Origin of the sequence: Arthrobacter sp. OV608, from assembly GCA_900110595.1 — a bacterium.
Taxonomy (GTDB): domain Bacteria; phylum Actinomycetota; class Actinomycetes; order Actinomycetales; family Micrococcaceae; genus Arthrobacter.
This window is the reverse complement of sequence record FOEZ01000016.1, coordinates 1-93,785: the sequence shown is the minus strand read 5'-3', so window position 1 is coordinate 93,785 and position 93,785 is coordinate 1. Positions and strand designations below refer to the sequence as shown.

General features: G+C 65.5%; 79 protein-coding genes, 5 tRNA genes and 1 riboswitch. Of the genes, 39 read left to right on the top strand and 45 right to left on the bottom strand.

Annotation, left to right across the window (positions count from 1 at the left end):
* Positions 1–497: 497 nt before the first annotated feature.
* Genes BMX78_RS17950 through BMX78_RS17940 form a run of 3 tightly spaced genes read right to left on the bottom strand, consistent with a single transcriptional unit; the run spans position 498 to position 8,072 of the window.
* Positions 498–4,196, bottom strand: coding sequence for a 1,4-alpha-glucan branching enzyme (locus BMX78_RS17950; protein ID WP_091422278.1), 3,699 nt, complete (start codon positions 4,194–4,196; stop codon positions 498–500).
* Between the two features lies 1 nt (position 4,197).
* Positions 4,198–5,994: a maltose alpha-D-glucosyltransferase gene (gene treS / locus BMX78_RS17945; protein WP_091422274.1), complete on the bottom strand. Its 1,797-nt coding sequence runs from the start codon at positions 5,992–5,994 to the stop codon at positions 4,198–4,200.
* On the bottom strand, positions 5,991–8,072 hold the full coding sequence (locus tag BMX78_RS17940) for an alpha-1,4-glucan--maltose-1-phosphate maltosyltransferase (protein ID WP_091422271.1): 2,082 nt from the start codon (positions 8,070–8,072) through the stop codon (positions 5,991–5,993). The genes treS and BMX78_RS17940 overlap by 4 nt, the downstream gene beginning before the upstream one ends.
* 154 nt (positions 8,073–8,226) lie before the next feature.
* On the opposite strand from BMX78_RS17940, the gene glgP reads away from it, so the two are divergent.
* Positions 8,227–10,848 carry an alpha-glucan family phosphorylase gene (gene glgP, locus BMX78_RS17935; protein WP_211482590.1) on the top strand — a complete coding sequence of 874 codons (2,622 nt, stop codon included), beginning with the start codon at positions 8,227–8,229 and terminating at the stop codon, positions 10,846–10,848.
* A 47-nt stretch (positions 10,849–10,895) separates the two neighbouring features.
* The gene (locus BMX78_RS17930) at positions 10,896–12,692 is read left to right on the top strand and encodes a thiamine pyrophosphate-requiring protein (RefSeq protein ID WP_091422270.1); all 1,797 of its coding nucleotides are present in this window, start codon (positions 10,896–10,898) and stop codon (positions 12,690–12,692) included.
* 60 nt (positions 12,693–12,752) lie between these two features.
* Here the strand turns inward: BMX78_RS17930 and BMX78_RS17925 are convergent, their stop codons facing one another.
* From BMX78_RS17925 to BMX78_RS17890, 8 genes are all read right to left on the bottom strand, one after another.
* Positions 12,753–13,109: a barstar family protein gene (locus BMX78_RS17925; protein ID WP_091422269.1), complete on the bottom strand. Its 357-nt coding sequence runs from the start codon at positions 13,107–13,109 to the stop codon at positions 12,753–12,755.
* An 8-nt stretch (positions 13,110–13,117) separates the two neighbouring features.
* Positions 13,118–13,618, bottom strand: a complete 501-nt coding sequence (locus BMX78_RS17920; protein ID WP_091422267.1) for a guanyl-specific ribonuclease — start codon at positions 13,616–13,618, stop codon at positions 13,118–13,120.
* Between the two features lie 14 nt (positions 13,619–13,632).
* Positions 13,633–15,762: a glycogen debranching protein GlgX gene (gene glgX / locus BMX78_RS17915; protein ID WP_091422266.1), complete on the bottom strand. Its 2,130-nt coding sequence runs from the start codon at positions 15,760–15,762 to the stop codon at positions 13,633–13,635.
* 28 nt (positions 15,763–15,790) lie between these two features.
* Positions 15,791–16,780, bottom strand: coding sequence for a 23S rRNA (guanosine(2251)-2'-O)-methyltransferase RlmB (gene rlmB / locus BMX78_RS17910; protein WP_091422263.1), 990 nt, complete (start codon positions 16,778–16,780; stop codon positions 15,791–15,793).
* Positions 16,781–16,885: 105 nt separating this feature from the next.
* On the bottom strand, positions 16,886–18,352 hold the full coding sequence (cysS, locus tag BMX78_RS17905; RefSeq protein ID WP_091422261.1) for a cysteine--tRNA ligase: 1,467 nt from the start codon (positions 18,350–18,352) through the stop codon (positions 16,886–16,888).
* A gap of 9 nt (positions 18,353–18,361) precedes the next feature.
* Positions 18,362–18,874, bottom strand: a complete 513-nt coding sequence (ispF, locus tag BMX78_RS17900; protein WP_091422257.1) for a 2-C-methyl-D-erythritol 2,4-cyclodiphosphate synthase — start codon at positions 18,872–18,874, stop codon at positions 18,362–18,364.
* A gap of 3 nt (positions 18,875–18,877) precedes the next feature.
* Complete coding sequence (gene ispD, locus BMX78_RS17895; protein ID WP_091422254.1) at positions 18,878–19,660, bottom strand: 2-C-methyl-D-erythritol 4-phosphate cytidylyltransferase; 783 nt, start codon at positions 19,658–19,660, stop codon at positions 18,878–18,880.
* A 97-nt stretch (positions 19,661–19,757) separates the two neighbouring features.
* Positions 19,758–20,240: a CarD family transcriptional regulator gene (locus BMX78_RS17890; protein ID WP_011690592.1), complete on the bottom strand. Its 483-nt coding sequence runs from the start codon at positions 20,238–20,240 to the stop codon at positions 19,758–19,760.
* 273 nt (positions 20,241–20,513) lie between these two features.
* Here BMX78_RS17890 and BMX78_RS17885 point away from each other — a divergent pair, with 273 nt between their 5' ends.
* A complete protein-coding gene (locus BMX78_RS17885; RefSeq protein ID WP_091422253.1) occupies positions 20,514–21,080 on the top strand; it encodes a hypothetical protein in 567 nt (188 codons plus the stop codon).
* Between the two features lie 99 nt (positions 21,081–21,179).
* Here BMX78_RS17885 and BMX78_RS17880 read toward each other — a convergent pair whose 3' ends face one another.
* Positions 21,180–21,860, bottom strand: a complete 681-nt coding sequence (locus tag BMX78_RS17880; RefSeq protein WP_050056313.1) for a response regulator — start codon at positions 21,858–21,860, stop codon at positions 21,180–21,182.
* Positions 21,857–23,098: a sensor histidine kinase gene (locus tag BMX78_RS17875; protein ID WP_091422250.1), complete on the bottom strand. Its 1,242-nt coding sequence runs from the start codon at positions 23,096–23,098 to the stop codon at positions 21,857–21,859. Before BMX78_RS17875 ends, BMX78_RS17880 begins: the two co-directional genes overlap by 4 nt.
* A gap of 207 nt (positions 23,099–23,305) precedes the next feature.
* Here BMX78_RS17875 and phoU point away from each other — a divergent pair, with 207 nt between their 5' ends.
* Positions 23,306–23,968 (top strand): phosphate signaling complex protein PhoU, encoded by a 663-nt coding sequence (gene phoU, locus BMX78_RS17870; RefSeq protein WP_091422305.1) that lies wholly within the window; start codon positions 23,306–23,308, stop codon positions 23,966–23,968.
* A 72-nt stretch (positions 23,969–24,040) separates the two neighbouring features.
* Here the strand turns inward: phoU and BMX78_RS17865 are convergent, their stop codons facing one another.
* On the bottom strand, positions 24,041–24,787 hold the full coding sequence (locus BMX78_RS17865) for a phosphoglyceromutase (protein WP_091422249.1): 747 nt from the start codon (positions 24,785–24,787) through the stop codon (positions 24,041–24,043).
* Positions 24,788–24,903: 116 nt separating this feature from the next.
* Here BMX78_RS17865 and BMX78_RS17860 point away from each other — a divergent pair, with 116 nt between their 5' ends.
* On the top strand, positions 24,904–25,749 hold the full coding sequence (locus BMX78_RS17860; RefSeq protein ID WP_170850865.1) for a class I SAM-dependent methyltransferase: 846 nt from the start codon (positions 24,904–24,906) through the stop codon (positions 25,747–25,749).
* 62 nt (positions 25,750–25,811) lie between these two features.
* Here BMX78_RS17860 and BMX78_RS17855 read toward each other — a convergent pair whose 3' ends face one another.
* Both BMX78_RS17855 and BMX78_RS17850 read right to left on the bottom strand, forming a co-directional pair.
* Positions 25,812–26,180, bottom strand: a complete 369-nt coding sequence (locus BMX78_RS17855; protein ID WP_091422246.1) for a DUF2516 family protein — start codon at positions 26,178–26,180, stop codon at positions 25,812–25,814.
* A gap of 9 nt (positions 26,181–26,189) precedes the next feature.
* On the bottom strand, positions 26,190–27,380 hold the full coding sequence (locus BMX78_RS17850) for a trans-sulfuration enzyme family protein (protein WP_091422245.1): 1,191 nt from the start codon (positions 27,378–27,380) through the stop codon (positions 26,190–26,192).
* Between the two features lie 111 nt (positions 27,381–27,491).
* Here BMX78_RS17850 and tmk point away from each other — a divergent pair, with 111 nt between their 5' ends.
* The 4 genes from tmk (at position 27,492) to BMX78_RS17830 (ending at position 31,047) form a co-directional block, all read left to right on the top strand.
* Positions 27,492–28,148, top strand: a complete 657-nt coding sequence (gene tmk, locus BMX78_RS17845) for a dTMP kinase (protein ID WP_091422242.1) — start codon at positions 27,492–27,494, stop codon at positions 28,146–28,148.
* A complete protein-coding gene (locus BMX78_RS17840; RefSeq protein WP_091422241.1) occupies positions 28,145–29,287 on the top strand; it encodes a DNA polymerase III subunit delta' in 1,143 nt (380 codons plus the stop codon). The genes tmk and BMX78_RS17840 overlap by 4 nt, the downstream gene beginning before the upstream one ends.
* Before the next feature lie 18 nt (positions 29,288–29,305).
* Positions 29,306–30,871, top strand: coding sequence for an alpha/beta hydrolase (locus BMX78_RS17835; protein ID WP_091422238.1), 1,566 nt, complete (start codon positions 29,306–29,308; stop codon positions 30,869–30,871).
* A 103-nt stretch (positions 30,872–30,974) separates the two neighbouring features.
* Positions 30,975–31,047 (top strand) — tRNA-Thr (locus tag BMX78_RS17830).
* A 175-nt stretch (positions 31,048–31,222) separates the two neighbouring features.
* Here the strand turns inward: BMX78_RS17830 and BMX78_RS17825 are convergent.
* On the bottom strand, positions 31,223–31,486 hold the full coding sequence (locus BMX78_RS17825; protein ID WP_091422237.1) for a hypothetical protein: 264 nt from the start codon (positions 31,484–31,486) through the stop codon (positions 31,223–31,225).
* Between the two features lie 391 nt (positions 31,487–31,877).
* Here BMX78_RS17825 and BMX78_RS17820 point away from each other — a divergent pair, with 391 nt between their 5' ends.
* On the top strand, positions 31,878–32,336 hold the full coding sequence (locus BMX78_RS17820; RefSeq protein ID WP_139205024.1) for a DUF7793 family protein: 459 nt from the start codon (positions 31,878–31,880) through the stop codon (positions 32,334–32,336).
* An 87-nt stretch (positions 32,337–32,423) separates the two neighbouring features.
* Here the strand turns inward: BMX78_RS17820 and BMX78_RS17815 are convergent, their stop codons facing one another.
* Complete coding sequence (locus tag BMX78_RS17815) at positions 32,424–33,248, bottom strand: DUF1206 domain-containing protein (RefSeq protein WP_091422233.1); 825 nt, start codon at positions 33,246–33,248, stop codon at positions 32,424–32,426.
* 231 nt (positions 33,249–33,479) lie between these two features.
* Between BMX78_RS17815 and BMX78_RS17810 the strand changes: the two genes are divergently transcribed.
* The 4 genes from BMX78_RS17810 (at position 33,480) to BMX78_RS17795 (ending at position 36,956) form a co-directional block, all read left to right on the top strand.
* Complete coding sequence (locus BMX78_RS17810; protein WP_091422296.1) at positions 33,480–34,688, top strand: DDE-type integrase/transposase/recombinase; 1,209 nt, start codon at positions 33,480–33,482, stop codon at positions 34,686–34,688.
* 339 nt (positions 34,689–35,027) lie between these two features.
* Positions 35,028–35,672, top strand: coding sequence for a DNA alkylation repair protein (locus tag BMX78_RS17805; RefSeq protein ID WP_286139118.1), 645 nt, complete (start codon positions 35,028–35,030; stop codon positions 35,670–35,672).
* Positions 35,673–35,751: 79 nt separating this feature from the next.
* Positions 35,752–36,732: a hypothetical protein gene (locus BMX78_RS17800; RefSeq protein WP_091422229.1), complete on the top strand. Its 981-nt coding sequence runs from the start codon at positions 35,752–35,754 to the stop codon at positions 36,730–36,732.
* 38 nt (positions 36,733–36,770) lie between these two features.
* Positions 36,771–36,956 (top strand): hypothetical protein, encoded by a 186-nt coding sequence (locus tag BMX78_RS17795; protein ID WP_091422226.1) that lies wholly within the window; start codon positions 36,771–36,773, stop codon positions 36,954–36,956.
* A gap of 110 nt (positions 36,957–37,066) precedes the next feature.
* On the opposite strand, the gene BMX78_RS17790 is transcribed toward BMX78_RS17795, so the two are convergent.
* The 9 genes from BMX78_RS17790 to BMX78_RS17750 form a co-directional block, all read right to left on the bottom strand.
* The gene (locus tag BMX78_RS17790) at positions 37,067–37,912 is read right to left on the bottom strand and encodes an aldo/keto reductase (RefSeq protein WP_091422223.1); all 846 of its coding nucleotides are present in this window, start codon (positions 37,910–37,912) and stop codon (positions 37,067–37,069) included.
* Between the two features lie 62 nt (positions 37,913–37,974).
* Positions 37,975–38,463 carry a hypothetical protein gene (locus tag BMX78_RS17785; RefSeq protein ID WP_091422221.1) on the bottom strand — a complete coding sequence of 163 codons (489 nt, stop codon included), beginning with the start codon at positions 38,461–38,463 and terminating at the stop codon, positions 37,975–37,977.
* A 5-nt stretch (positions 38,464–38,468) separates the two neighbouring features.
* Entirely contained in the window at positions 38,469–39,098 is a 630-nt protein-coding gene (locus BMX78_RS17780; RefSeq protein WP_091422218.1) for a bacterial proteasome activator family protein, read from the bottom strand.
* Between the two features lie 98 nt (positions 39,099–39,196).
* Positions 39,197–39,400 carry a YbdD/YjiX family protein gene (locus tag BMX78_RS17775; RefSeq protein WP_091422215.1) on the bottom strand — a complete coding sequence of 68 codons (204 nt, stop codon included), beginning with the start codon at positions 39,398–39,400 and terminating at the stop codon, positions 39,197–39,199.
* A complete protein-coding gene (locus tag BMX78_RS17770; RefSeq protein WP_091422212.1) occupies positions 39,400–41,700 on the bottom strand; it encodes a carbon starvation CstA family protein in 2,301 nt (766 codons plus the stop codon). Before BMX78_RS17770 ends, BMX78_RS17775 begins: the two co-directional genes overlap by 1 nt.
* Positions 41,701–41,971: 271 nt before the next feature.
* The gene (locus tag BMX78_RS17765) at positions 41,972–44,785 is read right to left on the bottom strand and encodes an FtsX-like permease family protein (RefSeq protein ID WP_286139113.1); all 2,814 of its coding nucleotides are present in this window, start codon (positions 44,783–44,785) and stop codon (positions 41,972–41,974) included.
* Between the two features lie 47 nt (positions 44,786–44,832).
* Entirely contained in the window at positions 44,833–45,570 is a 738-nt protein-coding gene (locus BMX78_RS17760; RefSeq protein WP_091422206.1) for an ABC transporter ATP-binding protein, read from the bottom strand.
* Positions 45,567–46,175 (bottom strand): PadR family transcriptional regulator, encoded by a 609-nt coding sequence (locus tag BMX78_RS17755; RefSeq protein ID WP_091422203.1) that lies wholly within the window; start codon positions 46,173–46,175, stop codon positions 45,567–45,569. Before BMX78_RS17755 ends, BMX78_RS17760 begins: the two co-directional genes overlap by 4 nt.
* Before the next feature lie 136 nt (positions 46,176–46,311).
* Positions 46,312–47,295, bottom strand: a complete 984-nt coding sequence (locus tag BMX78_RS17750) for an NAD(P)H-quinone oxidoreductase (RefSeq protein WP_091422201.1) — start codon at positions 47,293–47,295, stop codon at positions 46,312–46,314.
* 108 nt (positions 47,296–47,403) lie between these two features.
* Here BMX78_RS17750 and BMX78_RS17745 point away from each other — a divergent pair.
* Both BMX78_RS17745 and BMX78_RS17740 read left to right on the top strand, forming a co-directional pair.
* Positions 47,404–47,491: transfer RNA gene (locus tag BMX78_RS17745), tRNA-Ser, on the top strand.
* A 186-nt stretch (positions 47,492–47,677) separates the two neighbouring features.
* On the top strand, positions 47,678–48,457 hold the full coding sequence (locus BMX78_RS17740) for a VOC family protein (RefSeq protein ID WP_091422198.1): 780 nt from the start codon (positions 47,678–47,680) through the stop codon (positions 48,455–48,457).
* 145 nt (positions 48,458–48,602) lie between these two features.
* Here the strand turns inward: BMX78_RS17740 and BMX78_RS17735 are convergent, their stop codons facing one another.
* From BMX78_RS17735 to BMX78_RS17715, 5 genes are all read right to left on the bottom strand, one after another.
* A complete protein-coding gene (locus BMX78_RS17735; protein ID WP_091422196.1) occupies positions 48,603–49,526 on the bottom strand; it encodes a TauD/TfdA dioxygenase family protein in 924 nt (307 codons plus the stop codon).
* Between the two features lie 50 nt (positions 49,527–49,576).
* Positions 49,577–50,476, bottom strand: a complete 900-nt coding sequence (locus tag BMX78_RS17730) for an ABC transporter permease (RefSeq protein ID WP_091422193.1) — start codon at positions 50,474–50,476, stop codon at positions 49,577–49,579.
* Positions 50,476–51,378: an ABC transporter ATP-binding protein gene (locus BMX78_RS17725; RefSeq protein WP_091422190.1), complete on the bottom strand. Its 903-nt coding sequence runs from the start codon at positions 51,376–51,378 to the stop codon at positions 50,476–50,478. Before BMX78_RS17725 ends, BMX78_RS17730 begins: the two co-directional genes overlap by 1 nt.
* A 2-nt stretch (positions 51,379–51,380) precedes the next feature.
* Positions 51,381–52,460 carry an ABC transporter substrate-binding protein gene (locus BMX78_RS17720; protein WP_091422187.1) on the bottom strand — a complete coding sequence of 360 codons (1,080 nt, stop codon included), beginning with the start codon at positions 52,458–52,460 and terminating at the stop codon, positions 51,381–51,383.
* A 534-nt stretch (positions 52,461–52,994) separates the two neighbouring features.
* Positions 52,995–54,929 carry an FAD/NAD(P)-binding protein gene (locus BMX78_RS17715; protein ID WP_091422291.1) on the bottom strand — a complete coding sequence of 645 codons (1,935 nt, stop codon included), beginning with the start codon at positions 54,927–54,929 and terminating at the stop codon, positions 52,995–52,997.
* Positions 54,930–55,014: 85 nt separating this feature from the next.
* Between BMX78_RS17715 and BMX78_RS17710 the strand changes: the two genes are divergently transcribed.
* From BMX78_RS17710 to BMX78_RS17695, 4 genes are all read left to right on the top strand, one after another.
* Positions 55,015–57,258, top strand: a complete 2,244-nt coding sequence (locus tag BMX78_RS17710; RefSeq protein ID WP_091422185.1) for a prolyl oligopeptidase family serine peptidase — start codon at positions 55,015–55,017, stop codon at positions 57,256–57,258.
* A gap of 2 nt (positions 57,259–57,260) precedes the next feature.
* Positions 57,261–57,788: a GNAT family N-acetyltransferase gene (locus BMX78_RS17705; protein WP_091422182.1), complete on the top strand. Its 528-nt coding sequence runs from the start codon at positions 57,261–57,263 to the stop codon at positions 57,786–57,788.
* Positions 57,789–57,883: 95 nt separating this feature from the next.
* Positions 57,884–57,971: transfer RNA gene (locus tag BMX78_RS17700), tRNA-Ser, on the top strand.
* A 130-nt stretch (positions 57,972–58,101) separates the two neighbouring features.
* A complete protein-coding gene (locus tag BMX78_RS17695; protein ID WP_091422180.1) occupies positions 58,102–59,535 on the top strand; it encodes an MFS transporter in 1,434 nt (477 codons plus the stop codon).
* A gap of 69 nt (positions 59,536–59,604) precedes the next feature.
* Here BMX78_RS17695 and BMX78_RS17690 read toward each other — a convergent pair whose 3' ends face one another.
* Positions 59,605–61,830, bottom strand: a complete 2,226-nt coding sequence (locus BMX78_RS17690) for a RecQ family ATP-dependent DNA helicase (protein ID WP_286139111.1) — start codon at positions 61,828–61,830, stop codon at positions 59,605–59,607.
* A gap of 153 nt (positions 61,831–61,983) precedes the next feature.
* Here BMX78_RS17690 and BMX78_RS17685 point away from each other — a divergent pair, with 153 nt between their 5' ends.
* The 4 genes from BMX78_RS17685 (at position 61,984) to BMX78_RS17670 (ending at position 65,710) form a co-directional block, all read left to right on the top strand.
* On the top strand, positions 61,984–63,402 hold the full coding sequence (locus BMX78_RS17685; RefSeq protein WP_091422178.1) for a phosphomannomutase/phosphoglucomutase: 1,419 nt from the start codon (positions 61,984–61,986) through the stop codon (positions 63,400–63,402).
* 7 nt (positions 63,403–63,409) lie between these two features.
* A complete protein-coding gene (locus BMX78_RS17680; RefSeq protein ID WP_091422176.1) occupies positions 63,410–63,910 on the top strand; it encodes a hypothetical protein in 501 nt (166 codons plus the stop codon).
* Between the two features lie 15 nt (positions 63,911–63,925).
* Positions 63,926–64,375, top strand: a complete 450-nt coding sequence (locus BMX78_RS17675) for an RrF2 family transcriptional regulator (RefSeq protein ID WP_091422173.1) — start codon at positions 63,926–63,928, stop codon at positions 64,373–64,375.
* A 174-nt stretch (positions 64,376–64,549) separates the two neighbouring features.
* Positions 64,550–65,710, top strand: coding sequence for a globin domain-containing protein (locus BMX78_RS17670; RefSeq protein ID WP_091422172.1), 1,161 nt, complete (start codon positions 64,550–64,552; stop codon positions 65,708–65,710).
* Between the two features lie 155 nt (positions 65,711–65,865).
* Here BMX78_RS17670 and BMX78_RS17665 read toward each other — a convergent pair whose 3' ends face one another.
* Positions 65,866–67,692: a phosphoenolpyruvate carboxykinase (GTP) gene (locus tag BMX78_RS17665; RefSeq protein WP_091422169.1), complete on the bottom strand. Its 1,827-nt coding sequence runs from the start codon at positions 67,690–67,692 to the stop codon at positions 65,866–65,868.
* Between the two features lie 277 nt (positions 67,693–67,969).
* Between BMX78_RS17665 and BMX78_RS17660 the strand changes: the two genes are divergently transcribed.
* The 6 genes from BMX78_RS17660 (at position 67,970) to BMX78_RS17635 (ending at position 73,881) form a co-directional block, all read left to right on the top strand.
* Positions 67,970–68,043 (top strand) — tRNA-Arg (locus BMX78_RS17660).
* Between the two features lie 133 nt (positions 68,044–68,176).
* Positions 68,177–69,631 (top strand): dihydrolipoyl dehydrogenase family protein, encoded by a 1,455-nt coding sequence (locus BMX78_RS17655; protein ID WP_091422166.1) that lies wholly within the window; start codon positions 68,177–68,179, stop codon positions 69,629–69,631.
* Positions 69,632–69,696: 65 nt separating this feature from the next.
* Entirely contained in the window at positions 69,697–70,443 is a 747-nt protein-coding gene (locus BMX78_RS17650) for a sugar ABC transporter ATP-binding protein (protein WP_286139109.1), read from the top strand.
* Positions 70,440–72,476 carry a YhgE/Pip domain-containing protein gene (locus BMX78_RS17645; protein WP_091422163.1) on the top strand — a complete coding sequence of 679 codons (2,037 nt, stop codon included), beginning with the start codon at positions 70,440–70,442 and terminating at the stop codon, positions 72,474–72,476. The genes BMX78_RS17650 and BMX78_RS17645 overlap by 4 nt, the downstream gene beginning before the upstream one ends.
* A complete protein-coding gene (locus BMX78_RS17640) occupies positions 72,473–73,153 on the top strand; it encodes a TetR/AcrR family transcriptional regulator (protein ID WP_091422158.1) in 681 nt (226 codons plus the stop codon). Before BMX78_RS17645 ends, BMX78_RS17640 begins: the two co-directional genes overlap by 4 nt.
* A 17-nt stretch (positions 73,154–73,170) precedes the next feature.
* Entirely contained in the window at positions 73,171–73,881 is a 711-nt protein-coding gene (locus BMX78_RS17635) for a hypothetical protein (RefSeq protein WP_091422154.1), read from the top strand.
* 6 nt (positions 73,882–73,887) lie between these two features.
* Here BMX78_RS17635 and BMX78_RS17630 read toward each other — a convergent pair whose 3' ends face one another.
* Together BMX78_RS17630 and BMX78_RS17625 are read right to left on the bottom strand one after the other, a co-directional pair.
* Positions 73,888–74,415: a SixA phosphatase family protein gene (locus BMX78_RS17630; RefSeq protein WP_091422151.1), complete on the bottom strand. Its 528-nt coding sequence runs from the start codon at positions 74,413–74,415 to the stop codon at positions 73,888–73,890.
* Positions 74,416–74,798: 383 nt separating this feature from the next.
* Complete coding sequence (locus BMX78_RS17625; protein WP_091422146.1) at positions 74,799–75,665, bottom strand: winged helix-turn-helix domain-containing protein; 867 nt, start codon at positions 75,663–75,665, stop codon at positions 74,799–74,801.
* A 689-nt stretch (positions 75,666–76,354) separates the two neighbouring features.
* Here BMX78_RS17625 and BMX78_RS17620 point away from each other — a divergent pair.
* The 4 genes from BMX78_RS17620 to BMX78_RS17600 all read left to right on the top strand — a co-directional run bounded on the left by BMX78_RS17620 (position 76,355) and on the right by BMX78_RS17600 (position 80,173).
* Positions 76,355–77,095 carry a response regulator transcription factor gene (locus BMX78_RS17620; protein ID WP_091422144.1) on the top strand — a complete coding sequence of 247 codons (741 nt, stop codon included), beginning with the start codon at positions 76,355–76,357 and terminating at the stop codon, positions 77,093–77,095.
* Between the two features lie 5 nt (positions 77,096–77,100).
* Positions 77,101–78,603: a HAMP domain-containing sensor histidine kinase gene (locus BMX78_RS17615; protein WP_091422140.1), complete on the top strand. Its 1,503-nt coding sequence runs from the start codon at positions 77,101–77,103 to the stop codon at positions 78,601–78,603.
* Positions 78,604–78,721: 118 nt separating this feature from the next.
* Positions 78,722–78,882: riboswitch (cyclic di-AMP (ydaO/yuaA leader) on the top strand.
* 5 nt (positions 78,883–78,887) lie between these two features.
* A complete protein-coding gene (locus BMX78_RS23185) occupies positions 78,888–79,637 on the top strand; it encodes an aggregation-promoting factor C-terminal-like domain-containing protein (RefSeq protein WP_170850864.1) in 750 nt (249 codons plus the stop codon).
* A 92-nt stretch (positions 79,638–79,729) separates the two neighbouring features.
* Entirely contained in the window at positions 79,730–80,173 is a 444-nt protein-coding gene (locus BMX78_RS17600) for a YdeI/OmpD-associated family protein (RefSeq protein WP_091422128.1), read from the top strand.
* Here BMX78_RS17600 and BMX78_RS17595 read toward each other — a convergent pair.
* The 4 genes from BMX78_RS17595 to BMX78_RS17580 are packed head-to-tail and all read right to left on the bottom strand — an operon-like array spanning position 80,154 to position 82,822.
* On the bottom strand, positions 80,154–80,852 hold the full coding sequence (locus tag BMX78_RS17595; RefSeq protein WP_091422125.1) for an HAD-IA family hydrolase: 699 nt from the start codon (positions 80,850–80,852) through the stop codon (positions 80,154–80,156). The genes BMX78_RS17600 and BMX78_RS17595 overlap by 20 nt on opposite strands.
* A gap of 23 nt (positions 80,853–80,875) precedes the next feature.
* Entirely contained in the window at positions 80,876–81,250 is a 375-nt protein-coding gene (locus BMX78_RS17590; protein WP_091422124.1) for a glyoxalase superfamily protein, read from the bottom strand.
* A gap of 45 nt (positions 81,251–81,295) precedes the next feature.
* Complete coding sequence (gene upp, locus BMX78_RS17585; protein WP_013599856.1) at positions 81,296–81,931, bottom strand: uracil phosphoribosyltransferase; 636 nt, start codon at positions 81,929–81,931, stop codon at positions 81,296–81,298.
* A 60-nt stretch (positions 81,932–81,991) separates the two neighbouring features.
* Positions 81,992–82,822: a phosphatase PAP2 family protein gene (locus BMX78_RS17580; RefSeq protein ID WP_286139108.1), complete on the bottom strand. Its 831-nt coding sequence runs from the start codon at positions 82,820–82,822 to the stop codon at positions 81,992–81,994.
* 61 nt (positions 82,823–82,883) lie between these two features.
* Here BMX78_RS17580 and BMX78_RS17575 point away from each other — a divergent pair, with 61 nt between their 5' ends.
* Entirely contained in the window at positions 82,884–83,390 is a 507-nt protein-coding gene (locus BMX78_RS17575; RefSeq protein WP_091422121.1) for a nucleoside deaminase, read from the top strand.
* Positions 83,391–83,416: 26 nt separating this feature from the next.
* Here the strand turns inward: BMX78_RS17575 and BMX78_RS17570 are convergent, their stop codons facing one another.
* From BMX78_RS17570 to BMX78_RS17550, 5 genes are all read right to left on the bottom strand, one after another.
* A complete protein-coding gene (locus BMX78_RS17570; protein ID WP_091422118.1) occupies positions 83,417–83,767 on the bottom strand; it encodes a DUF3846 domain-containing protein in 351 nt (116 codons plus the stop codon).
* 64 nt (positions 83,768–83,831) lie between these two features.
* Complete coding sequence (locus BMX78_RS17565) at positions 83,832–84,929, bottom strand: glycosyltransferase family 4 protein (protein ID WP_091422116.1); 1,098 nt, start codon at positions 84,927–84,929, stop codon at positions 83,832–83,834.
* A 4-nt stretch (positions 84,930–84,933) separates the two neighbouring features.
* The gene (locus BMX78_RS17560) at positions 84,934–85,332 is read right to left on the bottom strand and encodes a 6-pyruvoyl trahydropterin synthase family protein (RefSeq protein WP_091422113.1); all 399 of its coding nucleotides are present in this window, start codon (positions 85,330–85,332) and stop codon (positions 84,934–84,936) included.
* 3 nt (positions 85,333–85,335) lie between these two features.
* Positions 85,336–86,394, bottom strand: coding sequence for a zinc-dependent alcohol dehydrogenase (locus BMX78_RS17555; RefSeq protein ID WP_091422112.1), 1,059 nt, complete (start codon positions 86,392–86,394; stop codon positions 85,336–85,338).
* Between the two features lie 334 nt (positions 86,395–86,728).
* Complete coding sequence (locus tag BMX78_RS17550; RefSeq protein ID WP_091422282.1) at positions 86,729–88,684, bottom strand: HNH endonuclease signature motif containing protein; 1,956 nt, start codon at positions 88,682–88,684, stop codon at positions 86,729–86,731.
* Between the two features lie 565 nt (positions 88,685–89,249).
* Here BMX78_RS17550 and BMX78_RS17545 point away from each other — a divergent pair.
* The 4 genes from BMX78_RS17545 to BMX78_RS17525 all read left to right on the top strand — a co-directional run bounded on the left by BMX78_RS17545 (position 89,250) and on the right by BMX78_RS17525 (position 93,580).
* Positions 89,250–89,339 (top strand) — tRNA-Ser (locus tag BMX78_RS17545).
* Positions 89,340–89,855: 516 nt separating this feature from the next.
* Positions 89,856–90,848 (top strand): patatin-like phospholipase family protein, encoded by a 993-nt coding sequence (locus tag BMX78_RS17535; RefSeq protein ID WP_091422107.1) that lies wholly within the window; start codon positions 89,856–89,858, stop codon positions 90,846–90,848.
* Between the two features lie 207 nt (positions 90,849–91,055).
* Positions 91,056–92,651 (top strand): PucR family transcriptional regulator, encoded by a 1,596-nt coding sequence (locus tag BMX78_RS17530; protein WP_091422102.1) that lies wholly within the window; start codon positions 91,056–91,058, stop codon positions 92,649–92,651.
* Positions 92,648–93,580, top strand: a complete 933-nt coding sequence (locus BMX78_RS17525) for a glutaminase (RefSeq protein WP_091422100.1) — start codon at positions 92,648–92,650, stop codon at positions 93,578–93,580. The genes BMX78_RS17530 and BMX78_RS17525 overlap by 4 nt, the downstream gene beginning before the upstream one ends.
* The last annotated feature ends 205 nt before the right edge of the window (positions 93,581–93,785 follow it).

The window sequence follows — 93,785 nt, the reverse complement described above, 5'->3', positions numbered from 1 at the left end:
CCGTTGAAGTAAAACAAAAACGAACACAACCAAGAAACCACGGGAAAACGCGGAAACCAGGCTGCAAAAATTTGAAACCAGCTGTAAAAACCAGACCACCCACAGGGGCGGGCAGCCCAGCAAATCCAACCAATTCATAAAACAATTGGTATCAACAAACTTGGCACACTATTGAGTTCTCAAACAACAGACACACCCGGCACCACCACAACAACAACCAGTCATGGATCGCTCCGGAGCAACTTTTCAAACTTACCGGCTGGCTTCCTACTTGTCAAACCGGCGCCCGCAACCCTGATCGCCGTGAGGCTTGAGTTTCGGTTTTTCCGGCTGACTCTGTGGACCAGCGCGGAAATAAACTCTACCACCACTCTGCCGGGATAGCCAACCGGGTAGCCAACCGGCCTCCCCCCGATACCAGGCAGCCCAGATCCGGCCACGAAAAAGCCCGGAATCACAAGGATCCCGGGCCATTCGTCAACACTTGGAACCAAGGGTCAGCCAGCGGCTGATGTACCCGGCTTGAAGTAGGCAGCACCAAGCGGCGGCAAGGTGACGCTCAGGGTGGCCGGCTGCCCGTCCTGCCCTTCCCCGGCGGCCTTCAGTTCTCCGTTGTTGAGCACCCCGGATCCGCCGTAAGTGGTGGAGTCGGTGTTGAGCACCTCGGTCCAGACACCTGCCTCCGGCACTCCCAGCGTGTAGCCGGCATGCGGCGCGCCAGAGAAGTTGATGGCGCACACCAGGGGGTTGCCCTCCTTGTCCCACCGGATGAATGAGAGAACGTTGCGGTCCGCGTCTCCCCCATTGATCCACTGGAAGCCGCCCGGTTCGTTGTCGCGGGTGTAGAGCGCGGGAGTGGAGGCGTAGAGCTCGTTGAGGTCCTTGGTCAGCAGCTGGATTCCCTTATGGGCCGGAATGTCCGCAAGCCACCAGTCGAGGCCGTGCTGTTCTGACCATTCGGCTTCCTGGCCGAATTCCGTGCCCATAAAGATGAGCTGCTTGCCCGGGTGGGCCCACTGGTACGCCAGGAAAGCACGCAGGTTGGCCAGCTGCTGCCAGCGGTCACCGGGCATCTTCCGGAGCATGGAGCCCTTGCCGTGCACTACCTCGTCGTGGCTGATGGGCAGCAGGAAGTTCTCGGTGAAGGCATACACCAGGGAGAACGTGACCGTGCCGTGGTGCCATTTGCGGTTGACCGGATCCTCGGAGGCGTACTTGAGGGAATCGTGCATCCAGCCCATGTTCCACTTCAGGCCGAAGCCCAGCCCGCCGTGGCTGGTGGGGGCAGTGACGCCCGGGAATGCAGTGGATTCCTCTGCAATCATGACGGCGCCGGGGTGCGTCTTGTACACCGTGGCGTTGACTTCCTGCAGGAAGGAAATGGCCTCCAGGTTCTCCCGGCCGCCGAAGCGGTTGGGCCGCCACTGGCCCTCCTCGCGGGAGTAATCCAGATAAAGCATGGACGCTACGGCATCCACCCGCAGGCCGTCGATGTGGAACTCTTCCAGCCAGTACAGGGCATTGGCCACAAGGAAGTTGCGCACCTCTGTCCGGCCGAAGTCGAAGATCAACGTGCCCCAGTCCGGGTGCTCACCCAAGGCCGGATCGGAGTGCTCATAGAGGGGCTCGCCGTCGAACTGGGCCAGGGCCCATGCGTCCTTGGGGAAGTGTGCCGGCACCCAGTCCAGCAGGACACCGATTCCGGCCTGGTGGAGCGCGTCCACCAGATACCGGAACTCGTCCGGGTGGCCGAACCGGGAGGTGGGGGCGAAGTACGACGTGACCTGGTAGCCCCAGGAACCTCCGAAGGGATGCTCCGCCACGGGCATGAATTCCACATGGGTGAAGCCAAGCCACTTAACGTAGTCCACCAGCTCTTTGGCCAGTTCCTTGTAGCCGAGCCCCAGCCGCCAGGAACCAAGGTGCACTTCGTAGACGCTCATGGCCGAGTTGTGCGGATCCCGCTGGGCCCGGGCTTCCATCCACGCGTCGTCCTTGAAGGCGTACGCGGGCTCCACAACACGGGAGGCGGTCAGCGGCGGGACCTCGGTTCCGAACGCGAGCGGGTCCGCCTTTTCCACCCAGTGGCCGGACCGGGTGCGGATCTCGAACTTGTAGCATGCACCGGCTGTGACGCCGGGAACGAAGATTTCCCAGACACCGGATGAGCCCAGGGAGCGGAGCGAATTCTCGCGGCCGTCCCAGCCGTTGAAGTCACCCTTGATCCGCACAGCCTGCGCGTTGGGTGCCCAAACGGCAAAGGAGACACCGTCCACGTCGCCCAGCGAGGACTTGTAGTGCTGGACATGGGCACCAAGCACCTGCCAGAGCTTCTCATGCCTGCCCTCGCCGATAAGGTGCAGGTCAACTTCACCCACGGTGGGCAGGTAGCGGTACGGCTCGTCCACGATGACGGGTTCGGCCCCCGCATACGTGACGGCAAGGCGGTAGTCCGGGACGTGGCCTTGCTGCAGGGGCTCCATCACGGCCACCCATACACCGTGGGCTTCATGCTCCATGGGAACCTCGCCCGCGGCCGTGATCACGGTGACGGACTCGGCCAGATGCTTCACGGTGCGGATGGTGACGTGGCCGTAGTCATCCAGGTGCGCCCCAAGGACGGAATGGGGGGCGTGGTGTTCGCCGTTCGCGATCTTGCCCAAGGTGCCTGCATCCACATGCAGCGGCACCCCGGGATGGTCGGTTCGTGCTGAGCCTGTCATTTCGTTACCTTCCGATGCTGCCCCGGCCTGTTGACCGGCGCCGTTACCGCTGAGGAGCCGCCTGGCGGCGTTCACGGGGATCGCCAGCCAGTCGGGCCTGTTACGCATTTCATAAACTACTTCGTACAGTGCCTTGTCCAGCCACAATGCCACAAAGAGGGGCGCGTCCTTGTCCACAGTGCCCGGCGTGACCTCCGCGTAGCCGGCAAGGAAGGCATCGGCGCAATCGTCAACCCAGGAGGCCGGCACCTGCGCGCCTTCCTGCTCGCGGCGGGCGGCCCCTGCCGCGTAGTCGAAGGACCGGAGCATTCCCACCACGTCGCGGAGGGGGACGTCGGGAACGTTGCGCTCGGCGATGGGACGCAGCGGTTCGCCTTCGAAGTCGAGGATGGCCCACCGCGGCGCCGCCCCCGCCTGCCCCGGAACCTGAAGGATCTGGCCGAGGTGGAGGTCCCCGTGGATCCGCTGCAGCGGACCGGCAGGGACGCCGTCGAGCCCCTTCAGCAAGGTGTCCAATGCCGTGCCAAAGGGCCCGACGGCGGAGGCCGCTTCAGCCCAGGCCTGCCGGACGCGCTGGGCTACTGCAGGCGCAATCACCTTGCCCGGTTCAGCCTCTTCGGATTGTCCGAGGGCTTCGGCGAGCCGGCGGTGGACGGTTGCGGTGGCGGCTCCGAGAGCGCGCGCCTCTGCCTTAAAGTCCGTTCCGGACCGCGCTGCGTCAACAGCGAGGCGCCAGGCATCGAGCCCGCCGGCCAGAAACTCGTGCGCCACGGCCAACTCCCCTTCCGCGTGCCGGGAACCCGCAGCAGTGCCGTCAGGGGAAGAAAGGCCGTGTGCCAACCACTCGCCGCGCACCCAGCCGAGAGTGGCTGGAACTTCAGCTGTACCCGCGGAAGTGAGGGCGGCGCCCACTTCGACTTCCGGGTTGGTCCCTGCCGAGAGGACACGGAAGAACTTCACGATGGCGGCTGATTCGCCGTCGTCCACGATCACCGAACTGTTGGACTGCTCTCCGGACAGCACTTTGACCACGCCGCGCGCCGTGGGCAGCCTGGGCCCTCCCGGGGTACGGAACCCGGCGGCGGTGCCGCTGGGCGCCTTCTCCCCGCCGCGCATGAGTTCGAGCCAGGCCCCCACAAAGTCGGGATCATGCACTGCGTCGTAGACCCATGGCCTCGAAGGGTCAGTGCCGGCGGCCTCGCCGATCAATGCCCGCTCCATGCCCGCCGCCGGTGCCGGCCGGAAACTCAAGGGGACCTGCACCACGTCGGTGCGCCGGCCGCCGTCGGCTCCCTTGGTGGTGACTTTCAGGAGGAACACCGCCAGCGCGGCGTGGCCGGAGGGATCCTCCAGTCCCAGGCTGCCTGCCTGGGCTACCTCGAAACCGGGGGTTTTGACGGGAAACCAGCGTTGCCTCGGAAGCCATTCCTGAAGCAGCGCGGTCAGGGCGGGGGTAAGGATGGGCTGGTTCATGTCAGTTCTCAATCGAGAGGATCGGCATTGCCTGCGTATAGGGGGACGAAGGATTGGACGCTGCCGAGCGGACCCGCAGCCAGAAAAAATCGTGGCTGCCCAGGGTCAGCGTCAGCGTCCCGTCCTCGTTGATGCCAGGAAATGGCTGGCCGCCGAACACATCCCGAAGGCCGCGGCCGGCGTAATCGGGAATGCGCAGCCTGGCGGCCACTGGATGCTGCGAGAGGTTGAAGGCACACAGGACGGTTTCACCGTCCACCCCGGCGGAGTTGCCGTCCGGCAGCTCCCGAAGGTACGCCAGTACGGCGTCGTGGTCTGCCTCAACGTGCTTGAAGGAACCGAGGCCGAAGGAGGGATGGTTCTTGCGGACGCTGAGGATCTGGCGGGTCCAGCGGAGCAGGGAACCCGAGTGCGCAGCCTCGGCCTCGACGTTGGCCATGTTGTAGTTATAGACCAGGGACTGGATGACCGGCAGGTAAAGCTTGCCGGGGTCCGCGTGGGAGAAGCCTGCGTTGCGGTCGGGGTTCCACTGCATGGGGGTGCGGACGGCGTCCCGGTCTTCGAGCCAGATGTTGTCCCCCATCCCGATCTCGTCCCCGTAATAGAGGAACGGGCTGCCGGGCAACGAGAGCAGCAGCGCGTTGATCAGCTCGATCTCTGCCCGGGAGTTGTCCAGCAGGGGCGCCAGCCGGCGGCGGATGCCGATGTTGGCCCGCATCCGGGGGTCCGGCGCATACCAGCCCAGCATGGCGGCCCGCTCGTCCGCGGTGACCATCTCAAGGGTCAGCTCGTCATGGTTCCGCAGGAAGGTTCCCCACTGCGCGCCCTCGGGGATATCGGGGGTGTCCTGCATCGTCTCGATGATGGGCGCGGCCTTTTGGTCCCGGAGCGCGTAGTACAGGCGCGGCATGATCGGGAAGTGGAAGGCCATGTGGCATTCGGGCTCCTCTTCCGTGCCGAAGTACTCCACCACCTCGTTCGGCGGCTGGTTGGCCTCGGCGATGATGACGCGCCCGGGGTAGCTCTCGTCCACCATGGCCCGGAGCCTGCGGAGGAATTCGTGGGTGGCGGGCAGGTTCTCGCAGTTGGTGCCCTCCTCCTCAAAGAGATACGGGATGGCGTCGGCACGGAACCCGTCGATGCCCTGGTCCAGCCAGAACCGCACCACGTCGAACAGGGCCTCGATCACCTTGGGGTTCTCGAAGTTCAGATCGGGCTGGTGGCTGAAGAACCGGTGCCAGAAAAACTGCCGCCGGATGGGGTCGAACGTCCAGTTCGATTCCTCGGTGTCCACAAAAATGATGCGGGCGTCCTGGTATTTCTCGTCCGTGTCACTCCACACATAGAAGTCGCCGTACGGGCCGTCGGGGTCCTTCCGCGATTCCTGGAACCACGGATGCTGGTCCGAGGTGTGGTTCAGGGGCAGGTCGATGATGACCCGCACGCCCCTGGCGTGCGCTTCCGCCACCAGCCGCTTGAAATCGGTGATGGTGCCGAACTCGTCCAGCACAGAGTTGTAGTCGGAGATGTCGTACCCGCCGTCACGCAGCGGCGACTGGAAGAACGGGGGCAGCCAGAGGCAGTCCACGCCCAGCCACTGCAGGTAGTCGAGCCTGTCGATGAGGCCCGAGAAATCTCCCGAGCCGTCACCGTTGGCATCCGCAAAAGCTCTGACGAGGACCTCGTAGAAAACGGCCTTCCGGTACCACAGAGGATCGTGCTGCAGGCCCGGCGCGTTCAGTTCGAAAGTGCTCTTCGGCGTGAAATGCCGGCCCGAACTTTGCGGATTAAAACTCACTGATGCGCTCTCCTGACACTCAGGATGTGTGCGGGCTCAACGTGCGGGTCGAGGCGGACGTAGTTGAACTCGCCCCATTCCCAGCTTTCCCCGGATATGAGGTCGTCCACATAGAAGCCGCCATTGGCAGTGCGGTCTTGCGGGTCCAGCTCCAGGGCCGCGAGGTCCAGGGAAACGCTGCCCTCCTTGGTGACGTGCGGATCGAGGTTCACCACCACGATGATGGTGTCCTTGGATCCGTCAGGGAGCGTCTTGTGCTTTGAGTACGCAACGGTGGAATCGTCCGTTGTGTAATGCACGGTCAGGTTCTGCAGGTCCTGCAGCGCAGGGTGCGCGTGACGGAGCTCGTTCAACCGGGTGATGTACGGTGCCAGGGTCCGCCCGGAGTGGGCCGCCGCATCCCAGTCACGTGCTTTGTATTCGAACTTTTCGTTGTCGATGTACTCTTCGGCTCCTGGCCGGGCAACGTGCTCATAAAGTTCGTAGCCGGCGTAGACGCCCCACAAGGGGCTTGCCGTGGATGCCAGCGCAGCCCGGATCTTGAAGGCTGCGGGGCCGCCGAACTGGAGGTATTCGGTGAGGATGTCCGGGGTGTTGACAAAGAAGTTGGGCCGGAAGAAGGCCGGGGACTCATGGCTGACCTCGGTGAAGTAGTCCTCGATCTCCTTCTTGGTGTTCCGCCAGGTGAAGTAGGTGTAGGACTGCTGGAACCCGGCCCGGCCCAGCGCGTGCATCATGGCGGGGCGGGTGAAGGCTTCCGCGAGGAAGACAACGCCCGGAACCTCTTTATTCACCTCCGCGATGAGCCATTCCCAGAACCACACCGGTTTGGTGTGCGGGTTATCGACGCGGAATATTTTTACGCCGTGGCTGACCCACAGCAGGACAATACGCAGAATTTCGTTTGAGAGCCCCTCCGGGTCATTATCGAAATTCAGCGGGTAAATGTCCTGGTACTTCTTGGGCGGGTTTTCCGCATAAGCAATGCTGCCGTCCACGCGTGTGGTGAACCATTCGGGGTTCGACTGGACCCAGGGGTGGTCCGGCGCCGCCTGCAGCGCCAGGTCCAGGGCAACTTCCAGGCCCAGTTCGTTGGCCCGGGCCACAAAAGCGTCGAAGTCCTCGAACGTGCCAAGGTCCGGATGGATGGCGTCGTGGCCGCCTTCCTTGGCGCCAATGGCCCACGGCGACCCGGGATCGTTGGGGCCGGCGATCAGCGTGTTGTTGGGACCCTTGCGGTGCTGGACGCCGATGGGGTGGATGGGCGGCATGTACAGGACGTCGAAGCCCATGGCGGCGACGGCGTCGAGGCGCTTTGCGGCGGTGCGGAAGTTGCCGGAGGTCCAGGTACCCGTTTCGTGGTTGCGGACGGCTCCCTCGGAACGTGGGAAGAACTCGTACCAGGCGCCGCGGCCGGCGAGGTCGCGCTCCACCAGCAGCGGGAACTGCTCGGAGACTGTCACCAGTTCGCGGATGGGCTCGCGGCGCACGATGTCCGCCACGCCGTCGCTGAACCCGGCGGCGAGGCGCTCTTCGGGGCTGAGCGACCTGTCTGCCAGCCGGTCGGCGACCCAGCGCAATGTTGCCCGGTCCGCCTCGCTGCGGGAGGCGTCGTCGGACGCTTCACCCAGCAGCGCCGCGCCCTCGGCGAGCATCAGCTCCACGTCGATTCCGGCAGCCACCTTCACCTCGGCGTTGTGGTGCCAGGTGCCGTAGCGGTCGTGCCAGGCTTCGATGACAAAGGACCAGTCGCCAACGTCCGACGGCGTGAGGACGCCTTCCCAGCGGTCCGTTCCCATGCCGCGTTCCCCGCGCGGCGGTGCGAGCCTCACCCGCTGGCGCTCGTTGCCTTGGGGATCCAGGAGCACGGCGCTGACGCCGAGCATGTCATGCCCCTCGCGGAAGGCGGTGGCTCCAACGACTATCCCCTCACCCGGCAGGGCCTTGGCAGGGAATCTTCCACCTTCAACCACCGGCTGCACGGCGGTGATGGGAAAACGTCCAAACCGCAGGCCGTCAGTGATGCGGCCCTTCGGCTTATTGTCTAATGCGGCACTGGTTCCTGAGTTAGTCGTCACACGCTCGACGTTAGCGAGAAATGGCCGGGAATGCTAAGCCTTGCGCACTAATTTTGTTGCGCCCCGTGTCATTTACTTCATGCCGCCGGTCATTTACCCAAAAGAAACCTGATGCTGGTTCCGGCTGCCCATGTTGTCCGTTAGTGTGACGCAGGTGAAGGCAATCCGCAGATTTACGGTCCGTACAGTGCTCCCCGAGCCCATCCGCCCGCTGGCCCGGCTGGCCAGCAATTTGCGCTGGTCCTGGCACCGCCCCACCCGCGAACTCTTCGCCGGGCTGAACCCCCGGCTGTGGACTGAGAGCGGCGAGGATCCGGTCGGTTTCCTGGGCCTGGTGAGCCGCGAAGAGCTGCAGCAGCTGGCTGCGGACCAGTCCGTGGTGGAACGCGTCCGGGCCGCCGAGGAGGACCTCGACCGCTACCTCGAGGAGCCGCGCTGGTACCAGAGCCTGGGGCCCGATGCGCCGGCCGCGATTGCTTACTTCTCCCCCGAATTCGGCATCACTGAGGTCCTTCCGCAGTACTCAGGCGGCCTGGGCATCCTGGCCGGGGACCACCTGAAGGCCGCCTCGGACCTGGGCGTGCCCCTGATCGGCGTTGGCCTGCTGTACCAGGCCGGGTACTTCAAGCAGTCCCTCTCCCGGGATGCCTGGCAGCAGGAAACCTACCCGGTCCTGGATCCTGACGGACTCCCGCTCACGCTGCTGCGCGAGCCTTCCCCGGACGGCAACGGCCGCCCCCTGCAGGTCTCGCTGCCCCTTCCCAACAACCGGCGCCTGCTGGCACACATCTGGCGGGCCGACGTCGGCCGTGTCCCGCTGCTGCTCCTGGATTCCAACGTCCCGGGCAACGACGAGGCGGCCCGCAGCATCACCGACCGCCTGTACGGCGGCGGCGGGGACCACCGGCTGCAGCAGGAACTGCTGCTGGGCATGGGCGGGGTCAAGGCACTGCGTGCCTTCCAGAAGCTCACCGGATCGGTGGCCCCGGAGGTTTTCCACACCAACGAGGGCCACGCCGGCTTCCTTGGCATCGAACGCATCCAGGAACTGATGGCCGGGGACGAGGCACTTACCTTCGACGAGGCATTGGCTGCCGGCCGTGCCTCCACCGTTTTCACCACCCACACGCCGGTGCCCGCGGGCATCGACCGGTTTGAAATCGCACAGATCCACCACTTCTTCCAGGCTGGCCTGGCACCATCTGTGCCCGTGGACCGGATCCTGGAGCTGGGCCGGGAAAACTACGCCGACGGCAACGCGTCAGTGTTCAACATGGCCGTGATGGGCCTGCGGCTGGCGCAGCGTGCCAACGGCGTGGCCAAGCTGCACGGCGAAGTGTCCCGCGGCATGTTCTCTGCCCTGTGGCCGGGATTCGACCACTCCGAAGTACCCATCACGTCTGTCACCAACGGCGTGCACGTGCCCACGTGGGTGGACAGCCGGATTTCCAAGCTCGCCCGGGACCAGTTCGGCAGCGAAGCGGAAGCCAACGGCCGGTGGGACCTGGCCTACAACGTCAGCGATGCCGACGTGTGGGCACTGCGCCGCGAGATGCGCGCAGCCCTGGTGGAGGATGTCCGCAAGCGGCTGCGCGCCGCCTGGAAGAAACGCGGCGCCGCCGACGCCGAGCTGGGCTGGACGGACAACGTCCTGGACCCGGACGTGCTCACCATAGGGTTCGCCCGCCGTGTTCCGACGTACAAGCGCCTCACGCTGATGCTGCGCGAGCCCGAAAGGCTCAAGGCACTGCTGCTGCACAAGGAACACCCCATCCAGCTGGTCATCGCCGGCAAATCCCATCCCGCTGACGACGCGGGCAAAAAGATGATCCAGGACCTGGTCCGCTTCACGGATGATCCCGAGGTCCGCCACCGCATCGCGTTCCTGCCGAACTACGACATCGCGATGGCGCGCACCCTCTTCCCGGGGTGCGACGTGTGGTTGAACAACCCGCTCCGTCCGCTTGAGGCCTGCGGAACCTCGGGCATGAAGGCCGCCCTGAACGGTTCGTTAAACCTCTCCGTCCTGGACGGCTGGTGGGATGAGATGTACGACGGCGAAAACGGCTGGGCGATCCCCACCGCCAATAACGGCGCATCTCCGGAGGAACGCGACGATATCGAGGCCGCAGCCCTGTACGAACTCCTGGAAACCCAGGTGGCCCCGCGCTTCTACGGCAGCACGGTGTCCGAAAGCGCAGGCGCCGCAGGGCCGTCCACAGCGTCGGGCGCCGAGAAGGTGCCCACGCACTGGGTGTCCATGATCAAGCACACGCTCTCGCACCTCGGACCGAAGGTCTCGGCCGAGCGAATGCTGCGCGACTACGTGAACATCCTCTACCGCCCGGCGGCTGAGGCGGGACGCAGCGCCGGAGCGAACTCGTACTCGCAGGCCCGCAACCTCGCAGCCTGGACGGCCAACGTCCGCTCCGCCTGGCCGCACGTGCATGTTGAGCATGTGGACTCGGTGGGGGTTTCCGAGGACCCGCAGATCGGCGACACTCTCCAGGTCAATGCCTACGTGGCCCTGAACAGCCTCACCCCCGAGGACGTCAGCGTGGAAGTGGCCTACGGCCGGGCCGAGGAAAGCGACACCTTGGCAGAGATCACCGTGATGGAACTCAAGGTCCAGGAAGACCTGGGCAGCGGCCGGCACCTGTTCAGCGGTTCCCTGGTGATCGACCGTTCCGGGTCCTTCGGTTACACCGTCAGAGTGCTGCCGCGGCATGACGCACTGGCGTCCAAGGCTGAGCTGGGACTGATCGTCAACGCGTAACGGCTGACGCCGGACGCGCGGCAGGAGAAACGCAGCAGGAGGAACCCATGAACGACCGTACCGTGGCAGACCTGATAGTTGACCGGCTCGAAACATGGGGCGTCAGCCGCGTGTTCGGCTACAGCGGGGACGGGATCAACGGATTTATGGGCGCCTTGCGCCGGGCCGAAGGCCGCGTTGAATTCGTGCAGGCACGGCACGAGGAAACCGCGGCCTTTATGGCCGTGGGCCACGCCAAGTACACCGGCGGGGTGGGCGTGGTGACCTCCACCCAGGGACCTGGCGCCGTTCACCTGCTGAACGGCCTGTACGACGCAAAGCTCGACGGCGTGCCCGTGGTGGCGATCGTGGGCCAGCAGAGCCGCACCGTGCTGGGCTCGGCGTACATGCAGGAAATTGAACTCACCGTTCTGTTCAAGGACGTTGCAGCCCAGTTCGTGCAACAGGTCAACGCTCCTGAGCAGCTGCCCATGGTCCTGGACCGTGCGTTCCGGACGGCAAAGGCCACCTCGTCGCCCTGCGTGGTGATCCTGCCGCATGACATCCAGTCCGCGCCCGCGCCCGAGCTGGAGCAGGAGCACGGCGTGGTGGTCACCGCACCGTCCTGGAGCACCTCGGCCAAGACCCCGCGTACGGAAGACCTTGATGCCGCCGCTGCGATCCTCAACGGCGCCACGAAGGTGGCGCTCCTTGTTGGCCAGGGCGCACGCCACGCCGGGGCGGACGTGGTGGCTGTCGCAGAACAGCTTGGCGCCGGGATCGCCACCAGCCTGCTGGGCAAGCCGTACGTGGACGAAACCCTGCCCTTTGCCGTGGGCACGATGGGACATTTGGGCAGCACGGCAAGTGCCCACCTGCTGGGAAACTGCGATGCCCTGCTCATTGTGGGTTCGAACGATCCCTGGACCGAGTTTTATCCCCCGCCCGGCGCCGCCCGTGCCGTCCAGATCGACATCGACGAGCGGAAGATCGGCAACCGCTACCCTGTCGAAGTCGGCCTGGCGGGCGACGCCGCGGCCGCACTGCAGGCGCTCAGTTCACGGCTGACAGCGCGTCCCCGCGGACAGTGGCGCGACGACGTCGAACAGGAAGTGGTCCGCTGGCGGGCGTTGGCGAAGGAACGTGCAGCTGTCCCGGCCAGCCCGGTGAACCCGGAGCGGGTGGTGCGGGAGCTGAACGGCCGGCTGCCGGCCAACGCGCAGTTAAGTATCGACGTCGGCAGTTGCGTTTACTGGTATGCCCGCCAGCTGGTCCTTCCGCCAGGCGTTCCCGCGCACCTTTCGGGCACGCTGGCCAGCATGGGCTGCTCCATCCCGTACGGCATTGCCGCGAAGCTTGCGCACCCGGACCGGCCGCTGGTGGCGCTGGCCGGGGACGGCGCCATGCAGATGGCCGGGATCGCCGAACTGGTAACCGTGGCGCACCGCTGGCGGCAGTGGCAGGACCCGCGCTTCATTGTGTGCGTCTTCAATAACCGGGAGCTCACCGAAGTCACCTGGGAGCAACGCGAGTCCGAGGGCGAACCCAGGTTCAAGGACAGCCAGGAGCTCCCGGACTTTCCGTTCGCGGGCTACGCCGAACTGCTGGGTTTCACGGGTATCCGGGTGGAGGACCCGGAGCTTCTTGGGGACGCCTGGGAGCGGGCGTTCGCAGCGGACCGGCCGGTGGTGATCGAGGTCCTGACCGACCCCGAGGTTCCCCTCCTCCCACCCTTCCCGGGTGGCAAGGAGAAGGCCGAAAGCATGCGCAAGGCCCTGGCCGAAGAGGACGGCGGCGGCCGGGCACTGCGCCTGCTGGACACCTACACCGGACAGGAAGAGCGCGGCCAGGGCGGGGCTGGCTAAAAACAGGGCTGGGTTTAGCAACCGGATCCGTTAACAGCGAGGCAAAAGAGCAGGCTGGGTTTACAGCAGGACGGCGGTGACGGCCAGGTCCTTTCCGGCGTAGCGCTCGGCGTCCTGGAGGACCTCGCACATGACCCCGAAGGACCGGTCCGCGCGGAACGGGGCAGCCACCTGCCAGAGGACCGTGACCGGCGGATTGCCGTTCTCCGTGATGCTGTCCGCGAAGTCGTGGAGTGAATCGTTGAGGGCATCCAGGTTCACGCCGTAGTGTTCCGGGAAGTTCAGGACCTCGCCGAAGGTTTCCAGGACTGCTCTTTTGCTGTCGGCTGCGGGGACCACCAGGCTGCGGCGTCCGGCGTCTGCCACCTGCTCCTTTAGTTCTTCCAAGGTCCAGGTGTCGCCGGAGTAGATCTTCATGGCTGTGTTCAGCTGCCTTCCGCTATGAATCGAAATGTCTCGTAGTGATCATCGGTGTAGTACTTCTCCCCGCCATTGCCGGCCACTATGCGCCGGGCTCCCCTGTCTGATTCTCCGGGCGTGGGCACCGTATATTCGCGGTAGTAGCCCCTGTCCCTCCGCGGGAGGATGCGTTCAAAATTTCCGAACGCCTGGTTGTCCTGGCTGTACCGGAAGGGGCCCCCGGACCGGATGAGGCCGAGCGTGCTCCGGGCTTCGGCGGGAAGGGCGGACTCGCGCACCTCCGGCAGTCCTGACGGGTTGTCCGGGACGGCTGCAGGGGGCGCAGCGGCGCCCCCTGAGCCGGGCGCAGCAGCAGAGGATGCAGGCGGCACCGGCGCCGCGCTCGAGGTGCCCTCCGCCGTCGTACCTTGCGTGAGCTGGCCCAGGACTCCGGTGCCGCCGAACGCCAGGAGCGCCAGCACAACAAGTGCGGCCAGCAGCAAGGACAGGATGTTGCGGTTGCGCATGGATTCTCCGGCGGCTACGTACGGTAGATGTTGATGGAGTTGGCCTCGACGAGGTCCTTCTCCCCGGGGGAAACCCTGATGCCCTGCCGGAGCTCGTGCAGCGGCGATGTGGTCAGCCGAAGCTCGAACTGGCCGTGGTCGGCGCCTTCTGCAGCGACACGGGGCAGGGTGATCTGCACGTCCGAGGTATTGCCGTTCACTACCACCAGGCCGGCCAGGGTGCCGTCATCGGAGCCGAGCAGGAGCTGCACCACGCGGTGCTGGGGATCGTTCCAGCGTTCCATGGACATGGGCTGGCCGGTGTGGTCGAACCAGTGGAGATAGGACTGTCCGTCCTGCACCGGGAAGTCATGCGGCTGGGCGGCCAGGAACTCTTTCCGCAGGCGGATGTACCGCTTGGTGCTGCGGAGCATCTCGTGGGATTCGGGCGTCGCAGTCCAGTCGAGCCAGGCGATGGCGTTGTCCTGGCAGTAGGCGTTGTTGTTTCCCTGCTGGGTCCGGGCCAGCTCGTCCCCGGCGGTGATCATGGGGACGCCGAGGGAAACCATCAACGAAGCCATCAGGTTCCGGCGCGACTGCGCACGCGCGGCGAGGATGGCGCCGTCCTCCGTAGGGCCTTCAAAACCGTGGTTGTAGCTGCGGTTGTCGCCGTGCCCGTCCCGGTTCTGCTCGCCGTTGGCCTCGTTGTGCTTCCTGTCATAGGAGACAAGATCGTTCATGGTGAAGCCATCGTGGGAGGTGATGTAGTTCAGCGAGGCCAGGCGGGAACGGCCGGATGCGGCAAAGAGGCCGGCAGAGCCTGAGAGGACATCCGCGAGCCTGGACACCGAACCGCCCTGGCCGCCGGACTCAAGGGAAGCCCGGTCCGCCAGCCAGAAGGAGCGCACGGCGTCGCGGAAGTGGTCGTTCCAGTCTGCCCAGCCCGCCGGGAACCGCCCGGTCTGCCAGCCGCCGTAGCCCACATCCCACGGTTCGGCGATGAGTTTCACATCTGACAGGACGGGATCCGCTGCAATGTCTTCCAGGAACTGGTGTTTGGGATCGAACTCGTTGGCGGCATTCCGGCAGAGCGTCACCGCCAGGTCAAACCGGAAGCCGTCGATGTGGAACTCATCCACCCAGTACCGCAACGAGTCCAGGACCAGCTGCACCACCTGGGGCCGGGAAAAGTCCAGGCTGTTGCCGCAGCCGGTGGTGTCCACGTACCTGCCGTTCCCGTCGGTGCGGTAGTAGGTCTCCTCCCCCAGGCCCCGGAAGTTCAGCGTCTGGCCACCGGCACCGCCCTCGGCGGTGTGGTTGTACACCACGTCCAGGATGACTTCCAGCCCGGCGGTGTGCAGCGCCTTGACCATGCCCTTGAACTCGTCCTGGACCGCCTGCGGGCCGGCTTCCTGCGCCGCCCTGGTGGCGTAGCCAGGGTGCGGGGCGAAAAAGGCCGCGGTGTTATAACCCCAGTAGTTGGTCAGGCCCAGGTCCTGCAAATGCGGTTCATCCAGATGGAAGTGCACGGGCAGCAGTTGGACCGACGTGATACCCAGGCTCTTGAAGTGCTCAATGATGGCCGGGTGGGCCAGGCCCGCGTAGGTGCCGCGGAGTTCCTCAGGCACGTCCGGGTGGAGCATGCTCTGCCCGCGGACATGGGCCTCATAGACAATGGTGTCCCGCCACGGCAGCTTCAGCCGCGCGTCCAATCCCCAGTCGAAGTCGGCGGCGGTCCGCACGCTCGCCAGGAAACCCTCTGACTGGTCCACGGCGCGGCCGTAAGGGTCCAGCAGCAGCGGCTGCCCGCCGTCGTCGTCCATGCCGCCTGCCGGCACAGCCAGCGGCAGGGACTCACCGGCGGCCGCCCTCCGGAAGCCATACCTGGAGCCGTATGGCAGGTTGTCCACCATCCCGTGATGGACGTCCTGGCTCACGTTGGGAAGCGCCTGGACACGCCAGTCGCCGCCGGGAGCCTTGTAGACAATCTCCAGGTTTCGGACGCCGGGGGCATAACAGGCAACGTTGGCCTGAGCAGAGGGCCCCTTGCCGTTGCCGGCTGAGCCCGCACGGGCTGTGGCTCCGCGCGGGACACTGACACCAAGTGGAAGAGCCGTTGAGGCATCCGTGGCGGAAGCGGCAGTATCAAAGAGCGGCATGACCATCACCTAAATTTTAGCCGCCACTGACCTGCTATTTTGCCGCGCGCTGGCGGGACACTTCATACAGGGAGATGCCAACGGCCATCGACGCGTTCAGGGATTCCATCGCGGAGTCGATCGGAATCGACACAATCTGGTCGCAGTTTTCGCGGACCAGGCGGCTGAGGCCCTTGCCTTCGGAGCCCACCACGATGCACACCGGTTCGGTGGCGAGGGTCAGGTCCGGCAGTGAGACGTCGCCGTCGCCGTCCAGGCCCAGGACAAAGATGCCCATGTTCTTGAACTGCTTCAGCGCGTTGTTCAGGTTGGACGCGCGGGCCACCGGGACACGCACGGCCGCGCCGGCGCTGGTTTTCCAGGCGGAAGCGGTGACGCCCACCGAGCGGCGTTCGGGGACGATGACGCCGTGGCCGCTGAAGGCGGAAACGGAGCGGATGATGGCGCCCAGGTTGCGGGGGTCGGTAATGCCGTCGAGGGCGACGAAGAGCGGCGCGTTGGCGACGTGGCCCTTCTTCCACTTCGTCACGGTGTCCTCGGCGAGCTCGTAGGCGTCCTGGTACTCGTACGGCGGGATCTGGAGCACCAGGCCCTGGTGGACGGCGTCGTCGGTCATCCGGTCCAGCTCGGGCTTGCCGGTTTCCATCAACGGGATGCCGCGCTCGGCGGCAATCTTCAGGGATTCCTTGACCCGGTCATCCATTTCGATGCGGATGGCAACGTGCAGCGCCTTGGCGGGGATGCCGGCCCGGAGCGCTTCCACCACGGAGTTCCGACCGGTGACCACTTCTTCGGTGGCGCGTCCCTTGGGGCCGGACTTGGCCGCACCGGCGCTGCGGGCACCGGTGCTGCGCTTGGCGGCAGACCGCTCGGAGAGCTGCTTGGCCTTGTGCGCCTTGTGGTACGGGCGGTCCTCTGCCTTGGGCGTGGGGCCCTTGCCTTCGAGGGCCTTGCGGCCATGGCCACCGGTTCCGATGGTTGGGCCCTTCTTCGCTTTAACCGATCGGCGACCATTGTTGGCCATTGTGTTCCACCCTTGATTGTGCTGACTGAGTCTGCCTACCAGTCTACTGACCGAAGAAAAATCGAACGATCCGTGGTGTGGGGGTGCCCGGCGCGGGGTTTGGCGTCAGTCCCGCTTCAGGCTCCACGTTGCGCCGTCCGGCCCGTCCTCCACCACAACGCCGGCCTGGTTGAGTGTGTCCCGGATGGCGTCGGATGCTGCCCAGTTCTTTTCGGCCCTGGCCGCTGCCCGGGCGTCCAGCTGTGCCTGCACGAGGACGTCGAGGGCCGCGGCTTCCTTGCTGTTGCCGGCGTCTGAACCGGCCACTGCGTTGAGGCCGAGGACGTCGGTCATCACTGCCACCGTGTGCATTGCGAGGCGGGCCACGTCATCGTTGCCTTCGGCAAGGGCCGTGTTGCCGGCGCGCACCGTTTCGTGAAGTGCTGCCAGCGCACGCGGAACGTTGAGGTCGTCGTCCATCGCGGCGGAGAACGCGCTGAGGGTGTCCAGGGAGGAGCCGTTCGTGCCGGCAATAGAACCGAAGTCCGCACCGAACTTGGCGGCGGCTTTGGCGATGAACCCGTCAATGCGTTCGACGGCGGCCGCGGCTTCCTGCAGCGAGGTGGGACGGTAGTCCAGGATGGAGCGGTAGTGCGCCTGGCCAAGGTAGTACCGGACCACCCGGGGCGGGGCCAGTTCCAGCATCTCCGCGGGGCTGACGGTGTTCCCGATGGATTTGGACATCTTCTCGCCCTCATACGTGACCATGCCGTTGTGCATCCAGAAGTTGGCGAACGCGTGGCCTGCCGCCTGGGACTGGGCCAGTTCGTTTTCATGGTGCGGGAACCGCAGGTCCAGGCCGCCGCCGTGGATATCGAACTCGGTGCCGAGGTATTTGGTGACCATGGCCGAGCATTCCAGGTGCCAGCCTGGCCGGCCTGCTCCCCAGGGGGAAGCCCAGCTTGCCGTAGCCGGCTCACCGGCTTTGGAACCCTTCCACAGCGCGAAGTCCCGGGGATCACGCTTGCCCCGCGGGTCGGCGTCGGGAGCTGCCTGCATGTCGTCAATGTTCTGCCGGGTGAGGGAACCGTATTTGCTCCAAGACCGGACATCAAAGTAGACATCCCCGGAATCGTCCAGCGCCGGGTAGGCGTGGCCGCGGTCGATCAGTTGCTGGATGAGCGCATGCATTTCCGGGATGTGGCCGGTGGCGCGGGGTTCGTAGGTGGGCCGGGAGACGCCCAAGGCGTCGTAGGCCTTCAGGAACTCCTGCTCGTAGCGGTAAGCGAGGGCCCACCACTCTTCGCCGGGCATTTCCCCGGGCTCAGGCGTGAAACCCGGCGCGAAGGACGCTTCGGACTTGGCAAGGATCTTGTCGTCGATGTCCGTGACGTTCCGGACCACCGTGACCCGGAGGCCGCGGTATTGCAGCCAGCGGGTGAGCTGGTCGAACGCAATGGCGGAGCGGATGTGGCCAACATGGGGCATGCCCTGCACCGTGGCCCCGCAGTAGTAGAGGCTGGCCTTGCCCTCGACGAGGGGGACGAAGTTCCGGACTTCGGCGGAGGCAGTGTCATAGAAGCGCAGGGTCACCGCTCCAGATTAGCCGATGGCGCCGGGCTGGCTTGGATACACCAGTGCAGTGGCCACAGCGCTGATGCCTTCGCCGCGGCCGGCGAACCCCAGCCCGTCGCTGGTGGTGGCGGTAACGCTGACGGGCGCGCCGGCCGCCTCGCTCAGAACGCGTTGTGATTCCTCCCGCCGGGGGCCGAACTTGGGCCGGTTGGCCACGAACTGGACCGCAACATTGCCGATCTCAAAACCGGCTGCGCGCACAATCCGGGCGGCTTCCGCGAGCAGCGTTACCCCGGACGCGCCGGCGAACTCAGGGCGGCTGGTTCCGAAGTGCGTTCCGAGGTCGCCGATGCCTGCTGCCGAAAAAAGGGCGTCAGCGGCCGCGTGGGCCACCGGGTCACCGTCGGAGTGCCCGGCCAGGCCACGCTCCCCCTCCCAGAAGAGGCCGCCAAGCCAGAGCGGACGGGGCGCGTCCTCGGCTGCGTAGGCATGGACGTCGAGGCCGATGCCGGTGCGGGGAAGAATCGCTGTGATGTCCATGTCCTAGCCCTCCACCCACCGGGCGCCCAGGGGCCCTTCCAACAGTCCCTCGGCAATGATCAGGTCCAGCGGGGTGGTGATCTTCAGTGACTGGCTGGAACCGCGGACGGCGTGGACGGGCATACCCAGCATTTCCACGAGCATGGCGTCATCGGTCACGGCAGCGGACTGCTGCTGGTCCAGGGTGCGGGCGGCCTCATGCGCTTTCAGGAGGGTGGCGAGCTGGAAGCCCTGGGGCGTCTGCACGGCGCGCAGTTCCTCCCGCGGCGCGGTGCCGGTCACGATCTCCGGCGCCAGGGCGCTGTCCTCCCCGGTGGTCGCCGCAACGGTTTTGACGGTATCCACCACGGCGACGGCGGGAATCACTGCGGCGGCGCCGGCCGCCAGGGCGTCAGCCACCCGGTGGAAGACGGATTCGGGGGTCAGCGCACGGGCGGCGTCGTGGACCAGGACCGCCTCGATCCCGTCCATCAGGGCGGCAATGCCAGCCCGGACGGAGTCGGCGCGGGTGGCGCCGCCGTCGACAATCGAAAGGAGGGGGCCGCCGTCGGCCAGTTCCTCCCTGAAGTCCTCGCACAGCTGCCGCAGGGCGGTGTCCGCGGCCGGCAGCGCAATGCACACCTGGCTGCTGACGCCGGAAGCAACAATCCCCCGCAGGGCATGCATCAGAATGGGTTCGCCGCCCAGGGGCACGGCTGCTTTGGGCATGCCGTAGCCAAGCCGCTGCCCGGAGCCGGCGGCCACCAGGATCACGGCGGTGACAAGGCGCGTGGGAGTTTCACTCATGCCGACTAGCCTACGTCGCTGCGGCCCGCCCCGCCCGGACCTGAATCCGGGCAAAAAGAAGCCCCGGCGGCACTTGGGTGCCACCGGGGTTCAATTCTTAGGAAGCCAGGACCTCGTCGAGAACGCTTGCAGCCTTCTCCTCGTCGGTCTTTTCAGCCAGCGCCAGTTCTGAAATCAGAATCTGCCGGGCTTTGGCCAGCATTCGCTTCTCGCCTGCGGAAAGGCCCCGGTCGTGATCGCGGCGCCACAGGTCGCGGACGACCTCTGCAACCTTGATGACGTCACCGGAAGCAAGCTTCTCCAGATTTGCCTTGTACCTGCGTGACCAGTTGGTGGGCTCTTCGGTGAACTCGGCGCGAAGCACATCAAACACGTGCTCCAGGCCTTCCTTGCCCACTACGTCCCGAACCCCAACAAGATCAACATTCTCTGCTGGAACTTCAATGGTCAGATCACCCTGAGCCACCTTGAGCTTGAGATACATTTTCTCTTCGCCCTTGATGGTGCGCATCTTGATTTCTTCAATCTTCGCAGCACCGTGGTGAGGGTAAACTACTGTCTCGCCGACCTCAAATACCATGTGGACATTTCCCCTTTCCCGCAGACCAGTTTATCACGATTCAGGCATATGACCGGCCGGCAAAAGGGCCCCGAACCGCGAAAATCCGCGGAAAAACAGCACAATCGACCCCCTCCACCCCCTTGACGAAAGCGGATAATAGTGCATCGCGCGCGCTCTGCCAAGGGTGATGTGACGGCCCTCGAATCCGCGTTTGACCGCCTTTGCGGCTAGGCTATGGGCTGAATAATCTTTCAAAACCCTCGAGGAGTACGTGACGTGCGTTTCACTGCGATGAACCGGGCCCACCGCGCCAAACTGGCACTGACCGGGGCCGCCATTGGCGTCGGCCTGCTGACGGCAGGCTGCGGATACATCACACCCCAGCAGACAAACCATCAGTACTCCGCGTCGGACGGCATCCGCGCCGACCTCGGCCCGCTCCAGCTGCGCAACATCCTCATCGTTTCTTCCGGCAAGGATGAGCCCGGGCGTGTGATTGGTGCCGTCTACAACTCATCCTCCAAGGATGTAACGCTGAAGCTGAACGGAGCTGAGGGCTCGCAGACGGAAGTTCCGGTCAAAGCCAACTCCTACACGCTGCTGAATGAGAACTCGGATGAGGCCATCCTGAGTACGTCCGGCGGGGCCCCCGGTTCACTGGTGGACATCAAGGTCACCGAAGACGGCACGAACGTCAGCAACACCGTCAAGGTTCCTGTACTGGATGCAACGCTCCCGGAGTACAAGGAATACCTGCCCGCCGGCAGCACTCCCTCACCGAGCACCTCGGCTACCCCGTCCTCGACGGCTTCCGGAAGCGCAACGCCCTCGCCGTCAGCCGGCGGAGCCGGCCACTAGGGCCGGACCAGTCAACAAAGACTTATCAAGCACAGGGAAAGGGAGGGGCCGGCCGGCCCCTCCCTTTCCTGTGCTTCTAATTTTGGTGAGCCCTTGGTGCTACGGCTCGAACTTGTAGCCAAGTCCGCGGACGGTCACCAGGTACCGCGGCGCTGAGGGGTCGGGTTCAATCTTGCCGCGCAGCCGCTTGACGTGGACGTCGAGGGTCTTGGTGTCGCCCACGTAGTCGGAGCCCCAGACGCGGTCTATGAGCTGCCCCCGCGTGAGCACACGGCCCGAATTGCGCAGCAGCATCTCCAGGAGTTCGAACTCCTTCAGCGGGAGCAGCACCTGTTCCCCGCCCACGCTGACCACGTGGCGTTCGATGTCCATCCGCACCGGACCGGCCTGGACCGTAGAGGAAATCAGTTCCTCCGGTTCGCCCTGGCGGCGCAGGACAGCCCTGACCCTGGCCACCAGTTCGCGGGAGGAGTAGGGCTTGGTGACGTAGTCATCCGCGCCCAGTTCCAGGCCCACTACCTTGTCGATTTCGGCGTCCTTGGCCGTCAGCATGATCACCGGGACACTGGAGCGCTGGCGCAACTGGCGGCAGACCTCCGTGCCGGACAGCCCGGGAAGCTGCAGGTCCAGCAGGACGAGGTCTGCACCGTTCCGGTCAAATTCGGTGATGGCGTCAAGGCCGTTGTCCACCACTTCCACCTCGAATCCCTCTTTGCCCAGCAAATAGGACAAGGGATCGCTGAACGATTCCTCGTCCTCCACAATCAAGATCCTGCTCAAGCGTTGGCTCCTCGTTCTTTTGCGCCGGCGGCGCGTGGTACCTGGGTGACAGTTGGCTTAAGGGATCCCTGCCCGGCCGCGCTGTTCGCCGCCGGCTGCGGGAGCTCCTCCTCGGCGTCCTGGCCCTCCATCTCGGGGAGGCGCAGGGTGAAGGTGGAACCTTGGCCGGGCTGGGACCAGAGGGTCACTTCCCCGCCGTGGTTGGAGGCGACGTGCTTTACGATGCTCAGTCCCAGGCCGGTGCCGCCGGTGTGGCGGGACCGGGCTGCGTCAACGCGGTAGAAACGCTCGAAGACGCGTTCCTGGTCCTCGGCGCTGAGTCCCTCGCCCTGGTCCGTTACCGAGATTGAGACCAGCCCGTCCCTGGACCGCACACCGATGCCCACTCTGGTGTTCGGCGGGGAGTAGCGGATGGCGTTGTCGATCAGGTTGCGCAGCGCGGTCACCAGCAGGTCCTGGTCACCGAAGACCATACCCTCGGTCCGGCCGCCCACAACGATGCGGATGTTCTTGCTTTCGGCCGGGAGCTGGGAGCGGTCCACGGCTTCGGCGATCACCGCGTTGACGTCAACGGGGCCGCCCTCCTGGGTAACGCTGGCGCCCTGCAGCCGGGAGAGCTCGATGATGTCCTGCACCAGGGCAGCGAGCCGGCCGGACTCCTTGTGCATGCGCTTGGCAAAACGGCGCACTGCCTCTTCGTCATCGGCCGAGGACTCCAGGGCTTCCGCGAGCAGGGAAATAGCGCCTACCGGCGTCTTCAGTTCGTGGGAGACGTTGGCCACGAAGTCGTTGCGGATCTCCTCGGTGCGCGTGATTTCCGTGCGGTCATCTGCCAGCAGGAGGATGTATTCCTCACCGAGCATGGCTGCACGTACCTGGACAACAATGGTCCCCTGCCCCAGGGGTCCCCGTGGCAGCTCCAGTTGCTTCTCCAGGATGACGCCGTCGCGCCGCACCCCTGCGGTCATGTCCAGCAGTTCCTTGTGAACCACAGTGTGCCCGCGGACCAGTCCGTAGGCATAGGCGGCGGGGCTGGCGCGGACCACGCCGTCAACATCGTCCACCACCACAAAGGCGCGCCCGACGACGGCCAGCACCTCGGCTGCACCGGCTGGCAGGGCGAGTTCGTCGGAATCAATATCCAGCAACCGGCGCTGCTTTTCACTGACCCTGTAGGCAAGCACTCCGAACGTACCGAGCGCCAGGCCAACGAGGCCGGCGACCAGACCGATGAGCATAGGATCCACAGCTCCACCTTATGCGCTGGCAGGCGGCCATCAGCACGTCCCGGGCTGCTGCGCCAACGGTTCAACTAACGTTCATCTTCAAAGGCTTAACCGTTTACCGGATACTGGCAGAGTAACGAGTTGGACTGCCGAACGGCGACATGAATTCCTGCTGTCCGGGTGCGGGCGGGACGGGAGTTCCAAGGAAAGGACGCCTACGTGCGTAAGGTTTTTCAGGAAGAGCTCACCCAGGTTGGTGACCAGCTGGTGGAGATCTCCCGGCTGGTCAGCGAAGCGATGGCGAAGGCCACCACCTCGTTCCAGGTGGCAGACGTGGATCTTGCCCAGGATGTGATCGCGGCGGATGCCCGCATCGACTTCCTGCAGAACAGCCTTGATGAGCGGGCCATCGACATCCTGGCGCTGCAGGGTCCTGTCGCCAGTGACCTGCGGATGATCGTGGGATCCCTGCGGATGAGCGCGTCACTGGAGCGCATGGGTGACCTCGCCCGGCACATCGCCCAGCTGGCCCGCCTCCGGTTCCCCTCAATCGTTATTCCCGAATCCATGACGGCAACGTTCAAGAGCATGGCAGACCTGGACCAGGAGATTGCGGACAAACTCACCGTTCTGCTGGAGACCCGCGACCTTGAGGTGGCCCGGGACATCCTGAAGGCCAACACCGCCATAAACGATCTGCACCTGAGCGTCTTTAAAGCCATCGCGGCTCCTGAATGGGCCGAGAGCCCGGCCACCACCGTGGACGTTGCACTGGCCAGCCGGTACTTCGAGCGCTTCGCGGACCATGGAGTCTCCGTTGCCCAGAAGGTCACCTACCTGGTGACCGGGGCCTGGCAGCCGAACGGCATCGAACACAGCTGACGGTCCGGACTTTGGAGCAAACGACGGCGGGCCGGTCACCAAAAGTGACCGGCCCGCCGTCGTCGTTTTACCTTATTTTTTGCCCTGGTTGGCGACGGCGAGGATGGCCTCTTCCGCAGCCTCGGGATCGAGGTAGGTGCCGCCGCGCTTAATCGGCTGGAAGTCTTCGTCCAGGTCGTAGACCAGCGGGATGCCGGTGGGGATGTTCAGGCCCGCGATGGCTTCGTCGCTGATGCCGTCCAGGTGCTTGACCAGTGCGCGCAGCGAGTTGCCGTGGGCAGTCACCAGCACGGTCTTGCCGGCCTTCAGGTCTTCCTTGATGTCCGATTCCCAGTACGGCAGCAGGCGGACCAGGACGTCCTTCAGGCATTCGGTGCGCGGCAGGGCGTCGCCGAGGTCGGCGTAGCGGGGGTCGCGGGCCTGGGAGAACTCGGAGTTGTCGTCCAGGGGCGGCGGCGGGGTGTCGTAGGAACGGCGCCACTCCATGAACTGCTCTTCGCCGTACTCGGCCAGGGTCTGGGCCTTGTCCTTGCCCTGCAGTGCACCATAGTGGCGTTCGTTCAGGCGCCAGTCGCGCTTGACCGGGATCCAGCCGCGGTCAGCCTTGTCCAGGGCGATATTGGCGGTGTTGATGGCGCGCTTCAACAGGGAGGTGTAAAGGATGTCCGGGAGTACATCGTTCTCAACCAGGAGCTCCCCGCCCCGTGCTGCTTCCGTGCGGCCCTGGTCGTTGAGGTCTACGTCCACCCAGCCGGTGAACAGGTTCTTGGCGTTCCATTCGCTGTGGCCGTGGCGCAGCAGAATCAGCTTGTAAGTCATGATTTTCATCCTAGCCGAGCGCCGCTGCCGCCCGCCCAGCGTTACAGCCGGCGCCGCTCCAGCGTTACGAACGGGCCGGCAGCGGACGATATGCCCGCAAACGATAAGGTGGGCCGGTGGTGCAAAAAGCTGAACGGGTGGCCGCCCCGCAGATAACCGGCAGGAACCCGAATGGCCGGCAGGGCCGGCCGGTGGGCAACGTCACCCGGGGCACCACCAACCCCAACCGCATGCGCCGGCTGGACCGCTGGTTGACCGGGCCGCAGGCCTGGCGGCTCCGCTCCGCCCCAAACCCCTTGGTGGTGGACCTGGGATACGGTGCCACGCCGGCCACCGCCGTCGAACTTTTTGAGCGGCTCTCCGCCATCCGGCCCGACGTCCAGGTCTGCGGGATAGAAATCGAGCCCGAAAGGGTCCGTGCCGCCTTGCCGCTGCAACGGCCCGGGCTGAGCTTCCAGGTGGGCGGTTTCGAAATTCCAGTACCGGGCCGGCCTGTGCTGGTGCGCGCCTTTAATGTGCTGCGGCAGTACGAGGAAGCGGATGTGGCCGGGATCTGGCGGCTCGTGCAGGACCGATTGTCCGGGGACGGCCTGTTCATCGACGGCACCTGCGACGAGATCGGGCGGCGGGTCACGTGGGTGGCGCTTGACGCCCACCGGCCGCTGTCACTGAGCTTCTCCGTCCGGTTCGGCAGTTTTGCCATGCCCTCCGAGATCGCCGAGCGGCTGCCCAAAGCCCTGATCCACCGCAATGTCCCTGGGGAACCGGTTCACGCCCTGATGCAGGCCATGGACCGGGCATGGCTGGAATCGGCCCCGCTTGCTTCGTTCGGCAACCGGCAGCGCTGGCAATCGATGTGCCGCCTTCTGCGCGATGCCGGGTGGCCGGTGCAGGACGGGCCGGCACGCTGGCGGCTGGGCGAACTGACCGTGGATTGGGAAGCAGTAGCCCCGCGCAGCTAGATCAATCGCCGGAGTCCCCGCGCAGGTAGATCAAACACGGGAGTCCAGGTGGCCGGCGGGGATTACCAGGGCCCGTAGGGGCCCGTGTTGCGGGTGCCGCCGCGGCCGGCATCCTTGACTGCGGGGCGGACGTCGGCGAGGTAGACGGAAGCTGCCACCACTGCCGCGAGCCCGAACAGGCCCAGGGTGCCAAAGAATCCGCCGTTGCCACCGTTGTTGAGCATTGAGAAAACGGAGATAGCGCCGACCAGCGCGGCACCTCCGGTCAGGGCCAGCCAAAAAGTCTTGGTCCGCTTGCCGGTGGCTTCAAAGGCGTTGGCCCTGTGCCTTGCGCAGTCGACAACCGCCCACAACTCCAGCCCGAATGCCACAAAGGCAAGGATGAAATACACGGCCCGCTCTACAGGCTGGATAATCAGTTCACCGTCCACAAGCCCAGCCTAGCCGCCCAGCGCGTCCAGCGCCTGTTTCAGGTCGGCCCAGAGGTCCTCGACGTTTTCGATGCCGACGCTGAGGCGTACCAGGTTTTCGGGAACGCTGGCCGGTTCGGCGGTGTGCCGGCGGCGGCGTTCGATGAGGGATTCAACCCCGCCCAGTGAGGTCGCCGGAAGCCACAATTCCAAGGCCCGCACCAGCGCGTCCGCGGCATCGGCGCCGGTGAGCCCTCCCACCGGTGCCACCTGGATGCAGATGATCGAGCCGAACCCCTTCATCTGGGCCTTCGCGCGTTCGTGTCCGGGATCGGCGGGAAGTCCCGGGAACCGGAGGGATTCAATCAGTGGATGGGCAGCCAGCCGATCAGCCAGGACCAGTGCAGAGGCCTGGGACCGTTCAATCCTCAAAGCGAGGGTCCGCAGCCCGCGCAATGCAAGCCAGGCTTCGAACGGGCCCGCGATCCCGCCGTGGATGATCCGGTGGTGAAGCAGTGCGGAGCGGATATCGGGGTTGGAGGTCACCAGGGCGCCGAGGACGACGTCGGAATGGCCGGCCAGGTACTTGGTCACCGAATGCAGGACGACGTCCGATCCCAGCAGCAGGGGCTGCTGGACCAAGGGAGTGGAAAAGGTGTTGTCCGTGACCACGATTGCTCCGGCGGCGTGCGCGGCTTCGGCGAGGGCAGGTACGTCCGCGATGCCCAGCATCGGGTTCGTGGGGCTTTCCAGCCAGAGCATGGCAGCCCGGCGTGTGGCCGGACCGCGGGGCGAGAGCGCTTCCTTGACGGCCTCCGTGTCCGCAATGTCAACGGTCCGGAGTTCGATGAAGCCCTTCTGGGCTAGCTCGGCGGCCATCACCAGGGAACCGGAATAACTGTGCGAGGGCATCACGAGCACTCCCCCGGCCGGGATGAGGGAAAGCGCCGAGCTGACGGCGGCCAGGCCGGACGCGTAGAGGAGGCCGGGCAGTTCCGAGCCTTCGAGCTGTCCGAGCGCCTCTTCAAAGGGATCCCAGGTGGGGTTGGAGTACCGGCCGTAGCCGCGGTCCCCGTCGGCAAGCGGACCGCTGCCAAAGTATGTGGAGGACAGGACGATGGGCGGGTTGACCGGCTGGTCCCGGTCCCTTGGGGGACGTCCGGCGGCGACCACTACCGTCTCAGCTGCCAGGGACGCCGCTTGCTGTTCGGAAAGGCTCATGGAGAAAAGCGTACTGTTCGCCGGCGGGAGCCTTGAAAGCCGTCTCCGGCCCTGTCCACATGGCACCGGCCTCAAACTGCGATTGACGGTGCGGATCGGTAGGCTTGTCCAGTGAGCAAACAACGCGCGGGTCTTTTCATCGCATTTGAGGGCGGGGACGGCGCCGGCAAGTCCACCCAGGCAGCCCGGCTTGCGGACACCCTTGAATCTCGCGGGCTCACCGTTTTGCGCACCCGGGAGCCCGGCGGAACGCCGATAGGTGAGAAACTGCGGTCCCTGGTCCTGGACCACGGCCAGGGGCACATCGATGCCCACACCGAAGCACTGATTTTTGCCGCCTCCCGTGCAGCGCATGCAACCCAGGTGATCCGGCCTGCCCTGGAACGCGGCGAGGTGGTGTTGACGGACCGCTATATCGATTCCTCGGTTGCCTATCAGGGCGGCGGGCGGAACCTCGGCAAGGACGCCGTACGGTCCATTAACGCGTGGGCTACCTCCGGCCTGGAGCCCCATCTCACAGTGCTGCTTGATGTGGACCCGGAGGTTGGCCGCCGCCGCAGGACCGCGGGCGAGGCTGCGGAAGACCGGCTGGAATCCGAAGCTGACGAGTTCCACCTGCGGATCCGGGACGCCTTCCTGGAACTGGCCGCCAGCCGCGCCGGTTCCTACCTGGTGCTTCCTGCGCATCTTCCCGTGGATGACCTGGCCGCGCAGATCCTGCAGCGCGTGGACGCCCTGCTGGCCGCGGCGAAGGTGGACAGCGCATGACGGTCTGGGACGACCTGCAGGGCCAGGCCGCCGTCGTCGAACAATTGCGCCAGGCCGCCAGCGGAGCAAACCTGACGCATGCATGGCTTTTCACCGGCCCGCCGGGCTCCGGCCGTTCGAACGCGGCCAAAGCATTCGCTGCGGCCCTGAACTGCGACCAGGAGGACGTCACCCGTCGCGGCTGCGGGCAGTGCCCGGCGTGCCTGACCATCCTGGGCGAAACCCACTCGGACGTCACGTTCGTCCGGACTGAAAAGGTGACCATCACCATTGATGAGGCGCGTGAGCTGGTGGCTACGGCGGGCAACCGGCCATCTGCCGGCCGCTGGCGGATCATTGTGGTGGAGGACGCGGACCGGATGGCCGAACGGACCACGAACGTCCTGCTGAAAGCCATCGAGGAGCCAACCCCGCGGACGGTGTGGATGCTGTGCGCACCGTCCCCCGCCGATGTCCTGGTGACCATCCGTTCGCGGTGCCGCAGCGTGGCTTTGCGTCTTCCGCCCGCCGCCGATGTGGCCGCCCTGCTGGTGAAGCGCGACGGCGTCGAGCCCGCTTTGGCGGAACGTGCAGCGCGCGCGGCCCAAAGCCATGTGGGCATCGCCCGGCGGTTGGCCCGGGACCCCGCGGCGCGGGAGCGGCGGCTCGAGACGGTGCGGTTCCCACTGGGACTGCGCGGGGTCACTGCTGCGGTGATGATGGCGGAAAAGCTGGTCAAGATCGCAACGGCCGAGGCCACAAGTTCCAATGAGGAACGCGACGCGGCCGAGAGGGCCGCCCTGCTGGCCACACTTGGAGCACCGGAATCGGGCACGCTGCCGCCGGCCATGCGGAGCCAGGTGAAGCAGCTTGAGGAGGACCAGAAGCGCCGTGCCAAGCGGTCCGTCACCGACTCGCTGGACCGCACCCTCACGGACCTGCTGTCTTTCTACCGGGATGTGATGATTATCCAGCTCGGGAATGCTGTGGAGCTCGTAAACGTTGAGCTGAGGAGTGAATTGGAGGAGTTTGCCAGCCGCTCCACTCCAGAAGCCACACTTGCCCGGATGGATGCCATCAACAAAGCCCGTGAACGCATCACCACCACCAACGTAGCCCCGCTGTTGACCATTGAGTCCATGGCAGCCAGCCTGATCTAACCCTTCCAAGGAGACCCGATGACTGCCCGCCCCCTGCCCGCACGCCCCGCATCCTGGGTGATTGCGGCACGTGCCGCCGGGGCCATGGCCCTTGCCATGATTCTGGCCAGCTGCAGCCTCCTGAACGGCGGTGACCGCAACCAGGAAGCAGCTACGGCAAAAGCCGACCCCTCGATTGTGGCGTCCGCTCCGGCCGGGCTTGAGGAGTTCTATTCACAGGAAGTGGTGTGGGAGCCGTGCGAAAACGGCTTCCAGTGCGCCAAGGTGGAAGTGCCCATGGACTACGGCAATCCCGGCGGCGACACCATCGAACTCGCGGCATTGCGGTCCCCCAGTACGGGCAACAGAACAGGCAGCCTGCTCGTCAATCCTGGCGGACCGGGGGCGTCCGGGTACGACTTCGTCAAGGATGCCGCAGGCACACACTTTTCCCAGACGGTACGCGACGCCTACGACCTGGTGGGCTTCGACCCCCGGGGCGTGAAACGCTCGGCCCCCGTGACCTGCATGACGGATGCCGAACGCGATGCTGCCCGGGCCAAGATCTACAACCTGGACACGGACGCCGGCCTGCAGGAAGTGCTGTCAGACAACAAAGCTATTGCCGCCAAGTGCTCCGAGCAGACCGGGGCCGTCCTGGCCCATATCGACACCGTGAGTTCGGCCAAGGACCTGGACATCCTCCGCGCCGTGGTTAATGACTCGAAGCTGAACTACCTCGGATACTCCTACGGCACGTTCCTGGGGTCCACTTATGCCTCGCTTTTCCCGGACAACGTGGGCCGCATGGTGCTGGACGGTGCGCTTGATCCGTCCATCAGCAACGAGGAACTCACCCGGGGCCAGGCGCGCGCCTTTGAAAAGTCCATTCGGGCTTATGTCCAGAGCTGCCTGAAGCAGGACGGGTGCCCTCTGAGCGGAAACGCCGATTCCGGCGTGCAGCAGATCCGCGACCTCATCAACGCTGTCCAGCAAACGCCGCGCACGGCCAAGGATGGCCGGGTGGTCAACGCCACGATGTTCGTCAGCGGCCTGATTACCCCGCTGTACAACGATCAGAGCTGGCCTGCACTGACGCAGGCCCTGGACGCTGCCATGGCAGGGGACGTTAGCCTGATGCTTCGGCTGGCTGACCTGGGTGCGGACCGTGCGTCCAACGGCACGTACACCTCCAACTCAACGTTCGCGTTCAACGCCATCAACTGCCTGGACTATCCCATGGAGTCGGATACCGCAGCCATGCGGGCTGAACAGGAGCGGCTGATGCAGGACTCCCCCACTTTTGGGTACTTTTTCGCCTATGGCGGCACCAACTGCGCTGACTGGCCGTACAAGAACCTCCGCACCCCCGCACCCGTGGAATACACCGGTGATGCCCCCATCGTGGTGATTGGTACTACGGGCGACCCCGCCACCCCCGTGGAGTGGGCCGCCTCGCTCCGCAAGCAGTTAGGCAACGCCTCCCTGCTGACCTGGACAGGCGAAGGCCACACAGCTTACGGCCGGTCCAACAGCTGCCTTGAGGACCCGGTGGACCGCTACCTGGTGAGCGGTCAAGTGCCCGCCGACAACACGGTGTGCTGAAGGCCTCAGCCGGATAGCCCCGGCCATTTTGACCCGGGCGCGGGGACTCTATTACAGTTGACTCTTGCATGAAGGGCCCGGTTCTTCCGGGCGGTTATGCGGTGCTTCCTTAGCTCAGTCGGTAGAGCGTTTCACTCGTAATGAAAAGGTCATCAGTTCGATTCTGATAGGAAGCTCGGGATAAACCCCGGACAGCCCCTGGATTTAGGGGTTTCCGGGGTTTTTCGCTGGTTAAGCGACGTCACCCCGTTTGCGCCTCCAGGCATTGCGGCCACAGATCTCAGGGTTAGCGGCCGAAGGCGTCGTGGAGCCGAACGTCAGAGGGCGCGCCTGGTCTTCCGTGCCCCTGGGCTACTCGAAGAGCTCCACGCGCGGTTCGCCCTGGACGCCGCTGCGCTGCATGGCGTCCCTGAGGTCCCCCCTGCCAAAAAACGCCCTGGCGGTGTCCACGCTGTCGAAATGATGGATGACGAGGACGTTGTTAGGATCATCAACCATCTGGTGTACCGATTCCTGGGTCACCCCGCCGGCCTTCTGCATGTCGCCAACGGAATCGTAGACCTTGCGCCAGGAGTCGTAGTCGGCGACGCGGTGAAGGATGATTGCAACGGTCATGGTGCTTCTCCTTTGAAGCGTGCCGCGCTGTTCAGACCGGCCCGGGGGCAGTGAGCGTCAGGGCATGGTCTTCGACGGCGCGGACACAATTATCTGCAGCGGCACAGGATTGGGCCGCCACTGGCCGTCTTACTCCCGCCCTCACAGACTGTCAACAGGCGCCGGCCGCCGCTGAATGTTCCCAGTGTCGGCAGTCCGCGAACTCCTCCCTTCCCCGCTTCTGCGGCAGGCTCAGCATGCGCCCCGGGCCAGCCTTCCACGGGCATTGATCTTATGGACTCCCGGTTTATTCGGGGGTAGGCTGACCTCCACGCGGCCTGAGGGCAGGCCAGGTTCAACTGCGCCGGCGAGGCCGCACTTGAAGCACATCGGGGGGAAGATGATGGTTCTCGTGTCCGACTTGGGACGCCAATTTCCTACGAATGGGCACAGTGCCACTGAGCCCATCAACCCGCAGGCCCCCGACGAAGCCTCAGGTACGGCTGGAGGGAAGGCCACCATCGAATACGCCCGTGAAGGAGTGGTGCGCATTACGGTGCCTCCGGGCAGCCGGATCACGGCAGAGGACGGGACTTTGATCCGGGACCGTTTCTTGACGCTGACTGCCGGTGCCGGTGCCGGTGTCCTGCTGCAGGTCACCGGGGTGGAATCCGTGAGCAAGGAGGCCGTTCGGATCATCATTGAAGCTGTCACCGTTACAGCGTTTGCAACGCTGGGCACCACCGAGGTGGACCGGGTCATCGCCCATGGGCGGAGGGGACTACCGGCGCCGCGGTGCCCCATACGGTATTTCTCCGATGAACAGCAAGCCTTGGCGTGGCTGGCCCCGCAGGCGCCGGGCGGTTCCTGAATCAATTCTTGTATTGTGGCGGCGGGAAGTGACGAGGGAGCCATTCCTCAGGTTCGGGGCCCCGGGCGGCGTTGACCAAGCACCCCTTTAGAACTTCCCGAACCGTGCCCGGGCCATGGAGTATGCGCCGTAGCAGATCAGTCCTGCCGCAATTGCGGCGAGGAGGAATACGCCATACGGCTGCGAACCCAGTGTCTTCACGCCGCCGTCCAGGCCCGAGGATTTCGAAGGATCCGCCGTTGCCGCTGCAGCGATGATCAGGACACCCACCACCCCAAGGACAACGCCTTTTGCGGTGTAGCCGATGGTCCCGATCCATTTGACCGCCGAACGGCCGTTTCCCGGGTCCTGCAGGTCTTTCATGAACTTCCTCGTGACACCGCGGTAGGCGTAATAGGCGCCGGCAACGATGATCGCCAGACCGGCGGCAATCAGCAGCACCACGCCGGCGGGTGCACCCATTAGCCTGGCCGTAAAATCACTCGCGGACTGGCCGGAATTCTTGCTTCCGCCGGATGCGAAGACAGCGAAGGTGAAGGCCAGGAAGGCGAAGACCACTGCTTTTCCAACGGCTGCCCCCGCCGTTTTCAGTTTCTTCTTCGACTCGCTTTCGGTACGGGCCACATAGAACGCTTCGCTGACCATCCAGACCGCCAGTGCCCCACATGCCACCAGACCCGCCCAGAGCAGCACGGGCCCGCCCGGCTTGGAGGCGATCGATGCTATCGCACCGGATTGGTCGGCCTCCCCGCCCTGGCCCCGGTCGACCTGGAGGGCAATGACGCCGATCAGGATGTGCACCAGTCCGATGAAGACATAGCCCGTTCGAGCCAGGATCCGCAGGGCCGGGCTTCGGCTGGCCGACGCAGCTTCGGATACCGCCCGGTTAGCTTTCCCCGAGACACTGCCCATGACCGGCCTTTCCCGATATGCACCTGTAATCCAATCGTGCGCCCGGCAGCCCAGCCCGCTACACGGGGGAATAGTTCAGTGTAGATCTCTGCTGGCTGTCCCGACAGACATACGAGTTGACTCGTAAAAAACCTCCGCGGTGGCCATTACGTTGCCTCATTGAAAAACCTCCGGGTGGTAGGGGTTGTCGGAGGCTTGGTCTGGGCGTGATTGTTGCGGATGGGACTGACCATGAGTGAACGCAAGGCAGTGACGAAGCACCTCGCGTTGCGCTACCGCTCAGCGGACCGGACGGTGAAGAGCCAGATCCTCACGGAGTTGGTGGGTCTGACCGGCTGGCACCGTGACCATGCCCGGGCCGCCCTGCGGCAGGCACTGGAGCCGCCCCGGCCGCGGGCGGTGCATCCGGGAAGGAAGCCTGTGTATCCAGCATCCCTTCAACCGTCCCTGGTGATGTGCTGGTCCGTGCTTCGGGGCCCGGCCGGGAAGCTGCTTGCGGCCGCGACCGGCTACCTCGTCCCGATGCTGCGCGCAGAGCGGGTCTTAAACATCACTGACGCAGAGGCGGAGTTGTTGGTACATATGAGCGCCGCAACGATCGACCGCAGGCTGGCCCATGAGCGAGAGAAGATGCGGCTGCACGGGCGCTCCCACACCAAGCCAGGGTCACTACTAAAGGCTCAGATCCCTATCCGGACGTGGGCCGAGTGGGACGACGCGGCACCCGGGTTCGTGGAGATCGACCTGGTCGGCCACGAAGGCGGAAACAACCGTGGCGAGTTCTGCTTCACCCTCACCGTCACGGACATCGCTACGGGCTGGACGGTGAACCGGTCCGTGCGTAACAAAGCGCAGAGGTGGGTGTTCGAGGCGCTTCAACAGGCCACCGCGGCGTTCCCTTTCCCTGTCGTGGGCATCGATTCGGATAACGGCAGTGAGTTCATCAATAACGAGCTTTATCGGTACTGCCTGGAGAAGAAGATCACCTTCACCCGGTCCCGGCCGGGAAACAAGAACGACGGTGCGCACGTGGAACAAAAGAATTGGTCCCGCGTCCGCGAACTCGTCGGCTACCACCGCTACGACACCCTCAGGGAGCTGGAACTGCTGAACCAGATCTGGGAACTGGACCGGATCTTCTCGAACTACCTACTGCCGCAGCAAAAGCTCGTCTCCAAAACCCGCTACGGGGCCAAAGTGATCAAGAAACACGACCGGCCCACGACCCCGCACAAACGTGCCGTCGAACACCCCACAATGCGCCAGCGACCAATCATCGCCATGAACGCCCAGTTCAAGAAGATCCACGTCATGGCACTCTCCCGCCAGATCTACGCCCTCACCGCAGAACTCGAAACCATATCCCGACACAAAGCCGGCACGGCCACAACCACTGACCAAGCCCATCAAGTCCCTGCCTTCCCGGAGGTTTTTCAATGAGGCAACGAAGGCGAGCCCCCGGAGGTATTGCAATGAGGCAACAGGCATACAGGGCCGGATAGGCGTCCCCCGCCACTGCCGGGATGCTGAAAGCAGACTCGGGAGAAATCCCGAGGGAGGAAGGCACGCTGGAGTCTTCCATGCGGGCCTCCCGCCGACGTGGCACCACTGGTTGCAAGTGCGGGCCCCGCCGGAAAGTACCCGGCAGGTATGCGGCCGGCAGGCTTGCGTCGTAGGCTGAACCTCGCGGGCGACGGAAAGGAGCCAGACGTGGCCGGGACGGCATTAAACGAGAGTGCATTGAACGAGGCGGCGTTGACCGGTGCGGTGGCCGAGGTGATGGCTGAACTGGCTGCCCTTGAGGACCCGCGGGCGCGGGAGGTTAACGAAAGGCACGGTGACGATCACGGTGTAAACCTCAGCAAGCTCCGCGCCGTGGCAAAGCGGCTCAAGACGCAACCGGAACTCGCCCGTGAGCTGTGGGCCACGGGTGACACGGCAGCGCGTTTGCTGGCACTCCTCATCTGCCGCCCCAAGGCGTTCGGGCGCGACGAGCTGGACGCCATGCTGCGGGAGGCCCGCACACCCAAAGTGCATGACTGGTTTGTGAACTATGTGATGAAGAAAAGCGCCCACGCAGAAGAACTTCGCGCCGCATGGTTGGCTGACCACGATCCGGTGGTTGCCAGCGCCGGCTGGGCTCTGACCAGTGACCGCGTGGCGAAGCAGCCTGACGGCCTTGACCTCACCAGGCTGCTCGACGTCATCGAAGCTGACATGAAGGATGCCCCGGAGCGGCTGCAGTGGGCGATGAACACCTGCCTGGCCACTATCGGCATTCAGCACGCCGAACACCGCGGCAGGGCTGTCGAAATCGGCGAGCGGCTGGAAGTCCTCAAGGACTACCCCACTCCCCCTGGCTGCACTTCGCCCTTCGCGCCAACCTGGATTGCCGAAATGGTGCGGCGCCAGCAGAACGTCTAGGAACAGTCGCCATCTGCAGGCCTTGGCCCCGTTACAGGCCTGTCAGCCAGGAGCAACACCGGCCCCTAAGATGGCGAGCATGGATGACGAGGCCCTGGCAGAGATTGCCAATGAGCTCTATGCCAAGCCGCTCGACGACTTTATCGGCGCCCGCGCAGCCGCGGCGAAGGAAGCCGCCGGCCGGGACAAAGAATTGGGGGCGGCTGTGCGCGGGCTCCCCAAGCCGTCGGTTGCCGCCTGGGCCGTGAACATGCTGGCCCTGCACGAACCGGACGTCCTCGCCGGGCTGACGGATCTCGGCAGCCGCATGCGTGAGGCGCAGGCCTCACTGGACGCCACGGCACTGCGTGAGCTGGGACGTGAGCGCCGCACCGTGCTGGCCGCCGCCGTGGACACCGCCCGTGCGGTGGCGCAGGAGCAGGGCCGGACCATCAGCGAGGCCATGGCAACGGACGTCGAAGAAACCTTGCGCGCCCTGACCGCCGATGCCGGAGCGGCCGCCGCTGTCCAAAGCGGCCGCCTGCTCAAGACGCTCTCGGCGGACGGCGTAAACGCCGTGGACCTTGACGGTTTGGTGGCAGTCCCCGCTGCCCTCCCCGCGGCGCCCCGGTCGGTTCCTGCTCCGGCTGGGGCGGTACCGGACAGGCCGCGGAAGGAGGGTACGACGACGGCGGGCGCCTCCCGTCCGAAGCCGGACAAGCCGCGGCTCGAGGCAGTCCGGCAAACACCGCGGCCAAAGTCACCGCCCGCGCTCGAGAAAGCAAAAGCCGCGCTGGCCGAAGCGGAGGCCGCCCAAGCGGAGACGGCTCAGCTTGCCCGGGACCTGCAGGACCGGGCGGACGGGGCGCGCACCGAGATGGCTGAACTCCTCCAGGAAACAGCCGAACTCCGGACGCGCCTCAGGGCGGCTGAGGACCGGCTCGAGCAGTTGCGCAGAAGCCTCGCCGCCACTGCTGCCGAGGCAAAGCAGGCGGTGCGGGCTGCGGACAAGGCAGAGCGGACTGCCATGCTGGCGCAGGAGCGGGTCCTGCGGCTGGGCAGCACGGACACGCCGTCCTGATTCCGAAGAATGTCAGACCCGGGTTGCACACTGGATTTATGGAAAACCAACCCGTACAGGAATTTCACGTCACCTACTTCGACGCCGACTGCGGCCGTGCCCGGGCTGAAGTCTTTAACACCCTGGCTGAAGCAGAACGCTTCGCCAGCCGGCACTGCCACGGCGAGGACAGCTGGGCTGTTGTGGACGCCGTTCCCGTGCAGCAGGTCCGCATCGCCGCCTGAGCCTGCCAACTCCCCAGGGAAGCCCAGGACTCGTGCAGCCGCTTAACGCAAGCAACCCGCGCTGCCCGGGCAAAAATGCCAGGCAACGCGGGTTGTACGCCCGGCTGGAATTAGGCGAAGTCGGAAACTGCCGGGTCCGGGCCGATCCGGCCTTCGCCCTTGGCGGTGCGGTCCAGTGCATTGATGGCTTCGACGTCGTCCGCGTCCAGGGAGACATCCAGCGCTGCGAAGTTTTCACGGATGCGGGACTCGGTGACGGACTTCGGGATCACCACGTTGCCGATGGCAAGGTGCCAGGCGATAACAACCTGGGCAGGCGTGGCTCCGTGCTTGGCAGCAATCGCGGCCACTGCCGGATCCTCCAGGAGCTCGCCGCCCTGGCCCAGCGGGGACCAGGCCTGGGTCAGGATCCCCTTGGAAGCGCCGAATTCGCGCAGTTCCCGCTGGCTGAAGTAGGGGTGCAGCTCGATCTGGTGGATGGCCGGGACCACACCGGTTTCGTCGATGAGCCGCTGCAGGCCCTCAACGGTGAAGTTTGAGACACCAATGGACTTCACCCGGCCGCGCTTCTGCAGCTCAATCAGCGCCTTCCAGGTGTCCACGTACTTGTCCTGCTTGGGCTGCATCCAGTGGATCAGGTACAGGTCCAGAGTCTTGAGGCCCAGCCGGTCCATGGACTCCTCGAACGCGGCGAGGGTGGACTCGTAGCCTTGGTCCGCGTTCCACAGCTTGGTGGTGATAAAAATCTGCTCAGGTGACAGGCCGGAGCCGGCGATGGCCCGGCCAACACCGGACTCATTGCCGTAAATCTTGGCGGTATCGATGTGGCGGAAGCCCGCTTCGAAGGCCTGGCGGACCACCTTTTCCGCCACTCCGTCCTCAACCTGCCATACGCCGTAGCCGAGCTGGGGAATCTGGTTACCGTCGTTGAACGTCAGTGTGGGTGAAGAAGTCATTCTTTTATCCTGCCAAACCACAACGGCCCGGCCGGCGAAATACCGCAGAGTAAGCCAGACGCTTAACCGGGAATATCTTCCCGCCCGGTGGCGGCATCGGAACCGGAACCTTCCTCGGCAAGGTGCCTCTCGGCGTCGGCCACCTGCTGGAATACTGCCTCGGCGCGGCGACGTACGGACGCTGCGCCTACCGGAATGGGGCCAACGGCGAGCCTGAGCATGGCGGCAGCTTCGGAGGTGGTGGCCAGGGAATTGCCGGCTTTGGACAGCGCCCGGTGGACGCCTGCGAGCCGGACCGGGATGTCCAGTCCTTCGCTGGGCGAGCGCTGCTGCGCTTCCATGCAGACAGCTCTGACCCGTTCCAGCAGCGCGGCGAGCTCATTGGCGATCTCCACGAGCTCGCCATAGAGCTGGTCATCCTCCACGCCTTCGAGAACCTGGTGGAAGCGGTCCAGCCCCCTCTGGAAACGGTCGTGGGCGCGCCGCCACAACCCCTTCCCCAATTCCACGTCGTCCTTGCGCCCCTGCCTGGCGGCGCTGAAAAAGCCCAATGAACCTAGAGGTACTGTCCGGGACCGTGGTCCGGGTCGTTCGGCTGGCCGGGGCGGCCTGGAGCGGCAGGCCGGGGGCCGGCGGGGGCACGCTGCGGCTCGCCGTTTTCCCCGATCACCACACCGGGCGCGATCACCGTGCCAGGCGGGAGCTGCCGGAGCTGCAGCTGCGCCGCGGCGTGCTCGCGGGCGGCGTGCTGTGCTGCAATGGCTGTCTGGATGCCGTGGAACAGCCCCTCGAGCCAGCCCACCAGCTGGGCCTGCGCTATCCGCAGTTCAGCGTCGGAGGGGGTTACGTCGTCAGAGAACGGCAGGCTGATCCGGTCGAGTTCCTCCACCAGTTCAGGCGCCAGCCCGTCCTCGAGCTCCTTGATGGAGCGCTCGTGGATTTCGGCGAGCCTTCCCCGTGCTGCGTCGTCCAGCGGGGCGGACTTCACCTCCTCCAGGAGCTGCCTGATCATGGTGCCGATCCGCATCACCTTGGCCGGTTCATCAACCAGGTCCTGCAGGTTGCTGCCTTTGGGTTTGCTGCCGTTTTCCGGCACTGCCGGCGCAGGCGCCGGCTGGCCGTCATCGATGGTGGTGCCCTCTACCGGGAGGTCCTCAGGTGCCTGAGTGTCGTTCGGATCGCTCATGCGTTCATACTCTCATGAGCGATCCGCCCGGGGTCCACTCCATGAACTCCGCTGACACGCTGTCCGCTATGGGCTCAATCATCCGTTGCGCGGCCCAATCAGCAGCACCGGCCCTGCGGATTGGAGTCCTGCCGGTCCGTCCGGTCCCGCCAGAACTCCCGCTCGCTCAGCGGCGGCGTGTTGTGCCCTGAGGCCTGGTGGTGCTCCAGGTACTTGGTGTAGGCGTCCGCCCCCAGGACACCGCCGAGGTAGCGCGCGAACCCGCGGAAGCCGCGGGTGACGGCAGCCAGTCCGGTGCTCATCAGTGGTGTCCTGCCCGCTCGAACCTCAGCTCGGCCGGGACCTTGTCCCATTCAGCCATCAGCTCCCGCTCGGCGGGTGTGGGAATCAGCCCGGCGGGGGCAAAGACGCGCGAAGGCCTGGCAGGATCCTCGTTGTCCTTCACGGCTGTCCCGTGCGCCCGGCTGCGGAACGCATTCACGGTGGCGAGCAACGCCGTCGCGATCACGATGATGCTGAGCACCACAAAGATGACTGACAGCCAGCCCTGGATAGCGGTATTGCGCACCACAGCTTCCATGGCTGCCACGGATTTAGCCGTGCCAAATTCGGTCTTCCCGTCCGCGAGCGCCTTACTGAAGGCGGCGTTGTTGGCGAAGTACCCCACCGCCGGGGTGGGCGAGAAGATCTTCTGGTAGCTGGCGGTAATGGTGACCACCGCTGCGAAGGCCAGCGGCAAGGCCACGATCCAGAGGTACTTGAAGGTGCCCTGCTTGGCCACGATGGCCAGGCAAACAGCCAGGGCGATGGCGGCCAGTAGCTGGTTGGCGATGCCGAACAGCGGGAACAGCGTGTTGATGCCGCCCAGCGGATCAGTGACGCCCATCAGCAGCACCGCACCCCAGGCACCCACCATGACCGCCGTGCAGAGCCAGGCGCCGGGCCGCCAGGACGCTTCCTTGAACTTGGGAACGAAGTTGCCGATGGAATCCTGGAGCATGAACCGGGCAACGCGGGTTCCGGCGTCAACAGCGGTGAGGATGAAGAGGGCTTCAAACATGATGGCGAAGTGGTACCAGAAGGCCATCATGGCCGTGCCGCCGATGAACTGCTGCATGATGTGGGCGAGTCCCACGGCCAGTGTGGGTGCGCCGCCGGTACGGGAGACGATGCTTTCCTCGCCCACGTTCGCGGCGGTCTCCGAGAGCAGGTTCGGGCTGAGGTTGACGCCGGACAGGCCGAGGCTGTTGACCCATGTGGCGGCCGTTTCGACGGTTCCGCCGGTCAGGGCCGCGGGCGAGTTCATGGCGAAGTAGAGGCCGCGGTCAATCGAGATTGCTGCCAGGAGGGCCATGATGGCGACGAAGGACTCCATCAGCATGCCGCCATAACCGATGAAGCGGGTCTGCCGTTCCTTTTCCACCAGCTTGGGTGTGGTGCCCGAGGAGATCAGCGCATGGAAGCCGGACAGGGCTCCGCAGGCGATGGTCACGAACAGGAACGGGAACAGCGCGCCGGGGAACACTGGGCCGTTCTCCCTGCTGGCGAATTCGCTGAACGCCGGAACGGTGATCTCCGGGCGGACCACAATGATGGCCAGCGCGAGCATCACGATCACGCCGATCTTCATGAACGTGGACAGGTAGTCCCGGGGGGCCAGAAGCAGCCAGACCGGCAGGATCGCCGCGATGAAGCCGTAAACAATGAGGCCCCAGGCGATGGTCACCCGGTCCAGGGTGAAGATGTCCACGCCCCACTGGGTCTGAGCCACCATGCCGCCGCCGATGATGGCCGCCATCAGCAGGACAAACCCGATCAGCGAAACTTCCATCACCTTGCCGGGCCGCAGGAACCGGAGGTAGACGCCCATAAACAGGGCGATGGGGATGGTCATGCCAACGGAGAAGACGCCCCACGGGCTTTCGGCCAGGGCGTTGACCACCACCAGGGCGAGGATGGCCACGATGATGACCATGATGAGCAGGGTGGCCACCAGGGCAGCGGTGCCGCCGATGACGCCGAGTTCCTCGCGCGCCATCTGTCCCAGCGAGCGCCCGCCGCGCCGCATCGAGAAGAACATCACCAGGTAGTCCTGCACTGCGCCTGCAAGCACGACGCCGATGATGATCCAGATAGTGCCGGGCAGGTAGCCCATCTGGGCGGCAAGGACCGGGCCCACCAGGGGGCCTGCCCCGGCGATGGCGGCAAAGTGGTGGCCGAACAGGACGTTCCGGTCCGTGCGCACGTAGTCCTTGCCGTCCGCCTTGTATTCAGCGGGGGTGGCCCGGCGGTCATCAGGCCTGGTGATGTAACGCTCAATGACCTTGGAGTAGAAGCGGTAGCCGATCAGGTACGTACAAACAGAAGCAAAAACGAACCAGATGGCGTTGACTGTCTCGCCGCGGATGATCGCGAGCATAAACCAGGCCACGCCGCCCAGCAGGGCAATCGCTGCCCAGAGGGCAACTTTTCCGGGCGTCCATTTCTTCTCTTCCGCCTCGCGGACAGTCTCGTCAATTGCCGACGGCGGTAGTGAGGTGTCGGTGGCGACCGCACCTTCCCCCCGGGTTGCGCTCCGTCGATGATCCGGTGTTCCGGCCATTTCTCCTCCTTGAGATTCGTCCCCATCTGCTGACAGGCACCCTACCAACGGGGAGCTTGGACCGGACTGTGTTTTGCCGTGATCAGGACCAGCCTGCGCCGAACGGCAGGCACCCGGCGACGAGCGTCGGGCCGCACCGCCGTCGAAGGTGGTGCCGGTCCCTTGCACGGCTGCCCGGAGGGCAGCTCCTCACCCCACGGTAAGCCTGCCGGCGCCAATCAGAAAGACCCCGCGGGATCAAAGACCCTGCTCAGATGCACGGGGGTCCCTCTCAGGTACCCAGCGTGCGCCGTGACGCCGGCAATCGCGCACGGGTGAAGAGCCAGGCCAGAAGGCCGCCGGCCAGGGGCACCGCAAAGACGAGCGCCAGCAGGTGCAGCCAGGGCACCTCGACAGCGGTGCGCAGCTCGGTGGAACCTGCAACGAGCACCGCCGGCAGGGTCCCGGCGATGCCGCCGAGCAGGGTTCCCAGCCCAGCGGTCAGCAGCGCCTGGGAACCGGCAAGGCTCTTCCGCAGGCGGGGCGAGGCACCGATGCCGGCGAGCGTTACATGGTCCGCGCGCGCATCCGCCAGGGAAAGGCCTGTGGTGATGCCTGCGGCGCTGAAGGTAATCACCGCGCTGATGGCCACGATGGACCAGGTCATCCATGAGTCGCCCTGGGTGATGCCCGGTTCGGCCCAGAATCCGACGGCGGGCTGCTGGTACACGGCGGCGACGGCCCCGGCTGCAGCGTCCCTCTCACCGGCCGAGGGAAAGCTGGTGAGCTGGACCAGGAGCTCGGCTGGCTCGGGATGCAGGTCCAGTCGCCGGGCCGTCTCCGGCGAAATGACTCCGTAGTAAGGAAGGGCCTGGGCAGGTTCAACCACAATGGCGGGAAGCGTGCTGCTGGTGACCGTCTCATGCATGCGGGAAGGGTCGGCCGGATCCTGGGCCTGCGTGCGCACGTCCTGGCCCTCGAGCACCACCGTCCCGTCCCGAACGAAGACAGGGTTGGTCACCACCATGCCACCGTCGGCCAGCACGGCCAGTGCCTCAGGTCCGGCCTCGGCGCCGAGGACGGCACTGATCTCGTCCGCGCCACCCACCAGGATGGAACCCTGGGCGCCCGGCGACTGGGCCATCGATCCCCGGCACCGCCAGTCATTGGGGTCCGCCACCCTCCGCTCCGGTGTCATCGGACACTCGTTGCCGGCTGGCGTGGCCAGCACGTACTGCAGGCAATTGGAGGTGGCAGTGCGTGCCGGCCCCGACAGATCCGTGCCATTGCCAAAAGCGCAGTTGTGAACGTACCCCGGCGCACTGATCGTCCTGGTCCAGGCAACGTTGCCGGTGGCACCTTCCACGGCGGAAGCGAGTTCAGCCGGATCGACGACGACCGCCGGCTGGGTGCTTCCGTCCGGCAGGAGGGGCTGCTCCAGGGACAGCGGCAGGAAGGCCTGGTTTTCCAGCGCGGTCCATGAATGGTTCTCCCGCATCATTGCCTGCTGGCTGGCCGCAAGGACCAGCGCGGCGCTGGCCAGCGTGGCGGCGGCGAGGACGGCCCCTACAGCCGGCACCGTGCGGCCCCGGTTCCTGGCCGAATCACGGGCAGCCATCCGCAAGGACAACGGCAGCGCACCCGTCCGCGCGGTCAGCAGGCCTACGAGGTATCCGGCCAGGAGCACCAGCGCGGCGACGGCCAGCACGGCGCCCCCAATCAGCAGGGAGGTGACCACCGGCAGTTGCCCGGCCCTCCGGTCCGGATCCCCGGCCGACTCTCCCAGAAGCCAGCCCGCCGCCAGCAGTGCGCCAGCCAAAAGCAGCAGCACGGCGCCGGCTATGGTGGTTCGCTTCGCACTACCGGCGGGTGCCCGCCCCGACTTGAGCGCGCCCAGGGCCGCCTGCCTCGCCACCTGGTTGGCCGGGGCCATGGCTGCGAGCAGGCAGCACACCAGTCCCAGGACCATGGCCACTACCGTCAGCAGGACGTCGGGGTGGACGCCGGCAAAGCGGGCCGAACCCATGGAGCGGACCCAGTAAACCACTGCTGCCCCGGACCCGAGCCCCAGGGCGGCCCCGGCGAGAACGGCGATGCTGCCAAGCCAGAGCCCGGCCGATGTCACCACGGAGCGGACGGTGGGGGTGTCGGCTCCGGATGCTGCCAGCAAAGCCAGCTCCCGGACCTGCCTTTTAGCGCCGACGGCGAAGGCAGCCCCCGCCAGGAGGCCCACCTCCAGGAGCGCCAGGACAGCGACCAGGCCGAACGTTGTGTACAGCGCCACAGCTCCCGACGACGATGGTGGCGGCGGGACGCCGTCGACATTGCGCTCGGCCAGGGACGGCGGATTGAGCACCACACTGCGGGAGAGCACGCTGACACCCTGCCGGTTTGCCGCGAGGATCTGCGGCCAGGTCACCGGTTCGGAGCCAACCAGGTAGTAGGACATCGAGTGCGGGGATTGCGGCCCCTCGTTCAGGACTGCCTCCGGCACCTGCTCCTGCCGGAGGAAAATGACGGAGTTCCGGTCAGAGGCATCCGCATCGCGGACGGTTCCCACGGGGACGAAGGTACCGGCCGACGTCGTAAATTCCTCGCCGAATCCCAGGCTGAACCGCTCAAGCAGCCCCGGGGACACCAGGGCCTCGCCGGCGGCTTGCGGAGCCCTGCCCTCAAGCAGCGTGAATTTCCCGGCGAAGGCAGGATGCAGCGCGTCCACCACCCTGCCCTGCAGTGACACCAGCGCCGACCCGACCCCGGTTGTCAGGTTGAGCTGCCGGAGCGGCAACACCTCATAGCCCGGCGGAAGAAGGTCCCGGGGATTGGCCGGTTTGAAGTCCGGATCGTAGACGCCGGTGCTGGAAACCACCATGGCGTCGTTGAGCGGGTCCTGGACGGAGTGGGCGTTGGGAGCAGGAAGGGTGCTGAACCGGGCCTGCGTTCCGCCGAGCTCGAACCGGACAATTTCTTCGGGCGTTTTTTGGCTGCTCTGGAACAACGTGGCAGCCCCGGTCATGCCTGCAACAGGAAGCATGATCAGCAGGATGATGAGCAGCGACCGCCCCTTGTGCCTCCTGATGTCCCGGCGGGCAACCCGCAGGGCCACGCGGAAACTGCTTCGTCGCCCAGTCCTCGTGGGAGCGAGATCAAGCATCAGAGCCCTGCCTGGGCCAGGAGCATGGCGGGATCGTGCATGGCCGCTGCCTGGTCCACGATCCTGCCGTCGCGCAGGAACACCACCCGGTCTGCCCAGGCTGCATGCCGGGCCTCGTGGGTCACCAGCATCACGGCGGCCCCGGCATCAGCGCGGGCGCGCAAAACTTCCATCACCCCCTGGCCCGTGGTGGAGTCAAGTGCCCCGGTGGGCTCGTCGGCGAGGATCAGCCGCCGCTGTCCCACCACGGCCCGCGCGATGGCCACCCGCTGCTGCTGCCCGCCGGACATCTGGTCCATAAAGCGGTCCGCGAGTTCCGGTATTCCCACCTGCCGCAGGGCATCCAGTGCCTGCCGGCGGGCCCTTTTCCAGGCTGTGCCGTCCAGTTCCAGCGGCAGCGCCACATTCTCGGCCGCCGTGAGGGTGGGCACCAGGTTGAAGTCCTGGAAGACATAGCCCACGGCACGGCGGCGAAGGCGCGCCAGTTCGTTCAGCCCCAGTCCCGCCAGCGGGGTGGATTCCACAAAGACACCGCCCGACGTCGGGCGGTCCAGTCCCCCGGCCAGCGCCAGGAGGGACGACTTGCCGGACCCTGACGGCCCCATCACCGCGACAAACTCGCCCGCCTTGATGGTGAGCTCCACATCGCGGAGGGCGGCGACCGCCGTCGCGCCTTCCCCGAACGTCCTGCTGACCTTCGCGAGTTCCAGGACCTGCTGCGGTCCCTGGACGCTCACCGGCGGCTGTCCGCGTTGAGCGGGGCGGCGTCTTCCGTGACCCCGTTGGACGTTTTGCGTGCCTGGCCCGGCCCGGCGGACTGCGCCTGCTGGACCATCCTGGCCTCACAGAGGTCCAGCCAGCGGACCTCCGCTTCGGTCTGGAAGATCAGGGAATCAAGGACCAGCAACCAGGCAGTATCGCCGGCGCGCTGGTTGGCGGTGGTGTCCCGGCGTGCCTTGGTGTAGTCCTGCAGCGCCCGCATGGACGCGGCACGCTGGGCCTGGATGATGGCCTGGACATCCACACCGGGCAACGTCACGGCGAGCGCAAGCTTGATGGCGAGCTCGTTCCGGGGCGGGTTGTTCCGCTCCACCGGCGCCGCGAACCAGTTATTCACCTCAGCTTTGCCCGCGTCGGTGATGCTGTAGACCACGTGGCCGTCGCCGTCGTCGCCTTCCTTGGTGACCAGGGCGTCGCGTTCCAGCCGGTCCAGCGTGGTGTACACCTGCCCGATGTTCAGTGGCCAGGTGGCACCGGTGCGGCTTTCGAACTCGACCCGCAGCTGGTAGCCGTAGCGCGGCTGGTCCTGCAGCAGGGCGAGGAGGCTGTGGCGGATGGACATGGTGCTCCTTGGTCTGGGCGGCAGTTCGCACGGTCCCCCAATGACCCGTGCATACCGCGTATAGGCACGAGCCTAACCGACTAGTTTCGTTTGGGCAATACTCAGTATCTAAACCTAGGGCCCGGACCCCGCCTGCCTAGAGCAGCAGGAGGATTTTGCCTACGTGATCGCCGCTGTCGAAATAGGCGTGGGCGGCCTGGACCTGCTCCAGCGGGAAGGTTTTGGCCACCAGCGGGCGGATCCGTCCGTCAGTGATCATGGGCCAGACGGCGTCGCGGACGGCGTTCATAATGGCACCTTTTTCCTCGACAGGCCGGGGCCGGAGTGCCGTGGCCACCACGGCGGCGCGCTTCTTCAGCAGCTGGCCCAGGTCCAGTTCACCCTTCGTGCCGCCCTGCAGGCCGATCACCACCAGCCGCCCATAGTCGGCGAGCGCGTCCACGTTTTGGGCGAGGTACTTGGCGCCGACGACGTCGAGGATCACGTCCGCACCGCGCCCGCCGTTCTGTTCACGCAGGCTCGCAGGAAAATCCTCCTCGGCGTAATTGATGGCGATGTCCGCGCCCAGGAAAGCCTTTGCCGTTCCCACTTTTTCGTCCGAACCTGCCGTTGTTGCCACCTTGGCGCCCAGCGCCTTGGCCAGCTGGATGGCCATGGTGCCGATCCCGCCGGTGGCGCCGTGGATCAGGACGGTTTCTCCGGGTTGGAGCTGGGCGGTCATCACCAGGTTGGAGTAGACCGTGGCGGCCACCTCCGGCAGGGACGCGGCCGTCACCAGGTCCACGCCGTCCGGAACCCTCAGGACCTGCTCGGCAGGAACGGCCACCTGCTGGGCGTAGCCGCCGCCGGCCAGCAGCGCCACCACCTTGTCACCGAGGGAAAAGGGTTTGCTGACGCCAGTGCCGAACCCGGCTATCCGGCCGGATACCTCAAGGCCGGGAATTTCCGAAGCACCGGGCGGCGGCGGGTAGAAGCCCCTGCGCTGCTGCACGTCCGCCCGGTTCAGGCCGGCGGCGACGACGTCGATCAGCACCTCCCCCGGCCCGGGGACCGGAGCCTCCGTTTCACGGACCTCCAGGACCTCCGGGCCGCCCGGTTCCGAAATGTGGACGGCTTTCATGGAACACTCCCGTTTCTGACTGAATACTCGCTGCAACCAGTGTGCACCGGACACCTTCTTCGCCTCTGTTTTGTTGCAGGCAAGTGCCTATGAAACACTACTAGTCGAGGAAGGTTGTCCGAGCGGCCGAAGGAGCTAGTCTTGAAAACTAGTGTGCGGTAACCCCGTACCAAGAGTTCGAATCTCTTACCTTCCGCGATTGGGACCCCTGTCCGCCAGCATGCTGGCGGACAGGGGTCCTTCGTTTTTCCCCCGCGAAGCCTGGTGCGGGGCGAACCATTGCCACTGTCAGACCCTGCGCATAGCCTCGTGGTGTCCCGTCCGGAATTTGACGATCCCTCCGGACCGGCCATCAGAGCACCTACCTCACCAGGAGATCCTTATGCCCAGTCCTGACATCAAACCCGGTTCCCCCTGCTGGATTGACCTGATCACCTCGGACGCCACAAAAGCCCGGGAGTTCTATGGCGGACTCTTCGACTGGGAGTTCCAGTCTGGCGACCAGGAACTTTACGGCGGCTACATCACCGCGTCACGGAACGGAAAGATGGTGGCCGGGATCATGCAGAAGCAGGAGGACCAGGCCGGCTTCCCGGACATGTGGTCCACGTACCTGTGCACTGACGATGCCGCAGCCACTGCAGCTTCGGTGGCCGCAAACGGCGGCCAGGTCCACATGGAGCCCATGGACGTCCCTGCGCAGGGAATCATGGCCATGTTCGGCGACCCCAGCGGGGCGTCCGTTGGTGCGTGGCAGCGCCGCGAGATGCGCGGTTATGAAGTCGCGGGAGAACCCGGGGCGCCCGCCTGGCACGAGCTGCACACCAAGGATTACCAGGGCGCTGTGACGTTCTATGAAAAAGCCTTCGGCTGGCAGACGAGCGTTATGAGTGATGCTCCCGAGTTCCGGTACACCACCCTGGGCTCGGGCGAAACGGCGCAGGCCGGAATCATGGATGCTTCCGGATACCTGCCCGGCGAGGTTCCTTCCCACTGGCAGGTGTACTTCGCCGTTGAGGACACCGACGCCACGGTTGAGCGCGCGCTGGCCATGGGCGGCACTCTCCTTGACGGACCGGCGGACAGCGACTTCGGCCGGGTGGCGCAACTTGCCGATCCCACAGGCGGCATGTTCAAGGTGATCTCCAGCCCCTCCGCCTGACACACCGCCCCAAAAATACCGGCCGGAGCTTACGTTAAGCTACCGGCCGGTATTCTTTTGTGCGATGGCCAGCACTTGCTGTTCCGGCCGTCAACCCAAGCACTGACAGCTTCCGCCGTGCATATCTGGACAAAAGCTCCGGGTTTTAGGGGAGCACCACGGTTTCCGAATATGCGGACGAGTCGCCCTTGATGGCCGTGCTGCTGCAGCCGTCCACACTCACCGGGATATCGCCGGCAATGGTTACCCGGTTCAGCGTGCGGGGCTGGCGGTCGTAGTTGTCCGGGGCGTAATGCTGGGTGATCCGGTTATCAAACAGCACCAGCTGGTCCGGCTCCCAGTTCACCCGCACCACGTTCTCCGGACGCGTGATGTAGGCCTGGAGGATGCGGAGGATGTCCTTGGACTCGGTGTTGGACAGCCCCACGATCCGCAGGCGCTGGGCGAAACCGCCGATGAACAGCCCTCGCTCCCCCGTCAGCGGGTGTACGCGCACCACCGGGTGGGCGGTTTCAAAGTGGATCCGGGTGAACTCCTTGCGCCTCTCGTCCGCGTTGGCGTGCTCCAGGTTCTTCGGAACGGAGTAGTCGTAGTCGTTGGTGTGGATGGCCCAGAGGGTGTCGGCGAAGTTCCGCAGCTCGTCGGGCATGTCCTGGTAAGCCCCGGCCGAGGACGCGATCAGGGTTTCCCCGCCGTATGCCGGCAAGGTGATGCTGCGCAGGGTGGAGGCCTGCGGAGGGTTCACCACAAACGTGACGTCCGTGTGCCAGTTGTTCGCGCTGCCGTTCTCGCTGTCGACGGGCAGGACCGCCGGCTTGCCGTCCACCGACGCTACGGTGGGGTGTGCCTTGGTGAGCGGGCCGAAGCGGCTGGCGAAGCGGACCTGGTCCTCGTCCGTGCCGATGTTGGCCTCGCGGAACACCAGCGCCTTATGCGTGTTTAGAGCTTCGCGAATCTGGGCGATCGTGTCGCCACTAAGCTCGGCGCTGAGGTCCAGGCCGCGGATTTCGGCACCGATGCGGGCGCCCAGTTTGGTGAATTCGAGTTTGGTTTCGGTGATGACGGTCATGGTGGTTCCTTGCCTTTCAGTGCGGTTGGTTCAGTTGATTGGGTTGGCGGTCAGTTGCCGGAGCCGACGGCGGTGCGCCAGCGGGAGAAGTGCCGTTCCAGTGCCACGAGCAGGACGTTTACCAGCAGCCCGAGCACGGAGACCGTAAGGATGCCGGCGTACATGTCCGGGATCAGGAAGCTCATTTGGGAATTGACGATCAGGTAGCCCAGGCCCGCTTTGGCGCCGACCATCTCCGCGGCGATGAGCACCAGGATGGATGACGTGCCGGCCATCCTGATGCCGGTGAAGATCGTTGGCACGGCGGAGGGCAGGATCACCTTCTGGAAGAGTCGGAAGCTGCCCAGCCCCAGGGACCTGGCTGCCCGGATCAGCAGCGGGTCCACTGTCCGGACACCGGCGATGGTGTTCAGCAGTACCGGGAAGAACGCGGCGTAGGCCACGATGGTGATCTTGGATTCCTCGCCGATGCCCAGCAGCAGGGTGAACACCGGGAGCAGTGCCAGGGTTGCGGTGTTGCGGAAGAGCTCCAGGAGCGGGTTCAGGAACGAGTTCAGCCAGCCGTACCAGGCGATCAGGAGTCCCAAGAGCACGGCGGACACCACTGCGATGGTGAAGCCGGACACCGAGCGGGTCAGGCTTGCCTGGAGGTGGCTTTGCAGCTGCCCGGTCTCCACCAGCCGGGCGCCGGCGGCCAGGACTTCGTGCAGCGGCGGAAGGAACACCCTGGTGGCCGGGGCGGCCAGGAAAGTAGGGCCGAATTCCCACAAGGCGAGGAACAGCACCACGGCGAGGGACTTCCAGCCCGCCCGTGCGGCGAGGTTTGCCAGGGCAGTGAACCGTCCTGCCGGCGTCGTACGCTGCTCGGGTGTGCCGGGTGATGGTTCCGCAGGGCGGGAAGGGTCGACGGCGGCTGCCGCCGTGTGCGGTGGGGTCAGCAGTGCGCTCATCAGGCAGCGCTCCTTTCAGCGGGCTCTTCGTCGGGTGCGGTGCCGTCCGGAAGGATCTTCCGGTGGCCGGAGTCCTGGGCCAGGCGGACCTCGTCGTGCAGGAGGGACCAGACCTGGTGGCGGTGTTCCATAAAGGCCGGGTGGGAGCGGATGTCCCCGTCGCCGTCCCGGTCCGGGATGTTGATGTCGACAATTTCCTTGAGCCGGCCCGGACGGGCACTGAGCACTGCGACCCGCTGGCCAAGGTAGACAGCCTCGTCGATGCCGTGCGTAATGAAAACAATGGTTTTGCCCGTGGCTTTCCAGATCCGCAGGAGCTCGTCCTGGAGCTGTTCGCGGGTCTGGGCGTCCAGGGCTGCGAAGGGTTCGTCCATCAGGAGGATGTCCGGCTCATAGGCGAGGCTTCGGGCGATGGCCACGCGCTGCTTCATACCGCCGGACAGTTCGTGCGGATACCGGTCCTCGAACCCGGCCAGGCCCACGAGGTCCAGGAATTCACTCGCTTTGGCGGCCCGCTCCTTCCTGGACAGCCCGGTATTCTCCAGCCCTATGGAGACGTTGGCCGATGCCGTGCGCCAGGGAAACAGGGCGTACTGCTGGAAAACGACGGCGCGGTCCTGGCCGGGGCCCGTCACAGGCTTGCCGTCCACCAGCACGGTTCCGGACGTGGGGCTGGAGAGCCCGGCGAGCAGGTCCAGGAGGGTTGTTTTGCCGGAACCGCTGGGGCCCACCAGGGTAAGGAATTCGCCTGCGGCAACGTCAAGGCTGAGATCGGACAGTGCTGTCACGACGGACGGTTCCGCCGGCCGCCGGCCTGCCTTGCCCTTTCCCCTGCCCTGGCCCTTGGCCTGGCGGACGGCAAACTCCTTGGTCACGTGTTGGAGGCTGATCTTGGGAGTCATCTTTATCCTTTGGAAGTTGCTGCCGGCGCGGAGGTTTCCAGCAGGTTGAACTCGTTGGTGTAGAGCTTTGCGGTGTCCAGGGAGCCGTTGATGATCCCGGCGGACTTCAGGTAGTCCTCCCACCGGGTGAAGTCCTGGTCCTGGATCCGTCCGCCGGGTGAGGCCACACCCACGCTCTTCCAGTACTTCAATGCTTCGGTGCTCTCATTCCGGCCGCGCTTGGCGATGATCTCTTCGAACTTGGCGATCACCTGCTCCCGCGGGGTGGTGCGCTCCCATTCGATGGCCTTGGCCACGCCCGTCACTACCGTGCGGCTGGTTTCGGGGTTCTTCGCGATGAAGTCCTTGCGCAGGACGTACTGTCCGGCGTCGAACGGTCCCCCAATGACCCCGACGTCGGTGAACAGGGCCCGGATGCCGCCCTCGGCGAGCGCACGGTCCTGGAGCACACCGCCCAGGGTGCCCACGTCCACCTGCTTCTTGCGCAGCGCCACCTCGGTTTCGTTCGGCGGCACCACAACGAGTTGCACCTGCTTGATCTCCTCGGGCGTGAGCCCGCTGTTCTTCAGGTAGGTGGTGATGACCGCTTCGTGGTGGGCGCCGAGGGTGTTGACGGCGATCTTCTTGCCGATCAGGTCCCTGGGGGTTTTGATCGGGCTTCCTTCCTCCACGTAATACCCCGTGAAGGTGTCTTTGTCCTCGCCGTAGTAGTTGATGACCGCCTGGACCGGGGCGCCGGCCTCGATCAGCTTGATCACAGCACCGGTGAAAGCTCCGCCAATATCCGTCTGGTCGGTGGCGACGGACTGGATGCTTTGGGGCCCGCTGGTGGTGTTGCTGACCCATTCGAGCTTGACGTCGCCCAGGTAGCCGAGGTCTTCGGCCACCTCGATGAGCGCAACGCTGTTGGGCGAGCCCTGGTAGCGGACCTTCTGTGTTTCCTGGCCGCTTTGTGCCCCCGGCTGGGCAGTGGCGGGGCCGCCGCATCCGGACAGCGCCAGCATGATCGCCGAGGCGGCAGCGATGGCTGCTGCCACGCCTGCGGCGGGGCGGGGCCGTTTGGGGAAGAGTCCGATTTTCATGGCGCTGTACTTTCTTCTGTTCATTGGAGACCGGCTGGGTTGGGGACCGGTGCAGTTGGAGAGCCTGGCCGGGCTGGCCGTGGGGACAACTAGAACAGGAAAGAATCCGGGGCAGAAGGGGCTGGTTAACCGCAGGAAATAAGTGGAAATTGCAGGACGTGCCGCGTCACGGGACGTTCCATGCGGTTGCCTGCTGACACATTGGGACACGCAAGGCCGCATGCCGAAATACCGGCTCATGCCCCGTAAGACATCCGGGCCACGGAAGGTCACGTACGGCCATATGCTGTCCTGCGGCGACTTCAGGGCGCAACGAACAGTGCGTACGGGCGGCCGGACCCGTGCTGCACGAGAGCCGCGGCGCAAGTCACAGCGGCCGCAACGCGGGCAAGGCCGGCCAAAATGGTCAGAATATTTCTGCCCGTAGTGCCACAGTGTTACAGATCCACGTCCTCACGCAGCCCCAGGTTTTTGTCCAGCTATGCAGCCTTGGGAGGCCTCGGACCCTGATCTATCTGCCCAAAAACTCCAGGGTCAGGAGCTGAGGATGGCGCCGGCGATTTCGTCGGCGTCGCGGAGGGTCCGCTGGCCGCTGCGGTAGTTCGGCCCGCCGGGCTGGAAGGCCTCGGCGGCAATAGCGGTCCCCCACTGGACCGAGGAGAGCTGCAGTCCCAGCACGTACAGCCCCTCCGTCACGGAACCGTTGGCTGCCAGGGGGCGGTAGGGATGCGGCACCACATCCAGCCCGGTGGACTGCACGGGGGCGCCCTCCACGGTCATCATGAGGCGCGGACGCACCAGCCCGTCCGCCAGCAGCTGCTCCAGGACGGGCGAATCATTGGCGGAGATCCTGTTTCCGGGCGCCAGTGCCTCCACCATGGTCTTTGCCGTCACCGGGCCATCATGGACCCAGGGCGAGAAGGCGGTGAAGGTACGGTTGCGGCGGTCCACCGCGAACTTGGGGTCGGGCCCCACGAAGCTCACCACCCCAGCCCTCGCCAGTGCGGCAAGCTGCTCGGCGCGCAGGGCGGGCGGCCCGCTGGCCAGGCCCTCCACGAACGATTCGAACCAGCCACGAAGTCCCGCAACCCAGGATTCGTCGGTGATGCCGCCGTCGGCCACTGCTGTCTTCAGGACAGCGCGCCCGTGGTGGAGTGCCCCAATGGCCATCTTCACGGGGTCGTCCTCGCCGAGCGCGGACCTGCGGGCATCGTCCAGCAGGTAGTCCACGACGGCGGCATCCAGTTCGGCGCGCGAAGCAAACGAGCGTCCGGCCAGGGGGGCGGCGAGCGCCGGCAGGTCCAGCCGGTGCCGGGGGCCCACGTGGACAGCCAAGACGCTCTCCACGCTGTCCTCCCAGTTAACCGCGCTGTGGGCGTGCGGATGGAGGGCCTCGTCCAGTGCGGCGAGGAAAGCCGCGGAGTCAGGTACGGCGTTGGGCTGCGAGCGCACCAGGGTGGAGTAGTACGCCCAGAGCGCATCCCGGTGCAGGAGCGGCCAGAGGTCATGGTCGAAGGCCGGGCGGATCCCAGCGGTGCGGAAGCGTTCCAGCGCCGCCTCCGTGAAGTACCGCAGCGTGACCGACTCCGGGTAGTAGCCGTTCAGGGCCGCTTTGGCACGATAGGGGGTTCCGCGCCGGGAGGCTGCAATGATGTGCGGTTCCTGGCCCGAGGGCTCGTAGCGGAGCCCCGTCCCGTTGCTGAGGAATTTTCCGCCCCGGCCCTCGGTCAGCTGGACCATGGTGTCGAAGAAGTTCAGGCCCATACCCCTGACCAGCGCGGGTTCGCCGGCAGGAATCCGGGACCAGTCCACGTCCGCAGGAACCGCCGGCGGCAGGTACTGCAGTCCCAATTGCTCCGCCGCAGCCTGCAGCTCCCGCTGTTCGGGGTTGAGCCGGGACGGGATGTGGCCCAGGGCAAGCACTACGGAGCCGGTGTGCAGGGTCGTTCCGGTGGCCAGGACGACGTCGAACGTTCCGTCCCCCGAGGAGCGCACCGACAAGGCGGTCGTTTCGTGGAAGTCGATGCTGACGCCGTCGGGCAGGTTGCCGGTCAGCTCCTCCACAATGCCGCGGAGGTATCGGCCGTAGAGCGCACGGCTGGGGAAATCGCTGGCCTCCAGGACGGCCAGTTCTGCGAGCTCTTCCTCGCTGAGCGAGGGAGAGGGGTTGCGCCGCTGCCGGGCCCGCCACTGTTCGAAGGTGGTGCCGGCGAGGGGCCGCGCCAAGTCAGGGTCCTCGGGGATCAGGGTGGGATAGAACGACTGTGTGTTCATCAGGAACAGCCGGGACTGCTGCGGCTGCCACACGTGCCCGGGGCCTGCGGGATAGGGATCGACCACATCGATGTGGAGACGCACCGGGCCGGAACCGGCCTGCGCCGCGCAACGGGCCAGCAGGCGTTCCAGGACGCTGGTGCCCCGCGGACCTGCCCCGATGATGGCGGTCCGGATGCTTTGCGTTATTTCCACGGCATCCAGCGTACGGGCTGGAAAGAAACTATGCGCCCGGCGCTTGACTTGCCAGCCGTCTGCCGATGTTGTTTGGATGGGGCGCATGACCACCACTGCAGCTGATCCAGCGCCCGCCCCCGGTTTCGGCAACTCATCCGGCACCGATCCCCAAGGCATCGCGCCCGAGCCCACAGACGAGAACGTCTGGCTTGAGGACATCTACGGCGAGGAACAGCTTGCCTGGGTAAAGGAGCAGAACTCCCGCACGGAGGACCTGCTGGAAGACGCCGACTATGTGCAGCTGGAGGGCAGCATCCTGGAGGTGCTTGACTCCACCGACCGGATCGCCATGGTGGGCAAGCGCGGCGACTGGTACTACAACTTCTGGAAGGACCAGCAGAACCCCAAGGGACTCTGGCGCCGCACCACATGGGAGAGCTACTGCACCGATGCCCCGGAATGGGACGTCCTGCTGGACGTCGACGCCCTCTCCGCTGCTGAAGGCGAAGAATGGGTCTTCCACGGCGCCACCTTCCTCCGTCCGGCCGACGGTGAACCGTACCGGCATGCGCTGCTGGCTTTGTCCCCGGACGGCGGCGACGCCAACCGGTACCGGGAATTCGACGTCGAAACGCGGACCTTCGTGGACCCGGCGCAGGGCGGCTTTGACCTGCCGACGGCGAAGGGCCACGTTTCGTGGCTGGATGCGGACACGCTGCTGGTCGCCTCCACCGCTGATGGACTTCCGAGGACGGCTTCCTCCTACGCCCGGACCGCCGTCACCCTCAAGCGCGGCGACTCCCTGCCTGATGCTCCCCGCCTCTTCGAGGTGCCCGAGAACCACATGATGGCCGTGGTGGCGCACGACTCGACACCTGGCTTCGAACGGACCTTCGCCGTTGACTACATCGATTTCTACAACCGCAGCAACGCCGTGCTGCTGGATGGCTCCTGGGTGGTGATCGATGTTCCCACCGACGTCAATGTCAGCGCCCACCGTGAGTGGCTGCTGTTCCGGCCCCAGCAGGACTGGTCGCTCGACGGCGTCACGTATCCGGCCGGTTCGCTCCTCGCTGCGCCGTTTGAGGACTACCTGGCGGGCTCACGCGACGTTTCCGTGTTGTTCACCCCCGACGCCAACACATCCCTGCAGTCCTGGAGCTGGACCCGGAGTTTCCTGCTGCTGAACCTCCTGAAGGACGTCTCCTCCGAGATCCGGGTGCTTGATCCGTCCCGGCCCGGCGCATCCCCTGAGGCGGCCTGGGAGTCTTCGCTGCTTGACGCCTGCCCGCCGCTGCATGACGTCAACGCCTACGCCGTGGACGACGAAGACGAGGCCGACGGCGGTGCGGGCAACGACTTCTGGCTCGTCGCCACGGGCTTCACTACCCCCAGCACGCTGATGCGGGGCACCCTGGAGCGCGCGTCTGTCGGGAACGGTGGAGTGGTGAGCCGGCACGCCGTGGTGAAGACGTCGCCGTCGTTCTTTGCCGACGAGAACTATGAAGTGCAGCAGCACTTCGCCGTGTCCGACGACGGCACCCGGGTTCCCTACTTCCAGGTGGCCTCGCGGGAGCTGGCACTGGACGGGCAGAACCCGACGCAGCTGTCCGGCTACGGCGGTTTCGAGGTCTCCCGCACTCCCGCCTACAGCGGCACCGTGGGCAGGGCCTGGCTGGAACGCCGGACGTCCCTGTCCGCCGGCACCAACGGGGATGCGCCTCACTCCCGGGGCGGTGTGTATGTGGTGGCGAACATCCGCGGCGGCGGCGAATACGGGCCCTCCTGGCACCGGGCGGCCCTGCAGGAAAACCGGCACAAGGCGTACCAGGACTTCGCGGCCGTAGCCCGGCACCTCATCTCGCGCGGCGTCACCTCACCGGAACGGCTGGGCTGCGTGGGCGGATCCAACGGCGGCCTGCTGGTGGGAAACATGCTGACCCAATACCCGGAATTGTTCGGGGCTGTCTCCTGCGGCGTGCCGCTGCTGGATATGCGCCGCTACACCAGGCTTTCCGCGGGCCACTCCTGGATCGCCGAGTACGGCGACCCGGATGTCCCGGAGCAGTGGGAGTACATCCGCACCTTTTCTCCGTACCACCTGCTCAAAGACGGGGTGGAGTACCCGGAGACGTTTATCTGGACGGCTACCTCGGACGACAGGGTGGGCCCGGTGCAGGCGCGGAAGATGGCTGCCAGGATGCTGGCCATGGGCATCCCCAACGTCTGGTTCCACGAAGCCCTCGAGGGCGGTCACGCCGGAGCGTCGGACAACCGGCAGGCCGCCGCCCTGCAAGCCCGAAGCCACCATTTCCTCTGGAAGGCGCTGGCCGGCGGGGCCTCGTAGCCTTGGCACTGGCGGTGCGCCGGGCTGCGGCCGGCGATGTGGAGCAGCTGGCGGAGGTCCACGTCCGCTGCTGGCAGGAGACCTACCGCGGAATGCTGTCTGAGGAATTCCTTGCCTCGGTGGATCCTGCAGACCGGCTGCGGCTCTGGCACCATCTGCTGGGAGCCGACCGGCCGGCAGACGCTTGGGTGGCAACCGATGCCGGCGCCTTGGTGGGTTTTTCGGGCGTCCGCCGGGAGCGGGGAGCTTCTTCGCACGGGTTCGCGCCGCCGTCGTCCGGGGACCTGGAACTCTGGGGGCTGTACCTGCTGGAGTCGCACCAGGGGCTGGGCCTGGGACGGCGGCTCCTCGAGGCAGCGCTGGACGGCGAGGCGGCGAGCCTGTGGGTGGCGGCGGACAATGCGCAGGCCATCGGTTTTTACGGGCACTTCGGTTTTGCCCCCGACGGGGCCGCCGACGTGATCCCGGAATGGGAAAACCTGCGTGAAATCCGGATGGTACGGCCCGGGCAGCCTGTATTTCGCCCGTGAGATTATCCTTGGCCTGCTGCTCGGGAGTTCCTGGCGGCCCGTTTTGCGCTGGATGGCCGGATCTGCGTATCCTTGGTGGGCTAGGAATAGCAATTGGAGACGTGCCAGAGCGGCCGAATGGGCTTCACTGCTAATGAAGTGTGGGGCACAACTCCACCGGGGGTTCAAATCCCCCCGTCTCCGCGTTTGGCCCCGGTCCTGGACCGGGGCCTTTTGCGTTTCCCCTGGACCGCAAGGCGGGCCGTTGTCTTCCTCCCGTCCGGGGTACGGACACCAGAAGTTCCGCAGGCCGGGGCGGTGAGAGGATGGGCAGATGGCAGCAAGCAACACTGTGGACAGCGCGCCCGGCACCGCCCAGGCATGGAGTCCCCGCCTGGCACTGCTGGTGGCCGCCACGTTTTTTATGGAGTTCCTCGACGGCACCGTCCTCACCACGGCCATCCCGAACATTGCCGCCGACTTCCACGTGCCGGCCGCGGATGTGAACATCACCATGACGGCCTACCTGCTGACGGTTGCCATGGGCATACCGTTCAGCGGCTGGCTGGCGGAACGGCTCGGCGCGCGCCGCGTTTTCTGCCTGGCCATCGCCATGTTCACCCTTGCTTCGCTGGCGTGTTCACTGAGCCAGGACCTCACCCTGCTGACCCTCAGCCGGGTTGCGCAGGGGTTCGGCGGCGCCATGATGGTTCCGGTGGGCACCCTCCTTGTCCTGCGCGGCACGCCCAAAGCCGACCTGCTCCGCGCTACGGCATTCCTGGTGTGGCCCGGGCTGCTGGCACCTGTTCTTGCCCCTCTGGTGGGTGGGGCCTTGACCACGTATCTGTCCTGGCACTGGATCTTCCTGATCAACCTTCCGCTGGGTGTTGCTGCTTTCATCGCGGCCCTGCGGCTGGTCCCGTCAGTGGCAGGTGACCGGGACCGGCGGCTGGACTGGCTCGGGCTGCTCCTCACCACGCTGGGCGTGGGTGCCGTGGTAGTGGGACTCGAACTGGTGAGCACCCACCCTGAAGCCGCCTGGGCGGCCTTGAGTGCCGGATTGGGCCTGATATTCCTTACCTGCGCAGTCCTGTGGATGCGCCGGGCCCCTCATCCGCTCTTTGATCTCGGGGTGTTCCGCACCCGTACGTTCCGGGCTATGGCCACCGGCGGTTTTGCCTACCGCTTGACCATCAGCTCAGTTCCCTTCCTCCTGCCGCTGATGTTCCAGGCAGGTTTCGGCTGGTCCCCGCTGCATGCCGGGGCCATGGTGGCGGCCGTTTTTATCGGCAACATCGGCATCAAGCCGGCCACAACACCGCTGATCCGGCGCTTCGGTTTCCGGGCCATGCTGGTGTTCGCATCTCTCGCTTCAGGGGCCACCTTCGCCCTCTGCGCCCTGCTGACCCCGGACACGCCGCAGCCCCTGACGTTCGCCCTGCTGGTCTGCAGCGGCGCCTTCCGCTCCATCGGCTTCTCCGCCTATGCCTCCGTGCAGTACGCGGATATCGCGCCGGCGCAGCTGACGTCCGCGAACTCGGTGTCCGCCACCCTGGTGCAGCTCGCCACCGGTTCAGGCATTGCAGTGGGCGCCCTGCTGATCCGTGTGTTCGACGGGCTCAGCACCTTCCCTGACGACTCCGCCGGGCCCTTCCGCGGGGCATTCCTCGCCATGACGGTGCTGATGCTCGCAAGCACCGCAGACAGCCTCTTCCTGCCGCGCCACGCTGGGGCGGAAGTCAGCCAGCGCAAGGCGCAGCGGGTCTGAACAGGCGGTTAACAACAGGCGGGTAATAACAGCCGGCCCTTACCCGGCCCCGGCACATCAGCCCTTGGGTCAACCCGCCTGGGCCAGCACGAGCGGAAGGACAGCTCCCGCACCCGCTTGCCGAAGGGCGCGGCCGGCGACCGTCAAGGTCCACCGACTGTCCGCCAGGTCATCAATCAGCATCACGGCCTGGCCGTTGAGGCCGCCGAGCGCAGCCTCAAGCTCGGGCCCCGGCACTAAACGGTCCCAGACGCCCGCCAGTCTGTAGGCGCTGTTGCCGCCGCGGCCCCCAGTGGGACCGCCGTGTGCCAACTCCAGCGCCCCGAGGTAGGGGATCCGCCCGATCTCTGAAATTCCCCGGGCCAGGGATTCCACGAGTTGCGGCTTGCTCCGGGAGGGAATACTGACGATGGCAGCCGGCCTGCCAACGCCACTCCATCCCGGCGTGCGGCTGTCCCCGGCGCCCCACTCTTTCAGGACCTGCACACAGGCCTGAAGCATGCCCGGATCCACCGGCCGGTCCTCAGCTCCCGCGGCAAATAGCTCCCGCAGTGCGCCGCCCCAGCCGAGGTCGGTCAGCCTTGCCAGGACACGGCCTTCCGCGAGCCCCTCCCCCGGCTTGAGCTTTCCCTTGACCGGAACGCCCAGCCGGTCCATACCGCTGGGCCACTGCAAGCGGGCCTCCAGGACGCCGCCTGCGCGGCTGAGCGTCTGGCTGGCTGCCTCCGTAGCAGCCTCCGCGATCTCTGCCGGAAACCACCGGCCGGCGCAGTTGTCGCACCGGCCACAAGGGGCAGCGGTTTCGTCATCGAGGACGGAGGTGATGTATTCCATCCGGCACCCTGCGGTGTCCTGATAGATGACCATGGAGTCCTGCTCGTCCACACGCGCCTCGGCGATCCGCCGGTACCGCTCGGCGTCATAGACCCAGGGCTGCCCGGTGGCCCGCCACCCGCCGCCCACCCGTTCCACGGCGCCGTCAACGGACAGGACCTTGAGCAGCAGTTCCAGCGGAGTACGCCGGAGGTCCACGCGTGCCTCCAGGGCAACCGTGGAGAGCGCCGTTCCGGCGTCACCCAAGGCGGTGAGGACTGCCGCGGCCTTTTCTTCGGACGGCATGGAAGCAGTGGCAAAGTACTGCCAGATGTCCCGGTCCTCCGCGCCCGGCAGCAGCAGGACGTCGGCGTTGGCGGCACCTCGTCCCGCGCGGCCCACCTGCTGGTAGTACGCCACCGGGGACGACGGCGCCCCGAGGTGGACCACAAAACCCAGGTCCGGTTTGTCGAAGCCCATCCCCAGGGCCGAGGTGGCCACCAGGGCTTTGACCTGGTTGTCCTTCAGCAGCTGCTCGGCACGCTCCCTGTCCGCCGGGTCCGTCCGGCCGGTATAGGCCAGCACGTGGTGGCCGGCTTCGGCGAGGAGCCGCGCGGTGTCCTCGGCCGCGGACACGGTAAGGGTATAGATAATGCCGCTGCCGGGAAGATCAGCCAGGTGGGTCAGCAGCCAGCCCAGGCGTTGCTTCGAGTCCGGCAAGGACAGGACACCCATCCGCAGGGAGTCACGTCCCAGGGAACCGCGGATGGTGAGCACCCCGTCCCCCAGCTGCTCCTCGATGTCATGGACCACCCGTGAGTTGGCCGTGGCCGTGGTGGCGAGCACCGGAACGGAATCCGGTAGTTGGGTGATCAGGTCCGCGATGCGGCGGTAGTCAGGGCGGAAGTCGTGGCCCCAGTCGGAAATGCAGTGCGCTTCATCGATCACCAGCAGGCCCGTGCGCCGGATCAGCTCCGGCAGCTGGGTTTCGCGGAAAGAGGGGTTGGTGAGCCGTTCCGGGGAGACCAGCAGGACGTCCACCTGGTCTGTGGCGAGCTGTTCACGAACACTGTCCCACTCCAGCTGGTTGGCGGAGTTGATGGCAACGGCACGCACTCCGGCGCGGGCGGCGGCGGCCACCTGGTCCCGCATCAGTGCCAGGAGCGGCGAGACAATAAGCGTGGGCCCGGCTCCGCGGCGGCGCAGCAGTAGGGACGCCACAAAGTAGACGGCCGATTTGCCCCAGCCGGTGCGTTGGACCACCAAAGCCCTCCGGGCGCCGTCCACCAGCGCCTCGATGGCCTCGAACTGTCCCTCATGGAAGGCAGCTTCCGGATGCCCCACGAGCTCGCGGAGGACCGCCAGTGCTTCGCCGGAGGTTGAGGAAGCAGAAACGGGGGCCCCGGACGGTGCAGCGCCCGGCAAGCCGTCAAAATCCGGGGCAGGCTCTGAAGTTGCTGTTGCGTACTGGTTATCGACCATTGATTCAGTATCCCAGCCGCCCCTGACACCCGGCGCCGGGCAGGGGCGCTATGTGGAAATACGGGGCTGCGGCACCTCTAAGAGCCAGCGTCACGTACCGCGGCTCGACCGGCCCTCCACAGGGACCTCCACCGTCCACGTAAGATAAAGCCCGTGACTAGCGAACAGACAGCGACTTTTGACCTCTCGGCATCCTTCAAGGCGTACGACGTCCGCGGCATCGTGGGCGAGTCGATCACGGCCGAAATCGTCGAAGCCGTGGGGGCCGCGTTTGTGGACATCCTGCAGCTCCAGGGACAGACCATCCTGGTGGGCGGCGACATGCGCCCTTCGTCCCCCGAGTTCAGCAAGGCGTTCGCCAATGGTGCAGCAGCCCGCGGCGCCGACGTCGAACTCCTGGACCTGATCTCCACCGATGAGCTCTACTTCGCCTGCGGTTTCTACAACCGTGCCGGTGCCACCTTCACAGCCAGCCACAACCCCGCCGGCTACAACGGCATCAAGATGTCCAAAGCCGGGGCCGTGCCCATCTCCTCCGAAACCGGCCTCAAGGACATCCAGGCGCTCGCCGAGCAGTACCTCAACACCGGCTCCATCCCCGCCGTTGAACAGCGCGGCCAGATCAGCGTCCGCGACGTCCTCAAGGACTATGCCGAGTACCTGCGCAAGCTGGTGGACCTGTCCGGCTCACGCCCCCTGAAAGTAGTGGTGGACGCAGGCAACGGCATGGCCGGCCTGACCACCCCGGCAGTCCTGGGCGACGCCCTGCTCCCCAAGCTGCCCCTGGACATCGTTCCCCTGTACTTCGAGCTTGATGGCTCCTTCCCCAATCACCCCGCCAATCCGCTGGAGCCGGAGAACCTCCGCGACCTGCAGGCAGCAGTGGTGCGTCACGGCGCAGATATCGGCCTGGCCTTCGACGGCGACGCCGACCGCTGCTTCGTCATCGACGAGAAGGGCGAGCCCGTCTCGCCGTCGGCCATTACGGGAATGGTGGCCCGGCGCGAAATTGCCCGCGCCAAGGCCCTGGGCGAAACAACCCCCACCATCATCCACAACCTCCTCACCTCCCGCGCTGTGGCGGAACTGGTGGAGCACGACGGCGGCCGGCCAGTCCGCACGCGCGTCGGCCATTCCTTCATCAAGGCAGTCATGGCAGAGGAAGGGGCGGTGTTCGGCGGAGAGCACTCAGCCCACTTCTACTTCCGTGACTTCTGGAATGCGGACACGGGCATGCTGGCCGCGATGCACGTCCTGGCAGCCCTCGGCGAGCAGGACGGGCCGTTGTCTGAGCTGGGCCGCGAGTACGAACCGTACGTCTCATCCGGTGAAATCAACTCCGAAGTCGAAGACAAGGCGGCAGCCGTGGAGCGGGTACGGCTCGCATTCGAGGGCGAAGACCTCACCATCGACACAATGGACGGCAGCACGTTCACGGCCAACGACGGCAGCTACTGGTTCAACCTGCGTCCGTCCAATACCGAACCGTTCCTCCGGCTCAACGTCGAGGCCACCGACCGCTCCACGATGGAGCGGATCCGCGACCACGTCCTCTCGATCGTCCGGGCCTAGCCGCCGCATGGCCGAGGACAACGGACTGGAGGCCGCACCAGGTACCGGAGGGCAGGCATCCTGGCGCGACTCCGTCCCGGAAAGCACTGCTACGGACCTTGAGAACCTCTTGGGTACGGGTATCAGCGCCGCCCAGGAGCAGCTCCAGCGCAACGGGGGCTTCCTGCCCTTCGCCCTGACGGTGCAGACCGACGGCGAAGTCCGCATGGTTGCCGTCTCGCCCGCGGACGCTGAAGAGGGTTCTGACGGCGACTTCGACGCCGACGGCATGATCAGCGACCTCACCGCGCTGCTGCGGCAGAACCGGGAAGATTTCCGGGCTGCTGCGGTGGTCTGCGACATCCTCCTGGTGGAGGAAGAGTCAGACGCCATCCATGTTGCCACCGAGCACCGCGACGGCCAGGTCTTTGCCGCCGTACTGCCGTACTCTCCCGATGCCGGGAACCGGACGTGGGAGTTCGGCGAACTTGCGGCAGACGCCAGCGAGCCCACCATTTGGGTGGACTAGACCGGGACGTGGCCCATGAAAATCAACGCTTTTGCCGACGTGAGCCTGCGGGCCCTCATGGTGCTGGCCGCCGCTCCCCGCGGCACCCTGCTCACCACACAAAACGTTGCCGACAGTGTGGGGACGCCCTATAACCACGTCAGCAAGGCGATGGCAAAGCTTCGGAACCTCGGGCTGATCGAGGTGGAGCGGGGCCGGACCGGCGGTTCCCGGCTGAGCCATGCCGGACGGATTGCAACGGTGGGACAGATACTCCGGCAACTCGATACCCGGACGGATGCCGCCGAGTGCGTGGCTCCGGGCGGCGATTGCCCGCTGATCAATGAGTGCAAGCTCCGCTCCGCCCTGTCGCGGGCCCGCGAAGCCTTCTACCGCGAGCTCGACAACGTGGTGATCGCGGACCTTCCCGTGTCCCGGCAAATGGACCCCGTCTTCGAAATGATCGGCCTCCGCCCCGGGCTGTAAGCCGCGGGTCCACAGGCTGCCGCGACCCGGAATCTCCCATATTTCGCGACCCACCCGAGTGATTTGATTGCAACTTCTACAGGGTGTAGAACTTGGGATATGAATACACGCATTTTGAATGCTGGTATTCGCTAAGGCCGGACGAAGGCCCCGGCCGCTACCTCAGGAGTTCCTATGCTCTCGGACAAATCCCGCCCTGTCATCGAGGCCACGCTGCCGCTCGTTGGTTCCCGCATCGGCGCCATCACGCCCAAGTTCTACCAGCGGCTCTTCGCCGCGCACCCCGAACTCCTGGATGGGGTTTTCAGCCGCTCCAACCAGCGCTCGGGCAACCAGCAGCAGGCGCTGGCGGGCAGCATCGCGGCCTTCGCCACGCACCTCGTCAACAACCCGGGAACCCTCCCCGAGACGGTCCTGTCCCGCATCGCCCACAGGCACGCTTCACTGGGCATTACGGAGCCGCAGTACCAGGTGGTCTACGAGCACCTGTTCGCGGCCATCGCCGACGACCTGGCGGAGGTCATCACGCCCGAGATCGCAGAAGCCTGGACGGAGGTGTACTGGCTGATGGCAGACGCATTGATCAAGCTTGAGAAGGCGCTGTATGCAGGCCAGGCCAACGACAAGATGTGGATGCCTTGGCGGGTGGCGGCGAAAACTCCCGCTGGTGCCGGGTCCATGACATTCACTCTTGAACCGGCAGACGAAACCCCGGTGACGCCGGCCCTTCCGGGCCAGTACATCAGCGTCAAGGTGGTCCTGCCGGAAGGCCTCCGCCAGGTGCGCCAGTACTCCTTGTCCGGAGAGGCCGGCACCAGCCGCAGCTTCACCACCAAACTGGACGACGGCGGCGAAGTCTCACCAGTACTGCACAACAACGTACAGGTTGGCGACATCCTGGAGATTTCCAACCCCTACGGTGAAATCACCCTCAAGGACGGGGAAGGTCCGGTGGTGCTCGCTTCGGCCGGTATCGGCTGCACCCCCACCGCCTCGATCCTGCGCTCACTGGCAGAGGCCGGCTCCGACCGGCAGGTACTGGTGCTCCATGCGGAAAGCTCGCTGGAGAACTGGGCGCTGCGCAGCCAGATGACGGACGACGTCGAGCGCCTGGACGGAGCCGAGTTGCAGCTGTGGCTGGAACAGCCTGAGGCGGGCGCGCGGGAAGGCTTTATGTCGCTGCGTGAGGTTGACCTGCCGGCCAACGCATCCCTGTACCTGTGCGGCCCGCTGCCCTTTATGAAGAACATCCGCAACGAAGCCATCAATGCGGGCATTCCGGCCACCCAGATCCACTACGAGGTGTTCGGCCCGGACATCTGGCTGGCCGGCTGAGTCCCCACCGCCTCCCTAGCTGGGCCCACGCTACCGAGGGGCCCCAATCGAGCTTGCGAGATTGGGGAGGTAGCGGGGACGACGGCGGCCCCGCACCTTTGCTGGAAAGGTGCGGGGCCGCCGTCGATCTTAAGACGCCGTTGTACTTAAGAGGTTCAGCCCAGGCGGGACTTCAGGCTCGTAAGCTCCGACTGGAGGGCATCCGGCAGGGAGCTGCCGAAGTTCGCGAACCATTCCTCGATGGAGGCAAGTTCGGCAGCCCATTCGGTGGGGTCCACCTTGACGGCTTCCTCCACTTGGGCGGGGGTCATGTCCAGGCCTTCGAGGTCGATGGAGTCACCGGTGGGGACGAAGCCGATGGGTGTCTCCACGGCGTCAGCCTTGCCCTCGAGGCGCTCGATGGCCCACTTCAGGACGCGGGCGTTGTCGCCGAATCCGGGCCAGGCAAAGCCGCCCTCGGAGTTCCGGCGGAACCAGTTGACCAGGAAGATCTTGGGCAGCCGCTCGGGGTTGGCCTTGGCGGACAGGTTGACCCAGTGGTTCAGGTAGTCGCCTGCGTCGTAGCCGATGAAGGGCAGCATGGCCATCGGGTCGCGACGGACCACACCCACGGCACCGGCTGCGGCGGCAGTGGTTTCCGAGGACAGGGTGGCACCCATGAAGATGCCGTTGGACCAGCTGCGTGCCTCGGTGACCAGCGGGATGGTGGTCTTGCGCCGGCCGCCGAACAGGATGGCGGACAGCTCAACCCCGTTGGGGCTGTGGTACTCCTCGGCCAGCATGTCGATCTGGTCGATCGGGGTGCAGAAACGTGAGTTCGGGTGCGCTGCGGGCTTGTCCGAATCCGACGTCCAGGAGTTGCCCTGCCAGTCGGTCAGGTGCGCGGGCACTTCTTCCGTCATGCCCTCCCACCAGACACCGCCGTCGTCGGTCAGTGCCACGTTGGTGAAGATGCTGTTGCCCTTGGCGATGGCACGCATGGCGTTGGGGTTGGTGCCCCAGCCGGTTCCGGGAGCGACGCCGAAGAGGCCTGCTTCGGGGTTGACGGCACGGAGCTCACCTTCCTTGCCGAACCGCATCCAGGTGATGTCGTCACCCAGGGTTTCGACTTTCCAGCCCTTGATGGTGGGGTCGAGCAGGGCAAGGTTGGTCTTGCCGCAGGCGGACGGGAAGGCAGCGGAAACGTAGTACGTCTTCTGTTCCGGCGAGGTGAGCTTGAGGATGAGCATGTGCTCGGCCAGCCAGCCCTCGTCGCGTGCCATGACGGAAGCGATGCGCAGGGCGTAGCACTTCTTGCCCAGGAGAGCGTTGCCGCCGTAGCCCGAGCCGAAGGACCAGATGGACCGCTCCTCGGGGAAGTGGACAATCCACTTGTCCGGGTTGCAGGGCCACGGGACGTCGGCCTGGCCGGCTTCCAGCGGCGCACCCAGGGAGTGCAGGGCGGGAACGAAGAATGCGTTCGTTTCGGTGATGCGGTTCAGGACGTCGGTGCCGATGCGCGCCATGATCCGCATCGAGGCGACAACGTAGGCGCTGTCCGTGATCTCCACGCCGAACTTGGGGTCTTCCGCGTCAAGGTGGCCCATCACGAAGGGAATGACATACATGGTCCGGCCGCGCATGGAACCGGCGAACAGGCCGCGGAGCTTTTCCTTCATCTGTGCCGGGGGCATCCAGTTGTTGGTGAAGCCGGCGTCGTGCTCCTTCTCGGAGCAGATGAAGGTCTGTTCCTCCACACGCGCCACGTCCGCGGGATCGGAGAAGGCGGCAAAGGAGTTGGGGAAGAGGTCCTGGTTGAGCCGGGTCAGCGTTCCGGCGGCCACCAGTTCATCGGTGAGCCGGGTGTTCTCCTCTTCGGAGCCGTCCACCCAGTAGATACGGTCCGGCTGCGTAAGCTCAGCAACCTCCTCGACCCATGCCAGCAGACCGGCATGTGTAGTGGGTGCGTTATCAAGCAGCGGCTTCTGCGCCAGATCGCCCATTGCGGTTCCCTTCCTCGGGTTCATCGGTGTGTGCTAAATGCTATGGTCCGGACCACTGGAGTTTTTTGGACGTATGCTGACGTTTTGGGGCTCTTGAAAAGCACTTCCGCGCGAAATCAAGGAATTTGAGGCGGATTTGGAGTAATTAAGTGACGAAGGTCACCTATACCGGTCTAGTCGCGGAGATTACACGCGCTCCGATTTGGCATCGCGGCCAACCCTCGCGTAAAGTAATTCGAGGTTCAGGGAGAGCGGTTCTTCTCCAGGAACACGAGATGCGCCCATAGCTCAGCTGGATAGAGCGTCTGTCTACGGAACAGAAGGTCAGGGGTTCGAATCCCTTTGGGCGCACAGATAAAAGGTCCGCACCGGTTCGCCGGTGCGGACCTTTTGCTTTGCGCCGGCGCTCCCCTCTGCCTGCACGCGGCCTCGACGCTGCCCCGACGCGGCCTGTATTGTCGGATCCCCGGCGTAGGCTTTCCCCATGATGCCCGAGGCAGTACTGCGTGAGTTCGATGTTGTGGTGATCGGCGCCGGCGCCGTGGGGGAAAACGTGGCGGACCGGGTGGTCCAGGGTGGCCTCACAGCGGTAGTAGTGGAGGCGGAACTGGTGGGCGGCGAGTGCTCCTACTGGGCCTGCATGCCGTCAAAGGCCTTGCTCCGTCCCGGCACAGCGCTCCATGGGGCCCAGACGTTACCGGGGGCCAAGGAAGCCGTCACCCGCACCCTCGATGCTGCAGCCGTTCTCAAATACCGGGATTACATGACGTCCAATTGGCAGGATGACGGCCAGGTGAAGTGGTTGGACGATACGGGCATTGAGCTCATCCGCGGCCACGCCTGGCTCACGGCGCCCAAATCAGTAGAGGTGGCCGGACTGGACGGCAACTCCTACGAACTCCAGGCACGTCATGCGGTGGTGCTGGCCACCGGCTCCGCACCCAACACTCCCCCCATCAAGGGACTTCAGGACGTGCAGGTGTGGGGAACCCGGGAAGCTACCTCCGCCAAGGATGTTCCGGGCCGCCTCGTAGTGCTCGGCGGCGGCGTCGCGGGCACGGAACTGGCGCAGGCCTTTGCCCGGCTCGGTTCCACGGTGACGCTGGTGGCGCGCAGCGGGCTGCTGAAGAACTTCCCGGCGGAGGCTGCGAGCCTTGTAGCAGCAGGGCTGCGTGCGGACGGCGTGGAGATCCGGCTCAACACCTCCACAGACAGCATCAGCGAGAACGACGACGGCACCTTCAGGCTGCAATTCGCCGACGGTTCCAGCGTGGCAGCGGACCAGGTCCTGGTGGCCACAGGCCGCCATCCGGCCCTGGAAGGGCTGGGGCTGGAGAGTGTGGGCTTTGAGCCTGACGAAGCCGGCCACCTGAAGCTCACCACTGATAATTCCGGACTGGTCGACGGGGCTCCCGGAGCCGAACCGTGGCTCTATGCCGTGGGTGATGCTGCCGGCAAGAACCTGTACACCCACCAGGGCAAGTACGAGGCAAGGGCCACCGGAGACGCCATCGCCGCTCGCGCCAAGGGGGAATTGTCCGGCGCCGCCGCGGACTGGAGCCGCTTCGCCCAGACCGCCAACGAGCACGCCGTACCCGGCGTTGTCTTCACCGACCCCGAACTCGCTGCCGTGGGCCGCACCCTGGAAGCTGCGCAGAAGGACGGCTACAACGCTTCCTCGGTGGAACTTCCCATCCAGGTGGCCGGATCCTCACTGCATTCCGAAAACTATGAGGGCTGGGCCCAGCTGGTCATTGACGAGGACCGGAAGGTCCTGCTCGGAGCCACCTTCGCCGGGCCGGATGTAGCGGAGCTCCTGCACGCGGCAACCATCGCGGTGGTGGGCGGGGTGCCGCTGGACCGGCTGTGGCATGCCGTTCCTTCCTACCCCACCGTCAGCGAGGTCTGGCTGCGCCTGCTGGAAAAGTACGGGCTTTGAGCTATTTGAACTGACCGGTCAGTTTAGATACACTGGATGGAGCAACCGTCTGTGAAAGGCTCTCCTTGCTCTCAGCTCAACAGCTCCATGTCCGCGGCCGCCGCGACCCCCTGCTTCCGGATACATCGCTCCATGTCCAAAGGGGCGAACTGATCCTCGTTTCCGGGGAACGGCAGGACCAGCGCACCGCCCTGGCACTGGTACTCAGCGGACGGATGAAACCCACCGGCGGCAGCATCAGCTGGGACGGAAACGGCGGAACCAGGCGTGTGCGGATGGCCAGCGCTCTTGTCGATGCCCCCGGCGTCAATGAGCCCGAGCGCCACCTCAGCGTGCGTGACCTGGTGACCGAGGACCTGGCACTGATTCCCCGGCGTTACCGGGGCGCCCTGCTCAGCAACCCGTGGCTCAAAGTGAACAGCTTCGAGGACATCGCGGACCTGTGGATCGAGCAGCTGGACCCCTTGCGCAGGCTGGAACTCCTGACGGCCCTGGCGCTGGCCAACCCGCACACTGACCTGCTCGTGGTCGACTCCCCCGACCGGCACACCGCAGACACCGCCAATTGGCTCCCTCGCCTTGAGCAGCTGGCGTCCGACGCCGGGAGGCCGCTGGCCGTTGTGGCCACCGTAGCCGCCCTGCCGCCGTCGTGGTCCGGCTCTTTCGCCAGCATCGGCAACGCGGAAACCCACGCAGAAGCGCTGCGGGAGGAAACCGTGGCGCCCGCAGAACAGAACAACACAAGCCCTGCAGTGCCGCAGGGCCACGTGGTTGCCCGGGACATTGAATTCGAGATCGAGGATGCCAAGTGACTGTACTGCGGCTGGCCCGCTCAGAACTGAAGCGGATGACCGGGGGGCTGCTGCCCAAGCTGACCATCCTCGCCCTCACCATGGTTCCCCTGCTGTACGGCGCCGTATACCTCTACGCCAACTGGGATCCTTACGGCAACCTGGACCAGATCGACGCGGCCCTGGTGGTGGAGGACGCCGGCGCCACCGCCAGCGACGGCACCGGACTCCAGGCCGGCACGAAGGTGGCCGACAGCCTCGTGGAGGGCAATGTTTTCCATTGGATCCCGGTGTCCAGCGGGCAGGAGGCCGATGCGGGAGTCAGCAGCGGCAAGTACGCCTTCGCGCTGAAAATTCCGGAGGACTTTTCCGCCCACCTCGTGTCCCCCGGCAGCTTTGATTCCGCCAGCCAGGCCATGCTGAACGTCACCACCAACGATGCCAACAACTACCTGCTGAGCACCATCGTGGACAAGCTGACCACCTCCGTGCACAGCACTGTTGCCGCAGACGTTGGCGAAGAGACCGCCAACCAGCTGCTCACCGGCTTTGGCACCATCCACACCCAGATGGTCAAAGCGGCAGACGGCGCAGGCCAGGTTGCCAACGGCGTAGCTGCCCTCCGGGACGGAACCGCCACCCTGCACGAGGGAACCACAAGCCTGGCCAGCGGGGCCGACGAGCTCTACGCGGGCCAGCTCAAGCTGCGCGACGGAGCCAACCAGCTGACCGACGGCGCAGGCCAGCTGAGCAGCGGGTTGTCCGTCCTCAAGGACAAGACGGCAACGTTGCCCAGCGACACGCAGACGCTGGCAGCCGGTGCCGCGCAGGTGGCCGCCGGAAACGCGCAGCTGAATACCAAGGTCCAGGACGTCGCAACGCAGCTGGAGGCAGCTGACCAAGGCCTCCGCACCCGCGTGGTGGAGTCAAACAACAGACTCATTGCCTCCGGCGTACTCACCCAGGCCCAGGCGGACAGCATCCTGGCCGATTTCGACGCCGTGGCTGCCTCGAACCCTGTAACGGCCGCAAAGGCAAAGGTCCAAACGGACGCTGCCCAGATCCAGCAACTGGCGGACGGTTCCGAGGCCGTCAGCGTGGGCGCGGCCCAGCTTGCCGCAGCCACCCCGGCATTGAAGGAAGCCATAGGGCAGGCCTCAGGGGGCGCCGACCAGCTCCACACCGGGGCGGCAGCGCTGGCCACCGGCGAGCAGGCGGCCGTGGACGGCGCCGCCGCCTTGGACCAGGGGGCCCACAAGGTGGACGACGGCGCGGCACAGCTCGAACAGGGGGCGGGCACAGCCGCTGACGGCTCGAGGACCCTGGCGGACGAAATCGGCAAGGGTGCGGGGCAGGTTCCCAACCCTGACGATGAACAGAAGAGCAACCTGTCCCGGGTGATCGCGGATCCGGTGGCCGTCAGCAACGTGTCGCAGGCGAAGGCAGGATCCTACGGCGCCGGGCTGGCCCCCTTCTTCCTCACCCTTGCCCTGTGGATCGGCGTCTTTATGCTGGTCCAGGCCATGCGGCCCCTCACCCAGCGGGCGCTGGCCTCCAACGCCGGGTCGTGGAAGATCGCCCTGGGCGGCTGGCTGCCCTTCTTCGCGGTCTCCGTTGTGCAGGCCACCCTCCTCACCCTGGTGGTTAACCTCGCACTGGGCCTGCATGCCGCACACCCGGTCCTGATGTGGCTCTTTATGCTGGCGGCGGCCATGGCCTTCAGCGCGATCATCCAGGGAATCGTGGCGCTGCTTGGTTCCCCCGGAAAACTGGTGGTCCTGATCCTGCTGGTGCTGCAGCTGGTTTCCTCGGGCGGCACGTTCCCTTGGCAGACAACTCCGCAGCCACTGCACGTGGTGCATGAGATCCTGCCCATGGGCTATGTGGTGACGGGGATGCGGCACCTGATCTATGGTGCCGACCTGTCGATGATCCTCCCCACCGTCCTGGGGCTGCTGGGTTACACGGCATTGGGCCTGGCCATGTCCACGCTTGCAGTCCGAAAGGGCAAGCTCTGGACACTGAAGACGCTCCAACCGGAGATCGCGGTATGACTTCCATGCAGCCGGAGTCGGCGGCCCGGGAGGAAGCCGAACCGGGAGCTGCGAAAAAACTGCGTCCCGCCCGGACCACAGCCACCCGGCAGAAGCTCTTCGACGCCTCGATGGAACTGATCGGTGAGCGCGGGGCGGCGGGTGTGACCGTTGATGAAATTGCCGCAGCGGCAGGCGTTTCCAAGGGAACGGTCTACTACAACTTCGGCAGCAAATCGGACCTCATCGCCCAGCTCCTGCGGCACGGCGTCGATATCCTCAAAGGCCGCCTGCTGGGCGCGCCGGAAGAGGCGGATACAGCGGCTGGCGATCCCCTGCTGGCCATGGAAGCCATGATTGGCCAGGCCATGGATTTCATGGCGGAATACCCTTCCTTCGCCCGCCTGTGGGTCAGCGAAAACTGGCGGACGCCCAGCGAATGGCAGGGAACCTTCACCCTCCTGCGCGCTGAACTCCTGCAGGTCATCGGCGAGGCAGTGGAAAGGGTGGCCAGGGTCTACCCGGTGGATCCATCAGTCTCGCGCGGCAGCCTGGAGACAGCCATCTTTGGCGCCTGCTTTGTGGTGGGGCTGGACCGGCAGACGTACAACCCGGAACGGACCCGTGACCAAAGCGTTGCGGCAATCATGGCCATCATGCGCGGCTACGTGCTGAGGGAGACCCCGCCTCGGGGATGATGGTGCATATGCGTCATATGGGGAACAGCGGAAAGTTTGCGGTCATCTGTGGCCTCGTGGCTGCGGGGCTCCTGGTCCTGACAGGCATGACGCTGGCCGAGCCTGTTTTCCTGGCATTCCTTGGAATGCTGGCCCTGGCCTACCTTGCCTGCATCATGGAGGTCCTCCGGCGGCGGCGGTATGTGATGCTGGCGATCGCCGGCCTGTCCACGAGCCTGGCTCTTGCGGGGTCGCTAGCTTTCCTGAGCACGTGGGGGCTGGCGTTCACCGATGAATCTTCGATTTTTGGTACCCCGCTTCCCACGGACGACCCCGACAACTACTTCTTCCTGGCCGCCCTCTCGCTGTTGACGGCCCTTGCCGCACTGTTCCTCGGCGCGGCGTGGCCGGGACGCCATCGTCCGCCCGGGCGGGCTGCTTCCGCACGGGCCTCCTCCCGGCCCGCAATCGGTGCGCGCGCACAGGCGCCTGCCCGGCGCCAGGGCGCGGCAGGAACAGCGCCGCCACGCACCTCCTCTGCGGGACGCACCCCTGTGCGGCAGCCGACGTCGTCCGCCCGGCAGGTGCCCCAGCGACAAAGCGCCGCAAAGCAGAGTTCCACGCGGCAGAGTTCCACTCGGCTGGGCGCGGGCGGTCAGGGTGCTGGTGGTCAGGGTGCTGGTGGTCAGAGTGCGGCGCGGCAGGGATCTGTGCCGCAGCCGGTGCGGCGTCCTGCCCCGAAGAAGTAACCGTCCTCAGTGCGCCCGCGGCACCTTGAATTTTGTGATCCGCGCGTCCTGGCCGTCCAGCTCCGCCCACGATTTCTCGGTTTCGAGGACGGTGAGCGCGCTGGTGGGGAACCTTGTGGCGGCGTCCATGTAGGCGTCGTGATCGGAGTCGCGTGAGGCCAGGTGCATGGCAAGGTCCTGCACGCCAGGCAGGTGTGCGATCAGCATCAGTGTGGTGACAGTGTCCGGTACATGATTGACCACGGTGAGCATTCGGAGCGCAGAAGCCGCATACAGTCCGTCCTCGAGTTTGGGCGTGGGCGCCTTGTCCCCCAGCTCGGAGCATACCCAGGTGCAGGTTTGCCGGGTGCGGAGGGCGCTGGAGCACAGGATGAAGTCGGGAACGATGTTGTGCTTGAGCAGCCAGCGCCCGGCCAGAGGTGCCTCACGATGGCCCCGTTCTTCCAGGGGGCGCTCGTGGTCAGCAACCCCGCCCGGCCAGTCCGCCTTTGCATGGCGCATAATCACAAGGCGTCGAAGATGGTGCTCACTCATGGCCCAAGCCTATAGCCCGCAAAACCAGCCCCGGCCCATCCAAACAAGCGTCACGCCAAGCACGCATTTGGCAGCCAAGGCGAGCAAGATCCGCGCCGCATCAGGCCTCAGCCAAGATCAAGCCCACAAAAGCATGCTCGTGGTGACACGCGACCAGCCTTAAACCAGCCGCGGAGGCCAAATGCTCGGAGAGCCTGGGTAAATGCCAAAGGCGGCACATCCCGAAAGCGCCGTTGTCGCTGGGCCCACGCCGCCCGGGTTCCCTGGCCGAGCTTGCGAGGCGAGGGAGGCGGTGGGGCGGAACGAGCGCAGGCGCCGAAGGATCGTGCCGCGAAAGCGAAAGCGCCCTCCACAGAGGGAGAGCGCCTCCGTGCCGCTAGAGGCTAGATCGAGTATTCCGGAGCGGCCCAGACAACAACCTCGGGGTGCTCGTAGAACCGGTAGCCCTGGCCGCGGACGGTGCGCACGGTGTTGGCGAGCCGGCCAAGCTTGGAGCGGAGGCGGCGGATGTGGACGTCGATGGTGCGCTCGTTGGGCACTTCTTCGGCGTTGCGCCACAGGCCTTCAAGCAGCTCGTCGCGGCCCACGGTACGGGTGCCGTTCTCCACGAGGTAGTTCAGGAGCTCGAACTCTTTGAAGGTCAGGTTCAGGGATTCGCCGTCGAGGTGCACTTCGCGGCGGGCAAGGTCGATCAGGACGCCGGAGGGGCGCGGTTCCTGCGGCTGCTGCGGCCGGGGGGTTTCGGTGCGCTGCCGGGTGTTGACGGTGGGGTCACCGAAGGTGGAACGGACGACGTCGAGCGCTGAGCCGGGCGTTCCGGCGGGGGCCACTGCAACCGCGGCGTAGCTCTCGGCACCGGATACCAGGGACTGGGCGTAGGCGCGGATCTCCTGGGCGAGCTTGGCGATGGAGGTACCTGCGGCGGCAGCGGTTTCCTCGTCGATGCCCATGTAGAGGACGAAGCCGCGGGCAACATTGTCGTTGGCGACCGGACGGACCGTGTTGGGTCCGGCCACGACGGGCGTGGGAGCGGTCACCGGCGCGGACTCGGCCGGGGTTACTGCGCGGAGCTGGCCGTAAGAGTTGGGGTTGTAGCCCTGGGGTGCGTAGCCAGAGGCGGGGAAGCTGCTTCCGGGAGCTGAGGGTGCGAGCGATGGGCGCGGCGCGAAGCCGGGGCGGAGGCCGGAGGGCTGGCCGGCCTTGGCGGCGTTACGGACAGAAATGTGGACGTATCCGGATGCAACTGACATGGATGCTTACCTCAATGTGAATGGCCGTCATCACGGCTCGAATGCTGGGTTCCCCGCACTGAAAACTGGGGAGGGACGCCCGACGCTGGGCTGGGGGGCGAATGCCTGGAGAACTTCGAGGGGTGGGAAGGTCAGGCGTACATTCGACAACAGCGCATGTCGGCAGCAGCGGATGTGCTGGGCCAATAGTCTGCGGCTGCAGGTGCTGTTGAGTTCTTGTTCACAATGAGAGTGTGCAGCGTAACAATGCTAACTTGCAAGTAACAATGGACCGATCAGTCCGCATTATGAGACAAAATCCGCCTTTGTGGTGTAGATCACGATTCTGGCGTGCTGGCAGAACGTCATTCATTATCCAGCTCCGAGTCCCCTAGCTGCCGTTTTAAGGAACTTAATTCGGGTCGGCGTCCGCTTTGCCCCCTTTTGTTCAAGTGCATGTGGAATACCAAAATCGGCAGGCCGGCGATGGTTCTTGTCCAGCGGCGCGCCGTCCCCGCGAAGAAAATTTGTCCGATCTTTCCAGGGACGACCCGGGAATACCTCCAAAGAAGAGTTTCAAAGTCTCTGCCCGCCCCACTCACTGTCCTGCCGCAGCATCACTTCCACATCCAGGTGGCTAGGCTGGGATTCACAGCCGGGACACAGGAATCCCAAAGCCCCGGCTCAACGAGTGATCGGAGAGTTGTCCCATGGCCACACCGCACTCCATGACAAACAACCTTCCCCAGCTCTCCCACCCCGACGGATCCCCCATCCGCGCGCTGGTGGTCGATGACGAGCCGAGCCTCTCAGAACTCATGAGCATGGGCCTGCGCATGGCCGGCTGGTCTGTTGCTGTGGCAGCGGACGGGCCGGAAGCAGTGAAGCTTGCCAAGGACTTCCGCCCGGACGTCCTGGTCCTGGACGTTATGCTGCCCGGATTCGACGGCGTTGAGCTGCTGGGAAGGATCCGCACCTTCGCTCCCGAGGTCCCGGCACTGTTCCTGACGGCCAAGGACGCAGTGCAGGACCGGATCGTGGGCCTGGCAGCCGGCGGAGACGATTACGTCACCAAGCCGTTCAGCATGGAGGAAGTCCTCCTGCGGCTGCACCGCCTGGTCCAGCGTTCCGGGGTGGCCGCCATGGATACGGCTGAGCTGGTGGTGGGCGACCTCGTCCTGAACGTCGACACCCGCGAGGTGAGCCGGGCGGGCGAGGAACTCCAGCTCACGGCCACCCAATTCGAATTGCTCCGTTACCTGATGGAAAACCCCAAGCGGGTCATCAGCAAGGCGCAGATCCTGGACCGGGTCTGGGATTACGACTTCGGTGGCCAGGCCAACATCGTGGAGCTGTACATCTCCTACCTGCGCAAGAAGGTGGATGCGGTGCATCCGCCCATGATCCACACGGTGCGCGGGGCCGGATACGTCATCAAGCCAGCGGAGTAGGCGCCATGGCCTTACAACAGGCTGCGTCCCAGCGGCGGAGCTGGCTGAAGCCGAACACCTGGCACCTGCGCACCCGCCTCATCCTCCTTGCCATGACACTGCTGATCTCCATTTGCGGCGCGGTGGGTGTGGTCAGCTACGCCTCCATGGACGCGTTCCTCACCCGCCAGCTTGATGACCAGCTCAGCCAGGCGGCGGAGCGGTCGAACGATCCGGGCCGGCCTCCCATGGGCGGCTTCAAAGGCCGGGATCCACTGGACGCGCGCGGCCAGAGTGTGGGCACCCTGAACGCCCGCATCCTCAACGGACAAGTCAACAGCGCCGGGTTCCTGGCCTCGGACACCACCCGCTCGCCACTGTCCGCCGAGGACAAGCAGGCCCTGCTGGCTTTGGCCACAGATGCACAGCCGGTGGACCGTTCCCTCTCCAACGGCGACTACCGGATGACAGCCGCGAAGACGGACTTCGGCGACGTGTTGGTGACCGGGCTCCCCCTCGCTGGCAAGGAAAGTACGCTCGCTTCCCTCGTCTGGACCTTTGTGTTCGTATCCCTGGGCGGCCTGCTGCTCATCGGCCTGACAGGAACAGTGCTGATCCGGCGCACTATGAAGCCCCTCGAGCAGCTGTCAGAGGTGGCCACGCGCGTTTCGCAGCTGCCGCTGGACGCCGGCGAGGTGGCACTCGCGGTGCGCGTGCCGCCGTCGAACTCCAATCCGGGAACAGAAGTGGGCAGAGTGGGCCACGCGCTCAACCTCATGCTGGACAACGTGGCCAACGCGCTGCAGGCGCGGCAGAAGAGCGAAACCAAGGTGCGGCAGTTTGTGGCTGATGCCTCGCACGAGCTGCGCACTCCCCTCACGGCCATCCGCGGTTACACAGAGTTGATGCGGATGACCGAGAACTTCACCCCCGACGGCGAAAAGTCGCTGGCGCGCGTGCAGAGCCAGTCTGAGCGCATGACCGCCCTGGTGGAAGACCTGCTGCTGCTGGCCCGGCTCGATGAGGGCCAGCCGCTCAAGCTCAGCGAGGTGGACCTCACGCAGCTGGTGATCGAGGGCGTCAGCGACGAAAAGGTGATGGCCCCCGGCCACAACTGGCGGCTGGAGCTTCCCGAGGAGCCCGTGGTGGTCAACGGCGACGCCTCTCAGCTGCGCCAGGTCCTGATGAACCTGCTCTCCAACGCACGCAAACACACTCCCGCCGGAACCACTGTGGTCACCGGGGTGCGCACGTCCTCGCAGGGTGCGGCGGTAGTAACGGTATCGGACGACGGCGGCGGGATCCCGGCAGAGTTCGTGGACCACGTCTTCTCGCGCTTCGCCCGCGCAGACGCGGCCCGGAAGGGCGCGTCCGGCCAGTCCGGTGCCGCCGTTGCCGAAGGCACCAGCGGGCTGGGCCTGTCCATCGTGGAATCCATCGTCGAGGCCCACGGCGGCAGGGTAACGGTGACGTCACAGCCAGGGCGGACCCAGTTCGCCCTGCACCTCCCCCTTCATTCGCTTTCGTAGCAAAGCGACGCGCCGCCGTCGTGATCTCTGTTACCAAAATGTGACTTAAGCGTCGGACTCCTGTACCGTCGATTGGGTGAGGTTCCTGATCGGGAACCCATATCCGGATGACGCCAAGCTCTGCCGCTTCCCGGATTCCGCTTGAGCAACGGCAGAGGCGGGGGACCCACCGTCCCGGGCAATGAGTGCCCTTGGGGTTAAGCACGCACGTGTATTTTCCGTGCGGCCGGATGCCCTCATCCGAACCCGACAGCTAACTCCGCAGGTGTGAGAGGCGATTCATCATGTCCAAATTCCTGGTTAAACCGCGCCCGAAATCCGGGTCTGCACCCCACGCCGGACGCAAAGCCGGCAAGTTTCCCTTCATCGGCAAGCGCGCCGCTGTCTTCGCCGCATCCGCTGCACTCCTGGTAGGAGTCGGGGCGGCCGGACAGGCTACCGAGTCAAGCATCAGGGTTGCCGCCACCGAAACCCAGGCCGCCGAGGCCCAGTCCAACCTCAGCATCGAAAAGAGCGAAATCCGGGCCAACCCGGCACCGGCCCCCGCTGCTGAGGAGATTGCGGTGGCCCCGCAGGCGGCAGAGCCCGCACCGGCACCCGCTGCCGAACCGGCACCAGCGCCCGCAGCCGAAGCGGCACCGGCACCGGCTCCCGAGCCGGCCGCGGCTCCTGCTGCCGCTCCTGAGCCGGCCCCCGCACCTGAGCCTGCCCCCGCCGTCGCGGTCAACGACCCCGCCGGCGCCCAGGCTTACGCCGCCGGGCAGCTTGCCAGCTACGGCTGGGCGCCGGACCAGATGCAGTGCCTGGTAACCCTGTGGGACAAGGAATCCGACTGGACCACCACGGCTACAAACGCCAGCAGCGGCGCGTACGGCATCGTCCAGTCCCTGCCTGCTGAAAAGATGGCCAGCGCCGGTCCGGACTACCTGACGAACTACCGTACGCAGATCAACTGGGGCCTGAACTACATCCAGGAGCGCTACCAGTCCCCGTGTGGTGCGCTGAATTTCCACCTCTCCCACAACTGGTACTGAGTCCACAACTGGTACCGAGCACTCGGTGATCAATGCCCCATGGCGCGCGCCGTATCCGTGGGAGTGGCAAAAGGCCCGGCATACTGTGACCCATGAAGTTCACCACCACCATCCAAGGCAGCGGAAACAAGACCGGCATCGAAGTTCCCGATGAGGTCCTCGCGGCCTTGGACGCGGGCAAACGGCCGCCTGTAGTGGTGACCATCAACGGCAGGAGCTACCGCAGCAGCATCGCGGTGATGGGTGGCCAGAACCTCATGTCGCTCAGCGCAGCCAACCGCGAATTCGTTGGCGTTTCGGCTGGGGACACAGTTGACGTGGTCATCGAGCTCGACACCCAACCCCGCGTGGTTGAAGTCCCCGAGGACCTTGCCGCTGCGCTGGCGGCGGAACCGGCTGCCCTGCAGTTTTACGCCACGCTGAGCTACAGCGCCCAGCGACGGTACGTGGAGCCGCTGGCCGACGCCAAGACGCCAGAAACGCGGTCGCGGCGTATCGCCAAGGTGGTAGCCGATCTTAAAGCCGGAAAGAAATGACTGTCCGGCCCGCCTCGTCCTGACTCGTCCGGACGGTGACAGCACTGTAATCCGGAATGTGCAGGACGCCTGCGGGCAGCGGGCCGGTGTTGGGTCCCACGGCCACCGTTCGGATCCCGGCGGCCACCCCTGCGGCGATTCCCGCTGGAGCGTCCTCGAACACCACGGCGTCCGCTGGGTCCACGCCAAGGTTGGCTGCGGCCTTCAGGTATCCCTCCGGATCGGGCTTGCCGCGGGTCACCCGTTCAGCTGTGACTGCTACGGCCGGCATGGGCAGGCCGGCTGCTTCCATTCGGATGCCAGCCAGGACGACGTCGGCGGACGTGACCAGGGCGACGGCGTCCGCCGGCAGGGCTGACAGCAACCGGGCAGCACCGGGCAGGGCCACAATCCCTTCGGTCCGGACCCGTTCCATCGCCCCGAGTTCGGCCGTCAGTGCCGGCACGTCAGCACCCGCAGGAGCAAACCGGGTGACAGTATCGCGTGCCTGGACACCGTGCGAGGTGCGGAGAATCTCCTCCAAGTCCAGCCCGTAGCGCGCGGCGAATTCACCCCAGACCTGCTCCACCACCGCAGTGGAATCCACCAAGGTGCCGTCCATGTCAAAGAGCACGGCGCGGCACGTCAGGTTCCGGGTTCCAGTAGGGATGGAGGTTCCGGCAGGGGTGGAGGCAGTCATGGTCCCCATTCTGCCGGTAGATCTCAGCTTTCGCGGCCCGGGATGTACTGGACCGCCCACTTGTTGCCATCGGGATCGGCAAAGTACACGAAGTGGCCCCATTCCTGCACGTCCACGTCGCTGACGTCCACTCCGTTGTCCTTCAGGTGCTTGTGGGCCGCGTGGATATCGTTGACCACCAGTTGGAGGTTCGACCCGGAGCCGGGAGGCGCGTCCGTAAGCCCTTCCCCAATGCAGATCGAGCAGGCCGAGCCGCGGGGGGTCAGCTGGACAAAGCGGATGGAGTCCGAGGGACGCTCATCAAAGTCCGGGTTGAACCCCACCTTGTTGACGTAGAAATCCTTGGCGCGGTCCACGTCCGATACAGGGACAAACACAAGTTCCAGTTTCCAGTCCATCCGCACAGGCTAGCGGCGCGAGGGGGAATGGAAAAGGGTTGTGGGCTAGCCTGCGATGCCGTACAGGCGGTCGCCTGCATCCCCGAGCCCGGGAACGATGTAGGACTTCTCGTTGAGCTTTTCGTCGATGGAGGCCAGGACGATGGTGACGTTCGCGCCTGAGAGTTCCTCTTCCAGCTTGGCCAGGCCTTCCGGGGCGGCCAGCAGGCATATGCAGGTCACGTCGGAGGCGCCTCGCTTGAAGAGGAACTTGATGGCTTCGCGGAGGGTCCCGCCGGTGGCGAGCATGGGGTCCAGGACAAAGATCTGCCGGTCCGTGAGGTCTTCCGGGAGGCGTTCGGCGTAGGTAATGATGTCCAGGGTTTCCTCGTCGCGGGCCATGCCCAGGAAGCCCACCTCGGCAGTGGGGACAAGCTTGGTCATTCCCTCGAGCATGCCCAAGCCGGCGCGCAGGATAGGCACCACCAGCGGGGTGGGCTTGGTGAACGCGGTTCCCACGGTGGTGCTGACCGGCGTTTCGATGGTGACCGGTTCGGTGCGGACCTCACGGGTGGCCTCGTAGGCGAGCAGCGTCACCAACTCCTCCGTCAGCTGCCGGAAGACCGGGGACGGAGTGTTTTTGTCCCGCAGGACGGTGAGCTTATGGGCGACCAGGGGGTGGTCCACAACGAGAGTGCGCATGGGTCAAAACTACCACCCGGTAGTTGCGCACATCCCCTGGCCTCAGCCCCGTGCGCCTGTCTATGGGGGGCCGCCGTCGCTCCTTCCTGGAGTGCCGCCGTCGTGCGTTGCCGCAGTGCCGGCGCCCTGCTGCTCCTCGCCGGAATGGTCCTCGCGGATGACCGGATGCTCGAACGTGGGGGCAGGCCCGGCATGCTCGCGCTTCCGGATCAGATGGAACAGCCGGTGGGCAAGGATCACCATGCACACCCAGGCGAGCCCCAGGGACCACCCGGCCATCACGTCCGTGAGCCAGTGATGCCCCAAAAAGACGCGGCTCAGGCCCATGGCGATGATGAAGATCACTCCGGCGGTGATGGCTGTAATCCTGGCCCAGAGGATCTGGAACTGCAGGCACATGATGTAGACCAGCACCCCGATCACCACAGTGGTATTCAACGTGTGGCCGCTGGGGAAGGACGGCGTTGACTCGTAAGGCGGAACTGCTTCCGAATGGTCCGGGCGGGTCCTGCCTACCAGGCGCTTGCCGAACGTGGTGGCCGTGGTGGAGACGAGCGCTGCCCCGCCCACCAGGACGATGGGTCGCCAGGTCCGGCTCAGGAAGGTCAGCCAAGCCGTGAGAATACTGGCGAGGATCGGCATTCCGATTCCGCCGCCCACGTTGGTGAAGCCGGTGGCGAAGGCATCGAGTTCCGGGTTCCGCAGGGTTTGCGAGTATTCCAGGGCAGGAATATCCAGGCTGGCCAAGCCTTCGTCATCCACCACATTCGCATAGACCTCGGCTCCGAGCAGGGCCAATGTGAGCACCAGGGCCCCGCCGATGATCAGGGTCAGCCACAGTGCCGCATACGGCTTGATCCACATGTCCACACGGTCTCGGACGGTGCTCATTATGCCTCCCGGCGGATGTACGTCACGGGCTCCGGATATCCTTTGAAACTATCATTGAGCCATGGTCTCCGCAGAGAAGAATCACGATGTGTGGATGGGTTTTGCCCTGGCGGAGGCCCGCGGTGCCCTGGTGACTGAGGATGTGCCGATCGGCGCCGTGGTGATAGGGCCCGACGGCGCTGTGCTGGGTTCGGGACGGAACCAGCGGGAGGAGCTGGGAGACCCCACCGCCCACGCAGAGGTGGTGGCCATCCGGGAGGCCGCTGCACGGTTGCGGGAGCTGTCCATGGCCGACGGCGGGAGCGGAGACGGCTGGCGGCTGGCGGACTGCACCCTGGTGGTGACGCTGGAACCGTGCGCCATGTGCGCCGGCGCGATTGTCCTGGCCCGGATCCCCCGCGTGGTTTTTGGGGCGTGGGACGAGAAGGCCGGCGCCGCTGGTTCGGTGTTTGACGTCCTCCGCGAACGCCGGCTCAATCACTGGGTTGAGGTGTACGCGGGGGTGCGCGAGGCCGAATGCGGCGGGCTGCTGCGGGACTTTTTCCTGGAGCACCGAACGCGGATTTAGGGTGCTTTGTTTCAAGCCCCGATTTTTCAGGCTGCCCGGGCGAAGCCGAAGTGTTGCTCCGCCAACCGGACCAGGTGCTCCGGAACGTCCGCTTCCTCCCAGTGCCTGCCCCGACCCAGAAATACGGCTGTTCCGCGTACAAGGTGGCCGTCCACACCGCACTCGCTCAGCAGCTGGGTTGCGCGGAGGTTGGGAAGCAGGCCCGACGCGTGACCCTCCGCGTTCACGTAGACGTGCCAGTCTCCCCGGATGATGCCCTCCGCGGGCCCGCCAACCAGCTGTTCCAGGTCGCGCGGAAGGTCTTCCAGGCGCTCCAGCCGCAGGGGGTCCGTACTGTTCGCCGGAATGATCAATGCTGTGTAATTTGCCGTGTTCACGATGGTTTCTCCACCTGAATTAACAGCTGTGAGCGATCGGATGTTCCCGCTGCATCGGCGGCACCTAGGGCTCTGTGTCCCTTGTTTCTGAGCCTTCCATGGTGGTGACTGCCTCCAGCACAAGCCGGGCCGGCCGCTCCCATCCGGGCAGCCTGTCCCTTGTCTCCAGGGCTGAAGCCCGCCACGCTTCCCTGGTGCCGCCGTCCTGCAGCCAGTCCCGCAGCACTCCCGCCAGGAGGGCCGGATTTCCGGGAGCATCATTGGCCTGGAAGCTCACGGCCGTTCCCGGCAGCCGCCCGTTTTTCCCGGCGCCAGGCGCGGCAAAGCTCAGAGCCTCCACAGCGCCGGTTCCTGCCCGTACCACCGCGGGGATTCCGTGTGCCAGCGATTCCGTGACCACCATGCCGAATGCCTCAGCATTTGAAACCAGGACGCTGAGGTCTGCACGGTTCCATTCTTCTTCGAGTGCCGGGCCCTTCCGTTCACCGGTTATCCGCACCCGGCTCTCCAGCCCATGAGCGGCGACGGCTGCACGCACATGTCCGGCGTATTCCGGGTCTGCCTCGTCCGAACCCGCCAGTGATGCGGTCCATTCGAGCTCCCTAATTTGGGCCAGGGCTTCGACCACCAGCACCTGGTCCTTGTTCGGCAACAGCGCGGCCACGGTAATGATGTGCGGCGGAACCGAGCCTTCCGCCAACGGCGCGCTGTCAGTCCCGGGCAGGGCGACGCGGAGTCCCCGCACGTGGTGGCGCTTTTCGAGGATGTCCGCGGCCCAACTGCTGGTGCAGATGACTCCCGAAGCCGCGCGAAGCGACCGGGCCTCAAGATCGAAGTTTGCCGGCGCCGGCATATGCACCAGTACCCAGGTTTCCCGTCCGGCTTTGGCGGCAGACTCCAGCGAATCAGGTGCACCCATGGCGATCAGTCCGTCGACAATTACCACGGCTGCCCCGGGCACCTCGCCAGGTTCCCCTGCGCCAAGCATGGTGCCCAGCCGCCGTCGTTCCTTTGCGCTGGATTGCGGCCAGGAGCCTTCCACTGGGAGCACTTCCACTTCGGCACCCAAAGCCCGCATCCCCGCTACCAGCCGGGCGTTGTAGACGTTGCCGCCCGAGTTATGGCGGATGTTGGCGGGCACGAGCAGCCGAAGCGAGCGCATGGGTTCAGGCGGCGCGAAGGTCCAGCGAGTAGGTTGCCCAGGCGTCGGGGTTCTCCCGTAAGGTGACGTCGATTCCGGCGAGCTGGCCGCCGTCGTCGTCTTCCTTCAGCTTTTCCGCCACGGACTGCGCGATGTATCCCGCCAGGGCCTCGGTGGTGCTGAGCTTGCCTTCGAAGTCAGGGTGCTCGTCCAGGTTCCGGTAGTTCAGCCCGGCCAGCACCTCCTCGATGATGGTGCCTGCGGCGCCGATGTCCAGGACAATGGCGTTTTCGTTGAGAGTACGACGCCGGAAAGCCACCTCCGCGACAAACGTTGCCCCATGGAGGGCCTGGGCAGGACCAAAAGCCTCCCGGGGAAGGCTGTGGGCGATCATAAAATGGCGGCGGACGGTCAGGCTGAACATGGGCTACCTCTGGTCTTCGGCGGATGCTTCGCGGATGGGGTTATCGGGCTTGGCTTCCAGGGAGTTTTCGTCCTGGGGGTACTCGATGACGTGGCACAGTGCGTCCAGCGTGCCGTCTGCCAGTTCCTGCACCACGCCGGGCAGTTCGGAGAACGGTGAAGATCCGGTCAGGAACGCATCGAACACCGGATCGGCTAGGAGTGATACTGCCAGGTCCAAGCGGTCGGCGTTGGTCCTGCGATGCCGCCGCGCCCGCGCCACTGCTCCTACCTGGCTGGCCCTGATGGACAGGCGGCGGGCGTGGAAGTCTTCTCCCAGCGGGAGGGTGACCTCGCGGTTGGCGTACCAGGACATCTCGATGACGTCGCCTTCATCACCCACCAGCTGCAGGCTGCGCTCCAGCCCTTCCTGGGAAGCGGAACAGTGAAAAACGATGTCGCAATCGGCAAGGGCATCGTCCGGGTGGACGAACTCCACACCCACGGTGTCTGCAAGCTGCTTCCGCCCCGGGTCCAGGTCCACGAGTTGCAGGCGCTGCAACGGAAAGCTCCGCAGCAGGGCAGCAACCATGCCGCCTACCAGGCCGGCACCGACGACGGCGACGCGGTCACCCAGGCGCGGACCGGCCTCCCACAGGGCATTAACGGCTGTTTCCACTGTTCCGGTGAGGACCGCGCGCGGGGACGGTACGTCATCCGGAATTTTGGTGAGCGCAGCCAACTCCACTACGTACAGGTCCTGATGCGGGTTCAGGCAGAACACGCGCTGGCCGATCCACTCCGCCGGCCCTTCCTCCACCACGCCTACGGACAGGTAGCCGAACTTCACAGGACCGGGGAAGTGCCCCTCCTGATGCGGGGCGCGCATCTCTTCTGCGACCCGGGGCGGGACCGAGCCGTGGTGGACCACCATCTCCGTGCCTTTGCTGATTCCCGAGTACAAGGTACGAACCAGGGCCTCACCTGCTCCGGGTGCCGGCAACTCCTCGGGCCGGAGCTCACCGTGCTCCCGGGCCGTTGTCCAGTAAGCCGTTGCATGTCTTGGCGCGCGTGAATTAGTCATCTTGCTGATGAATCTAGCTGCCTTGGTGCGTTGGGGAAAGTTGAGGCAGCAATGATTGCCGCGTTGCTGCTTCCTAACCGCAGACACTCTGTACGCTCGGTGGGCCCGCCCTCGCGGGATCCTCGATTCGGACGGCGCTTTCGGGTCCGGCCCCATTCGATCCCGGCATACTCGACCCGCACGTTCCTGTTTCCCCAGGCACACCGAGCGCACGCGCAGGGTTCCAAGGCGCTCTCGACTCGGACGACCTTTGTCCCCGACACACTCGCCCGGGTCACATTCGATGGCACTCCATCTCCGCAGCCTCAAGCATTACGAAGCCCTCCACGACGGTTCACGTGACGCCAGCGTTTGCATCATGCGCCATCTCCGGGAAGAAATCTTCCGGGATCGGGTCTTTGGTGGTGTCTGCCGATAGGAACCAGTCCGCGAAGGTCTCTTCGGGAATCTCGTTTCGCCAAGATTCAGCGGCAGCTGAGTAGTCCGGCGGTGGCCATTTCTCCAACGGGTCGCGGGATGGTGGGCACAGATCTGACGGGTCATCGGGCGGTTCCCATCGGTCGAGGAGGGCATCGAAGGCGCGGATGCTTTCCGGCACGGCGACATCTGGCCAGTGGGGTGGTTCCCAGTCCTGGTGTTCGCTTTTGTAGTGCCTGCCGGTGGGTGAGGTCCAGCCGGGTGGTTCGGTTTTACTGGCCGGGGTGGGTTTCCAGCCGCTCGTGTGGCGCAGCTTGTGGTGTTTCGGGCAGGGCTGTCCCAGGTTAGAAATCCCCGTACTGCCGCCTATATCCCAGGCGAGAATATGGTCCGCCTCATTGTCCAGAGATGGGTTGTTGCAGCCGGGGAACGGGCATTTGCCGTCCCGCAGCCGAAGCCATTGCCGCATCGCCTTGCTCACCCGGTAGTTCGTGCGGCCGATCTCCAGCGGCGCCCCATCCCGCGGGTCCACCAGGACACGGTAGAACGAGGCCGCACCGTCGGCGACGAGCCTGCGTGCCATCGAAGGCGGGATGGGTCCGTGTCCGTCCAGCATTGCTGGCTCATCAGTTGAGCCCATGAGAGAGAAGACCGGCACGGTGACCAGCACTTGTGCCCGGATCCCCGACAACGGGCCCGGCGCTGTTCCTGCACCGCCTCCATCACCGGCAAATTCATCGCCACCGGGCGCACCGGCCAGGTTGTTCCCGGGCTTGAGTTCAGCGCCTGCACTGTCCGTCTCGTCGTTCCCGGCACTGGTGTGGCCGCCGGTACTGTCAGCACCGTTGCTGCCACTGCCGGCCCTGCTGGCAATGCTGTCATCGCCAGCCCCATGGTCCTCGCCGGCACTGATTTCAGGGCCAGTCTTGGGGTCGTCGCCGGTACTGGGGCTGGTTTCACTGCCGGTGCTGTTGTCGCCGCCGGTACTGTCAGCAACACTGCCAACTGTGGTGCCGGTGTTCAGGAGCGATTCGGTGAAGGTGTCGGCTTTAATCTCGGGCAGGGTGCGGGGCTCGGTGGGGCCTTGCTTGCCGCGGGCGATGGCGGTGAGCCTGTTGCAGATTGCTGAGGCGTGGTCTGCTGGAAGGAGTGCGGCGACCCAGGCCATCCCGTCGTTGTCCGGCCAGTACTCCACCCGCCGGTCCGCCAGGGACTTGGCGTGGCGTTTTTCCAGGCTTTCGGGGTGGTGGCGTTCCCGCCAGGTCCTGGCCCTGGCCTTGAACCGGTACGCCGGCATTTCCCCGATCGGGCACCCGCGGGCCGCGCCCGGGGCATCCGGGTCCAGGAAATGGGCCTCCAACGCCGCCGCAGCAGCAGGGTCCAGGCAGGAGGTCTGCTCCACCATGGTCCGGGCATGGGCCCAGGACATCGTCCCGGCCTGCAACGCCGCCAACGCCCGCGGCAACGACGTGGTCAACGCGTGGGAGTCAGCCAGCAGGGCGCCGGCGGCCCGGTCGCCGATCGCCAGCGCGCACCCGACCTCAGCCACCAGGCTCCGGTCCTGCGCCGACGCCTCATAAGGAGACGACGCCGGACCATTCAACGCCTTCGTCCCCTCAGCCACCACTGTCACGGCCAGTGCCTTGACCGCCGCGATTTTCGCTTCCGACCGACCCACCGCCGCCAAAACATCCAACGCCCCATCCACCAACCGCTGCAACGGATCATCGGGGCCGTCGGCGCCACAGGAAACAGAACCGGACGCGTCCCGACCGGCCCCCGCACTGTCCTGGCCAGTCAGCACAGCCACAAACGCAGCGACCGAAGCATCAACCGCTTCCTCAGCCTCCACCACCGCCGGGTTCGTTTCCATACCTCCATCATCCTGCGGGGGTATGACAAAACCGGGCGCCTCGGAGAGCGCAGCGAGCGCACCAGCGACCTCCTCCACCTGCACCACCGCCGGGACTGTTTCCATACCGCCATCATCCTGCGGGGGTATGACAAAACCGGGCGCCTCGGAGAGCGCAGCGAGCGCACCAGCGACCTCCTCCACCTGCACCACCGCCGGGTCCGTTTCCATAGCCCCATCATCGTGAGGGGGTCTGACAAAACCGGGCGCCTTCCAACGCGCAGCCACGGCACCAGCGACCTCCTCCACCTGCACCACCGCCGGGTCCGTTTCCATACCGCCATCCTCGCGAGGGGGTCTGACAAAACAGCGCCCGTTGCGGCAGTCCCCCACAAATTCTTCAGGCTTTTTTTGAAGCTCCTCCCCAACTCGCCTGCTAGACATCGCCTCCCCGCGCTGCGTGCCCGTGCTTAGCAAGGTCAGGCAGCAGGAAGGGCGGACGAGCAAGACGGAAAGCGGGGCAAAGGGCCTCTTCCGTCAGCCCGTTTTGGGGTTGGGCGCCTCGCTCCGGTACCCTATTGAGGTTGGTGACGTGTCCGAGCGGCCGAAGGTGCAACACTCGAAATGTTGTTTGGTGTAAAAGCCAACGTGGGTTCAAATCCCACCGTCACCGCCAATATGAAAGGCCCTGCTTCCCTTGAAACAAAGGGAAGCAGGGCCTTTTTGCTGTTCGTTCCAATGCACGTGGGCCATCTGAGTAGTGGAGCGCAAGCGGCCGCGGCAGCACCGCCGTCGGGCTTCATCAGGAAGTGGAGCGATGGGCCAAAAGCGGGAAGAGCTGATCACCCATTGGGGTTCAAAAGCCAGCTCCGAAGCAGCAGGCCACGCTGAATTTCAAAACCTTAGCCGCCACGGATTTTCCGCGCGGTCACTGGGAAGCACGTCCCTCCCGTACACGCGTTTTGTCCTATATCCCGGCGTCTTTGAGCCGGCGCAGGGCAGCCAGCGCTAAGGTGCCGTTGTGGAGCACGGGCTGGCGTGGTAGTTTTCCCGTGATCGTGATCTATCAACAGGAGGTGAGTCCCATGAACGCAGTATCCGCATTGGGCGCTCCCCTGGAGTCCACGATCGCGCGACACAGATAGTCGCCGCCGGGAGCGCCACCACAGGCAATTCGCGAAAGGCGACTCCCATGAACACAACATCTTCTTCCCCTCTGCACTCCGCCCCGACGCCGGCTTCTGGCCCGTCCAATGCCGACCAGGATCGGCAGCAGCCTGACCCCACAAAACGGGCACACTCAACGAGCCGGGCCCTCGTCCTTGGCGGCGGCGGATCGACAGGCAACGCCTGGCTGATCGGCGTCATGGCCGGCCTGTTCGATAGCGGGCTGGACGTCACCACAGCCGATCTGACTATTGGAACTTCAGCCGGCTCCACGGCCGCAGCCCAGATAGCTGGTGCGTCGCCGTCTGAGCTCTTTGCCGCCATCCTTGCCGCTGCGCCGCCAAAACCGCCTGTTCCGGCTGGATCCGTCCCGGAACGCGGTGCCACCAGGCCTGTGACCGACCACCTGGAGAGGATCAACAACATCATCGCCTCCTCTGAGAATGCGGCTGACATGCGCCGGAAGATGGGTGCGGCAGCACTGGGCATGGAGGCGGCGTCGGACGGTTCCTGGCAAGCACAGTGGCGCAGCATCGTCGCCGCGCGGCTGGACAGTCAGGGGTGGCCGCAACGAAGGGTGCTCATCACCGCGGTCGATGCCAAGACCGGCGAACCGGCGGTCTTCGACCGCCACAGCGGAATCGACCTTGTGGACGCCATCGCCGCCAGCTGTTCCAGTGGCCTTCCCTACAGGATCGGAGATATCCCCTACATCGACGGCGGCTACCGGTCCAACGCAGAAAATGCCGATCTGGCAGCCGGATACCAAAGGGTGCTGGTGCTCTCACCTTTCGGCGGAAAATCACTGGTCCCGAAGCACTGGGACGTGCACCTCGCAGCCCAGGTCGCCGAGTTACGGGCGCATGGCAGCAGGGTCGAGACGATCTTCCCGGACAGCAAAGATGAGCACATGTTCGGCGCGAATGCGATGAATCCCTCGCTCCGTCCGCCCGCTGCACAAGCCGGTTACCAGCAAGGTGAGGCCCTTGCCGGGCAGCTGGCGGACTTCTGGCGCTGAGCTCCGGTCCACGCGCTGAAGCTCCCAGCGGCGCCGCCAGCCAAGCCGCGGCCGGCATAAGGGAAGAGCAGGCTTCCCGGCTTGGACAGCGGTCCGAAAAAGGGCCACCGAATTGGGGTAGCCTCACAAATTCTGCGGGATCATGGCTGGATACCATGGGCTGACCGGACAGAGCCGTCCGGTGGCCGATCGACGCAGAAGGAACCCATGACCGCGGTTACGGTGGACCACATCCTTTCGGATCTCCCGCTGGGGTTCGCGAGCCTTATCCTCCGCCCGGCGAACGGTTCTCCCATCGAACGTTTCCTGATCGCTGACGCTGAGGATGAAATGCCCGACGGCGTTGGCGCGTTTGTCCTCTTGATTGGGGTCCGCGGGCGGTCGGCTTTGCCCGCGTTGCGGCGGCTCCTGCAGAACCCGCCGCCGGTGGTCGCCGTCAAGGGAACGCGCGAGGAGCTCGCCGAGGCTGAGGAGCTGCTGCGCGACGCAGGCACCGGCCTGCTCCTGGTGAACCCGGCTGCCGACTGGGACCGTCTGCTCTCCATCGCGAAGGACCGGATCCAGCCGCGCAGCTATCAGAGCGAAGTCCTGACGCTCCTGGAAGAAGACCTCTTCGCGATCGCCCAGACCACGGCCAGGCTCACCTCGAGCCACGTGGTCATCGAGGACGCCGCCAACAAGGTCTTGGCGTACTCCACCGTCTCGAACGACATCGACGAGCTTCGCAAGGCCTCCATCCTGGCCCGCCGGGGTCCCCGGAAATACGAACTGTTGTTGAAGGACCTGGGCGCCTACCGTGAACTGCACGGAACACGGCTCCCGGTGCGCGTACCGGCAAGGCCCCAGGACGGGCTGCGGGAACGGGTGGCCATCACGCTCTTCGCCGGGGACCGGATCATGGGCTACATCTGGCTGCAGGAGACCGGCGACGGCTTCGGCCCCGATGTTGACCATGTGCTGAAAGGTTCAGCCGCCCGGACCTCAACTGAGCTGATCCGCTACCGCAACCAACAGTCGGTGCACATGCGCGAAGACCGGATTGCGCGGATACTTTCCGGCCCGGCGGAGGCGGCAGCCAGTGCGCACAGCGAGAAGATCCCCGCAGAACGCCCGGCGGCGCTGATCCTGATTGGGATATCCGATGCGGAAGCCCAGGCCGACGACGCCGCCCTGAAGCACGGCGAGCTTGCCAACCTGGCGTCCATCCACGCGGCCGCCTACAAAGCCTCGGCAATTGTGGGTCAGTTCAAAGGCGATACCGCAGTAATTGTCCCAGGCCTGCAGTCCGCAGCAGCCGAACCGGGACTCCGGGCACTGGCCGAGTCGATCGTCCGCGATGCACGCAAACACCTGGGCATCACCCCGTTTGCGGCGGTGGGTCCCGTGGTCCCTGACCTTTTGTCCATCCACTCCATCACCCGCATCGCCGAGGCGCTGTTGAGGTGCGTCGGCGGGGGAACCCAAACATCCGTGGCCACAGTGGACGACTTTGAGGCAGAGATCCTTTTCCAGGAGGCAGTGCAGAATTTTGCGTCCTCGACCTTCCGCCACCGCACCCTCTCGGCGCTGCTTCGGGACGACCCTGAACTGGCCGAAACCCTGCGGACGTACTTCGAAGCCTCGCTTGACGTTGCCGAATGCGCCCAACGGATGAAACTGCACAAGAACACCGTCTACTACCGGATCAGCAAGGCCTCCAGGGTGACCGGCCTGGACTTTGGAAACCCCCGGGATTCGCTGGTGGCCTTGCTCCATATCCAGGAATGGGCCGGAACATCCTCACAACAATCAGGCAGGAAATGACTACAGCACTTGAGGCGCCGCCACTAGGCCCCCTTCTGGACGACCTCGTCCAAAGCCACCGCCCGGGGCGGGAGACCGGTTCCGTCCCGGCAAACATTCCGTTCCTGGCCGACGTTCCTTTCGACACCTTCGGAATAGCCGTTGCCACCACGTCCGGCCAGCTCTTCAGCTCCGGTGACGCTGGGGTCCCCTTCTCCATCCAGAGCATCTCCAAAGTGTTTACGCTGGCCATGGCACTCCAGGGCGACACGAGCGGAACCCTGTGGACCCGCGTCCTGCGTGAGCCCTCCGGTACCGCGTTCAACTCCCTTGTCCAACTGGAGGTGGAACACGGAATCCCGCGCAACCCCTTCATCAACGCCGGCGCACTGGTGGTCACGGACCACCTCATGGAAGGAACGGCCGACGCCGCCACGCGGCTTTTGCGGTTCCTCACCACAGAGGCCGGCAGCAGCGGGCCGTACATCGATGAGGCGGCAGCGTCCAGTGAGCTGTCCGGCAGCAGCCGGAACCTGGCACTTGCGCACTTCCTGAAGGATTTCGGCAACCTGAGGCAGCCGGCGGAATCAGTGGTGGAGAACTACGTCCGCCAATGCTCCATCATGATGACCTGCGTCGAACTCGCCAAGGCCGGGCTCTTCCTGGCCCGGGAGGGCCAGGGAACGCTCGGACGTGTCCTGTCCGCCAGCGATGCCAAACGCATCGGCTCCATCATGCTGACCTGCGGCATGTACGACGCCGCCGGAGAGTTCGCGTACCGGGTGGGCCTTCCCGGTAAGAGCGGTGTGGGCGGTGGCATCCTGGTCATCGTTCCGGGTGAGTGCGCCATCTGCGTCTGGAGCCCCAGGCTGGATGCCAAGGGCAATTCCCTTGCCGGGACTGCTGCCCTTGCCGATCTTTCCGACCGCACCGGCTGGTCCGTCTTCTGACGCTGCCGCTGCCGAAGAATCCACAAATTTCCCCCACCCCAGTTAGATCTCCCCAGATCGAAAGGATCACCCATGTCCAACAACCCCAATGACGAGGTTGCAGTACACGAGATAGACGGTGGGCATGCGCATGCCTCCGAGAGCTCCCTTCACGCGGAGGATAAGGGCTATCACAAGAATTTGAAGCCGCGGCAGATCCAGATGA

Excerpts from the sequence above, each read along its gene's own strand:
- BMX78_RS17950 (WP_091422278.1), bottom strand. The coding sequence starts at position 4,196 with ATGAACCAGCCCATCCTTACCCCCGCCCTGACCGCGCTGCTTCAGGAA.
- BMX78_RS17930 (WP_091422270.1), top strand. The coding sequence starts at position 10,896 with ATGAACGACCGTACCGTGGCAGACCTGATAGTTGACCGGCTCGAAACA.
- BMX78_RS17925 (WP_091422269.1), bottom strand. The coding sequence starts at position 13,109 with ATGAAGATCTACTCCGGCGACACCTGGACCTTGGAAGAACTAAAGGAG.
- BMX78_RS17920 (WP_091422267.1), bottom strand. The coding sequence starts at position 13,618 with ATGCGCAACCGCAACATCCTGTCCTTGCTGCTGGCCGCACTTGTTGTG.
- glgX (WP_091422266.1), bottom strand. The coding sequence starts at position 15,762 with ATGGTCATGCCGCTCTTTGATACTGCCGCTTCCGCCACGGATGCCTCA.
- rlmB (WP_091422263.1), bottom strand. The coding sequence starts at position 16,780 with ATGGCCAACAATGGTCGCCGATCGGTTAAAGCGAAGAAGGGCCCAACC.
- ispF (WP_091422257.1), bottom strand. The coding sequence starts at position 18,874 with ATGGACATCACAGCGATTCTTCCCCGCACCGGCATCGGCCTCGACGTC.
- ispD (WP_091422254.1), bottom strand. The coding sequence starts at position 19,660 with ATGAGTGAAACTCCCACGCGCCTTGTCACCGCCGTGATCCTGGTGGCC.
- BMX78_RS17890 (WP_011690592.1), bottom strand. The coding sequence starts at position 20,240 with ATGGTATTTGAGGTCGGCGAGACAGTAGTTTACCCTCACCACGGTGCT.
- BMX78_RS17885 (WP_091422253.1), top strand. The coding sequence starts at position 20,514 with ATGAACCGGGCCCACCGCGCCAAACTGGCACTGACCGGGGCCGCCATT.
- BMX78_RS17875 (WP_091422250.1), bottom strand. The coding sequence starts at position 23,098 with ATGCTCATCGGTCTGGTCGCCGGCCTCGTTGGCCTGGCGCTCGGTACG.
- BMX78_RS17865 (WP_091422249.1), bottom strand. The coding sequence starts at position 24,787 with ATGACTTACAAGCTGATTCTGCTGCGCCACGGCCACAGCGAATGGAAC.
- BMX78_RS17850 (WP_091422245.1), bottom strand. The coding sequence starts at position 27,380 with ATGAGCCTTTCCGAACAGCAAGCGGCGTCCCTGGCAGCTGAGACGGTA.
- BMX78_RS17840 (WP_091422241.1), top strand. The coding sequence starts at position 28,145 with ATGACGGTCTGGGACGACCTGCAGGGCCAGGCCGCCGTCGTCGAACAA.
- BMX78_RS17835 (WP_091422238.1), top strand. The coding sequence starts at position 29,306 with ATGACTGCCCGCCCCCTGCCCGCACGCCCCGCATCCTGGGTGATTGCG.
- BMX78_RS17825 (WP_091422237.1), bottom strand. The coding sequence starts at position 31,486 with ATGACCGTTGCAATCATCCTTCACCGCGTCGCCGACTACGACTCCTGG.
- BMX78_RS17815 (WP_091422233.1), bottom strand. The coding sequence starts at position 33,248 with ATGGGCAGTGTCTCGGGGAAAGCTAACCGGGCGGTATCCGAAGCTGCG.
- BMX78_RS17810 (WP_091422296.1), top strand. The coding sequence starts at position 33,480 with ATGAGTGAACGCAAGGCAGTGACGAAGCACCTCGCGTTGCGCTACCGC.
- BMX78_RS17805 (WP_286139118.1), top strand. The coding sequence starts at position 35,028 with ATGGCTGAACTGGCTGCCCTTGAGGACCCGCGGGCGCGGGAGGTTAAC.
- BMX78_RS17800 (WP_091422229.1), top strand. The coding sequence starts at position 35,752 with ATGGATGACGAGGCCCTGGCAGAGATTGCCAATGAGCTCTATGCCAAG.
- BMX78_RS17795 (WP_091422226.1), top strand. The coding sequence starts at position 36,771 with ATGGAAAACCAACCCGTACAGGAATTTCACGTCACCTACTTCGACGCC.
- BMX78_RS17790 (WP_091422223.1), bottom strand. The coding sequence starts at position 37,912 with ATGACTTCTTCACCCACACTGACGTTCAACGACGGTAACCAGATTCCC.
- BMX78_RS17780 (WP_091422218.1), bottom strand. The coding sequence starts at position 39,098 with ATGAGCGATCCGAACGACACTCAGGCACCTGAGGACCTCCCGGTAGAG.
- BMX78_RS17775 (WP_091422215.1), bottom strand. The coding sequence starts at position 39,400 with ATGAGCACCGGACTGGCTGCCGTCACCCGCGGCTTCCGCGGGTTCGCG.
- BMX78_RS17770 (WP_091422212.1), bottom strand. The coding sequence starts at position 41,700 with ATGGCCGGAACACCGGATCATCGACGGAGCGCAACCCGGGGGGAAGGT.
- BMX78_RS17755 (WP_091422203.1), bottom strand. The coding sequence starts at position 46,175 with ATGTCCATCCGCCACAGCCTCCTCGCCCTGCTGCAGGACCAGCCGCGC.
- BMX78_RS17750 (WP_091422201.1), bottom strand. The coding sequence starts at position 47,295 with ATGAAAGCCGTCCACATTTCGGAACCGGGCGGCCCGGAGGTCCTGGAG.
- BMX78_RS17740 (WP_091422198.1), top strand. The coding sequence starts at position 47,678 with ATGCCCAGTCCTGACATCAAACCCGGTTCCCCCTGCTGGATTGACCTG.
- BMX78_RS17735 (WP_091422196.1), bottom strand. The coding sequence starts at position 49,526 with ATGACCGTCATCACCGAAACCAAACTCGAATTCACCAAACTGGGCGCC.
- BMX78_RS17730 (WP_091422193.1), bottom strand. The coding sequence starts at position 50,476 with ATGAGCGCACTGCTGACCCCACCGCACACGGCGGCAGCCGCCGTCGAC.
- BMX78_RS17725 (WP_091422190.1), bottom strand. The coding sequence starts at position 51,378 with ATGACTCCCAAGATCAGCCTCCAACACGTGACCAAGGAGTTTGCCGTC.
- BMX78_RS17720 (WP_091422187.1), bottom strand. The coding sequence starts at position 52,460 with ATGAAAATCGGACTCTTCCCCAAACGGCCCCGCCCCGCCGCAGGCGTG.
- BMX78_RS17710 (WP_091422185.1), top strand. The coding sequence starts at position 55,015 with ATGACCACCACTGCAGCTGATCCAGCGCCCGCCCCCGGTTTCGGCAAC.
- BMX78_RS17695 (WP_091422180.1), top strand. The coding sequence starts at position 58,102 with ATGGCAGCAAGCAACACTGTGGACAGCGCGCCCGGCACCGCCCAGGCA.
- BMX78_RS17690 (WP_286139111.1), bottom strand. The coding sequence starts at position 61,830 with ATGGTCGATAACCAGTACGCAACAGCAACTTCAGAGCCTGCCCCGGAT.
- BMX78_RS17680 (WP_091422176.1), top strand. The coding sequence starts at position 63,410 with ATGGCCGAGGACAACGGACTGGAGGCCGCACCAGGTACCGGAGGGCAG.
- BMX78_RS17675 (WP_091422173.1), top strand. The coding sequence starts at position 63,926 with ATGAAAATCAACGCTTTTGCCGACGTGAGCCTGCGGGCCCTCATGGTG.
- BMX78_RS17670 (WP_091422172.1), top strand. The coding sequence starts at position 64,550 with ATGCTCTCGGACAAATCCCGCCCTGTCATCGAGGCCACGCTGCCGCTC.
- BMX78_RS17665 (WP_091422169.1), bottom strand. The coding sequence starts at position 67,692 with ATGGGCGATCTGGCGCAGAAGCCGCTGCTTGATAACGCACCCACTACA.
- BMX78_RS17655 (WP_091422166.1), top strand. The coding sequence starts at position 68,177 with ATGATGCCCGAGGCAGTACTGCGTGAGTTCGATGTTGTGGTGATCGGC.
- BMX78_RS17640 (WP_091422158.1), top strand. The coding sequence starts at position 72,473 with ATGACTTCCATGCAGCCGGAGTCGGCGGCCCGGGAGGAAGCCGAACCG.
- BMX78_RS17635 (WP_091422154.1), top strand. The coding sequence starts at position 73,171 with ATGGGGAACAGCGGAAAGTTTGCGGTCATCTGTGGCCTCGTGGCTGCG.
- BMX78_RS17630 (WP_091422151.1), bottom strand. The coding sequence starts at position 74,415 with ATGAGTGAGCACCATCTTCGACGCCTTGTGATTATGCGCCATGCAAAG.
- BMX78_RS17625 (WP_091422146.1), bottom strand. The coding sequence starts at position 75,665 with ATGTCAGTTGCATCCGGATACGTCCACATTTCTGTCCGTAACGCCGCC.
- BMX78_RS17620 (WP_091422144.1), top strand. The coding sequence starts at position 76,355 with ATGGCCACACCGCACTCCATGACAAACAACCTTCCCCAGCTCTCCCAC.
- BMX78_RS17615 (WP_091422140.1), top strand. The coding sequence starts at position 77,101 with ATGGCCTTACAACAGGCTGCGTCCCAGCGGCGGAGCTGGCTGAAGCCG.
- BMX78_RS23185 (WP_170850864.1), top strand. The coding sequence starts at position 78,888 with ATGTCCAAATTCCTGGTTAAACCGCGCCCGAAATCCGGGTCTGCACCC.
- BMX78_RS17600 (WP_091422128.1), top strand. The coding sequence starts at position 79,730 with ATGAAGTTCACCACCACCATCCAAGGCAGCGGAAACAAGACCGGCATC.
- BMX78_RS17595 (WP_091422125.1), bottom strand. The coding sequence starts at position 80,852 with ATGACTGCCTCCACCCCTGCCGGAACCTCCATCCCTACTGGAACCCGG.
- BMX78_RS17590 (WP_091422124.1), bottom strand. The coding sequence starts at position 81,250 with ATGGACTGGAAACTGGAACTTGTGTTTGTCCCTGTATCGGACGTGGAC.
- upp (WP_013599856.1), bottom strand. The coding sequence starts at position 81,931 with ATGCGCACTCTCGTTGTGGACCACCCCCTGGTCGCCCATAAGCTCACC.
- BMX78_RS17580 (WP_286139108.1), bottom strand. The coding sequence starts at position 82,822 with ATGAGCACCGTCCGAGACCGTGTGGACATGTGGATCAAGCCGTATGCG.
- BMX78_RS17575 (WP_091422121.1), top strand. The coding sequence starts at position 82,884 with ATGGTCTCCGCAGAGAAGAATCACGATGTGTGGATGGGTTTTGCCCTG.
- BMX78_RS17565 (WP_091422116.1), bottom strand. The coding sequence starts at position 84,929 with ATGCGCTCGCTTCGGCTGCTCGTGCCCGCCAACATCCGCCATAACTCG.
- BMX78_RS17560 (WP_091422113.1), bottom strand. The coding sequence starts at position 85,332 with ATGTTCAGCCTGACCGTCCGCCGCCATTTTATGATCGCCCACAGCCTT.
- BMX78_RS17555 (WP_091422112.1), bottom strand. The coding sequence starts at position 86,394 with ATGACTAATTCACGCGCGCCAAGACATGCAACGGCTTACTGGACAACG.
- BMX78_RS17550 (WP_091422282.1), bottom strand. The coding sequence starts at position 88,684 with ATGGAAACGAACCCGGCGGTGGTGGAGGCTGAGGAAGCGGTTGATGCT.
- BMX78_RS17535 (WP_091422107.1), top strand. The coding sequence starts at position 89,856 with ATGAACACAACATCTTCTTCCCCTCTGCACTCCGCCCCGACGCCGGCT.
- BMX78_RS17530 (WP_091422102.1), top strand. The coding sequence starts at position 91,056 with ATGACCGCGGTTACGGTGGACCACATCCTTTCGGATCTCCCGCTGGGG.
- BMX78_RS17525 (WP_091422100.1), top strand. The coding sequence starts at position 92,648 with ATGACTACAGCACTTGAGGCGCCGCCACTAGGCCCCCTTCTGGACGAC.